Source organism: Campylobacter sp. 2014D-0259 (assembly GCF_008000505.1).
GTDB classification, from domain to species: Bacteria; Campylobacterota; Campylobacteria; order Campylobacterales; family Campylobacteraceae; genus Campylobacter_D; species Campylobacter_D jejuni.
Window position 1 is genome coordinate 57175 of record NZ_VOAQ01000026.1, and the last position, 114771, is coordinate 171945.

127 protein-coding genes, 9 tRNA genes and 2 pseudogenes (1 of these 138 only partly in view) are annotated in these 114771 nt (G+C 31.5%); 57 read left to right on the forward strand and 81 right to left on the reverse strand.

Annotation, left to right across the window (positions count from 1 at the left end; translation table 11 throughout):
- Positions 1–22 precede the first annotated feature (22 nt).
- Both ribD and SR63_RS07775 read left to right on the forward strand, forming a co-directional pair.
- Positions 23–1033 (forward strand): bifunctional diaminohydroxyphosphoribosylaminopyrimidine deaminase/5-amino-6-(5-phosphoribosylamino)uracil reductase RibD, encoded by a 1011-nt coding sequence (ribD, locus tag SR63_RS07770; RefSeq protein ID WP_002866599.1) that lies wholly within the window; start codon positions 23–25, stop codon positions 1031–1033.
- Positions 1014–1535 (forward strand): hypothetical protein, encoded by a 522-nt coding sequence (locus SR63_RS07775; protein WP_002862267.1) that lies wholly within the window; start codon positions 1014–1016, stop codon positions 1533–1535. The genes ribD and SR63_RS07775 overlap by 20 nt, the downstream gene beginning before the upstream one ends.
- Positions 1536–1542: 7 nt before the next feature.
- Here SR63_RS07775 and SR63_RS07780 read toward each other — a convergent pair whose 3' ends face one another.
- From SR63_RS07780 to SR63_RS07795, 4 genes are all read right to left on the reverse strand, one after another.
- A complete protein-coding gene (locus tag SR63_RS07780; protein ID WP_147498420.1) occupies positions 1543–2907 on the reverse strand; it encodes an L-serine ammonia-lyase in 1365 nt (454 codons plus the stop codon).
- 14 nt (positions 2908–2921) lie between these two features.
- Positions 2922–4172, reverse strand: coding sequence for a serine/threonine protein kinase (locus tag SR63_RS07785; RefSeq protein ID WP_052789562.1), 1251 nt, complete (start codon positions 4170–4172; stop codon positions 2922–2924).
- A gap of 260 nt (positions 4173–4432) precedes the next feature.
- Positions 4433–4849, reverse strand: coding sequence for a PepSY-like domain-containing protein (locus tag SR63_RS07790; protein ID WP_052789564.1), 417 nt, complete (start codon positions 4847–4849; stop codon positions 4433–4435).
- Between the two features lie 64 nt (positions 4850–4913).
- Positions 4914–5657: a DUF4261 domain-containing protein gene (locus tag SR63_RS07795; RefSeq protein WP_002866602.1), complete on the reverse strand. Its 744-nt coding sequence runs from the start codon at positions 5655–5657 to the stop codon at positions 4914–4916.
- A gap of 157 nt (positions 5658–5814) precedes the next feature.
- Between SR63_RS07795 and exbB the strand changes: the two genes are divergently transcribed.
- The 3 genes from exbB to SR63_RS07810 are packed head-to-tail and all read left to right on the forward strand — an operon-like array spanning position 5815 to position 7302.
- Positions 5815–6240, forward strand: a complete 426-nt coding sequence (gene exbB / locus SR63_RS07800) for a TonB-system energizer ExbB (protein WP_002851166.1) — start codon at positions 5815–5817, stop codon at positions 6238–6240.
- Entirely contained in the window at positions 6233–6622 is a 390-nt protein-coding gene (exbD, locus tag SR63_RS07805; RefSeq protein WP_002851470.1) for a TonB system transport protein ExbD, read from the forward strand. The genes exbB and exbD overlap by 8 nt, the downstream gene beginning before the upstream one ends.
- A complete protein-coding gene (locus SR63_RS07810) occupies positions 6619–7302 on the forward strand; it encodes an energy transducer TonB (protein ID WP_002866604.1) in 684 nt (227 codons plus the stop codon). Before exbD ends, SR63_RS07810 begins: the two co-directional genes overlap by 4 nt.
- Positions 7303–7314: 12 nt before the next feature.
- Here the strand turns inward: SR63_RS07810 and SR63_RS07815 are convergent, their stop codons facing one another.
- Both SR63_RS07815 and SR63_RS07820 read right to left on the reverse strand, forming a co-directional pair.
- Positions 7315–8184: a hypothetical protein gene (locus SR63_RS07815; RefSeq protein WP_147498421.1), complete on the reverse strand. Its 870-nt coding sequence runs from the start codon at positions 8182–8184 to the stop codon at positions 7315–7317.
- A 3-nt stretch (positions 8185–8187) separates the two neighbouring features.
- A complete protein-coding gene (locus tag SR63_RS07820) occupies positions 8188–8349 on the reverse strand; it encodes a hypothetical protein (protein WP_002778908.1) in 162 nt (53 codons plus the stop codon).
- 94 nt (positions 8350–8443) lie between these two features.
- Here SR63_RS07820 and SR63_RS07825 point away from each other — a divergent pair, with 94 nt between their 5' ends.
- Positions 8444–9427 (forward strand): MnmA/TRMU family protein, encoded by a 984-nt coding sequence (locus SR63_RS07825; protein ID WP_002877863.1) that lies wholly within the window; start codon positions 8444–8446, stop codon positions 9425–9427.
- A gap of 85 nt (positions 9428–9512) precedes the next feature.
- On the opposite strand, the gene aroC is transcribed toward SR63_RS07825, so the two are convergent.
- From aroC to SR63_RS07845, 4 genes are read right to left on the reverse strand one after another with little or no spacing between them, the layout of a single operon-like run.
- Positions 9513–10601 carry a chorismate synthase gene (gene aroC / locus SR63_RS07830; RefSeq protein ID WP_002870201.1) on the reverse strand — a complete coding sequence of 363 codons (1089 nt, stop codon included), beginning with the start codon at positions 10599–10601 and terminating at the stop codon, positions 9513–9515.
- A complete protein-coding gene (gene rnc, locus SR63_RS07835) occupies positions 10601–11275 on the reverse strand; it encodes a ribonuclease III (RefSeq protein ID WP_002851153.1) in 675 nt (224 codons plus the stop codon). The genes aroC and rnc overlap by 1 nt, the downstream gene beginning before the upstream one ends.
- The gene (gene rnhA / locus SR63_RS07840; protein WP_002851277.1) at positions 11262–11702 is read right to left on the reverse strand and encodes a ribonuclease HI; all 441 of its coding nucleotides are present in this window, start codon (positions 11700–11702) and stop codon (positions 11262–11264) included. The genes rnc and rnhA overlap by 14 nt, the downstream gene beginning before the upstream one ends.
- A complete protein-coding gene (locus SR63_RS07845; RefSeq protein ID WP_002870200.1) occupies positions 11689–12675 on the reverse strand; it encodes a CDC27 family protein in 987 nt (328 codons plus the stop codon). The genes rnhA and SR63_RS07845 overlap by 14 nt, the downstream gene beginning before the upstream one ends.
- 69 nt (positions 12676–12744) lie before the next feature.
- Between SR63_RS07845 and dnaG the strand changes: the two genes are divergently transcribed.
- The 13 genes from dnaG to SR63_RS07910 all read left to right on the forward strand — a co-directional run bounded on the left by dnaG (position 12745) and on the right by SR63_RS07910 (position 24759).
- Positions 12745–14562: a DNA primase gene (gene dnaG / locus SR63_RS07850; protein ID WP_147498422.1), complete on the forward strand. Its 1818-nt coding sequence runs from the start codon at positions 12745–12747 to the stop codon at positions 14560–14562.
- 81 nt (positions 14563–14643) lie between these two features.
- Positions 14644–14916 (forward strand): NifU family protein, encoded by a 273-nt coding sequence (locus tag SR63_RS07855; RefSeq protein WP_002866611.1) that lies wholly within the window; start codon positions 14644–14646, stop codon positions 14914–14916.
- Positions 14903–15454, forward strand: coding sequence for a hypothetical protein (locus SR63_RS07860; RefSeq protein ID WP_002855727.1), 552 nt, complete (start codon positions 14903–14905; stop codon positions 15452–15454). Before SR63_RS07855 ends, SR63_RS07860 begins: the two co-directional genes overlap by 14 nt.
- The gene (locus SR63_RS07865; protein WP_002866612.1) at positions 15438–16721 is read left to right on the forward strand and encodes a UDP-N-acetylmuramoyl-L-alanyl-D-glutamate--2,6-diaminopimelate ligase; all 1284 of its coding nucleotides are present in this window, start codon (positions 15438–15440) and stop codon (positions 16719–16721) included. Before SR63_RS07860 ends, SR63_RS07865 begins: the two co-directional genes overlap by 17 nt.
- A gap of 3 nt (positions 16722–16724) precedes the next feature.
- Positions 16725–17036 (forward strand): YbaB/EbfC family nucleoid-associated protein, encoded by a 312-nt coding sequence (locus SR63_RS07870; protein ID WP_002851172.1) that lies wholly within the window; start codon positions 16725–16727, stop codon positions 17034–17036.
- Positions 17033–18127: a PDZ domain-containing protein gene (locus tag SR63_RS07875; protein WP_002866852.1), complete on the forward strand. Its 1095-nt coding sequence runs from the start codon at positions 17033–17035 to the stop codon at positions 18125–18127. The genes SR63_RS07870 and SR63_RS07875 overlap by 4 nt, the downstream gene beginning before the upstream one ends.
- On the forward strand, positions 18124–18969 hold the full coding sequence (locus SR63_RS07880; protein ID WP_147498423.1) for a polyprenyl synthetase family protein: 846 nt from the start codon (positions 18124–18126) through the stop codon (positions 18967–18969). Before SR63_RS07875 ends, SR63_RS07880 begins: the two co-directional genes overlap by 4 nt.
- A gap of 9 nt (positions 18970–18978) precedes the next feature.
- Positions 18979–20877 carry a transketolase gene (tkt, locus tag SR63_RS07885; protein ID WP_002866850.1) on the forward strand — a complete coding sequence of 633 codons (1899 nt, stop codon included), beginning with the start codon at positions 18979–18981 and terminating at the stop codon, positions 20875–20877.
- A gap of 1 nt (position 20878) precedes the next feature.
- The gene (locus SR63_RS07890; RefSeq protein WP_002866849.1) at positions 20879–21988 is read left to right on the forward strand and encodes an ABC transporter permease; all 1110 of its coding nucleotides are present in this window, start codon (positions 20879–20881) and stop codon (positions 21986–21988) included.
- A complete protein-coding gene (locus tag SR63_RS07895; RefSeq protein WP_002866848.1) occupies positions 21989–22711 on the forward strand; it encodes an ABC transporter ATP-binding protein in 723 nt (240 codons plus the stop codon).
- A 2-nt stretch (positions 22712–22713) separates the two neighbouring features.
- The gene (locus SR63_RS07900; protein WP_002866847.1) at positions 22714–23604 is read left to right on the forward strand and encodes an MlaD family protein; all 891 of its coding nucleotides are present in this window, start codon (positions 22714–22716) and stop codon (positions 23602–23604) included.
- Positions 23604–24203, forward strand: coding sequence for an ABC-type transport auxiliary lipoprotein family protein (locus SR63_RS07905; protein ID WP_002866846.1), 600 nt, complete (start codon positions 23604–23606; stop codon positions 24201–24203). Before SR63_RS07900 ends, SR63_RS07905 begins: the two co-directional genes overlap by 1 nt.
- Before the next feature lie 55 nt (positions 24204–24258).
- Positions 24259–24759 carry a flagellar FLiS export co-chaperone gene (locus SR63_RS07910; protein WP_002877873.1) on the forward strand — a complete coding sequence of 167 codons (501 nt, stop codon included), beginning with the start codon at positions 24259–24261 and terminating at the stop codon, positions 24757–24759.
- 371 nt (positions 24760–25130) lie between these two features.
- Here the strand turns inward: SR63_RS07910 and map are convergent, their stop codons facing one another.
- The 6 genes from map to SR63_RS07940 all read right to left on the reverse strand — a co-directional run bounded on the left by map (position 25131) and on the right by SR63_RS07940 (position 29752).
- Complete coding sequence (gene map / locus SR63_RS07915; RefSeq protein WP_002877875.1) at positions 25131–25889, reverse strand: type I methionyl aminopeptidase; 759 nt, start codon at positions 25887–25889, stop codon at positions 25131–25133.
- Between the two features lie 9 nt (positions 25890–25898).
- Positions 25899–26642 (reverse strand): glutamate racemase, encoded by a 744-nt coding sequence (gene murI, locus SR63_RS07920; RefSeq protein WP_002826386.1) that lies wholly within the window; start codon positions 26640–26642, stop codon positions 25899–25901.
- Between the two features lies 1 nt (position 26643).
- Entirely contained in the window at positions 26644–27105 is a 462-nt protein-coding gene (locus SR63_RS07925) for a C40 family peptidase (RefSeq protein WP_002866843.1), read from the reverse strand.
- Between the two features lie 8 nt (positions 27106–27113).
- Entirely contained in the window at positions 27114–28283 is a 1170-nt protein-coding gene (nhaA, locus tag SR63_RS07930) for a Na+/H+ antiporter NhaA (protein WP_012006796.1), read from the reverse strand.
- On the reverse strand, positions 28280–29428 hold the full coding sequence (gene nhaA, locus SR63_RS07935; protein ID WP_002855944.1) for a Na+/H+ antiporter NhaA: 1149 nt from the start codon (positions 29426–29428) through the stop codon (positions 28280–28282). Before nhaA (SR63_RS07935) ends, nhaA (SR63_RS07930) begins: the two co-directional genes overlap by 4 nt.
- A 141-nt stretch (positions 29429–29569) precedes the next feature.
- Positions 29570–29752: a YjfB family protein gene (locus tag SR63_RS07940; protein WP_002856010.1), complete on the reverse strand. Its 183-nt coding sequence runs from the start codon at positions 29750–29752 to the stop codon at positions 29570–29572.
- 330 nt (positions 29753–30082) lie between these two features.
- On the opposite strand from SR63_RS07940, the gene SR63_RS07945 reads away from it, so the two are divergent.
- The 9 genes from SR63_RS07945 to SR63_RS07985 all read left to right on the forward strand — a co-directional run bounded on the left by SR63_RS07945 (position 30083) and on the right by SR63_RS07985 (position 38733).
- Entirely contained in the window at positions 30083–30286 is a 204-nt protein-coding gene (locus SR63_RS07945; protein ID WP_002866842.1) for a hypothetical protein, read from the forward strand.
- Between the two features lie 349 nt (positions 30287–30635).
- Positions 30636–32726 (forward strand): FTR1 family protein, encoded by a 2091-nt coding sequence (locus SR63_RS07950; protein ID WP_002877039.1) that lies wholly within the window; start codon positions 30636–30638, stop codon positions 32724–32726.
- Positions 32723–33262: an iron transporter gene (locus SR63_RS07955; protein WP_002778842.1), complete on the forward strand. Its 540-nt coding sequence runs from the start codon at positions 32723–32725 to the stop codon at positions 33260–33262. Before SR63_RS07950 ends, SR63_RS07955 begins: the two co-directional genes overlap by 4 nt.
- A gap of 81 nt (positions 33263–33343) precedes the next feature.
- Positions 33344–34747, forward strand: coding sequence for a Fe-S-containing protein (locus SR63_RS07960; RefSeq protein WP_002877036.1), 1404 nt, complete (start codon positions 33344–33346; stop codon positions 34745–34747).
- On the forward strand, positions 34734–36026 hold the full coding sequence (locus SR63_RS07965; RefSeq protein ID WP_072238637.1) for an ABC transporter permease: 1293 nt from the start codon (positions 34734–34736) through the stop codon (positions 36024–36026). The genes SR63_RS07960 and SR63_RS07965 overlap by 14 nt, the downstream gene beginning before the upstream one ends.
- Positions 36016–37134 carry an ABC transporter permease gene (locus tag SR63_RS07970; protein ID WP_002877031.1) on the forward strand — a complete coding sequence of 373 codons (1119 nt, stop codon included), beginning with the start codon at positions 36016–36018 and terminating at the stop codon, positions 37132–37134. The genes SR63_RS07965 and SR63_RS07970 overlap by 11 nt, the downstream gene beginning before the upstream one ends.
- Positions 37131–37784 carry an ABC transporter ATP-binding protein gene (locus SR63_RS07975; protein ID WP_002860103.1) on the forward strand — a complete coding sequence of 218 codons (654 nt, stop codon included), beginning with the start codon at positions 37131–37133 and terminating at the stop codon, positions 37782–37784. Before SR63_RS07970 ends, SR63_RS07975 begins: the two co-directional genes overlap by 4 nt.
- Entirely contained in the window at positions 37781–38269 is a 489-nt protein-coding gene (locus SR63_RS07980) for a TlpA family protein disulfide reductase (protein ID WP_002851267.1), read from the forward strand. Before SR63_RS07975 ends, SR63_RS07980 begins: the two co-directional genes overlap by 4 nt.
- Positions 38230–38733 carry a TlpA family protein disulfide reductase gene (locus tag SR63_RS07985; protein WP_002851157.1) on the forward strand — a complete coding sequence of 168 codons (504 nt, stop codon included), beginning with the start codon at positions 38230–38232 and terminating at the stop codon, positions 38731–38733. Before SR63_RS07980 ends, SR63_RS07985 begins: the two co-directional genes overlap by 40 nt.
- A 9-nt stretch (positions 38734–38742) precedes the next feature.
- Here the strand turns inward: SR63_RS07985 and SR63_RS07990 are convergent, their stop codons facing one another.
- The 12 genes from SR63_RS07990 to recA form a co-directional block, all read right to left on the reverse strand.
- Positions 38743–39180, reverse strand: a complete 438-nt coding sequence (locus tag SR63_RS07990) for a DUF411 domain-containing protein (protein WP_002866839.1) — start codon at positions 39178–39180, stop codon at positions 38743–38745.
- Positions 39181–39459: 279 nt separating this feature from the next.
- Positions 39460–39903, reverse strand: coding sequence for a hypothetical protein (locus SR63_RS07995; protein ID WP_002866838.1), 444 nt, complete (start codon positions 39901–39903; stop codon positions 39460–39462).
- A 174-nt stretch (positions 39904–40077) separates the two neighbouring features.
- Positions 40078–40162 (reverse strand) — tRNA-Leu (locus SR63_RS08000).
- Between the two features lie 5 nt (positions 40163–40167).
- Positions 40168–40244, reverse strand: a tRNA-Arg gene (locus tag SR63_RS08005).
- A gap of 14 nt (positions 40245–40258) precedes the next feature.
- Positions 40259–40335: transfer RNA gene (locus tag SR63_RS08010), tRNA-Arg, on the reverse strand.
- A gap of 4 nt (positions 40336–40339) precedes the next feature.
- Positions 40340–40416, reverse strand: a tRNA-His gene (locus tag SR63_RS08015).
- Between the two features lie 24 nt (positions 40417–40440).
- A tRNA-Pro gene (locus SR63_RS08020) sits at positions 40441–40518 on the reverse strand.
- A 42-nt stretch (positions 40519–40560) separates the two neighbouring features.
- The gene (locus tag SR63_RS08025; protein WP_002866837.1) at positions 40561–41409 is read right to left on the reverse strand and encodes a DNA ligase; all 849 of its coding nucleotides are present in this window, start codon (positions 41407–41409) and stop codon (positions 40561–40563) included.
- Complete coding sequence (gene cgpA, locus SR63_RS08030; protein ID WP_002866836.1) at positions 41409–42071, reverse strand: glycoprotein CgpA; 663 nt, start codon at positions 42069–42071, stop codon at positions 41409–41411. Before cgpA ends, SR63_RS08025 begins: the two co-directional genes overlap by 1 nt.
- Entirely contained in the window at positions 42061–42264 is a 204-nt protein-coding gene (locus tag SR63_RS08035; protein ID WP_002839177.1) for a hypothetical protein, read from the reverse strand. Before SR63_RS08035 ends, cgpA begins: the two co-directional genes overlap by 11 nt.
- 65 nt (positions 42265–42329) lie before the next feature.
- Complete coding sequence (eno, locus tag SR63_RS08040) at positions 42330–43574, reverse strand: phosphopyruvate hydratase (protein ID WP_002856489.1); 1245 nt, start codon at positions 43572–43574, stop codon at positions 42330–42332.
- The gene (recA, locus tag SR63_RS08045) at positions 43574–44605 is read right to left on the reverse strand and encodes a recombinase RecA (protein WP_002851424.1); all 1032 of its coding nucleotides are present in this window, start codon (positions 44603–44605) and stop codon (positions 43574–43576) included. Before recA ends, eno begins: the two co-directional genes overlap by 1 nt.
- 105 nt (positions 44606–44710) lie before the next feature.
- Here recA and SR63_RS08050 point away from each other — a divergent pair, with 105 nt between their 5' ends.
- From SR63_RS08050 to SR63_RS08060, 3 genes are read left to right on the forward strand one after another with little or no spacing between them, the layout of a single operon-like run.
- Complete coding sequence (locus SR63_RS08050; RefSeq protein ID WP_002866835.1) at positions 44711–45571, forward strand: menaquinone biosynthesis family protein; 861 nt, start codon at positions 44711–44713, stop codon at positions 45569–45571.
- Positions 45572–45582: 11 nt separating this feature from the next.
- A complete protein-coding gene (gene fliQ / locus SR63_RS08055; RefSeq protein ID WP_002851290.1) occupies positions 45583–45852 on the forward strand; it encodes a flagellar biosynthesis protein FliQ in 270 nt (89 codons plus the stop codon).
- Complete coding sequence (locus SR63_RS08060) at positions 45849–46625, forward strand: UDP-N-acetylmuramate dehydrogenase (protein WP_002866834.1); 777 nt, start codon at positions 45849–45851, stop codon at positions 46623–46625. Before fliQ ends, SR63_RS08060 begins: the two co-directional genes overlap by 4 nt.
- Positions 46626–46648: 23 nt before the next feature.
- On the opposite strand, the gene SR63_RS08065 is transcribed toward SR63_RS08060, so the two are convergent.
- From SR63_RS08065 to topA, 6 genes are all read right to left on the reverse strand, one after another.
- A complete protein-coding gene (locus SR63_RS08065) occupies positions 46649–47419 on the reverse strand; it encodes a hypothetical protein (protein WP_072238638.1) in 771 nt (256 codons plus the stop codon).
- A gap of 39 nt (positions 47420–47458) precedes the next feature.
- Positions 47459–48223, reverse strand: coding sequence for a 3'(2'),5'-bisphosphate nucleotidase CysQ (locus SR63_RS08070; RefSeq protein WP_002866832.1), 765 nt, complete (start codon positions 48221–48223; stop codon positions 47459–47461).
- An 80-nt stretch (positions 48224–48303) separates the two neighbouring features.
- Complete coding sequence (locus SR63_RS08075) at positions 48304–49572, reverse strand: citrate synthase (protein ID WP_002851494.1); 1269 nt, start codon at positions 49570–49572, stop codon at positions 48304–48306.
- A 114-nt stretch (positions 49573–49686) separates the two neighbouring features.
- Complete coding sequence (locus SR63_RS08080; RefSeq protein WP_002866831.1) at positions 49687–50862, reverse strand: cation:proton antiporter; 1176 nt, start codon at positions 50860–50862, stop codon at positions 49687–49689.
- A complete protein-coding gene (locus SR63_RS08085) occupies positions 50843–51679 on the reverse strand; it encodes a biotin synthase (protein ID WP_002866830.1) in 837 nt (278 codons plus the stop codon). Before SR63_RS08085 ends, SR63_RS08080 begins: the two co-directional genes overlap by 20 nt.
- Position 51680: 1 nt before the next feature.
- Positions 51681–53783 carry a type I DNA topoisomerase gene (topA, locus tag SR63_RS08090; RefSeq protein ID WP_002877023.1) on the reverse strand — a complete coding sequence of 701 codons (2103 nt, stop codon included), beginning with the start codon at positions 53781–53783 and terminating at the stop codon, positions 51681–51683.
- A gap of 194 nt (positions 53784–53977) precedes the next feature.
- Between topA and SR63_RS08095 the strand changes: the two genes are divergently transcribed.
- From SR63_RS08095 to SR63_RS08130, 8 genes are all read left to right on the forward strand, one after another.
- Positions 53978–55249 (forward strand): MFS transporter, encoded by a 1272-nt coding sequence (locus SR63_RS08095; RefSeq protein WP_002877021.1) that lies wholly within the window; start codon positions 53978–53980, stop codon positions 55247–55249.
- A gap of 82 nt (positions 55250–55331) precedes the next feature.
- Positions 55332–56444: an ABC transporter ATP-binding protein gene (locus SR63_RS08100; protein ID WP_002866826.1), complete on the forward strand. Its 1113-nt coding sequence runs from the start codon at positions 55332–55334 to the stop codon at positions 56442–56444.
- Positions 56441–57298, forward strand: coding sequence for a carbohydrate ABC transporter permease (locus SR63_RS08105; protein WP_002866825.1), 858 nt, complete (start codon positions 56441–56443; stop codon positions 57296–57298). Before SR63_RS08100 ends, SR63_RS08105 begins: the two co-directional genes overlap by 4 nt.
- 307 nt (positions 57299–57605) lie before the next feature.
- Positions 57606–57920 carry an ABC transporter permease subunit gene (locus tag SR63_RS08650; protein ID WP_250540819.1) on the forward strand — a complete coding sequence of 105 codons (315 nt, stop codon included), beginning with the start codon at positions 57606–57608 and terminating at the stop codon, positions 57918–57920.
- A gap of 258 nt (positions 57921–58178) precedes the next feature.
- A complete protein-coding gene (locus SR63_RS08115; RefSeq protein WP_002866823.1) occupies positions 58179–58454 on the forward strand; it encodes a hypothetical protein in 276 nt (91 codons plus the stop codon).
- Entirely contained in the window at positions 58448–59377 is a 930-nt protein-coding gene (locus SR63_RS08120) for an extracellular solute-binding protein (RefSeq protein WP_012006800.1), read from the forward strand. The genes SR63_RS08115 and SR63_RS08120 overlap by 7 nt, the downstream gene beginning before the upstream one ends.
- A gap of 11 nt (positions 59378–59388) precedes the next feature.
- The gene (locus SR63_RS08125) at positions 59389–59997 is read left to right on the forward strand and encodes an HAD family hydrolase (RefSeq protein WP_002866821.1); all 609 of its coding nucleotides are present in this window, start codon (positions 59389–59391) and stop codon (positions 59995–59997) included.
- On the forward strand, positions 59975–60769 hold the full coding sequence (locus SR63_RS08130; protein ID WP_002866820.1) for a phosphodiesterase: 795 nt from the start codon (positions 59975–59977) through the stop codon (positions 60767–60769). Before SR63_RS08125 ends, SR63_RS08130 begins: the two co-directional genes overlap by 23 nt.
- Positions 60770–60811: 42 nt before the next feature.
- Here the strand turns inward: SR63_RS08130 and secY are convergent, their stop codons facing one another.
- The 24 genes from secY to rsmA all read right to left on the reverse strand — a co-directional run bounded on the left by secY (position 60812) and on the right by rsmA (position 74332).
- Positions 60812–62077: a preprotein translocase subunit SecY gene (gene secY, locus SR63_RS08135; RefSeq protein ID WP_002866819.1), complete on the reverse strand. Its 1266-nt coding sequence runs from the start codon at positions 62075–62077 to the stop codon at positions 60812–60814.
- Positions 62077–62469 (reverse strand): 50S ribosomal protein L15, encoded by a 393-nt coding sequence (gene rplO / locus SR63_RS08140; protein WP_147498424.1) that lies wholly within the window; start codon positions 62467–62469, stop codon positions 62077–62079. Before rplO ends, secY begins: the two co-directional genes overlap by 1 nt.
- A gap of 4 nt (positions 62470–62473) precedes the next feature.
- Entirely contained in the window at positions 62474–62917 is a 444-nt protein-coding gene (gene rpsE, locus SR63_RS08145; RefSeq protein ID WP_002779428.1) for a 30S ribosomal protein S5, read from the reverse strand.
- A gap of 11 nt (positions 62918–62928) precedes the next feature.
- A complete protein-coding gene (rplR, locus tag SR63_RS08150; RefSeq protein ID WP_002785535.1) occupies positions 62929–63285 on the reverse strand; it encodes a 50S ribosomal protein L18 in 357 nt (118 codons plus the stop codon).
- Between the two features lie 9 nt (positions 63286–63294).
- A complete protein-coding gene (rplF, locus tag SR63_RS08155) occupies positions 63295–63831 on the reverse strand; it encodes a 50S ribosomal protein L6 (protein ID WP_002851302.1) in 537 nt (178 codons plus the stop codon).
- A gap of 78 nt (positions 63832–63909) precedes the next feature.
- Positions 63910–64305: a 30S ribosomal protein S8 gene (gene rpsH / locus SR63_RS08160; RefSeq protein ID WP_002851353.1), complete on the reverse strand. Its 396-nt coding sequence runs from the start codon at positions 64303–64305 to the stop codon at positions 63910–63912.
- Between the two features lie 9 nt (positions 64306–64314).
- Positions 64315–64500 (reverse strand): type Z 30S ribosomal protein S14, encoded by a 186-nt coding sequence (locus SR63_RS08165; RefSeq protein ID WP_002851478.1) that lies wholly within the window; start codon positions 64498–64500, stop codon positions 64315–64317.
- Position 64501: 1 nt separating this feature from the next.
- On the reverse strand, positions 64502–65047 hold the full coding sequence (gene rplE / locus SR63_RS08170; protein ID WP_002851453.1) for a 50S ribosomal protein L5: 546 nt from the start codon (positions 65045–65047) through the stop codon (positions 64502–64504).
- Between the two features lie 3 nt (positions 65048–65050).
- The gene (gene rplX, locus SR63_RS08175; protein WP_002779437.1) at positions 65051–65284 is read right to left on the reverse strand and encodes a 50S ribosomal protein L24; all 234 of its coding nucleotides are present in this window, start codon (positions 65282–65284) and stop codon (positions 65051–65053) included.
- Complete coding sequence (gene rplN, locus SR63_RS08180; RefSeq protein ID WP_002779438.1) at positions 65284–65652, reverse strand: 50S ribosomal protein L14; 369 nt, start codon at positions 65650–65652, stop codon at positions 65284–65286. Before rplN ends, rplX begins: the two co-directional genes overlap by 1 nt.
- A complete protein-coding gene (gene rpsQ, locus SR63_RS08185) occupies positions 65652–65903 on the reverse strand; it encodes a 30S ribosomal protein S17 (RefSeq protein WP_002851549.1) in 252 nt (83 codons plus the stop codon). Before rpsQ ends, rplN begins: the two co-directional genes overlap by 1 nt.
- Before the next feature lie 9 nt (positions 65904–65912).
- Positions 65913–66098 carry a 50S ribosomal protein L29 gene (gene rpmC / locus SR63_RS08190; RefSeq protein WP_002851566.1) on the reverse strand — a complete coding sequence of 62 codons (186 nt, stop codon included), beginning with the start codon at positions 66096–66098 and terminating at the stop codon, positions 65913–65915.
- The gene (rplP, locus tag SR63_RS08195; protein WP_002779441.1) at positions 66085–66510 is read right to left on the reverse strand and encodes a 50S ribosomal protein L16; all 426 of its coding nucleotides are present in this window, start codon (positions 66508–66510) and stop codon (positions 66085–66087) included. The genes rpmC and rplP overlap by 14 nt, the downstream gene beginning before the upstream one ends.
- 2 nt (positions 66511–66512) lie before the next feature.
- Entirely contained in the window at positions 66513–67214 is a 702-nt protein-coding gene (rpsC, locus tag SR63_RS08200) for a 30S ribosomal protein S3 (RefSeq protein WP_002877013.1), read from the reverse strand.
- A complete protein-coding gene (rplV, locus tag SR63_RS08205) occupies positions 67214–67657 on the reverse strand; it encodes a 50S ribosomal protein L22 (RefSeq protein ID WP_002877012.1) in 444 nt (147 codons plus the stop codon). The genes rpsC and rplV overlap by 1 nt, the downstream gene beginning before the upstream one ends.
- 10 nt (positions 67658–67667) lie before the next feature.
- A complete protein-coding gene (gene rpsS / locus SR63_RS08210) occupies positions 67668–67949 on the reverse strand; it encodes a 30S ribosomal protein S19 (protein ID WP_002851509.1) in 282 nt (93 codons plus the stop codon).
- A 1-nt stretch (position 67950) separates the two neighbouring features.
- Positions 67951–68781: a 50S ribosomal protein L2 gene (gene rplB, locus SR63_RS08215; protein WP_002825501.1), complete on the reverse strand. Its 831-nt coding sequence runs from the start codon at positions 68779–68781 to the stop codon at positions 67951–67953.
- Position 68782: 1 nt separating this feature from the next.
- The gene (locus tag SR63_RS08220) at positions 68783–69064 is read right to left on the reverse strand and encodes a 50S ribosomal protein L23 (protein ID WP_002856384.1); all 282 of its coding nucleotides are present in this window, start codon (positions 69062–69064) and stop codon (positions 68783–68785) included.
- A 2-nt stretch (positions 69065–69066) separates the two neighbouring features.
- Positions 69067–69681 carry a 50S ribosomal protein L4 gene (rplD, locus tag SR63_RS08225; protein ID WP_002866817.1) on the reverse strand — a complete coding sequence of 205 codons (615 nt, stop codon included), beginning with the start codon at positions 69679–69681 and terminating at the stop codon, positions 69067–69069.
- Complete coding sequence (rplC, locus tag SR63_RS08230) at positions 69678–70253, reverse strand: 50S ribosomal protein L3 (RefSeq protein ID WP_002779987.1); 576 nt, start codon at positions 70251–70253, stop codon at positions 69678–69680. Before rplC ends, rplD begins: the two co-directional genes overlap by 4 nt.
- A 9-nt stretch (positions 70254–70262) precedes the next feature.
- Positions 70263–70574 carry a 30S ribosomal protein S10 gene (gene rpsJ / locus SR63_RS08235; RefSeq protein ID WP_002779353.1) on the reverse strand — a complete coding sequence of 104 codons (312 nt, stop codon included), beginning with the start codon at positions 70572–70574 and terminating at the stop codon, positions 70263–70265.
- A 197-nt stretch (positions 70575–70771) separates the two neighbouring features.
- Positions 70772–71533, reverse strand: a complete 762-nt coding sequence (locus tag SR63_RS08240; RefSeq protein ID WP_002853086.1) for a pseudouridine synthase — start codon at positions 71531–71533, stop codon at positions 70772–70774.
- A 35-nt stretch (positions 71534–71568) separates the two neighbouring features.
- On the reverse strand, positions 71569–73563 hold the full coding sequence (locus SR63_RS08245; RefSeq protein ID WP_072238640.1) for a ribonuclease J: 1995 nt from the start codon (positions 73561–73563) through the stop codon (positions 71569–71571).
- The gene (gene rsmA / locus SR63_RS08250) at positions 73532–74332 is read right to left on the reverse strand and encodes a 16S rRNA (adenine(1518)-N(6)/adenine(1519)-N(6))-dimethyltransferase RsmA (protein WP_002855605.1); all 801 of its coding nucleotides are present in this window, start codon (positions 74330–74332) and stop codon (positions 73532–73534) included. The genes SR63_RS08245 and rsmA overlap by 32 nt, the downstream gene beginning before the upstream one ends.
- A gap of 79 nt (positions 74333–74411) precedes the next feature.
- Here rsmA and SR63_RS08255 point away from each other — a divergent pair, with 79 nt between their 5' ends.
- From SR63_RS08255 to SR63_RS08265, 4 genes are read left to right on the forward strand one after another with little or no spacing between them, the layout of a single operon-like run.
- On the forward strand, positions 74412–74948 hold the full coding sequence (locus tag SR63_RS08255; RefSeq protein WP_002877007.1) for a hypothetical protein: 537 nt from the start codon (positions 74412–74414) through the stop codon (positions 74946–74948).
- A gap of 22 nt (positions 74949–74970) precedes the next feature.
- Positions 74971–76041, forward strand: a complete 1071-nt coding sequence (rlmN, locus tag SR63_RS08260) for a 23S rRNA (adenine(2503)-C(2))-methyltransferase RlmN (RefSeq protein WP_002866814.1) — start codon at positions 74971–74973, stop codon at positions 76039–76041.
- Positions 76038–76133, forward strand: a complete 96-nt coding sequence (locus SR63_RS08655; RefSeq protein ID WP_002877006.1) for a hypothetical protein — start codon at positions 76038–76040, stop codon at positions 76131–76133. The genes rlmN and SR63_RS08655 overlap by 4 nt, the downstream gene beginning before the upstream one ends.
- Positions 76134–76137: 4 nt before the next feature.
- Positions 76138–77166, forward strand: a complete 1029-nt coding sequence (locus SR63_RS08265; RefSeq protein WP_002866813.1) for a radical SAM protein — start codon at positions 76138–76140, stop codon at positions 77164–77166.
- 112 nt (positions 77167–77278) lie between these two features.
- On the opposite strand, the gene SR63_RS08270 is transcribed toward SR63_RS08265, so the two are convergent.
- A tRNA-Met gene (locus SR63_RS08270) sits at positions 77279–77355 on the reverse strand.
- Positions 77356–77490: 135 nt separating this feature from the next.
- On the opposite strand from SR63_RS08270, the gene SR63_RS08275 reads away from it, so the two are divergent.
- The 5 genes from SR63_RS08275 (at position 77491) to SR63_RS08295 (ending at position 79500) form a co-directional block, all read left to right on the forward strand.
- Positions 77491–77578 (forward strand) — tRNA-Ser (locus tag SR63_RS08275).
- Between the two features lie 458 nt (positions 77579–78036).
- The gene (locus tag SR63_RS08660; RefSeq protein ID WP_063674830.1) at positions 78037–78648 is read left to right on the forward strand and encodes a glycosyl transferase family 90; all 612 of its coding nucleotides are present in this window, start codon (positions 78037–78039) and stop codon (positions 78646–78648) included.
- A 139-nt stretch (positions 78649–78787) separates the two neighbouring features.
- A tRNA-Ala gene (locus tag SR63_RS08285) sits at positions 78788–78863 on the forward strand.
- Positions 78864–78866: 3 nt separating this feature from the next.
- Positions 78867–78942 (forward strand) — tRNA-Val (locus SR63_RS08290).
- Between the two features lie 27 nt (positions 78943–78969).
- Positions 78970–79500, forward strand: coding sequence for a GNAT family N-acetyltransferase (locus tag SR63_RS08295; RefSeq protein WP_002877002.1), 531 nt, complete (start codon positions 78970–78972; stop codon positions 79498–79500).
- Here SR63_RS08295 and leuD read toward each other — a convergent pair.
- From leuD to leuA, 4 genes are read right to left on the reverse strand one after another with little or no spacing between them, the layout of a single operon-like run.
- Positions 79480–80082 carry a 3-isopropylmalate dehydratase small subunit gene (gene leuD, locus SR63_RS08300; protein ID WP_147498425.1) on the reverse strand — a complete coding sequence of 201 codons (603 nt, stop codon included), beginning with the start codon at positions 80080–80082 and terminating at the stop codon, positions 79480–79482. The two genes, SR63_RS08295 and leuD, sit on opposite strands and share 21 nt — an antisense overlap.
- 1 nt (position 80083) lies before the next feature.
- Entirely contained in the window at positions 80084–81496 is a 1413-nt protein-coding gene (gene leuC / locus SR63_RS08305; protein ID WP_072238641.1) for a 3-isopropylmalate dehydratase large subunit, read from the reverse strand.
- The gene (leuB, locus tag SR63_RS08310; protein ID WP_002904167.1) at positions 81483–82559 is read right to left on the reverse strand and encodes a 3-isopropylmalate dehydrogenase; all 1077 of its coding nucleotides are present in this window, start codon (positions 82557–82559) and stop codon (positions 81483–81485) included. The genes leuC and leuB overlap by 14 nt, the downstream gene beginning before the upstream one ends.
- Positions 82556–84091, reverse strand: a complete 1536-nt coding sequence (gene leuA / locus SR63_RS08315) for a 2-isopropylmalate synthase (RefSeq protein ID WP_147498426.1) — start codon at positions 84089–84091, stop codon at positions 82556–82558. Before leuA ends, leuB begins: the two co-directional genes overlap by 4 nt.
- Before the next feature lie 320 nt (positions 84092–84411).
- On the opposite strand from leuA, the gene SR63_RS08320 reads away from it, so the two are divergent.
- A complete protein-coding gene (locus SR63_RS08320) occupies positions 84412–85041 on the forward strand; it encodes a hypothetical protein (RefSeq protein WP_052834291.1) in 630 nt (209 codons plus the stop codon).
- On the opposite strand, the gene SR63_RS08665 is transcribed toward SR63_RS08320, so the two are convergent.
- The 10 genes and pseudogenes from SR63_RS08665 to ruvC form a co-directional block, all read right to left on the reverse strand.
- Entirely contained in the window at positions 85042–85638 is a 597-nt protein-coding gene (locus tag SR63_RS08665) for a Gfo/Idh/MocA family oxidoreductase (RefSeq protein ID WP_315968509.1), read from the reverse strand. It abuts the gene before it with no gap.
- 33 nt (positions 85639–85671) lie between these two features.
- Positions 85672–85986 (reverse strand): annotated as a pseudogene (locus SR63_RS08670) (Gfo/Idh/MocA family protein); the annotation flags it as partial.
- Between the two features lie 27 nt (positions 85987–86013).
- Positions 86014–87018, reverse strand: coding sequence for a DNA adenine methylase (locus SR63_RS08330; protein ID WP_063674834.1), 1005 nt, complete (start codon positions 87016–87018; stop codon positions 86014–86016).
- Positions 86999–87688, reverse strand: coding sequence for a hypothetical protein (locus tag SR63_RS08335; RefSeq protein WP_063674836.1), 690 nt, complete (start codon positions 87686–87688; stop codon positions 86999–87001). The genes SR63_RS08330 and SR63_RS08335 overlap by 20 nt, the downstream gene beginning before the upstream one ends.
- 2 nt (positions 87689–87690) lie before the next feature.
- Complete coding sequence (locus tag SR63_RS08340) at positions 87691–88296, reverse strand: MAE_28990/MAE_18760 family HEPN-like nuclease (protein ID WP_133223698.1); 606 nt, start codon at positions 88294–88296, stop codon at positions 87691–87693.
- A 10-nt stretch (positions 88297–88306) separates the two neighbouring features.
- Complete coding sequence (locus SR63_RS08345; RefSeq protein WP_063674840.1) at positions 88307–89386, reverse strand: DUF262 domain-containing protein; 1080 nt, start codon at positions 89384–89386, stop codon at positions 88307–88309.
- Entirely contained in the window at positions 89387–90184 is a 798-nt protein-coding gene (locus SR63_RS08350) for a DNA methyltransferase (RefSeq protein WP_002857659.1), read from the reverse strand.
- Positions 90181–90564 (reverse strand): preQ(1) synthase, encoded by a 384-nt coding sequence (gene queF / locus SR63_RS08355; RefSeq protein ID WP_002834281.1) that lies wholly within the window; start codon positions 90562–90564, stop codon positions 90181–90183. The genes SR63_RS08350 and queF overlap by 4 nt, the downstream gene beginning before the upstream one ends.
- Positions 90565–90809: 245 nt before the next feature.
- On the reverse strand, positions 90810–93368 hold the full coding sequence (flgE, locus tag SR63_RS08360; protein ID WP_147498428.1) for a flagellar hook protein FlgE: 2559 nt from the start codon (positions 93366–93368) through the stop codon (positions 90810–90812).
- A 204-nt stretch (positions 93369–93572) separates the two neighbouring features.
- Positions 93573–94055: a crossover junction endodeoxyribonuclease RuvC gene (gene ruvC / locus SR63_RS08365; protein WP_010891952.1), complete on the reverse strand. Its 483-nt coding sequence runs from the start codon at positions 94053–94055 to the stop codon at positions 93573–93575.
- A gap of 95 nt (positions 94056–94150) precedes the next feature.
- Here ruvC and dnaA point away from each other — a divergent pair, with 95 nt between their 5' ends.
- From dnaA to gyrB, 3 genes are all read left to right on the forward strand, one after another.
- The gene (gene dnaA, locus SR63_RS08370; RefSeq protein ID WP_002872304.1) at positions 94151–95473 is read left to right on the forward strand and encodes a chromosomal replication initiator protein DnaA; all 1323 of its coding nucleotides are present in this window, start codon (positions 94151–94153) and stop codon (positions 95471–95473) included.
- Positions 95474–95632: 159 nt separating this feature from the next.
- A complete protein-coding gene (gene dnaN / locus SR63_RS08375; RefSeq protein ID WP_002872305.1) occupies positions 95633–96700 on the forward strand; it encodes a DNA polymerase III subunit beta in 1068 nt (355 codons plus the stop codon).
- 28 nt (positions 96701–96728) lie between these two features.
- Positions 96729–99038, forward strand: a complete 2310-nt coding sequence (gene gyrB / locus SR63_RS08380; protein WP_002878709.1) for a DNA topoisomerase (ATP-hydrolyzing) subunit B — start codon at positions 96729–96731, stop codon at positions 99036–99038.
- Between the two features lie 25 nt (positions 99039–99063).
- Here gyrB and SR63_RS08385 read toward each other — a convergent pair whose 3' ends face one another.
- Together SR63_RS08385 and SR63_RS08390 are read right to left on the reverse strand one after the other, a co-directional pair.
- On the reverse strand, positions 99064–99405 hold the full coding sequence (locus tag SR63_RS08385) for a monoheme cytochrome C (RefSeq protein ID WP_002853099.1): 342 nt from the start codon (positions 99403–99405) through the stop codon (positions 99064–99066).
- 2 nt (positions 99406–99407) lie between these two features.
- Positions 99408–100646, reverse strand: a complete 1239-nt coding sequence (locus tag SR63_RS08390; RefSeq protein WP_002859724.1) for a sulfite oxidase — start codon at positions 100644–100646, stop codon at positions 99408–99410.
- A 203-nt stretch (positions 100647–100849) separates the two neighbouring features.
- Here SR63_RS08390 and SR63_RS08395 point away from each other — a divergent pair, with 203 nt between their 5' ends.
- The 3 genes from SR63_RS08395 (at position 100850) to SR63_RS08405 (ending at position 108236) form a co-directional block, all read left to right on the forward strand.
- The gene (locus SR63_RS08395; RefSeq protein ID WP_147498429.1) at positions 100850–102157 is read left to right on the forward strand and encodes a Na+/H+ antiporter family protein; all 1308 of its coding nucleotides are present in this window, start codon (positions 100850–100852) and stop codon (positions 102155–102157) included.
- A 133-nt stretch (positions 102158–102290) separates the two neighbouring features.
- Complete coding sequence (gene gltB, locus SR63_RS08400; RefSeq protein ID WP_002872068.1) at positions 102291–106781, forward strand: glutamate synthase large subunit; 4491 nt, start codon at positions 102291–102293, stop codon at positions 106779–106781.
- 9 nt (positions 106782–106790) lie between these two features.
- Complete coding sequence (locus SR63_RS08405) at positions 106791–108236, forward strand: glutamate synthase subunit beta (RefSeq protein ID WP_147498430.1); 1446 nt, start codon at positions 106791–106793, stop codon at positions 108234–108236.
- On the opposite strand, the gene SR63_RS08410 is transcribed toward SR63_RS08405, so the two are convergent.
- From SR63_RS08410 to SR63_RS08420, 3 genes and pseudogenes are all read right to left on the reverse strand, one after another.
- On the reverse strand, positions 108237–108812 hold the full coding sequence (locus SR63_RS08410; protein WP_002857688.1) for a ribonuclease HII: 576 nt from the start codon (positions 108810–108812) through the stop codon (positions 108237–108239).
- A 32-nt stretch (positions 108813–108844) separates the two neighbouring features.
- Positions 108845–109083 (reverse strand): annotated as a pseudogene (locus SR63_RS08415) (ComEA family DNA-binding protein).
- A 64-nt stretch (positions 109084–109147) separates the two neighbouring features.
- A complete protein-coding gene (locus SR63_RS08420; RefSeq protein ID WP_002853081.1) occupies positions 109148–109795 on the reverse strand; it encodes a ferritin family protein in 648 nt (215 codons plus the stop codon).
- Between the two features lie 159 nt (positions 109796–109954).
- Here SR63_RS08420 and ilvD point away from each other — a divergent pair, with 159 nt between their 5' ends.
- Complete coding sequence (ilvD, locus tag SR63_RS08425; RefSeq protein WP_147498431.1) at positions 109955–111631, forward strand: dihydroxy-acid dehydratase; 1677 nt, start codon at positions 109955–109957, stop codon at positions 111629–111631.
- 11 nt (positions 111632–111642) lie between these two features.
- On the opposite strand, the gene SR63_RS08430 is transcribed toward ilvD, so the two are convergent.
- Both SR63_RS08430 and SR63_RS08435 read right to left on the reverse strand, forming a co-directional pair.
- A complete protein-coding gene (locus SR63_RS08430; RefSeq protein WP_002857701.1) occupies positions 111643–112167 on the reverse strand; it encodes a YagU family protein in 525 nt (174 codons plus the stop codon).
- A gap of 91 nt (positions 112168–112258) precedes the next feature.
- Positions 112259–113485 carry an HD domain-containing protein gene (locus tag SR63_RS08435; RefSeq protein WP_147498432.1) on the reverse strand — a complete coding sequence of 409 codons (1227 nt, stop codon included), beginning with the start codon at positions 113483–113485 and terminating at the stop codon, positions 112259–112261.
- A gap of 76 nt (positions 113486–113561) precedes the next feature.
- On the opposite strand from SR63_RS08435, the gene queC reads away from it, so the two are divergent.
- Entirely contained in the window at positions 113562–114236 is a 675-nt protein-coding gene (gene queC / locus SR63_RS08440) for a 7-cyano-7-deazaguanine synthase QueC (RefSeq protein WP_002779268.1), read from the forward strand.
- A 20-nt stretch (positions 114237–114256) separates the two neighbouring features.
- Here the strand turns inward: queC and dsbI are convergent, their stop codons facing one another.
- Positions 114257–114771, reverse strand: partial view of a disulfide bond formation protein DsbI gene (gene dsbI / locus SR63_RS08445; RefSeq protein WP_002859731.1) — the 3' end only. Its footprint extends 1012 nt past the window's final position; only the last 515 of its 1527 coding nucleotides appear in the window; its start codon lies off the right edge, out of view; it ends in the stop codon at positions 114257–114259.

Consider the following 114771-nt stretch of genomic DNA (forward strand, 5'->3'; position numbering starts at 1 on the left):
AAAAATATAAAATTTTAAAAATATGTCAAATTTTAAAATACAAGGTAGGCAAATGAAAGAATTTTATATGAATTTAGCCTTAAATGAGGCTTGGAAATATCAGTTTTTAACCTATCCAAATCCGGCTGTAGGCTGTGTAATCTTAGATAAAAATGGAAAAATTTTAGCCATAAAAGCTCATGAAAAAGCTGGATTAGCTCATGCGGAACTTAATGCCATAGCTCATGCTTTTAAAAGCTTAAGACCTGAAATTTCATTGCCTAAAGAAGCAAACGCCTTGCATGAGTTTATTTGCAAAAACCATCAAGGTGTATTTAAAGATAGCATAGCTTTTGTCACACTTGAGCCTTGCTCTCATCAAGGAAAAACGCCTCCTTGTGCAAAACTCTTTAGCGAGCTAGGTTTTAAAAAAATTTTCATCAGCGTTAAAGATGAAAATAAAATCGCAAGTGGTGGGGCTGAATTTTTAAAAAAACAAGGCATAGAGATTGAATTTGACATACTTAAAGAAGAAGGAAAAAAACTTTTAAAACCTTTTTTAAAATGGCAAAAAGAGCAATTTAAACTTTTTAAATTAGCCCTTTCTATGAATGGCTCGCCTTTTGGCAAAATCGTAAGCAATGAGCTAAGTCGCACTTATGCACATAAAATTAGAGCGGTGATTGATTTGCTTGTAGTCGGTGGAGAAACCATAAGAAAAGATCATCCTATACTAGATGCTAGGCTTTGCAAAGCAAAAGCGCCTAATCTTTGTATCTTAAGCCGTCAAAATATAGATAATTTTGATAAAAATATCCCTTTATTTAAAGTTCCAAACCGCCAAATTTATACCCAAATTCCAAGTGAAGCTAAATTTTTAATGTATGAGGGTGGAGAAAATTTTCTCAAAACCTTTAAAGATGAAATAGATATGTTTTTGATTTTCCAAAGTTCAAGTTTAAATGATGAAAAAAATGTTACAATACCTTTAAATTTCAAGCCACTTTATAGGAATTTTTTAGGGAGTGATACTTATGGCATTTATGAACTTTAGTGGATTTTTTTATGCGAGAAATGATTTAAGATTATTTAAAATAGAAAAGAAAAATGAATTAAAATCCTTTTTTTACAAAGACTACACCTTATCAAGCTACAAAGATGCTTTAAATTTAAACAATGAAATCTTTTTTTATCAAAGTTTAAAAGAAGGCTTATTTAAAGAAAATGATGAAATTTTAGTTTCAAATTTGGGTAAAAAGATCATACTTTTTAGAAATTTCACTCAAAATTGCGATAATTTTAATGAAGCAAAATTAAAACAAATATTGCTTTTATTTTTTTTATTATTAGCGAGTGTATTTTTTGCAAGTTTGGCTATGATTAATGAATTTGGAGCCATAGATCTTGTTTTTTTAATGATTTGCTTATTGCTTTTAGTGATGGGAGTGATCAATCTTGGCTTGCTTTTTAAGCAAATTCGTATTCTTAAAAGTTTTTCCAAAGAAGAAATGAAAGAATTTTTAAGTCAAAGAATGAAAAAATACACTAAAGTGTAAAAACACTTTAGCATACTGTTTTTAAATTTGTAGCAAGACCACCTAAAGAAGTTTCTTTGTATTTATAATTCATATCTTTTCCTGTTTCATACATGGTTTCTATAACCTCATCAAGGCTTACCATAGGAGTAGATTTGCGTGTCATTGCCATTCTAGCAGCACTTATAGCCTTAATAGCTCCAAAGGCATTTCTTTCTATGCAAGGAATTTGCACAAGTCCTGCAACTGGATCGCAAGTTAAACCTAGATGATGTTCCATTGCCATTTCAGCAGCGTTGCATGCTTTAAAAGCATTAGCCCCTAAAACTGTTGCCATAGCCGCAGCTGCCATCGAACTAGCACTACCAATTTCTGCTTGACAACCTGCTTCTGCTCCGCTAATACTTGCATTTTTCTTATAAAAAGAACCTATAAGCATTGCTGTTAATAAAAACTCTATAGCCTTTTCATCACTAAAACCTATAGTATGATTTTTAAGATAAAGCATAACAGCAGGGATAACAGCACATGCTCCATTTGTTGGCGCGGTTACAACTTTTGCTCCGCTAGCATTTTCTTCAGCAATCGCAATAGCATATAAAGAAATAAAATCTATAATGCCCATAGGATCAGCTGTCATCGCCACTCTTTCTTTAAGTCCTTTGGCTCTACGCTTTAAATGAAGTTTTCCGGGCAAATAATCTTCATTTGGATGCGTACCATTATAATACACTTCTTGCATTACTTCCCAAATTTCAAGACAATAAGCACGAATTTCCTCTTTAGTGTGAAATTGCAATTCATAACGATAAGAAAGCTCTGCTAAATCCCAATCTCTTTTATCGCAAAGCTCTAAAGCTTCTTTTGCATTGTTAAGCTCTATATCTAGTTTTTTCTTTTTATTTTGGTTGGAATTTTTACCTTTTTTTTCTAATTGTGCAGCTGTTAAAACAAAGCCTCCACCTACAGAATAATAAGTTTCTTCATCGACTAACCCACCTTTACAATCATAAGCTTTAATCTTCATACCATTCTCATGTAAAGGTAAAAAATCTTTGGAAAATATCAAATCTTTTTCATAATTAAAACAAAGTTTTTTCTCACCACAAAAATCAATTTGAGCATTTTCAATAGCATTTTTATTTACTTCATCTTGTATTACTGCGCTTAAATTTTTAGCTTCTAGGCCATTTAACCCCCAAATTACAGCCTTATCACTCAAGTGTCCTTTACCTGTTAATGACAAAGAACCATAAAGAGTAACCTCAACTCTATCAATTTCATCAAGCTTTTTAGCGACTTTTTTACAAAATAAATTTCCAGCAAGCATAGGCCCTAAAGTATGAGAAGAAGAAGGACCAACACCTATTTTAAAAATGCTTAAATTACTCATTTTTTATCCTTAATTTATAAAAGATCATGAATTGCAGCAGAAATTGCAACTATCCCCATTACCAAAATAAAAAGATCTAAAAATTTATTACGAAATCTTGCCAAAATATCAAAACGATAAATACAATAAAGTGGCATTAAGAAAAGCAAAATAGCCAAAACAGGACCACCAATAGCCTCAATAATTCCTATAACACTTGGATTTTTATACGCAACAAGCCAAGCAATAGCAAAGGTAATGATCGCTGTTAAAGTTTGAGCGAATTTACCTTGAATTTTACCATTACTTGCTTTATATAAAATACCATTTAAGCCTTCTTGAGAACCAAGATAATGCCCTAAGAAACTTTTGCTAATAGCCACAAGCGCAACAATAGGCCCAACATAAGCTAGTAAAGAAACTTCAGGAAATTTATTTGCTATAAAAGTAAGAATATTGATATTTTGATCTTTTGCTGATGCAAAATCTTCTGGTGTAAAGGTTAAAGCACAAGAAAAAACAAAAAACATTACAACAAAAACCATAAGAATAATTGCCAAAGAAATAATTTTTCTAGCGCGAGGCTCAGCATAATCACCATATTCTTTTTTACAATAACAAGCAAGTGAAGAAATGATAGGAGAGTGATTAAAACTAAATACCATCACAGGAATAACAAGCCATAAAGTAACCCAAAAATTACTTGTTGAAATTACGGAAAAATCAACATTTGCAAATAACGATAAATTCCATTGTGGAATTAAAAGCAATGAAAAAATAAATAAAAATATAATAAAAGGAAAAACAAGAAAACTCATTGCTTTTGTTACAACATTTTCACCAAGAATAGAAATCAAAACCAAAACTCCAACAATCAAAAAACTCACCCACCAACGAGCAGCATGAGTAAGATCTGCATTGAAATTGAACTGATTGATTAAGAACTCAAGCAAAGTTGTTGTAAGATTAGCACTATAAACCAATAAAATAGGCAAAATAGCAAAAAAATACAAAAGTGTAATTAAAAATCCACCGCCCTTGCCAAAATAACTTTCTGCAACAAAAGTAATATCATCTTTTGGATTAGAACTTGAAAGCACAAAGCGACATAAATTTCTATGAGCTAAGTAAGTCATAGGAAAAGCTAAAACAAGTATAACTAACAAAGGTATCAATCCACCAAGCCCAGCACTAATAGGTAGCAAAAGTACGCCGGCTCCAATAGCTGTTCCAAAAAGAGATAAAACCCACCTTGTATCGTGACTAGTCCATTTAGGAGTATTCATTATTCTTCCTTAAATTTAAGATTACATCTCTTTTATTTTAGCAAAATATTTATAAATAATTATTTTTTAAAAAAAATATTTTAAATCTTATGTAACATTTTGTAAATTTAATTTTATAAAAAAAACAATCACTTGTATCAATAAAGTATTATTTTAAAACTAAATATATTTTGGGTTTTGTAATCAAAAAATAAAAATTTGGAAGACTATGCTTCCAAATTTTTGCATCAAATTTTCTAAGGGAGTTAAATTTTCAAAAATTAATCTAATTTTTGACCTAGGATATTTCCTTGCATATCTGTATAAACTTCCATATTGTTATTAAACTTAAATTTATAACCATTAATTTCTTTATCTATTTCAAGAATTTGAGCATTTGGTTGAGTTGCACTCACTTTTTTCATAACATTAGGTAAGATAGTATGTGGCAAAGCCTTATATTTTCCATCAACTTCTTTCCACTCTCCATTGATCATAAAATCAATTTCAGTTCCATCATTTAAAATCACATCATAAGAATCTATATCTTTTTTCACCAAACCAATTTGAGCGGTTTTAAAATTTTTAGAAATAAATTCTTTGGCATTATTTGGAAGTTCGCTAGCAGGAACAACCATATCTTTAGCTAAAAGCACCGTAGCACCCAACAAAGCAAGTAAAGTTAATTTTGCTTTCATAGTTTCTCCTTTTTTGTCTTGGTTGGCGAAAGTTTAACTCAAAACTGTGAAGTGAATGTGAAACTTAAAAAATAATTTTCAAGCTTTCATTCTCAACACTTATACCTTGACTTTTTATAAATTTTATTTCTTTTCCATCTTCAAATTTTAAAATATCTTTATCTTTTAGATTAATATCATAAGTTAAAATATGCAAAACAATATCATAAATACAAAAGAAAAGTTCTTTTTCTTCTATGTTTAAATCACAAACTTCAAGTTCTAATTTATCAAAATTTCTAAGCCCATAAGTATAAGCATTAACTCCATTTTCACTAGGATAAACACTAACATATATCCAATTATATACCGGCAAGCGATTATCATCTAACATTTTTGCATTTTCTATATAAAAACTGGGCTCTAAAACAACTGCACCTGTATAAAAACCTAAAGCATGTTTATTATCCAAACATAAAGCTGCAATTTTCGTAAACATTTTAGCTTGTTCTAATTTGCTTTGATCTTGACTTAGCACCGCTATAAGAAGATGAGCTTTATGTTTTTTAGTTTGCTCTAAGGCATCTTTCCACATAAAATTAAAATTTGCATAGTATTCTGCTTCGTGATTAGGTATAGGATTTTTAATCAAATTTAGAGTAATCAACATATTTTCATATGAAAAAATCACTCCCTCTTTGGTAAAATTTTCATCAGCTATTTTTATATTAAATTTATCTTCTAAAATGCTTTTTAACTCCGAAAAATTAAAATCAACTTCATCAAGAAGAACAAAAGAGGTAAAATTGTGATTTAAATCTATAGTCATGTTAAACCCTATTAAATTTTTATAAATTATAACCTAATAAAAATAAAAACTATAAACAAGAATTTCTTAAAAATTATGATAATTGATATTAATTATAAATTTATTTTTTATATAGTATAATTTTTTAAAATTTATAAGTATATTTTTGGAGAAAAATGTGGAATTTCTAAAAGATTACATCGATTTAATTATCTTTTTAATTCTAGGAATTATGGCATTTATAGCTTTTTGGTGTGTCGTAGAAAGAATGCTATTTTTTAGAAAAATTAACTTTAAAAATTATGAGAATCAAGAGCAATTTGATGATGCGATTAGTGAAAATTTAACCACTATATATATCATCTATTCCAATGCTCCTTATATAGGACTTTTAGGCACTGTAATAGGCATCATGGTTACATTTTACGAAATGGGCTTGGCGGGTAATATAGATGTCAAATCTATAGTCGTGGGACTTTCTTTAGCTCTTAAAGCTACAGCCTTAGGACTTTTGGTTGCTATTCCTGCTTTAATGGCTTATAATGCCTTACTTAGAAAAGTTTCCCTCTTAAGCAATGCTTATAAGGCAAATAAAAATGCTTAAACTACCAAAAAATGAAGGTTTAAATATAGTTCCATTTATAGACATTATGCTTGTTTTGCTTGCTATAGTGCTTAGTATTTCAACCTTTATTGCGCATGGAAAAATTCAAATCTCACTTCCTTCAAGTGAAAATGCTACCAATATAAGCAATAATGAAAAAAAACTTCTTATAACCATAGACGAAAAAAATACTTTTTATTTAAATGATAAATTAGCTGATTTAAATGAAGTTCAAAATGCTATTTTTTCACTTGATAAAAAAACCATAGTAGAACTAAAAAGCGATAAAAATGCTAAATTTGAAAGCTTTGTAAAAATTATAGATTTTTTAAAAGCCAAAGAACATGAAAATTTTCAGATTCTTACTGAGAAAAACAAATGAAAACTTTATTTTTAAATCATAAATACCAAGCTTCTTATATAACTTTTATAGTCTTTATACCTTTACTTTTTGTCATTTTTCACTCAAATGACTTTTTTAAAATGGAAATTAAAAATGAAGATTCTTTTTCTTTAGCAATAAAACAATTTACCCAAACTAATCCAACAAATGAGACTAAACCAACAGAATCCATTATAGAACCCATCAAACCAAAACCTCAGCCAAAAGTTATTAAAAAAACTCCTGAAAAAATTCAAAAAAAGATAAAAAAAACACCTCCACACCCAATACCAAATAAAACCCCAATAGCACCAACTCAAGAAGTTAAAACTTTTACAAAAACAACTGATACAAATGTCAAACCTAAAATCACCCAATTAACACAAGGAAAAGATAATCACCCTGTATTAAAAGAAATTCAAAAAGCTATACAACAAGCACAATTTTATCCAAGGCAAGCAAAAAAAATGCGTATGCAAGGAACTGTAAAAGTAGAATTTTTATGGAAAGAAAACAAAACTTTAGCAGATTTAAAAATCATCGAAAGCTCAGGATATGATTTGTTAGATAAAAGTGCTTTAGAAAGCATAAGAAAAGCTTCTTTAAATTTTCCACAGTATAACGGAGATTTAAGAATTACACTACCTATTATATATGATTTTAAAACCCTAAGAGGGTAAAATTATAATTTGCTACACTCTCTTATCTACAATTTGCGCTTCTTGATTTTCAATTTTATTTTGAAAATCTTTACTTAAATTCTGACTTAATTCTTGCAAAGATTTTTGCTTCAGTTTTTCAAATTCTTCAGGATTGCTAGCCTCAAGCTTTGCCTGCTCATCAGCACTTAAAGCACTTAAACCTTTTTTTTGAGCTTTTTGAAGCAAATCTTCGTCTTCTTTTTCTTTGATATTATTTTCCTTATCATCTTTTTTATTGATTTTTTGCGGATCTATAGTTTTCATAGCATTAGCTCCACCACCTGATGCTTCTTTAATGTCGCTTAAAATTTCTCTCATGCTAGGTTCTTTAACATCACTATCATCAACTTTACCATCTTTATTTACATCTTTATCAATAAAAAAATTTAATTTTTCTTCTATATTTGCATCATCAGATATTTTTTCATCGCTTGTTTTAAAGCCTAAATTTTGCATACTTTGCTGAAGAGTACTTGTATTAAAATTTAATTTTACACTTTGTTGTTTATTATTTAAATTTGAATTTAAAGAACCAAAATTATCTTTTACACTTTCAAACCAATTTGAAACAAATTGGTTTGCTTCGCCATTAAGCCTTATACTACCATCATTTCTAGCAACATAATTCGTATAAGAACCGAAATTTTTTTGTAAACTACTATAATTTTCATCGCTTAAATTTAAAGCTATAAGTTCACCTTGCTTATTTTCAAAAACAATCTTAACACCATCGCTATTTAAACTCGAAAGATCTTGCACGGGAATTTTATCTTGATCTTCTTTTTTTAATACGCTAAGCTCTTTTTTATCAACATTATTAGTTAAAGAATGAGTTAAACTAGCAGAAGTATCGATTTTCATTATTTATCCTTTTTTACATTTTGCAAATAAACCTAAACGACACATTTTTCTCTCATGTGAATTTTTTAAAGAATTACACTTTTTAAGTTCTTGCTCGTAGTTAGCACAAGAATTTGCAAAAGCAAAAGAACTCAAAATGCTTAAAACCAAAATTATTTTTAACACTTTCCAATCCTTATTTTAAAGATTTTTTAGTTAAAATTATACCTTTTATAATCGACAAAATCTTAAAAAACTTTATAATCTCAGAAAGGAATCAATGAAAGCATTAGCTCTTTTTAGCGGTGGGCTTGATAGTATGCTTGCAATGAAACTCATCACTGCACAAGGCATAGAAGTTAAAGCTCTAAATATCAACATAGGTTTTGGAAGCACAAGTGATAAAAGCGAAATCATGAAAAAGCGTGCGGCAATGATAGGTGCAGATTTTGAAATGATAGATGTAAGAAATTCCTATCTTCAAGAAGTGCTTTTTAATCCACAATATGGCTATGGCAAACATTTTAATCCTTGTATAGATTGTCATGCTTTTATGTTTAAAACTGCTTTGGCTATGTTAAAAGAAGAAAACGCAAGTTTTATCATCACAGGAGAAGTTTTAGGACAACGCCCTATGAGTCAAAGAAGTGATGCGATGGCAAAGGTTAAAAAACTTGCTCTTGATGAAGAAGATTTAATCTTGCGTCCTATGTGTGCAAAAAACCTACCTCTAACCAAACCTGAAAGAGAAGGTTGGGTAGATAGAGAAAAACTCGAAGGTATTAGTGGAAGAAGTCGTAAAAGACAACTTGAACTTGCAGCTAAATTTGGCTTAGAAGACTTTGAAAGCCCAGGTGGAGGTTGTTTGCTAACTCTTGATAATTTTGCTAAAAAAATTCGAGATTTCATAGAATTTGACAAAGATATGCAGGTTAATGACGCACAACTTTTAAAATATGGTCGTCATTTAAGATTACCTAATGGAGCTAAAATGATCATAGGTAGAAATGAACTTGAAAATACTCTTTTAAAAGGTTTAAAAACTCCTAAATATGAAGTCATAGAACTTGGGGATTTAATCGGAGCTTACTCTTTGGTAGATGAAAAAATTTCAGAAAAAGACTTAGAACTTGCCTTAAAAATAGCCCTTACCTATACTAAACACGAAGCAGGAAAAAGCTATGAACTTAAATTTAAAAATCAAGCTTATACAAGCATAGCTTTTGAAAATAAGGCTGATATTAATCAATTTTTTATTAGTTAAAGTATAAAGTATTTAGCAAAACAAGCGATATAGTATTTGAATCTTTTCAAAATATTGCAATCAAGCCCATGAAAATGGGCTTTTTTTATTTTAATCCATAAGCATTTTTTAAATTGTTTAAATTCGCACTCGCATTCAAAAGCAAACAATCAGCCAAAACTAAACGCACCATAGCACTAGCTACAACACTTCCTCTAACACCTACACAAGGATCATGCCTACCTTTGAGTTCAAATTCCAAATTATTGCCAAATTTATCTATACTTTCTTGCTTGGAAAAAATAGAAGGAGTAGGTTTAAAATAAGTTTTTAAAATAAGATTTTCTCCATTTGAAATTCCTCCTAAAATTCCTCCGCTATGATTGCTTAAAAACTTGCCATCTTTTAAAGCATCATTATTACACGATCCGCGCATTTTGCTTGCATTAATACCTTCGCCTATTTCAACTGCTTTAACAGCATTAATTCCCATTAAAGCATGAGCTAATTTAGAGTCTAACTTATCATAAAGAACTTCTCCAAGTCCTATAAGCATACCACTAACTTTTGTAAAAACAGCAGCGCCTACGCTATCTTTTGAGTTTCTAGCATTTAAAATTTCATTTTTAAAGTCACTTTCTAGTTTTGGATCAAGGCAAAAAATTTCACTTTTCTTAGCAAATTCAAAATCAAATTCTTTTTCTTTCAAATTTGATACAAAAGTTCCTACCCCAAAAACACCACTTTGAACACAAATGCCAAATTCACGCAAAAGCATCGCTGCAACTGCACCACCAGCCACTCTAGCAACACTTTCCCTAGCACTTGATCTACCCCCACCCCTATGATCTCTTATGCCATATTTATAAAAATAAGTAAAATCCGCATGAGCAGGACGAAATAGATCTTTTAAATTATCATAATCCTTAGAATGGGCATTTTCATTAAAAACCACTATAGCTATGGGATGACCCGTTGTATATCCTTCAAAAACCCCGCTTAAAACCTGAGCTTTATCGCTTTCTTTTCTTGGTGTTGCAAATTTACTTCCGCCTTTGCGTTTATCAAGCTCATTTTGCAAAAATTCTTCATCAAATTTAACCCCAGCAGGTATTCCATCAATAATACATCCAACAGCCACACCATGAGACTCACCAAAACTTGTAAATTTCAATCTCGTACCAAAGGTATTCACTATAAAGCTCCTAATTTCTCAAGTGCAATTTTTGCTGCCATTTGCTGTGCTTCTTTTTTGCTTCCTGCAATAGCTCTTGCAAGTTCTTTACCATCAAGCATTAAAGCAATTTCAAATTGCTTTAAATGATCAGGGCCAAAAGCACGCACTGTTTCATACTGCGGAGTTTGTCCGATTTTTCCCTGTGTAATCTCTTGTAATTTTGTTTTATAATCTTTTATAAGAATTTTTGCATCAATTTGAGGGAAATTTTTTTCTATAAGCCTTAAAGCAATAGTTTTTGCAAACTCGAACCCAGCTTCTAAATGTATAGCACCTATAATGGCTTCTAACGCATCTGAAAGTATAGAAGGCTTTTCTTTTCCTCCATTGTTTTCCTCAGCAACACTCATAAGAATAAAATCGCCCAAATTTAAACTATTTGCAATTTTTGCAAAAGACTTTTCATTCACTAAAGCTGCTCTAAGCTTAGATAAATCTCCTTCGGCATCTTTGGCGAATTTATGAAAAAGGTATTCACCTACAACTAAATCAAGCACGGCATCACCTAAAAATTCCAAGCGTTCGTTGTTGTAAGATTTTTTAAAACTTTTATGGGTTAAAGCATGTATAAGAAGATTTTTATCTTTAAATTCATAAGTTAAACTCTGCTCTAGCTTTTCAATGTTTTTCATCATTTTCCCTTGCAATTTTCAAAGCAGCTTCACGCGCCAATGTATCACACCTTTCATTTTCCAAATGTCCATTATGTGCTTTTACCCAAAAAGCCTTAATCTTATGAGATTTTGCCACTTTAATATATTCCTTCCATAAATCTATATTTTTTTTACCTTTAAAATCCTTTTTTATCCATCCTTCTAGCCATTCATTAATACTTTGAACCATTAGGTTAGAATCTGTAAAAAGCGAAATTTCACAAGGCTCTTTTAAAGCCTTCAAAGATTCAATAATTGCCATTAGCTCCATTCTATTGTTAGTGGTATTAGCCTCAGCTCCAAAACCTTCCTTTTGATACTCCTTATAACGCAAAATATAAGCCCATCCGCCAAAACCTGGATTGTTAAGACATGAGCCATCTGTATAAATTTCAATGTGTTTCATTGTTTTTCACTTCATAAATAATTTTACAAGTATTAAACTCATAACAAACAGGACAGTGATAAAAAAACAAAGGCATTACATTTTTACACTCAGAACAACGGTATGAAAATTCTAACCCCGCATTAAAAGAATTATCTTTTAAAATTTTTAACATTTTAAAATTAGAATTTTTAAAAACAAACTGATGCGTATCATCATGCTTTGAAATTTTACCCAAAGCATAAAAGAATTCTAAAAAATCTTGATTTTCTAAATTAAACGCTTCATTTTCCCTATAAAGCAAATCACAAATATCAAAAAAATTTTGCCCTAAAAACATATGATATTTTTCAAAAACTAAACGCCCCAACATAGGATTATCTTCTATTTTAAATTCTAAAAGTTTTTTCTTTTTTTCTTCATCAGTGATATTAAAAGTACAAAGTTCTAAAGCTTTGATAAAATCATGCTCTTTTTGCACATCTTCATTAAGCTCAAAAAGACATTCTAAAAGTTCTAAATTTTCTTTATAAGAACGAAGTTTTAAATAAACAATTTTTAAAAGTTTTAAAGCTTGTATATTTCTTGGACGCAGTTTTAAAGCTTGTAATAAAACTTCTTTTGCACGCTCTAAAAATCCTGCTTTAAAATAAACTTTTGCCAAAGAAAGGAAAATAAATTCTCTTTCTTGTTTATCTTTACATTTTTCAAGAGCAATTAAATAAATTTGAGTTGCTTTTTCAAATTCCCCACTTTTAGTAAAAATTTCGGCCAAAAAACTTAAATTTCCAAAACTCAAGCTACTATTTCTTAACAACTCTTTATGAGCGTTATCCATTTCAAATTTTTTTATAAATTTTTCAAGCTTTTGTTCTTCATCTTTGTTAGCAAATATTTTCCAAATATAATTTGCAACAGCTACAACAAATACTAAAATTGTTAAAATTATAAGCCCTACTAAAGGGTCTCTGTATTCTACAAAGAAAAAATCCATAGTCTCGCTCTAAAAATTTTATGCCAAATTATAGCCAAATCTTTGTATAATTTTAACAAGGTTTGTAAAATGATAACTAAAGAAAGTATAGAAAATTTATCCCAAAGACTTAATATTGTTGATATTATAGAAAATTATATTGAAGTAAAAAAACAAGGCTCTAGTTTTGTGTGTATCTGTCCTTTTCATGCAGATAAAAACCCGTCTATGCATATCAATCCTACCAAAGGTTTTTATCATTGTTTTGCCTGCAAGGCTGGTGGAGATGCTTTTAAATTTGTAATGGATTATGAAAAATTAAGTTTTGCCGATGCAGTTGAAAAAGTTGCAAGCCTTAGTAATTTTACTTTGAGTTATACAAAAGAAAAACAAGAAAATAAAAAAGAACTAAAGTCTATACTACCAAGCTTAAATGCGTATTTTAAAGATAATCTCAAACACCACAAAGAAGTCTTAACCTATCTTTACCAAAGAGCTTTAAATGACAAAGATATAGCCAAATTCGAATTAGGTTTTGCGGGAGCAAGTGAAGATAGTATAAGATTATTGCAAAATCAAAAAATTCCTTTAGAAGATGCTATGAGTGTTGGAGCTTTAAAAAAAGATGAAAATAATGAATTTTACGCAAGTTTTATATGGCGTATCACCTTTCCAATCTACGATCATAAAGACTTATTAGTAGGGTTTGGAGGGCGTACTTTAAATCCCAATGTACCGGCAAAGTATGTAAATTCACCCCAAAATATACTTTTTGATAAAAGTAGAATTTTTTATGCTTTTAACATCGCTAAAGAAAATATAGCCCAAAAAAAAGAAATAATAGTATGTGAAGGCTACATGGATGCAATAGCTTTTCACAAAGCAGGGTTTAATAATGCTGTAGCAGTTCTTGGAACAGTATTAACCGAACATCATCTACCCTTAATCCGCCGTTATGATGCAAAAGTGATTTTATGTTTTGACAATGATGAAGCAGGATTAAAAGCTGCGACACGATCTGCATTTTTATTAAGCACAAACAAAATAGACGGTAAAGTGGCAATTTTGCAAGGTGGAAAAGATCCTGCTGAGCTCGTAGCAAAAAATGAAAGCACAAAACTTCATGATATACTCGATGAAGGAATAGAGCTTGGTGAATTTTATATCAGACGCTTAATATCCACTCATTCCATAATTTCTGCTCTTGATAAACAAAAAGCTTTAGAAACTATACAAAAATTCACCTTTAATCTTGAACCTTTAGTGGCAAATTCTTACACTAGTCTAGTTTCAAATTTATTAAAAGTAGATGAAAAATTTATTGTCTTATCACAAAATTCAAAAAAAACCATACAAACCCCTTTAATTTCTCAAAATAAATACAATTTTCCTAAAGAAAAAATTCACATTGCAGAATTAGAACTTATAGCTTTTTTAAAACAGCATCCAGATATATGTAACGATTTTAAGCAAATTAGTGATAGTGTTTGTTTTAAGCATAAAATTTTATTGGATAAAATTTTAGAAAAAAAAGGTTATGAAGATAGTGATATTAGAGAATTTGAAAGTAAAAATATTCGAAAAAATTTAAACTATAGCGAATTCTTGTTAGGTATTTGCAAGGTTAATTTAGCTTTTTTAAACAATGTAAAAATTAAAAATTCTACACTCGCATTAAAAAAACAACTTTTTACGCTTATTGATAAAAATTTAAATCTTCTAATTAAAAATTTAAATACCGAAGAATTAAATAATTTTTTAAAAGAATATTTAAGCTTCTTAAAATATGAAAAAAACGAAGAAATTCTGCAACAATCATTTAGAAACTTAAATGGAATTTTTAGCAACAAAAACTTTACAGCTTATGATTTAGGATTTAGCGCACAAGATAATGACGAACCTTTTTAATTTATTTAAATTTCAAGCCTTAATTTACCTTTTTTTAAACACAATCACGCTAAAGTATATAAAAATTTTTAAGGATAAATTATGATGCCTTTTAGCGATGAAGAGCTTATAAATCCTGTTAAAGCAAGTTTAGAAAAGAGCTTGCCTATGCTTGAACGTGATGGCGGAGGGCTTGAATTTTTAGGAATTAAAAATGGGGTTGTTTATGTCCATTTAATAGGAGCTTGTAAAGGCTGTGCATCGAGTGGAACAACGCTAAAATATGGCCTTGAAAGGCAACTTAAGATCGATATTCATCCAGAAATCACTATAATCAATTTAAACGGCGGAGCAGACGAATTTGCAAAATTATAAAAAACTTGGAATTGAACATTTTTACAAGAAAGATTTTAAAACTGCAAAAATGTATTTTTCTATGGCTTATGAAAAACGCAAAAATAAACGCTTGCTAAATTTTATCTGCCTTTGTGATCTTGCTTTAAAATCTCCTAAAGAAGCTTCTTTACTTTTTGATTTTTATATAGAACATTACAAAATCTCTAGCATTGATAAAGACTTAGAAGAAATTTTAAGTACAATTGAATTTAAAAAACAAGAAAACAAACAGGAAAATGAATTTGAAGATGGGCATGCGTTAAATTATCAAGATTTTTTAAAAAGCGAAGAAGAACTTGGCTTTCAAAAAAGTTTTGAAAATATCATTAATAGCACTAAATTAGTTATTGATAATCGTGATGATTTTTTAGATTTTTTGGAAAAATTACTTGATAATGGCTATAAAGATATGACTTTAAATTATATAGAAAATGTTATGCCTCATTTTTGGGCAAATGATAGATTTATCAAACTCCAAGAAAAACTCATAGGATTTAAAAGTGAAATTAAAACTTGAAAATTCATTCATTACAGATAATACCTTAGAGTGTGAAAAAGAATGCTTTTTTTTACAAACCACACAAAATGCTAAATTTCACGCTCAAGCCTTAGAAAAAGGCGCAAAAATCATTGATGTAAATGAGTGTAAAAAACTTTTAAAAATCGATGAAAAGATTCAAATCATAGGAATCACAGGAACCAATGGCAAAACCACAACCGCAGCAGCGATTTATTCTATCTTATTGGATTTAGGTTATAAATGCGGGCTTTGCGGAACAAGAGGAGCTTTTATCAACGATGAACAAATTGATGAAAAATCCTTAACCACCTCCCCTATTCTTAAAACCTTAGAGTACCTACAAATAGCCACTCAAAAAAAATGTGATTTTTTCATCATGGAAGTAAGCTCACACGCACTCGTTCAAAACCGTATCGAAGGCTTAAAATTTGTTGCTAAAATTTTTACCAATATCACTCAAGATCATTTAGATTTTCACGGTACTTTTGAAAATTACAAAGAAGCAAAAGAGCTTTTTTTTACAGATGAGAGTTTAAAATTTATCAACAAAGATGCTTTGGCTATTAAATTTAATGTGCGTAATGCTTTTACTTATGGTATAGAAAATCCTGCTTTATATCAAATCAAAGCTTATTCTTTAGAAGAAGGCATTAGTGCTATTGCAACAAATAAAAATCAAACTTTTCACATAGACTCGCCCTTGCTAGGACTTTTTAATCTTTACAATCTTCTAGTTGCTAGTGCTTGTGTGAATGAACTCGTAAAGCCTGATTTAAAAGATTTAGAAAAAGCTATCAGTGGATTTGGCGGGGTTTGTGGTAGAGTAGAACAAGTAGCAAAAGGTGTGATCGTAGATTTTGCTCATACGCCTGATGGCATTGAAAAAGTACTTGACACTCTTAAAAATAAAAAACTCATCGTTGTTTTTGGAGCAGGTGGAGATAGAGATAAAACCAAACGCCCTTTAATGGGAACAATCGTCGAACATTTTGCAAAAATTGCTATCATTACAAGTGATAATCCACGTAGCGAAGAACCAAAAACCATCATGGAAGAAATTTTATCAGGCTTTGCTAAAAAAGAAAAAGTTTTAATGATAGAAGATAGAAAAGAAGCTATAAAAAAAGCTTTAGAACTAAAAGAAAATGACGATTTAGTCGTTATTTTAGGCAAAGGTGATGAAACTACTCAAGAAATTAAAGGGATAAAATATCCTTTTAGTGATAAAGTAGTTGTTAATGAAATTTTAAAAAATCAAGGATAATCAATGTTTGAAAATATGGATTTTTCTAAAATGGGCGAACTTTTAAATCAAGTTCAAGAAAAAGCAAAAAATATAGAACTAGAACTTGCAAATCGTGAATTTAGCGCCAAAAGTGGAGCAGGACTTGTTAAAGTAAGTGCTAATGGAAAGGGTGAAATTATCGATGTTAGCATTGATGATTCTTTACTTGAAGATAAAGAGTCCTTGCAAATTTTACTTATTTCTGCAATTAATGATGTTTTGGCTATGGTTGCGCAAAATCGTTCCAGTATGGCAAATGATGTTTTAGGTGGTTTTGGAGGTATGAAATTATGAAAAAAATTTTAATTATTTGCATGCTTTTTACTTTGTCTTTTGGTATAGAAAGACCTAAATTTGAAGATTTTTTAGCAGGTTATGAAAGAAATAAGGCAAGCATGCTCAACTATGAAGGAATGCCAGCTTTTGCACTCAGTGAAAATTTACTTGCTGTGTTAAAACAGCCTAATACTAAGCTTAACAAATATGTAAAATATGATCCATTTTTAAATTTATATCTTGTAAGAACTGACTTTAGCCTAATCCCTACTCCTATGGGTGATGAAGAAAAACTTACTCGTAATGATTGGGTTGGAATTTGGGATCCTAATAAACCTTATATAGGGCATATTAAGTATTTAGCTCAAAATATTGACGAAAAAGATCAACTTGATTTTAATTCTAAAATAGGACTTTTAGGGACTCCGTGCTGTGAAATGATGGGGATTGCTTTAAATAATAGCTCTTTTATAGGCAATCGCTATTTAAAACATTTTATGAAATATAACGATGCTTATTGGGGGGATATTGGCGTTGATTTTGTTGTTCGAGAAAATAAAATTTATGTTAACAATGTAAGAAAAAATCCACAATTTTTAATCAACGATCAAGTTATAAGTGTTGATGGCTTGCCCGCCAATGATTTAAGAAAACTCAATGAAAAAATTCTTTTTGCAGATCGCGGAAGCACTCTTTATTTTCAAGTGTTGCGTGATAATATGGATTTAAATATTTCTACTGAAGTTTTTGCAAAAGATTTGAGCAAATTTAATCTTCCTGATTCTAAACCAAAACCAAAAATTACAAATTTCACAAGCAATCTTGGTTTAACGGTTAATACTAGTCTTGTTGTAACTAAAATAGATCCAAAATCAAAAGCATCAAATGCAGGATTTATGGTAGGAGATAAAATTTTACGCGTTAATAATATTATTTTAAATAATTTTAAAGAATTACAAAATATTTTAAGCGCTGGTAATGACTTTAGCATCTTGATTGAACGCAAAAGTACTAAATTACCTTTATCAAATTTCAACAATGAACTAGGCGGAAATGCCAACTCAGGTGGCGACGGTAAATTTCAATTTTTCATAAGGCTTACTAAGTGAATTTAAAAGAACTTTTTATCCATCACTTAGAAAAAAATCTACCTAAAGTTGAAAGTTTTCATCCTTTTTTTAATGAAGCTTTAGCCCTTATGCTAAAAGCAGGAGGAAAGCATTTTCGTGCACAATTGCTTTTAAGCGTAGTACAAAGCAATAAACCTGAACTTTTAAATCAAGCTTTAGATGTGGCTTTAGCTTTGGAATTTATCCATACTTATTCACTCATACATGATGATTTACCCGCTATGGATAATGCGGATTTTAGACGAGGAATTCCAACCTTACACAAAAGCTACGATGAAACTACAGCCATCTTAGTGGGTGATGCTTTAAATACTGAAGCTTTTTTAGTTCTAAGTCATGCTCATTTAAAAGATGAAATCAAAATCAAACTCATCAAAACCCTTGCCTTTAATGCAGGACTTAATGGAATGATCATAGGACAAGCTATTGATTGTTTCTTTGAAGACAAAAGACTGAGTTTAAATGAACTTGAGTTTTTACATACACACAAAACCGCAAGATTAATCGCTGCAGCTTTAAAAATGGGTTGTGAAATTTGCGAACTTAACAACGAAGAAAGCAATCAAATTTACAAACTTGGTTTAAAACTAGGACTGATTTTTCAAATCAATGATGATATTATCGATGTAACTACAAGTCAAGAACAAAGCGGAAAGCCTACTAACAACGATACTCATAAAAATTCTTTTGTCAATTTACTTGGACTTGAACAAGCCATAAAAACAAAAGAAAATCTTCTTAGTGAATGTGAACAAGACTTAGAAAAACTTAATGAAAAACTCGCGCAAATGATACAAAATTTAATAATTCAATACTTATAAAGGCAAAAAATGGACATTCAAATTTTACAAGAACAGGCAAATACTCTAAGATTTTTAAGTGCCGATATGGTGCAAAAAGCAAACTCAGGACACCCAGGTGCACCTTTGGGTTTAGCAGATATTTTAAGTGTTTTAAGTTATCATTTAAAACACAATCCTAAAAATCCCACTTGGCTAAACCGTGATAGACTTGTATTTTCAGGCGGACATGCAAGTGCTTTGCTTTATAGTTTTTTACATTTAAGTGGCTATGATTTAAGCTTAGAAGATCTTAAAAATTTCCGCCAACTTCATTCTAAAACCCCAGGACACCCTGAAATTTCAACTCTTGGAGTAGAAATCGCTACAGGCCCTTTAGGACAAGGCGTTGCAAACGCTGTAGGCTTTGCTATGGCAGCAAAAAAAGCGCAAAATTTGCTAGGTAGTGATTTAATCGATCATAAAATTTATTGTCTTTGCGGAGATGGGGATTTACAAGAAGGCATTTCTTATGAAGCTTGTTCTTTAGCAGGACTTCACAAACTTGATAATTTCATACTTATTTATGATAGCAACAATATCTCCATAGAAGGCGATGTAGGTTTAGCCTTTAACGAAAATGTAAAAATGCGTTTTGAAGCACAAGGATTTGAAGTTTTAAGTATAAATGGACACGATTATGAAGAAATTAATAAAGCCTTAGAACAAGCTAAAAAATCCACAAAACCTTGTCTTATCATCGCAAAAACAACTATAGCAAAGGGTGCAGGAGAGCTTGAAGGCAGTCATAAAAGCCATGGCGCACCTTTGGGCGAAGAAGTGATTAAAAAAGCCAAAGAACAAGCAGGTTTTGATCCAAATATCAGTTTTCATATCCCACAAGCAAGCAAAATCCGCTTTGAAAGTGCTGTAGAACTTGGGGATTTAGAAGAAGCAAAATGGAAAGATAAACTTGAAAAAAGTGGTAAAAAAGAACTTTTAGAAAGGCTATTAAACCCTGATTTTAGCAAGATAGCTTATCCTGATTTTAAAGGAAAAGATCTTGCTACAAGAGATAGCAATGGTGAAATTTTAAATGTTTTAGCTAAAAATTTAGAAGGATTTTTAGGTGGAAGTGCGGATTTAGGCCCTTCAAATAAAACAGAACTTCACGGTATGGGAGACTTTATAGAAGGTAAAAATATCCATTTTGGCATCAGAGAACACGCTATGGCAGCGATTAACAATGCTTTTGCAAGATATGGAATTTTCTTACCATTTTCGGCAACTTTTTTCATCTTTAGTGAGTACTTAAAACCTGCCGCAAGAATAGCAGCCCTAATGAAAATCAAACATTTTTTTATTTTCACGCATGATAGCATAGGCGTGGGCGAAGATGGCCCAACACACCAGCCTATAGAACAACTTAGCACTTTTAGAGCTATGCCAAATTTTTTAACCTTTAGGCCTGCTGATGGGGTAGAAAATGTCAAAGCTTGGCAAATAGCCCTAAATGCTGATATTCCAAGTGCTTTTGTGCTTTCACGCCAAAAACTCAAAGCTCTAAATGAACCTATTTTTGGAGATGTAAAAAACGGAGCGTATTTACTCAAAGAAAGCAAAGACGCTAAATTTACACTTCTAGCAAGTGGAAGTGAAGTTTGGCTTTGTCTAGAAAGTGCAAACGAACTTGAAAAACAAGGTTTTGCTTGTAATGTTGTTTCTATGCCTTGTTTTGAACTTTTTGAAAAACAAGATAAAACTTATCAAGAAAGATTGTTAAAAGGTGAAGTTATAGGCGTTGAAGCAGCGCATTCTAATGAACTTTATAAATTTTGCCACAAAGTGTATGGCATAGAAAGTTTTGGAGAAAGTGGTAAAGACAAAGATGTGTTTGAACACTTTGGATTTAGTGTTTCAAAGCTTATAAATTTTATCCTTAGCAAATAAAATGAATGCAAATTTCAAATTTCAAAATAACACTCTTTTTATCTTTGGAATTTGGGATAAAACAAGTATTTATAAGTTAAAAATAAAAGATTTTTTAGCTTTGATTCAAAGCAAGGAAGTGATTTTTGATTTTAAAGATCTAAAAGCAATCGATACCGCTGGAGTAAGATTTTTCCTTGCTTTGGAAAATGACCTTAAAGATAAAAATATTAAAATCACCAAAGAAGGCTTAAATTCACGCTTTCAAACCCTTTTTGAACTTTGTGAAAAAAACTACCAAAGACTAAGTAAAACAAAAAAATCACATAAAAATTTCAGTGAATATTTTATCGATCTTGGAAAATTAAGTTTAGAACTTTTAAAAATTTTAATAAAATTCACCAATTTCACAGGAGCTTTTTTCACAAGTCTTTTTTTATGCCTTAAAAATCCTAAAAATTTTCGCTTTATTGCTTTTTTATATCATATAGAAAATTCTGCTTTTAAAGCTTTGCCTATAGTTATTTTAACCGCTCTTTTAGTAGGAGTGGTTTTAGCCTATCAGGCTGCTTATCAACTCGCACAATTTGGAGCCAATATTTTCATAGTGGATTTGATGGGAATTTCAGCCACTAGAGAACTTGCACCTTTAATCGCTGCCATAGTGATCGCAGGAAGAAGTGCAAGTTCTTATACCGCACAAATTGGAGTGATGAAAATCACTGATGAAATTGCAGCTATGAATACTATGGGTTTTCGTTCTTTTGAATTTATTATTATTCCGCGTGTTATGGCTTTGGTAGTGGCTATGCCTTTAATCGTTGCCATTAGCGATGCGATCAGTATTATAGGTGGAATGATGGTTGCAAAATTAAATCTTGATATTTCTTTTGCCGAATTTTTAAGACGCTTTAGAGAAGCTGTAGATATAAAACATATCTTTATAGGACTTGCAAAGGCACCTATTTTTGGATTTTTAATAGGACTTATTGCTTGTTTTCGTGGTTTTGAGGTAAAAAACACTACACAAAGCATAGGAATTTATACAACAAAAAGCGTTGTAAATGCTATTTTTTGGGTGATAGCTTTTGATGCTTTATTCTCTGTTGTTTTAACTTCTGCAGGAATTTAAATGGTTATTAAAGCGCAAAATATCATTACAAAATTTGGAGAAAAAATTGTCCATGATGGCGTAAGTTTTGAAATCAAAAAAAATGAAATTTTTGGTATTTTAGGAGGTAGTGGAAGTGGAAAATCCGTCCTTTTAAAACAAATGCTTATGCTTGAACATTTTGATGGTGGAGAATATGAAATTTTAGGCTATAAACTTAAAAATATCGACGAAGAAGATGCACTTGCTTTGCGTAAAAAATGGGGTGTGGTTTTTCAGTTTGCTGCACTTTTTAGCTTTTTTAATGTTTATGAAAATATCGCTATTCCTTTAAAAGAATACACTCATTTAGATGAAAATAGCATACAAGAACTGGTTTTAATGAAGCTAAAAATGGTAGGCTTAAACGAAAGTGTTTTAAAACAATTTCCAAGCGAACTTAGTGGCGGTATGCAAAAAAGAGTGGCAATTGCTAGAGCTTTAGCACTTGATAGTAAATTGCTTTTTTTAGATGAACCTACTTCAGGACTTGACCCTCATAGTAGTCGCGAATTTGACGATTTGGTTTTAGAGTTAAAAAAAAGTTTTGATTTAAATATCATTTTGGTTACACATGATAAAGAAAGTATGAAAAATTTACTCGATCGCTTTATCATTTTAGAAAATAAAAAAGTTGGATTTTGCGGTACTTACGAAGAATTGCGCTTGCAAAATGAACGACTTTTTAAAAAATTTATGGAGTAAAAGTGGAAAATAGAGCAAATTATTTTTTTGTAGGACTTTTTGTTTTTGGAGTATTTTTTGCAAGTCTTGGTTTCATACTTTGGCTTGGGGGATACTCCAAAGAAGAAAGTTTTAAGTATTATGAAATTCACACACAAGAATCCGTTGCAGGACTTGGTATAAAAGCACCCGTAAGGCTTTTGGGCGTGGAAGTAGGTAGCGTGGAAGAAATCAGCATTTACAATCAAGATGAACTCGGCGTTAATATACGCATCAAGGTCAAAAACAATACCCCTATAAAAGAAGACACCTTTGCTACTTTACAACTTCAAGGTATCACAGGACTTAAATTTATCCAACTTCAAGGCGGAAGTAAAAATAGTAAAGATCTAGTATCTATCCACGGAAAACTTCCAGTCATTCCTTTTAAAGAAAGTTTTTTAGCAACCATAGACAGACAAAGTGAACATATTTTTTCTTTGGTTAAAACGGCCGATGATAAATCAAAAGAACTTTTAAGCGAAAAAAATCTTAAAAATCTAGAAATCCTTTTGCAAAATCTAGCAGAATTAAGTGCAAATTTAAACGCTAATTCTAAAAATTTAAGTCTTAATCTTTCAAACGCAAGTTTAAAAATAGGAAAAATGGCTGATAATATAAGCCTTAGTGCGCAAAATTTCAACTCCAGTCTTAAAAACATAAAAGAAAGCACAATGATTTTAAAAAATTTCATAAAAAAAGCTGATGAAAAATTAAACACTTATGATGATATTAAAGCATCTTTGATGCAAAATTTAGAACTTTTTAAACGGGTTTTAATTGAAAGCAATATTCTAATAGAAAATTTACAAAACAGCCCTGCTGATTTGATTTTTAAAGAAACTAAACCTAAACTTGGACCAGGAGAAAAATAATGCTAAAGCAAATATTCTATATTTTTACTTTTATTTTTATATTATGCGGATGCTCTTTAAAACACGAAACCATCAATAAAAATGAAAATATCATATTAAAAGATGAAGGAATAGACTCAAATATTTTTTTTAAAAAAACCGGTAAAATTCTTAAAATTCGCAATGCAAATACACCTTTGTATTTAAACTCAAGAGCTATTGTTTATATAGATAATGGTTTTAGCAACAAATATGCACATTATTTCTGGGGAGATTTGCCAAGCAATCTTTATTCTTTTTTAATTTTGTCAAAATTTGAACAAAGCAATATTTTTACAACCTTACTTTCTTCAACAAGCTCTTTAAATGCGGATTATGCCCTTGAGAGCAGGATTAATTCTTTTGAGCAAATTCTTAGCAACAATGAAAACTACGCTCAAATTTCTATAAGTGTAAATTTCATAAATCTTGAAAACAATCAGATAATAGCTCATAAAATTTTCAATACTAAAGAAAAAATAGAAAAAAAAGATATCCGCTCTACTTATAATGCTTTTCAAAAAGCCTTGAATAAAATTGGCAATGAGATTATTTTTTGGGTAAATTCTAACTTATCCTAATTTAGGAACACTTTTTGCTTTTTAAATATTTAGCAATATTTTTGAAAGGTAAACAATGAAAAGTGATTTAGAAATATTTAAAAAACACTTAGGCGAAATTCAAGGCGTGAATGAATTTAAAGCAAATCAAATTTGCTCTCAAATCAATGATGCAAATGATTTTATAGGAGCACTTCAAGTGCTTGATATGTCTTTAAAAAAAATAGAAAAAAGCATTCTAGAAAGAATAGATGAAAATTCAGATGATATGCAAAAAAGAACTCTTGATGCCACAGCATCACAACTTATACAAAACTGCTCTTTCATGGGAACAGCCCTTTTTGGAAATATTTTCAATGTTTATGTTGGTAAAAAACTTTTTGAATTTGAAATTGCTAATCCACTTTTAATTCTTCAAACAAGTAATTACGAAGGTGTATTGGCCTATATACAAGATAAAAGAGATGAAATAAAAATCATTCTATCAGAGTTAGCAACCACAATTACCATGGGCGAAACTATGGATAATACTGGAATTTATAACTCTACAATGGATTTTAAAAATTTATTTAAATAAGAATAGTAATCGTTTATTCTCTTTAAGCAAATATAATATATTTTAGCTTAAAGAGATTTTCCAAACTCTTAAAAGAGAGTTAGGCTACGAATAAAAAGGGGGAGGGAAATAGCCTAACCCAAACGAGATCTTAAAAGATCTCTTTAAACTAAAATAAATATTTAGATAATTTAATAATTTTTATTAAATTATCTAAACCATATTTATGTTTTAGTTTAATACGATGTGACATTTTATTCTAACAACACTTAAACTGCTATAAAAATATCATTTAGTAACTTAAATTATTAAAGAATATTACTACAATATTATTTAAAAAATTTTAAATTTTTAGGATTTTAAGAAAAAAATATTATTTTTATAATTTAATATCATATCATAGAAAGAATTTCAGCACGCCCATTAATCACAGCAACACAATGTTCATAATGAGCCGCATTAAGCCCATCAATACTTCCAGCATCCCATTTTCCATTATAATGCTTTGGTGTTCCATCTTTTTGGCATATCATAGGCTCTATGCAAAACACCATTCCATTTTTAATTTTAGGGCCACTTTTTGCACTCGCACCTTTTTCTAAATAGTTTAAAATTTCAGGCTCTCCATGAGGCTTTCGTCCTATACCATGCCCGCAATATCCACGAAGCGGGACAAAACCTCTTGTATGGATAAATTCGCCTAAAGCAGCTGAAAGTTCCTTAAAACGCATTCCATCATGAATAATATCTATAGCATGGTATAACGCATCTTTAGCACAAGAGATTAAAGCTTTATCAGTGGGTGAAACTTCTCCTATAGCAATAGTTCTTGCTGCATCCCCATAATACCCATCAATCAAACTTCCCACATCAAGACCTAAAATATCACCCTCTTTGATAATTTTATCATCTGGAATTCCATGGATGCAAACTTGATTTAAAGATGTACAAATGGCACCTGGAAAACCATAAAGTCCCTTAAATGATGGCTTGGCGCCAAGGCTTAAAATATAATCTTCTGCCATTTTATCAATTTGTTTTAAGCTCATTCCTATTTTAATTTCATTCTCTAAAAAATTTAAAGTTTTTGCTACAATTTGATTTGCTATTCTTAATTTTTCTATTTCATCTGGTTTTTTCAATTCTATCATTTTATTTCCTTATAAATTTAGCCAAATTTTAGCAGTATTTTTTAAAGATTCAACATCGCTTGAAGCATAAAAATGTAATTTTGCTTTATGATTTTTCAAATCTATATTTTCTCTTTCTTTAAGAAATTCAACTATAGCATCTCCTGAATGAATTAATTTTGTTTTATCACCAAAATACTTACTTAAAGAACGTCCTAGTAAAGGGAAATGAGTGCAAGCGAGTATCAAAGCATCTGGAGTTGTGATATTTTTAAAATAATACTCCATAGCACTTTGCAAAAAATCTCCTTCAAAAATACCTTCTTCAACCATAGGCACAAAAAGCCCTGTAGCTAAAGCATTTATATTTGTATATCCTTGAGATAACAAACGCTTTTGATATTCTTCTGATTTAATGGTTGCTTTTGTCGCAATGACTAAAATTTCTTTATTTTTATCATGCAAAGCTTTTATCGTTGCTTCAACCCCTGCATCAATTACGCCATATACTGGAAAATGTGCTTTTGCTCTTAAAGCATCTAAAGCATAAGCACTAGCAGTATTGCATGCAATGATAAGCATATCAATTTGAAATTGTTCAAAAAATTCCAATGCTTCAAGACAGAACTTTATAATAGTATCTTTATCTTTCACCCCATAAGGAACTCTTGCGGTATCTCCATAATAGATAATTTCATCAAAAAGTCTAGCTTCATAAAGAGATTTTAAAACACTAAGCCCTCCTACTCCGCTATCAAATACACCTATTTTCACTTTAATACCTTCTTGCTCCTATATAACGAGCCTTCCAATAAGAGTTATTTAGCTCGACTTCTTTTACTCCACCTTTAGTAGATAAATGTATAAATTTTCCCTTGCTCATATAAATACCAACATGCATACCATTTGGCCCTCTACCTGTCTTAAAAAACACCAAATCTCCTGTTTGCAATTTTGATTTAGAAACTTTTCTTCCAGAACCTAATTGAGTTTTTGTAGTGCGAGGTATGCGTATATTAAGCTGAGCTAATGCGCTCTGTGTAAATCCTGAACAATCAGCACCTTTTTTACTAGTTCCACCTAAAACATAAGGAGTTTTTTTCCATTCATGTGCTATAGTCTTAAGTTTTGTTTCTTTATTTGTATTATAAATCGGACGAGTATAGTTTAAATTTTGATAAAAACTACATCCGCTTATAAAGAATATAATCGTGATGATGAAAAAAATATGCCTCATCAATCCCCTTAAGATCGAGCAGCAAAGAATTTAAGATAAATAAAACCCCAAATCCCAGAACAAAATGAAGCTATGAGAATAGCTAAATTATCTGCATAATTAAAAATATCGCTAACTTCATACGCCAAGCCATCGATAAACAAACTCATTGTAAAACCAATTCCTGTAAGTATACAAACCCCATAAAGTTGTTTCAAATTTGAACCTTGGGGCAAGGCTGCAAATTTAAAGCGGATTGCCAAATAAGAAAACAAAAATACACCCACTTGTTTACCCACAAAAAGCCCCAAGAAAATACCTACACTTACACCTGAAAAAATTGCTCCTATATCGATATTGGATAAATTTACCCCAGCGTTAGCAAAAGCAAATAAAGGCAAGATAACGAAAGCGAGCCAAAATTTTAGACTTTCATAGATTTCTTCTAAAAATGCTTCTCCATTTTTAGTTTGCATCGGTATAAAAAATGCTGTTATGATTCCAGCTAAAGTTGCATGCACACCACTTTTTAAAACACTAATCCAAAGAATAACTGAGCAAATAAAATAAAAAGACTTTCTTGTTATTCCTAAAATATTTAAAACAAGCATTGCCAAAATAGCAATTCCTGCAACGACAAAAGCAACTATTGATAATTTTGTCGTATAAAAAATAGCTATAATTAAAATAGCACCCACATCATCAAAAATAGCCAAAGAAAGTAAGAAAATTTTTAAACTTGATGGAATATGTTTGCCACACATCATTAAAATCGCTAAGGCAAACGCTGTATCTGTGGCTGTAGGTATAGCCCAACCTTTTAAAGTATAAGCATCTCCTATATTTACCAAAGCAAACAACATCGCAGGTATAAGTATACCCCCTAAAGCAGCCATAAAAGGTAAAACAATATTTTTAGGATTTTTAAAATCCCCGTGCAAAAATTCCTTTTTAAGCTCAAGCCCTATAGCAAAGAAAAATATAGATATAAGCCCATCATTTATCCAAAGTAAAAAAGGCTTGTTAAGCTCAAATTCACCTACACTAAATCCGACTTTTAAATTTAGAAATTCTCGATAATGTTCGCTAAAAGATCCATTTTGCACAAGCAAAGCAAGCAAAGTACAAACTATAAGTAAAACACCACCAAAAGCCTCGTTTAAAACTAAAGTTTTTAATTTATGTACTATATTATTCATTTAACAATCTTAAGATAAATAAAACCAACAATGGCACTTAAAAAACTAGCTATTAAAATAGCAAGTTTATCCGCATGTTCAAAAATATCACTATTTTTATAAGCCAAACCATCAATAAACAAACTCATCGTAAAACCAATGCCTGTTAAAATACATATACCATAAAATTTTCCATATTTAATATTTTCAGGTAGTTTTGCAAGCTTAAGTTTGATAGCAATAAAACAAAAAGTAAAAACACCTAGTTGCTTTCCTAAAAATAATCCTAGAATAATTCCAAGGCTTACAGGCGAAAATACCGAACCAAGATGCATATCTCTGATATCGATCCCAGCATTAGCAAAAGCAAATAAAGGCAAGATAAAATAAACCACCCAAGGATTTAAATCCTTAAGAACTTCATGCAAATAAGGTTTTTTATTTTTTGTATCAAGCGGTATAAATAAAGAAATAATCACACCAGCCAAAGTCGCATGTACTCCACTTTTAAGCATAGCTATCCACAATACAACACCTACTAACACATACAAAGAAAGATGGGTTATGTGATAATAATTTAACAAAAGCAGAGCAAATATACAAAACAAGCAAATAATAATCGCCAAAGCTGAAAGCTGATCTGTATAAAATAAAGCAATAATAACAATAGCGCCCAAATCATCAAAAATAGCTAAAGAAAGTAAAAAAAGCTTTAAACTTGTAGGAATTTTATTTCCTAAAAGCATCAAAATGCCCACTGCAAAAGCTATATCGGTTGCTGTAGGTATTGCCCAACCTTTCATAGCAAAATCATGGGAATAATTAATAGCAGCAAAAATTAAAGCAGGAGTAATCATACCCCCTAAAGCTCCAAATATAGGTAAAGATACAGCTCTTATATTTTTAAGCTGTCCGCGTAAAATTTCATATTTTAACTCAAGCCCTATACATAGAAAAAATATAGCTATCAAACCATCATTTATCCATAAATCCAACGACTTTGAAATTTGAAAATGATCAAATCCTACTGTAAAATTAGCATGAAAAAAATCTGTATAAATAACACTTAAAGAAGAATTTTTACATAATAAGGCTAAAAATGTAAAAAATATAAGCAAAATACCAGGGAAAGTTTCACTTAAAACCATCTTCTTTATCATTTGCATCCTTGCTCCTAAATAAATATTATAAAAATTTAATACGATAAATAAAATGGCAAAATTATAACGAAAAAATACTAAAGAAATAATTATTTAAAAAAACAAGCTCAAGATACCAACAAGTTCTTAAGCTTGTTCTTAAGATATTTAAGCGTAAATATCCAAACCACTAGAGCTAGAAACTTGTGGAGCGGAGGCTTGAGAGACACCTTCCATACCTTCGATGAGTTCATTCATCAATGCCTCGTTTGTGTCCATAGATTTTTTCAAAACTGAAGTATTAACAGCAGTCATTAAATTAGCATTACCCATAGAAACATCTGAAACCATATCATCCTCCTTTTAGATTGAGTCTTAAGACTTTATTTAAATCGGATGATATTTTTAAAACTTAATATTTTTTACTAAACTTTTTAAAATTTTTCAAGGAAACCAATATCTGAAATTAAAAATCATAAATTTTTTAAGATAAAATCCTATTTTAAAAATTTTTACACTATGAAACAATAAGCAAAATATAAATGGTTGATACTTTTAGAAGCAAATTAAATAGATAAAATTTTACTTCAATAAATTTAAATTTTATCTTATTTATACGATTTATAATATAATCAAAAATTACAACTTAAAAAGCTATTGCAATTATATAGGAGTTTGCTAATGTTACTTAATACACCTTGTAGGGGAATAGTAGATACAAATTTTGAAAGTAAAAGAATTAATATAACTTCAACTTTAAAATTTCAAGAAAAAAAAGAAAAAGTAGAAGCTAAAGCTGAGAAAGAAGAAGCAAATAAAGACAATAGCGATTCTACAAACACAGATACCAACAAAAAAGATAAACTTTTGGATATATCTGCTTAATCTAAAATATGCTATAATCATCTCCTTGAAGAATACACAATAAATGATTTTTTGATTTTTATTAAGCTTTTAAAACACAAAAAAATGAAAAATTAAAAATACAAAAACAATATCCCAAAGTGCATAGCTTAGAAGAAAACCTTGCGATACTTAAAAACAACCCATATTAAATCACAAAAATAAAATATATTTAAAAATTTATTAAAATATATCTTAAATATAATTAATAAAAAATATTATCGATACAAAAGCTTATTTTTTAGTTCTATTTAAGATTTTTAATATTATACTAGCCATTATTTATTTTGATAATAAATATTATTTTTATCAAAAACCAAGGATAATGATAATGAAAATTTTTAAAATTATATTTTTAATTATAAGTATTTTTTTATCAAGCTCAGCTTTTGCTAGAGTAGATGATTATATTAATGAAGCAAATCTTATCAAAGACATGCTAAAACAAAGCATAGAAACTTACAAAAAGGGTGATAATCTAGGTGCTAAAAAGCTTAGCGAAGATGCGTATTTTCAACATTTTGAAAATATGGAAGGCCCTATAGGAAGAAACATAGGAAGAAAAGCCATCACCATGGAGCGTAAATTTGTAAATTTGCGTCGTATGTATAAAGATGAAGCTCCTTTGACACAAATTAATGCTTTAATTGATAGTCTTTATTATGATCTTGATGAAGTAGCCCCTATTTTACAAAATGGATATCGTTTAAAAGCAGAAGCAAGCGATACAAACTATGATAAGGCTAAAGCTGAAAAATCAAGCCTAGAAGCCAATGCCAAACGCGAAGCTGATGCAGAAGCTTTAATCGCACAAATGATGGGCGTGGATAAAAAAGATTTAGCACAAAGTTCTTTAACCACCCAAGCTTCTACACCTGCAAACAACGACACAAGCAAACTTACAGATGATAATGCAAGCGCTGATTTACAAGCTGCCGCTGCAATGGACGCAAGATTGCAATTTATACTAGATAACATCTCTACCAAATTTTCACAGGCAGCTAATGCTTTTAAAGAAAAAAACTACCAAGCTAGTAAAGATTTTTTAAATGATGCCTTATTTAGTGATTATCGCAATACCAAAGTAGAAATTTTAGTAAATAAATTTACCAAAGCAGGAAACGATCAAAAAATTCAACAAGCCATACGCACCCTTATACGCCAAATCAACGATGCAAAAATAGATGAAAAAGGCTTAAGAGATGGCTTAGATAACATAGAAGAACAAATTTTTGATGTTTTCTTACAAATTCCAAATTCAGAACTTTCAAGTTTGCAAATTTCAGGCTTTAATGATGAAACAAAAGGCAAAGATTATGCCAAAGTTTCTAATGATATCAAACTTGCTTTAGATGAAATTTTAAAAAATTATGATGGCTTTAGTGCTTCTATAGTAGATGATTTACAAGGAATTTATCTAGATATTTTTGAAGCAAGCGGTATGGAAAATAAAATCGGTGCTGTAGATAGTGGCTTAAAACTTAAAATAGAAAGTTTATTTTCCAAAGGTGTGGCACTGATTAAAGCAAGTGCAGATAAAAAAGAGCTTGAAGCTACTTTTAATGACTTAGAACAACTCATAGCAAGCAGTGTGGATAAAATTCAAGATTCTACTCCTTATTCGCTGTTTATATGGGCTTTAGGTATTATTTTGCGTGAAGGCTTGGAAGCTTTGATTATCGTTGTAGCCATTGTTTCTTATCTTGTGCAAAGTGGTAATAAAAATCGTCTAAATATCGCCTATAGTGCTCTTTTTACAGGAGTGATTTTAAGTTTTGTTACCGCTTTTGGAGTTTCTTGGCTATTTAAAGAAAATGCAGGACAAAGTAGAGAGCTTATAGAGGGTATTACCATGCTTATAGCCGTATTACTACTCTTTTATGTGGGCTTTTGGTTACTTTCAAACGCACAAAATAAAAAATGGACAAGCTTTATCAAACAAGGTGCTATAGATGCTATATCAAACAATAGTGCAAAAACCCTTTGGATTACCGTATTTTTAGCTGTTTATAGAGAAGGTGCAGAAACTGTGCTTTTTTATCAAGCCTTGCTTTTTGATGCTAAAACAAGCACTGATTTTAGTGCTGTTTTTGGTGGGCTTGGACTTGGAATTTTAATACTTATTGTTTTATATTTTCTTTTAAAAGCAGGAGCCATTCGCATACCTGTAAAACAATTTTTCTATATCACTTCTTACATTATTTTTTACATGGTTTTTGTTTTTACAGGCAAAGGCATAGCTGAACTCATAGAAGGAAAAGTCATTATTCCTAGTCTTATACCTATGAATTTTGAACCGATTTTATGGCTTGGAATTTATCCTTACTATGAAACCTTAATCCCTCAATTTATAGTTTTGATCATGCTAATTATTGGCATTTTAATAACAAAACAAATTTCAAAAAAAGGAGTAAAATCATGATAAAAAAAGTTTTATCAGTAGTTGCTGCAGCTGCGGTTATTAGTACAAATTTATTTGCAGGCGAAGTGCCAATCGGCGATCCAAAAGAACTTAATGGCATGGAAATAGCCGCTGTTTATTTACAACCTATTGAAATGGAACCAAGAGGTATTGATCTAGCTGCGTCTTTAGCAGATATTCACCTAGAAGCTGACATTCACGCACTTAAAAACAATCCAAATGGTTTTCCAGAAGGTTTTTGGATGCCTTATTTAACCATAGCCTATGAACTTAAAAATACCGACACAGGTGCGATTAAACGCGGAACTTTGATGCCTATGGTGGCTGATGATGGTCCTCACTATGGCGCAAATATCGCTATGGAAAAAGATAAAAAAGGTGGCTTTGGCGTAGGAAATTATGAACTTACTTTTTATATCTCAAATCCAGAAAAACAAGGTTTTGGACGCCATGTTGATGAAGAAACAGGCGTGGGTAAGTGGTTTGAACCTTTTAAAGTAGATTATAAATTCAAATACACAGGCACGCCAAAATGATTTTACACTCGGATTTTCCGAGTGTTTAAATATTTTTATTTTTATTGAAAAATTAAAATAACAATGTTTAAAGAGTAAATTATGAGTATATATTTTGTGCATTTTCTTATCAGTGTTTTACCGCTAAGTATTTTAATGGCCTTTATCACTCCTGATAAAAAATATATTTTTAAAAGTTTTTTAGTAGTTTTTTTGGGCTTTTTATTTGGATATTTTGCTTTTTTTATCGCAGCACAATTTTTAAAAACCGAAAATTTAATCTTTAATTTTGATTTTGTTTTTATAGGTTTATTGCTAGTAAGCTTTATATTTTATTTTTGGAAAAAAATTGAAATTTTAAATTTTATTTTATTGGGAATTTTAAGTTTTTGCACCGCTTTGCATTATTATTTTTTAAGTCAAGATTTCCCTATTTTTACTAGTTCTTTAATCGATAGCGAAGGTATAAGTTCTTTAGGTTTTATTGCTTTAGCCTTGCTTGTTTGTATTTTGATTTTCTTCTTTTTAAAATGGCAAAAAAATTTTAATCAAAAAACAAGCTTTATGCTGTTTTTACTGCTTATCCTTATAGAAAGCGATAAAGCTCTAGCCAATATCTTGCTTACTTTAATGCGAAATTCCATCATAGAAACTCATACTTTTTTGGTGAGTTTTGTAGGAAAAAGTAATTATTTTGGTGTTTTTGGAATTTATGTTTATTTAATTTTCATCACTTTTTTAGCATTCTTAAGCCTAAAAATTCGCAAAAAAAATATAAGCAAAAAACAAATTTTAGATATAAATTATCGCAAAAACGAAGCTAAAACAAGTCTTATTAATCGCTATTTTTCCAGTGTTTTTATCTCCTGTGTTATAAGTTTTTGTATTATTTTATACTTTTTTATGGTAAGCTCTAAGCCTTTAACCATAGATGAGCCTAAAGAAATTTTACCCAATAAGAATGGCAAATTTATCTTTGATATAGCTCTTTTAAGGGACAACAAACTCCACCGCTTTGCTTATATCAGTGCTGAAGGTAAAGTGATAAGGTTTTTTCTTATCAATAAAAGAGAAGATAGGGATTCTCCTGTAGCTGTTTTTGATGCTTGTATGATTTGTGGAGATATGGGCTATATCAAAAAAGATGGACAACTCATTTGCATTTCTTGCAATGTGCGTATTTTCTTGCCTAGTGTAGGCAAAAGCGGGGGTTGCAATCCTATCCCACTCAAATACGAATACGATGGTAAAAAAATCACCATAGATGTTAAAGATGTAATAGCAGGATCTAATTATTTTAGTCAAATCAAAGAAATTGAAGTGCAAGATCCTGTATCAAAAACAAAAATTATAAACACCCAAGCTCCTTTTTCTTATAGCTATAAAGGGATTACTTATTATTTTTCAAATCAAAACAACTATGAAGAATTTAAAAAAGATCCTACAAAATATGTAGAAGAAAACGAAGCCCAATTTTTAATCCAAAGGAGAAATGATGTTGGCTAAAATGATTTTTAACTCTATATTTAAAAACAAAATTCAAAAATTTTTAGCCTTTCTTACTTGTTTTTTAGCCACGCTTTTGCTCTCTACTATGCTAAATATTACCCTAAGTATAGGCGATGAAGTAACTAAACAACTCAAAAGCTATGGCTCTAATATCCTTGTTTTACCCAAAGGCTCAAGTCTTAGTATAGAAATAGGTAATGAACTTTATGAACCCTTAAAAAACAAAAACTACCTAGAAGAAAAAAATTTATATATGATTAAAGACATTTATTGGCGTAACAACATCACCGCACTTGCTCCTTTTTTAGAAGGTAAAATCACAATTGAAAACTCCCAGCAAAAAGCACTTATTTATGGCACTTATTTTCAAAAAGCCATAAAAATTAAAGATGATGATGATTTTATCACAGGTATAAAAAGTCTTTATCCTTATTTAGCAGTGCAAGGAGAATGGGCAAAAGATGATAGCAATGAAATCATGCTAGGCGAAGACTTTGCTAAAAACAATAAACTAAAATTAGGAGATACTATCGAACTCACAGGAGAAAACAATCAAAGCAAAGAAGCAAAAATCGTAGGCATTTTACTTCATGCCAATCCTAAAATGTCAAATAAAATCATCGCTCCTTTAAATTTAGCTCAAGATTTACTCAACAAACAAGGGCTTTACTCAAGTGCAGAAGTAAGAGCTTTTACCATACCTGAATCAGCCCTTTCTGAAAAAGTGCGTCGCATGGGCGAAGAAAAATTAGATCAGTTAGAATATGACAAATGGTATTGCTCAGCTTATGTAGGCTCAATCGCTAGTCAAATTAGCGATGGCTTACCAGGTGCTGATGCAAAAGCTCTAAATGCTATAAGCGATGCTCAAAGCTTGGTGGTTAAAAAGATCCAATCCTTAATGGGCATTACTTGTATTATTTGTCTTATTGTTGCAAGTATTGCGATTTCAAGTCTGATGAGTTCTGAAATTCATCGTAGAAAAAAAGAAATAGGACTTTTAAAAGTGCTTGGTGCTAATACTTTTCAAATTTATCTCATCTTTGCTAGTGAAAATTTAATCGTAGCTTTATTTGCTGCTTTATTTGGCTTTATTTTTGGCACAGCACTTTCTCAAATCATCAGTCTTAGTATTTTTGGATATTTTATTGATATAGCCTTTATAGCTTTACCTTTAAGCTTTATTTTTGCAGGACTTATTGCCTTACTAGGTTGCTTGCTTCCTATCAAAAATATCACACAACTTTCAGCTGCAGGAGTGCTTTATGGTAGATAAGTTTTTCCTTAATGAGCTTTTTAAAAGCATTAGCTTTTCTTATCAAAGACTTTTTATAATAGTTTTAAGTGTTTTTATAGGAGCACTTACTTGCTCAGCTTTTTTAAATATTTATTTTGATATTGACACCAAACTTTCTAAAGAATTAAAAGCTTATGGAGCAAATGTAATGATAAGTCCTAAGCAGGATGAAAATTTTATCTCCAATGCTGAGTATGAAAAAATAAAAGAAAATTTAAAGGCTAGGGCTTTAACTCCTTTTTTGTATGATTTTTTAAATTTAGGCAGTACAAGCGGAGTGGTTTTAGGCACTGATTTTAGGGCTTTAAAAATCACCAAACCTTTTTTAGAAGTTAAAGAAGGAAGCTTTTCCCTAAATGATTTTGATGAAAATTCAGCCTTTTTAGGGGTTAATTTAGCCAAGCAACTGGGCCTAAAAACAGGCAATGAACTTCAAATTTACAATCCAAACAATGGAAAAAGCATAAAACTTACCATAAAAGGCATACTTTCAAGCAATGATGAATTTGATAGCATTGTTTTAGCTCCTTTAAGCGTGGTGCAAAATTTAAGCGATAGAGCCGGTATTAACTATGCTAATGCTGTAGTTTATGGAAATTTTGATGAAGTTAAAGCCAAAACACAAGCAATCAGCAATGAATTCATCGATGCAAAACCTATATCTTCAGTATCCTTAAGTGAAGGTTTAGTGCTTGGAAAAATCAAAGCTTTAATGTTTTTAATCATACTTGTAGTATTGATCATAGTCACTACTAGCGTTAATACGACCTTAAGCTCTATTATATTTTCTCGCAAAAAAGAAATCGCACTGCGTTTAGCCTTGGGTGCGAAAAAAAGTGAAATTTTTAAACTTTTTGCTAGTGAATGCTTTATAGTAAGTTTTTTTGCTAGTTTAATCGGAGCTTTTTGTGGGATATTTTTAGCCAATGTCTTTGGTTATTTGATTTTTAATTCTAGTATTGATTTTAGATTTATAGCTGTTTTTATAGCCTTAATCATTTCTTTGATTTTTGCCTTTTTGGCTGCATTTTTTCCTATAAAAAGAGCATTAAAAATCAATGTGTGTGAAAATTTGAAAGGTGAATAATGAAAAAAGAACTTATTAAAATAAACAACTTAAATAAAGAATTTGGCAAAGTTAAAGCCTTAAACAATATCAACTTAAGCGTCTATGAAGGAGAATGGCTTGCCATCATGGGTCCATCAGGAAGTGGAAAATCAACGCTTTTAAACATACTATCACTCATGGACACTCCAAGCTCTGGGGAGTATATCTTAGACAATGAAAACCTAGAGCAAATGGATGAGGAGCAAAAAATCACCTTACGTCGTGAAAAAATAGGGCTTGTCTTTCAACAATTTCATCTTATCCCCTATCTTAACGCCTTAGAAAATGTTATGCTCTCTCAGTATTATCACTCAAGCGTAGATGAAGAAGATGCTAAAATGGTTCTTGAAAAAGTAGGACTTTCGCACAGACTCACTCATTTACCTAGCCAATTAAGTGGTGGAGAACAACAAAGAGTTTGCATAGCAAGAGCTTTGATCAACAACCCAGAGCTTTTACTCGCAGATGAACCCACAGGGAATTTAGATGAAGCCAATGAACAAATCGTTCTTCAAACCTTGCAAAAATTAAAAAATGAAGGCAAAACCATAGTTTTAATCACACACAATCCTGATTTAGCCAAATTCGCAGATCGAACCCTTATCTTACAACATGGGGTGTTAAAATGAAAAAAAGCCTTTTAATCTTAAGCATTTTGTTCTTGCTCAATGCTTGTTCTTTTGAAAATTCAAAAGATACTGGAAAAGTTGGAGAAAAAAGCGCTGAAATTTCAGCTAAAGATACCTTAGGAAAAGCTGTAAAACTTGCTGATGATAATACAAGTTTAAAAGTTTTGGTCTTTTTTCAAAATGGCTGCCCTTCTTGCTTAAAAGAACTCCCTTCTTTAGATGAATTCATACAAAATCACCCCAATAAAATCAGTGTTTATGCTATAAATTCCATCGATAATGCCAATGTGGTTAAGGTTTTAGCCGAACAATTTGACTTTAAAAATGTAAAAGTTTTAAAAGACGATCTTAAAATCACCAATGATCGTTATGCTGTGTTTGCAACCCCTACTACCATCATCATTAAAGATGGGATGATAAAAGATAGAATTTTAGGAGAAAAACCATGGGAATTTTTCGAATCCAAGCTTATTTCTTTGCTTTAATTATAGCTTTATTTTTTGTAGCTTGTGATAGTGGAGAAAATTTTAAAGCTTTAAATAGTGATAAAACCTATAATTTTGCCTACAATGGTTTTGAAAAAAGCCTAAAACTAAATGATAAAGCACAAAATTTTGCCTTAGTATTTTTCACAAAAGATTGTGGAGTTTGTAAAGAACAAATTCCTATTTTGCAGAATTTGGCTAAAAATTATGATTTTAATATCTTTGTGGTTTTAGGCGATGCAAATGATGCAAATGATGCAAAAGCTTGGGCTGATGAAAAAGGTTTATCTAATTTAGCAATGTTTTATGAAAAAAGAGCAGCTAAATACCTTTCAAGTGCCATTGGGGAAATATATGGAGTGCCTGTGCTTAGTTTTTTCAAAGAAGGAAAAATGGATGAAAAATTCATAGGCTTAACTCCTTATAGCATACTTGAAAAAGAAATCAAAAAAGTAAAAAGCTAAAAATTTACTTTAAAGCTTTTTATCTCCTATAAAATATCCATAAAGCTCATAGCTTCCATCTTTTTTCATCAAAATTACAGGATATTTTTCACTATAACCTTGTTCCATTCCTGGGCTTCCTTGCGGCATGCCAGGAGCTGAAATTCCTATAACATCTTTAGGCTTGTTTTCAAGCAACCATACTATGGCACTTTCAGGAACATGCCCTTCAATAGCATAGCCTTCGATCACACCTGTATGGCAACTTTGATACTCATCTTTTATACCCATTTTTTCTTTGATTTTAAGAAAATCATTGGTTTTATGAACGCTAACCTCATAACCCTTAGCTTTCATATAATCAGCCCAAAGATCACAACAGCCACAAGTAGGACTTTCATAAACTTGTATTTCCTTAGCCTGCGTAAGAGTGAGTAAAAAAAGAATAGTTAAAATTGTTTTTTTCATAATCGCTATCCTAAGTAAAAAATATATAATAATACTTTTATAAAGTTAATATCATCACATTTTTAACACTAAAAATGAATTTACAAAAATTTAATCAAGAAAAGATTTTTAATGAGTGCTGATTTTGTCTTTACAGCAAAGATATAAAAGATAAAACGATTTAAAAAACTAGAAATTTTTAACTTAAAAAGCTTAAAATTTAGATATATTTTATACTATGTTTTTTATAGTCAAAACCTTTATGGTGTGAAAGCTCTATTATTTTAGAGCTTTCAAGTATTATTTGAAATTATAGCGCCTCGTAGAGATACCAGAACGACAATTAACATTATTGCTTAATTTTATAGGTCTATCAAGATGATCACATTCAATATCCCATTCAGCAGCCCAATTTGTTTTTCTATCTACAACTAAGAATTCATTATAATAAACAGTCTTTCCTTTTGCTATTTCTTGTTTCATTACTTTAAAACTGCCCCTTTGAATAACATTATAGTGTTCTGGATCATCTTTCTTGATACTTTCTATAGCGTAAATCTCTAAGTTATCAGTGTTAAATTGATTTTTCATTCCTTCTTTAGCGTTATCTAAAGCTATTTTTGCATAGGTATCATCTCCTCCTGATACTTTAACTAAATTAGAATCATGTATAGTGATAACCCCTGCAAATGCTGACACATTTAAAGCAACTAAAGCTGCCAAAGCTAAACCTAATTTTTTCATTTTATCTCCTTGAATTGAATTTTGTATATTTTAATTATTTTTCAAATCTTTTGCAAGATAATTTTTAAATTTATCTAAATTAAATTTGCATTTTATCTAACAATCATAAGAAATTTTAAAATGAAATAAAAATTTATGAGAAATCAACTCTTGTTTGAAAATGATAAAAGTAAGTGGTGCGGATGAAAGGACTTGAACCTTCACGCATTGCTGCACCAGATCCTAAGTCTGGCGTGTCTGCCAATTTCACCACATCCGCTAAAGTGGTACGCCCAAGAGGATTCGAACCTCTGACCTACGGCTTAGAAGGCCGTTGCTCTATCCAGCTGAGCTATGAACGCATATAAAATCTTGGTGGTGCGCCCGATAGGAATCGAACCCATAACCTACAGATCCGAAGTCTGTCGCTCTATCCAGTTGAGCTACGAGCGCTTAGTGGGGTGAGTGATGGGAATTGAACCCACGACCCTCAGGACCACAATCTGATGCTCTAACCGACTGAGCTACACTCACCATTTTGTATAAATTTATAAAAAATGGTCGGGGTGAAAGGATTCGAACCTTCGGCCCCTTGGTCCCAAACCAAGTGCGCTAACCAGACTGCGCTACACCCCGAATAAATAAAAGGAAATATTTTATCACAAAATAATTTTAAAGTCAAGGATTTTCATCTCTTATTCTTAAAAAAACCGGAAAGCGAGGTAAGGAATTTTTGGTCAATCCATTAAATTTATAAGTCACAATACTACCAATTTTTGGAGGATTTTTTCTATCTTCATCTTTTAAACCACTGCCTATTTTAATGATTTGTCCATTAGGCATTTTACAAAGTAAGGCACCTACTTGATTTTCAAATTTACCCTTACCCTTGCGAAATCCTACCAACTCACATTCTGCATCATCATAGGGTTTTAATTTCATAGCATTTTTACTTCTGCCTTTTTCATAAGGACTTAAATTTTTGCGTATAACAATACCTTCACCTTGATTTTTTATAATGCTTTCGTAAAATTGATTTAAATTATTTTGATTTTCAACTGGAATTTGAGGAATAATTTTTATATAGGCACTAGGATATTTTTGTAAATACTCTTCTAAAACAGCCAAACGATTTTTAAGAGTGCAAGTAGAAATTTGAAATTCTTCGCAAGCATTTGGCACATCAAAAATATTATAAGTTACTTCCTTCCATAAGGTCAAATTGCTATCGCCACTACGAATTAAAGCTGAAATTTCATCAAATTTATTTCTTGCTATCCAAAGCTCACCATCAATAGCAAAAGGAGGGAAATTTTTTGTAAAAAAGTCAGGAGTTTTTATTTTGTAATTTTGGCGAGTTTTTAGATATTTCCCATCCCAAATTCCACGCACCCCATCAAGTTTTTCGCTCATCAAATAAGCATTAAAATCTTTAGAATTAAAATCTTGCTTATCGAATTTGCTAAGAAGTAAAATTTCATTAGCAAAAACTAAACAAGCACAACATATTAAAAAAATAAATCTCATCAAAGCAGATTAATCATATATCCAGTTGCATCTTTTTGAATATTATAATTATAAGTTCCATCAAGATATATTACAAGTCGATAATATCCTTTATGAGATCCAAAGTCTATGCGTTTAAAAATAGAATTACTAAGGCGTATGTTTTTTGTAGGGCTAATCAAATTAGATCTAAAATCTATAACGATTTTACTTGGATTTCCTACTGAAAAATCTGTGATCATTTCATCACTAGTGTTAAGTTTTATTTTGTTTTTATAAACCGCGTAAGAAATAAAATCATAAATCTTTGCAACCTGTAAAGGTATTTCAACATTGGCTGTTGAGTTTGATTCTTGTTTAGAGCTATTTTTTTCAGGTATAGTAACTGAAACATCAAGTACTTTTGAAGGATCAGGGCTTTTAAATCTTGATATAGTATAAGTATCGTGCCAATCAATACTTTTATTAACATCTAAATCGATCTTATCTTCACTTCCGTCTAAATTGATATAATTAAAAGTGATGCTTTTTAAAATTCTTGCACTAGAATTAAATTTAACTTCCTCTTTTTGAAATTCAGGTGGAGCAACCAAGGTTATATTTTGATCTGTCTTGAAAGGATTTTCATCAGCATATAAAAGAGAGGTAAAAATAAAAAATATTGCCAAAATTCTAGTTTTCATTTGGGTATAATCCTTTTAATTCAAAATAATCTTTTTGTGCTTTAGCATTTTGTTCTTTGAGCAAAATAATCTTTTTATTAAGCTCTTCTTTGGTATTTTCTAAGCTTAATAAAGTATCTAAAGAATACTGCCCAAAAAACATATTGCCAAAATAAATCGCTCCAATTACAACAAGAAAAGCCCAAAAAATCATTTTTATAACATGGGTATAAAAACTTTTTTTTCTTGTGCTTTCGTCGTATTCTTTAAGTAAATCGCTCAGAGCTTTTCTCCTAAGTATTCATCGCTTTCAAGTTCAATTTCAAGCAAGCGATTGTATTTTGCGGTTCTTTCACCTCTTGCTAGGGCTCCTGTTTTGATTTGTCCTGTATTTAAAGCCACAGCAAAATCCGCTATAAAAGCATCTTCACTTTCGCCGCTTCTATGACTCATCACACATTTATAGTTATTTCTTTGCGCTAAACGCACAGTTCTCATAGTTTGGGTAATAGTTCCGATTTGATTTGGTTTAATAAGCACAGCATTTGCCATTTTTTTGATGATACCTTCTCTTAAAATATCTTCATTGGTTACAAACAAATCATCGCCTACAAGCTGAATTTTATTGCCCAATTTTTCAGTAAGCTTGATCCAACCTTCAAAGTCATTTTCAGCTAAGCCATCTTCGATACTGCAAATTGGATATTTTGCACAAAGTTCTACATAGCGTTCGATCAAATCCTCGCTTGAAAAAGCCTTGCCTTCCATGTGATATTTGCCATCTTTGAAAAATTCTGTACTTGCCACATCAAGAGCGATTTTTACACGATTTTCATAACCTGCTTTTTTGATACAAGTCATTAAAAGGTCGATAGGTTCTGTGTTGTTAGCTAAATTTGGAGCAAAACCACCTTCATCACCTAAAGCTGTAGAATGTCCAGAATTTGCGAGTTCTTTTTTTAATATCGCATAAATTTCACAAACTGAACGCAAAGCCTCTTTAAAGCTAGTAAAACCAAAAGGCATAATCATAAATTCTTGAAAATCTACATTGTTGTTTGCATGAGCACCGCCATTTATGATATTACACATTGGCACGGGTAAAATGCTCGCATTTGCACCACCTAAGTAACGATACAAAGGCATTCCCAAAGCAGCCGCAGCCGCACGAGCTGTTGCCATGGATACGCCTAAAGTCGCATTTGCACCTAAATTTGAGTAATTATTTGTTCCATCAAGCTCACGCAAAGTATCATCAAGTTGAGTTTGATTAAAAGCATCTAGTCCTAAAATTTCATCTGCAATGGTCTCATTGACATTTGCAACAGCTTTTAAAACGCCTTTTCCGCCAAATCTTTCATCATTATCACGCAATTCTAAAGCTTCTTTTGAACCTGTACTTGCACCACTTGGAACTATGGCCGCACCTACACTTCCATCGCTTAGCGTAACTTCGGCTTTTACGGTTGGATTTCCTCTACTATCAAGAACTTCATAGGCTCTAACATCTTCAATTACTAACATTATTCTTCTCCTTCGTCATCTTCGCTACCGCTGATCATACCTTCTATTCCCATAGAATTTTGAATTGCTTTTGTGATTTCATCTGCAATTTCAGGGTTTTCTTTTAAGAAAGCTTTTGAGTTTTCTCTACCTTGTCCAAGTTTTTTATCTTTATAAGAAAACCACGCACCACTTTTATCTACGATATCAAGTTTTACACCATAATCGATCAATTCACCTTCACGACTTAAACCCTCTCCAAACATCACATCAAATTCAGCTTGTCTGAATGGAGGAGCAACTTTATTTTTAACTACTTTTACTTTAACGCGGTTTCCTATAGGTTCTTCGTTTTGTTTTAAGGTTGCTACTTTTCTAACATCTAAACGCACAGAAGCATAAAATTTTAATGCATTTCCACCTGTTGTGGTTTCAGGAGTACCATAACCCATAGCACCGATTTTCATACGAATTTGGTTGATGAAAATTACTGTGGTATTCATTTTATGAACTATACCTGTAAGTTTTCTTAGAGCTTGAGACATAAGTCTTGCTTGAAGTCCTACATGTTGATCGCCCATATCGCCTTCAATTTCTGCTTTTGGGGTAAGTGCTGCAACGCTATCTACTACAATAAGATCTACTGCACCACTTCTTGCTATAGTTTCTACAATTTCTAAGGCTTGCTCTCCAAAATCAGGTTGAGAAACATACAAATCATCTGTATTTACACCTAAATTTTTAGCATATTTTACATCAAGAGCGTGCTCTGCATCAATAAAAGCACAAACTCCACCTGCTTTTTGGCATTCTGCGATAATGTGTAGAGTTAGAGTGGTTTTACCTGAACTTTCAGGCCCATAAATTTCTATAATTCTTCCTTTTGGAACACCGCCTATACCTAAAGCAAGATCAAGTCCAACTGAACCTGTGCCTATGCTATCGATTTGCTCGACTTCTTTATCCCCTAGTCTTAAGATAGTGCCTTTTCCAAAGGTTTTATCTAAACTTTTTAGGGCAGCGTCTAGAGATTTTCTTTTATTATCATCCATAACTTTCCTTAAAAATTCTAAATTTTTAGTTAGAATTCTAACAAAATAAAATTAAATAATGATTTATTTTGCTAGAATTAAAGCAAAGATTTAAAGGAAGCATAGATGAAAAAAATTACTATTGCACATTCTCCTGATGCTGATGATATTTTTATGTATATGGCTATTAAATTTGGGTGGATAGGGAATGATTTTGCTTATGAAAATACAGCTTTAGATATACAAACTTTAAATGAATTTGCCTTGAAAAATGAATTTGATGCTACGGCTATTTCTTTTGGGCTTTATCCTTTAATCGCTTCTGAGTATGCGCTTTTACGCACAGCAGTGAGTTTTGGTGAAGGTTATGGGCCAAAACTCATCAAGAAAAAAGACACGCATTTAAAAAGAAATTTTAAAGTCGCTTTGAGTGGAGCAAATACCACCAATGCTTTGATTTTTCGTATGAAATACCCTGAAGCAAGAATTATTTATAAGAATTTTTTAGACATTGAAAATGCAGTTTTAAGTGGCGAAGTAGATGCAGGAGTTTTAATCCATGAAAGCATTTTAGAATTTGATCAAAGTCTTTGCGTGGAAGCAGAACTTTGGGATATATGGCTTGAATTTGCTAAAGAAAATTTGCCTTTGCCTTTAGGTGGAATGGCTTTGCGTCGCTCTTTGCCTTTAAGCGATGCGATTAAGATTGAAAGAGATTTAACCTATGCTGTAAAAATTGCCGATGCAAATCGTAAAATTTTAGCCCCCATGCTTATGGAAAGAAAACTTATCCGTGTTAATGAAGAAAAACTTGATACTTATCTTAATTTATATGCCAATAAAAACTCTATTAGCATGAATCAAACTCAACTTTTAGCTGTAGATACGCTTTTTAAACTAGGATATGATTATAAATTTTATGATAAAATCATACATGTAAATGATTATCTTATCCCTAGCGAATACGAAGAAGCTAGAAATTCTTAAAAAGGATAAAAATGGACGAAAGTACCTTAGTTGCTCTTGGAGTGCAAACCTTTAAAATCACACTTTTGCTTTCCTTGCCTATGCTTTTAGCAGGGCTTATTGCAGGGCTTGTAATCAGTATTTTTCAAGCAACTACACAGATTAACGAAATGACACTTTCTTTTGTTCCTAAAATCATCTTGGTTGTGGTTATTTTAATCTTTTTAATGCCTTGGATGACTACAACTATGATTGATTTTACTGAGAATATACTAAATCAAATTCCAACTTTTATCAAATGATCATTGATTTTAAAAAATACTCTTCTGTACGTATAGGAAATGAATTTGAAGTTTTAGTTTTGGATCAAATTTGTGATTTTGATGGTTTTTTAATAGGTGGTGCAAACAACCTTTTAATTAGCCCAAAACCTAAAAATATAGGAATATTAGGAGATGGTTTTGATTTTATACAAATTTTAGATCAAAATAAAGATTTTATACATCTTCGCATAGGCTGCAAAACAAAATCAAGCAAAATGTATCGCTTTGCCAAAGAAAATAATCTTAAGGGTTTTGAGTATTTAAGCAAAATTCCTGGCACACTTGGTGGGCTTTTGAAAATGAATGCAGGACTTAAAGGAGAGTGTATCAGTCAAAATTTAATTAAAATTGCCACTTTTCAAGGCGAAATTCTAAGAGAAAATATAAATTTTGATTATCGTTTTTGTCCTTTAAATATGCCTTTTTTTTGGGCTGAATTTAAATTAAATTTCGGTTTTGATATCCTTAAAGATGAAGCTTTAAAAAATGCAAGAAGCAACCAACCTAGTGGAGCAAGCTTTGGCTCTATCTTTAAAAATCCAAAAAACGACTTTGCAGGACGTTTAATCGAAGCTGTAGGACTTAAAGGATTTAGCAAGGGAGATGCTATGTTAAGCGATAAACACGCAAATTTTTTAATCAATAAAAAAAATGCAAGTTTTGAAGATGCGTTTTTTCTTATCGAATTGGCTAGAAAAAAAGTCTTTGAAGAATTTGGCATAAACTTAGAAAATGAAGTGATTATTATCTAAAAATTTTTCAATATATCTTTAAATTAATTGATAGTTAATTTTAATTTTTTTATTTCATTATCTATAACACTAGCTAACATTTTTGGCATTTGATTTACAATATCTTGATAATTTTGTTTTGCATCTTGATCTTTTAATGTCAAATTTAATTCTGCATTTTTTGCTGCAAGAATTTTTCCATTGCTTGTAGAAATAATTTTAAAATTAACATTAGCCACACCCTCTTTACTAGTTGTGATAAAATAATTTGTAATATTTACATAAAAATCTTGCAAATTTACCACCACAACATAATCTGTAAATTTGGCATACATTTTAGCCTTATCTTTTTCTTGTGTTAAAAAAGGACTTACATTTATAAGTTTTGCATCTTTAGGGCTAAAATATGACAAAGTTTTAGGACTTTGATAAATACCATTTGCAGCAGAATTAACCCAATTAAGCTTTAAGCTTTGAATCAAATTTTTAGCAAATAATGTAGAAAATTCCTTATCACTCACCCTAAAACCATCTAAAAAATAACCAAAATTTTTCCTAGAAGTTAATACAATAGCAAAATCAATATCCTCATCTTTGGTGATTTGCGATTTTTTTTCAATTAAAGTAGAACTATCAAACAATGCTTTTTGTTGATTTAAATTTGGATTTGCAACATTTTGATTTAGATCTATTACTTCAAAGCTATCTGCGCTTTTTTCAATTTTAATAACCTTTTTCTGAGAAAAATTATTCGCTAAAAGATTAGAACTTAAAACTAAACTTAAAAACAAAATGAAACAATACCTCATCTTCATCCTTATAAACTATTTAAATATAAAATTATACTCTTTATTTTATAAAAAATCTTGTAAAAAATTCCTAGATGAAACACAAATAAAAGGACTGGATTTATAATTTAAAGGGTTATATAAAATGTATTTTTTAGAAAAATCCCCCATAAATCCTCCATTTTGATTAATCAAAAAATCTCCTGCTACAATATCCCAAATATTAAGCTTTTCAAATCTTTTATAAACTCCTGCCCTAGCCTCTAAAATAGCACAAAATTTCAATCCAGAGCCTATATTAATAGCTTCTAATTGATGCTCTTTTGCAAAGTCTTCATCTTCTTTACTAAGATGATTAACACTCAATAAGGCTTTATATTTATTTTTCTCGTATTCTTGCTGGTCAATTTGCAAAGGTTTATCGTTTTTATAAACCTTGGTTTTTGCATGAGCATAGAATATATCACCTTTTGATGGATTTTGTATAAGCGATAAAACAGGGCGATTGTCATGAACTAAACTTATCATAACGCAAAATTCATCGCTGCCTTTTAAAAAACCACTTGTTCCATCAAGAGGATCGATAAGCCAAAAAGTTTTTAATTCTTCACACTCTTCTTTGCTGAGTAATTTTTCTTCTGATAAAATTTTAATATCCGTAGAACCTAAAATATCATTTAGAATTTTATTAGAAGCAAGATCTGCTGATGTAAGCGGGCTTTTATCTTCTTTTTCCCAAGTTTTGAAATTTTTTCTCTCTTCTAAAATAGCTTTAGAAGCTTGATTGCTAGCATTTATAGCAATTTCTAAAAATTTATCAAGATTAAGCATGATTATAAGACTTTCTATAAGATTTTTTAAAATTATACAAGAAGATTTTGTGGAATTTTTAATTTCCACAAAAATTTTAATTAAATTTTACTAGTTTCACCCAAATAAAGTTGTCTTGGACGGACTATTTTAAGACTTTCTTGCTCTTTTTGTTCTATCCACTGAGCTATCCATCCTGGGGTGCGTCCTATAACAAATAAAGTAGCAAACATTTCATTTGGAATACCTAAGGCTTTTAAAATAAGTCCACTATGAAAATCAACATTCGGATATAGCCCTCTTTGAACAAAATAATCATCGCTTAAAGCAATCTCTTCTATACGCGTTGCTACTTTAATAAGATTGGTATCAATACCCAACTCATCAATAAGTTGATCACGAAGTTTTTTAAGTACTTTTGCTCTAGGATCAAAATTTTTATAAACCCTATGCCCAAAGCCCATCAAGCGGAAAGGATCGTTTTTATCTTTAGCTCTTTTGATGAATTCATCTACTCTATCAACACTACCTATTTGCTCAAGCATTCTAATAACACCTTCATTAGCTCCACCATGTGCATGACCCCAAAGCGCACCAATACCTGCTGCTATACAGGCATAAGGATGAGCATGAGTTGAACCCACAGCACGAACCGTTGAAGTTGAAGCATTTTGCTCATGATCTGCATGAAGCATAAAAACTGTATCAAGTGCTTTTACTTCTATAGGTTTAAGCTCTACATGATCGTAAGGATAAGTTCTTAACATATATAAGAAATTTTCTGTAAAACCACGATCTAAATTTGGATAAGCCATAGGAAAGCCGTGTTTATATCTATAAGCGGTGGCGACTATAGTAGGGATTTTAGCTACTATTCTAGCTGCCATTTCCATATATTCTTCTTTTACATTCATGTTTAAATGATCAGGATAAAAAGCACTAAGCGATGAAACAGCACCTTGTAAAACTGCCATAGGATGAGCATTATCAGGGAAAGAATCAAAAAGACGATGCATACCTTCATGGATAAAAGAACGTTTTTTCATTTCATAACGAAATGCTTCAAGACGCGTAGCATCAGGTAATTCTTTATAAAGCAAAAGATGAACCACATCTAAATAAAGTTTGTTTTCAGCAAGCCACTCTATAGGATAGCCACGGTGCATTAAAATTCCGTTTTCTCCATCAATATAAGTGATTTTTGATTTACAAGTAGCTGTAGAAGTCAAGCCCTCATCATAAGAAAACATTCCTGTTTGTTTATAAAAACTTGACATATCTACAACGCTTGGGCCAGTTGTACCATCATATATAGGAAATTCATAGCTTTTTCCATTTCTATTATCGGTTATAGTAACGGAATTTGACATTTTCGCTCCTTTTATTGTTACTTTTATTAATTCTAACAAAAAAGGACGATTATGAGTTTTTTTATTATTAAATTTTTAAGATTTTGTTTGCTTTTTTGAGTAAAAAAGTAACTTTCATTTTTTAGAATTAGAAAGAAATTTAATCATACTCATAACAATAATAGCCTCAAATAACGCTGTTAAAATAAGCGCTGAATAAAGCTTCTCATCAATAACCTTGCCCGAATAACCCAGAGTAGCTGTTGCTATAAGCAAGGTTAAAGGCATAGAATGACTAAGACCAAATAAAATCATATTTTTAAAACCAATTCTTTTTAAAAAAACACTTGCACATAAAATTCTTAAACCCACCATAACAAACATAAGTAAAAATGCTTGTAAAACGATTTTATAATCTAAAATCATTTTAAGATCAAAGGTTGAACCTATATGGATAAAAAAAATAGGGATCAAAAACCCATGTCCAAAAGTAGAAAGCTTATGCTCAAGATCTTTTTTATGATCAAAAAAAGTAGCTATAAATGAGCCTGCTATAAAAGAACCAAGAACGATTTCAAGTTTTGTAATAACCATAGCAACAATGATCAGTATAAAAATCGCCATACAAAATCTTATATCTTTTTCATTTTTATCTTCCCATGGCATAAGCACAACTTTAAGCTGAGGATACCACCAAAAAAGCACACCAAGCATTTTAAATCCGAGCAAACAAAGTCCCAAAAAGATATTAAGATATAAAATACTTTGCGCTACATCAATAATACCTGTTCCTTCGCGCAAAAAAGCTCCCGCTATAGTCAAAAGCACAATAGAAATCACCTCAGCTAAAGTAGCTACTATCATAGCAATATTTAGCCAATAACACTCTTTTCCAAAATCCTTAAAAAGCAAAGATAAAAGCCCTACACTCATCACAGGTATAATGATAACAAATACTAAAGAAAGTCCAAAAATCCATACTATAAGAGAAGATAAAGCGTAAAGTAAAAAAATATAAAAAAAACTTTTTTTGGCGACTTCTTTATCCATATTAAAAAAGGCTCTTAAATTTACTTCCATACCCGCTATAAACATTAGATAATAAAAACCTACATTGGCTAAAAGTGCAAAATTTTCACTTTTTCCTATAAAACCAAAATATGCAATTACCGCACCTAAAATAATTTCAGTAGCTGAAAGAGGCAAGCGTAAAATTTTTGCAATATGCGGAGAAAAAAGTAAGCATAAAGCTATAACAATAAGAATTTTTAGATCAATTAAACCTTGCGGATCAATGACACTCTGATGCAAAAGTAAATCCCATTTCTTTTAATTTTATTATATCTTGACTTGGTTCTTCACCTTTAGTGGTTAAATAATCCCCTATAACAATAGCCCCAGCACCTGCTTGAAAAATTTCATACTGCCTTTCTTGCAATACCACTTCACGCCCACCTGCTACCATTACCACGCTTTGAGGCAAAGCCTCTTTGGTGTCACGCACGATTTTTAAAGCTTCATCAGCACTAAGCCTTGGAACTTGTAGTTTTAAATTTTCATTGGCTATAAAAAAATTAATAGGTGTTGAAAAAGGCTGTAATTCTTGCAAAGATTTTCTAAAACTTAGTCTATCTTCTTCACTCTCACCCATACCATAAATTCCACCACAACAAAGCATAAGTCCTGCTTCTTTAGCGTTTAAATTGGTTTGAAATCTACTTTCCCAAGTATGAGTGGTGCAAATTTGTGGAAAAAATTCCTTAGAAGTTTCAAGATTGTGATTATAAGAAAAAATTCCTGCTTTTTTAAGTTCTTTGAGTTGTTCCACGCTTGCCATACCATTACAGGCAATTAAAAGCAAATTAGGCACTTCTTTTTGCACAGCCTTAGCAGCCTCACAAACATACTCAAGCTTTTCATCATCAAGCCCAAGTCCTGCTGTAACCAAACAAAAACCCAAGGCTTCATTTTTCTTTGCCATTTTCGCTTCTAAAACGATTTGTGAAAGTTCTTTGCGACGATATTTTTGAATATCTGTTTTTACATGGGCACTTTGGGTACAGTATTTACAGTCTTCTGAACAATTTCCACTCGCTATATTTGAAATAGCACAAAGCATGATTTGCATTCTAATCCTTCATTTCTTTTTTGATTTTGCACTTTAAGCATTCTAGGAATGTACCTTTTTTAAGCTCTTTTATCACTAAAGTTTCGCCACACTCTTCGCATTTTTCTTCACTTGGTTTGTATTTGCTTATAAAATTGCATTTTGGATAAGCACTACAGCCATAAAATTTACCGCGTTTTGAAAAGCGTTCTACGATTTCACCTTTTTGACAACTTGGACAAGTAATACCTGTACCATTAGCTTTAGCTTTTGCGGCAGTATTTTCGCTTTCATTTTTACTTTCACTTTTTAAATTTCTTGAATACTTACATTTTGGGAAATTTAAACACGCTACAAATTCTCCAAAACGCCCTTTTCTAATAGCAAGCTCCCCGCCACAATCAGGACAACTTTCACCTAGTTTTGTGACAGTTTTTTGACTAGCAATTTTTGTTTTTCCTTCTTCGATTTTTCTCATAAAAGGATAGTAAAATTCTTTTAAAGTTTCTTGCCAATCTGCCTTATCTTCAGCGATTTCATCTAAAGTATTTTCAAGGTTTGAAGTAAATTTACTATCTACTATATCGCTAAAATTTTTTTCAAGCACTTCGGTTACATTAAAAGCAACATCACTAGGAATGAGTTGTTTTTTGTCTATTTTTACATAATCACGGCTTGTAAGTATAGAAATTGTTGGTGCATAAGTAGAAGGGCGACCTATGCCTAAACTTTCAAGTTTTTTTACAAGTCCTGCTTCTGAATACCTTGAAGGTGGTTCGGTAAAATGTGAGTTCATTTCTAAATTTTGTATTTTTAAATTTTCACCTATTTTAAGATTTGGTAAAATTTTATCCTTATCCATATCACCATAAACTTTATAATATCCATCAAAAAGGATTTTTCTACCGCTTATTTTAAAAAGTGCTCTATCATTTTTTACAAATACATTTTGAGTTTGAGAGATAGCAGGATTCATCTGACAAGCTAAAAAGCGATTGTAAATAAGTGTGTAAAGTTTTAACTCATCTTTGTCTAAAAATTTGGCCGCAATTTCTGGAGTAAAACTTAAATTTGTAGGGCGTATAGCTTCATGGGCTTCTTGAGCACCTTTAGCCTTTGTAGTATATACATTTGCTTTGCTTGGAAGATAGTCTTTGCCAAAATTTGTTTGTATGAATTTTCTTGCATTTTCTATAGCTTCTTTGGCTAAATTTAAACTATCGGTTCTCATGTAGGTAATAACCCCCATCACGCCTTCATGGGTATTTACTCCCTCATAGAGTTTTTGAGCTATCATCATGGTTTTTTTAGGGTTAAAACCAAGGCGATTGCTAGCACTTTGTTGCAAGGTTGAAGTCATAAAAGGAGGTGGTGGAGCGATTTTTCTTTCTTTGCTTTCAATGTCGCTTATAGCATAAGCTTCATTTTTACAAGCCTCTAGTATAAGCTTAGCACGATCTTTGTTGGTAATGGTAAGTTTTTCTATCTTAGCTTTGTCAAACTCAACCAGTTCTGCATCTAAATCTTTTTGAAAAATCATATCTATACTAAAGTATTCTAGTGGCACAAAAGCACGAATTTCTTTTTCACGATCGACTATGATCTTTAAAGCTGCACTTTGAACACGCCCTGCGCTAAGCCCTCTTTGAATTTTTTGTCCTAATAAGGGGCTGAGTTTATATCCTACAATGCGATCTAAAAGGCGTCTAGTTTGCTGAGCATTTACAGAGTGCATATCTAATTTTCTTGGATTTTTTAAAGCATTTTCTATAGCGTTTTTAGTGATTTCATGAAAAACAATGCGTGGTAAGGTGTTTTCATCTTTTCCTATAGCTTTTGCAATATGATAGGCTATAGCCTCTCCTTCTCTATCCTCATCCGTTGCAAGATAAACTTCTTTGGCATCTTTGGCTTTGCTTTTAAGTTCTTTAACTAAGGCGCTATGATCACTTGTGATTCTATACTCAGGGATAAATTCATCATCTTCTATTTTAATCCCAAAGCTTGATTTAGGCAAATCTCTAATATGTCCTTTAGAAGCGATAACTTCATAATCTTTTCCCAAAAAATTTCCTATGGTTTTAGCTTTTGCAGGAGATTCTACTATGATTAAATTTTTCTTCATTTTGCACCCTTGTTAAATAAAAAGCTGAATTTAGCTAAAAATATTTAAAATTCTACTTATAAAATATATTTTAATCAAGCTAAAATATTTTAAAAACAAAACTATCATAACAAAATAAATAAAATATAATTTTAAGTAATTTTAAATACAAACCATAATTTTTAGAGTATAATAAAGCAAAAAAGGCAAAAATTATGAATGGCAAAACTTATAAATTTCATCCAAATGACACGAAAATGGATAAAAAAATAATTCAAATTACTGAAAAGTCTGGATTTAAAGCGGCTGTGTTTTCTATGGCCGCTATGACTATGCTAGGAAGCGTGGTCATTTCATCTGCTCTGCCTGCTATCAACAGACATTTTGAAGAACTTTTAACCCAAAGTGGCGCTACTCTTGCTTCAAGTTTCACATTAGCCCATCTTGATATACTTGTTCGCTTAGTTTTAACCATCCCTGCTATTTTTGTTGTCATTTTATCTCCATTTGCTGGTATTTTAATAGATAAATTTGGCAAATTAAAATTCATTCTTCCAGCTATGGTGGTTTGGACTATTTCTGGAGTAAGTGGCTTTTTCTTAAATGATATTTATGCTATACTGACTTCAAGAGCTATTTTTGGTATGGCAACTGCTTTTATAATGACAGGTGCTTCGGCTTTACTTGGAGATTATTATAGTCGTGGTGGCTTTAATCGCAGAGAAAATGCTTTAAGTCTTCAAGGATTTTTTTGTGCGGTAGGGGGTGCTGTTTTTATTTCTATTGCAGGATTTGTTTCGAGTTATTCTTGGCGTTATCCTTTTTTAGTATATGGACTTGGAATTTTAATTACCTTAATGGCTATCATTTATCTTTTTGAACCTAGAAAATTTAAATTCTATAATCATACAAAAATAGAAGCAAAAACAAATTATTGGCAATTTTTCCCTATCTATTTTATAGGTTTTTTTATCATGGTAGTTTATTATATTTCGCCAACTCAACTTCCTTACTATATAGAAGAACATTTAGGATTGGATCCTAAATATATAGGTATTTCGATGTCTGTATCTGCACTATGTTATGGTTTTTTCTCTCTAAGCTATAGATATATTATAAAATTCTTAAGTATTAAAACTATCTATGTTTTAACTCTTTTTATCGTATCTTGTTCTTTTTCGCTGCTTTTTTTAGTAGATAGCTTTTTCACAGTTTTAATCGCCTTAGCTTTGCTTGGAATGGGCGGAGGTATTATGCTTGTAAATAATACGGCTTATCTTTTTTCAATCTGTCCTGAAAATGCTCGCGCTAGGGCTTATGGAATTTTAGCAAGTTGTATATTTTTAGGACAATTTTTAAGTCCTATTATCTCTCAACCCATCGTTAGACAAATGGGTCTTGTAGATGCTTTTTTAATATGGTCAATAGTAATTTTTATAGTGTGCATTGTGTTTTTATTTTTAAAGCAAAAACCTAGGATAAATTAATCTTCAAGCATTGCATCTGTTTCCAAAAAGTTTCCAATATTTGATTTAATTTTAAAAATTTTCCAAAATATGGAGCTTGGATATGTTAAAAATTAACAATTTAAATAAGAAATTTGGGAACAATGAAATTTTAAAAAACATCAATCTTGAAATTAAAGAGGGTGAATTTTTAACCTTAGTTGGAGAAAGCGGAAGTGGCAAATCAACTCTTCTGAGAATTATAGCCGGCCTTGAAGAGCCAAGCCAAGGTGAAATTTTAAACCTTAACAATCAAGATATAAGCAAACAAAATCCAAGAGATAGAAATTTTGCTATGGTTTTTCAAAGCTATGCCTTATATCCTCACTTAAGCGTGAGAGAAAATCTTGCTATGCCTATTAAAGCAAGAGCTAAATTTATCCATAAACTTCCTCTGGCTTCTTTTTATATTAAGTCCTATAAAGAGTTTAAAACTCATTTGGAAGAAAAAATTGAACAAGTAGCAACAAAACTTAAAATTACACACCTTTTAGATAAAAAACCCAAACAACTTTCTGGAGGACAATGTCAAAGAGTCGCTCTAGGTAGGGCTATTATAAGAGAACCTAATATATTTTTAATGGATGAACCTTTATCAAATTTGGATGCTAAATTACGCATTCACACAAGAGCTGAATTAAGTGCTATGCATAGAGAATTAAATAAAACCTTTATATATGTCACGCACGATCAAAGCGAAGCTATGACTATGAGCGACAGAATAGCTTTTTTGGTTGATGGTGAGCTTTTGCAAGTTGCAAGCCCTGATGAAATGTATAATAACCCCAACCATTTAAAAGTTGCTCAATTTATAGGAACACCTACAATCAATACCTTATGCGTTGAATTAAAAAGCTATGGTTTTGCTTTAATCAATAAAAACTTATCTAAACATAAAAGTCTAGCCATAAGAGCAGAAAATTGTTTTATAGATCCACATTCACAAATTAAGGCCAAAATTTATAATATTGAAAATATGGGAAATGAATATTTAATTTATACCAAACTCTTAAAAAATGATAATAATTTTATTTTAAGTTTAAATACACAAGAAGGTAAAAAGCTTCAACTAGACTCTGTTGTAGGAATTAACTTTGATTATTCAAAAGCCTTTATCTTTGATGAAGAAGGTAAAAGAATGGATATTAAACTTTATAATTTGAGTTTTGCAGCATGAAAAATTCACTTGCGACTTTTTGTTTTATTTCTCCTGCTGTTTTATTAATGCTTTTATTTTTGATTTTACCTATTATATGGGTAATTATTTTAAGTTTTAGTGACTATCAGCTTGGAAACGGCGATTTTCATTTTGTAGGATTGATTAATTATAAAGCCTTGCTAAAAGATCCTGTTTTTTTCACTTCAGTAAAAAATACTTTAATTTACGCCCTTATTGTTCTACCTTTAAGCGTTTTGGGAGGTTTGGCTTTAGCCTTGCTTATAGAATCTAAAAATAGTGCAAAATCATTTTATAGAGCTGTCTTTTTTCTACCTGTTATGGCAACCTTGATAGCCATGAGCATGGTTTGGGAATATATTTTACATCCGGATATAGGAATTTTTAATAAAATTCTTGCTTTATTTGGGGTTAATACAATCAATTGGCTTTCAAATAAAGACACAGTTTTATATACTCTTGCTGGGATTGGAGTATGGCAACAACTGGGCTATAATATGATCTTATTTACAGCTGGATTAATGAGCATACCTACTTCGGTATATGAAGCAGCAAAACTCGATGGATTAAACAAAACTCAAATTTTATTTAAAATCACCCTACCCTTGCTTTTACCTATTTTATTTTTTGTTTTAATTATAAGTTCTATAAAAGCTTTTCAAGTTTTTGATACCGTTCAGGTTCTAACAAATGGAGGGCCAAATCATTCTAGCGAGGTTTTATTATTTACCATTTATCAAGAAGCTTTTATGTTTTTTAGAACAAATTATGCCTCAGCTATTTCTGTAATATTTTTATTATTTATTTTGATTTTAACTCTTCTTAAAATTAAATTTTTGGATAAAAAGGATTGATTTATGTTTAGAATTTTGCGCCATCTTATTTTGGGTATATTGTCATTATTTTTTATTTTTCCTTTTGTATGGATGGTTATAACTAGTTTTAAACCTGAAAATGAAATTTTTTCCAATGCTTTTCATTTTTTTTCCACAAAATTTTACCCTAATTGAAAACTACACAAAAGCTTTTAAGGAAAATGACTTGTTGCACTTCCTTTTTAATGGATTTTTTGTATGTTTTGCCATTCTATTAATACAAATTATAATCGCTTATCCTTGTGCTTATGCTCTATCCAAATACAAATTTAAAGGACAAAAGTTTTTGCTTGTTATTATAGTGTGCTCTTTGCTTATTCCAACTCAAGCTATTTGCGTTCCTTGGTATATTTTAATGTATTATTTTGAAGTTTTAGATTCATATCTAGCTCTTATTTTGCCTTTTAGCATTTCAGTCTTTGGGATTTTTTTAATTAGGCAATTTATCAATTGTATTCCCAATGATATAATTTATGCAGCAAGAATGGATGGTTTAAATGAATTTAGTATACTTTGCAAAATTATATTACCACTAACCACCCCTGCTTTGATTTCTTTTGGAATTTTTTCCATAGTTGCTCATTGGAATGATTATTTTTGACCTTTAATTGCTGTAAGTTCCCCACAATATTTCACTCCAACCCTTGGAGTAATTTCTTTTAAAAACAATGAAGCAGGTACGGATTATGGAACCTTAATGGCCGCCTCAACAATAGTAGTAGCCCCTCTTATAATAGGTTTTTTACTTGCACAAAAAAGATTTATACAAGGTATTGCCAATACAGGCATAAAATAGCTTGTTAAAACTTATTAGAATTACATTATTCTAATAAGTTTTAACAATTTTAAAGGATTTAAAATGAAAAAAATATTTTTCACCTTAGCTCTTTTTGGAGCTTTAAATTTAGCCCAAGCAAAAACAGAACTTGTTGTTTCTTACGCTTATCCTTGGTTTAAAGATTTGCACGAAAAACTTAAAGAAGATTTTGAAAAACAAAATCCAGACATAGAAATAAGATTTTTAGCACCCGCACAAAACTATGAAGAACAAAGTGCTAGACTTTTAAGAGAAAAAATGATCAACAAACTCCCTGATGTAAGCTTTAACAGCTATAGCTATTACCTACATTGGTAAATAAAAATATTCCTAAAGATTTAACACAAAATCTTATCAATAAAAAAGAATTAGGCTTTAATGATAATGCTTTTAAAGCAACCACTTTAGAAAACAAAATATATGCTATTCCTTTTGCAAGCTCTTTACCTGTTGTATATTATAATATGGATTTAGTCAAACAAGCAGAATGGAATAAAGAACTTCCTAAAACATGGGATGAACTTTTTGATTTAGCTCAAAAAATCAACTCATTAAATGGAAAAAGCGGGGTGTATTTTGGAGAAACAGATACTTGGCTTATATTGGCTTTAAGTCTTGAAAGAGGCGGAAAACTCATTAATGAAAAAGGCAAGGTAGATTTTAACAATAAAGCATGGCAAGAAACTTTTAAACTTTTAAGTGATTTTCACACTTTAGCAAAAATGCCAGCTATAAAACGCTCTGAAGCTATAAGCTCATTTTATGCGGGAAATTTAGGCATACTTATACAAACCTCAGCAGCTCTAACTCAAACAGAAAAAAGCATTAACTTTCCTCTAAAACTTTCTAAATTTCCAGGTGTTCAATCAGGAGGAGAATTACCCGTAGGTGGATCCGTAGTTATGCTAACTAATGATAAAAATAAAGAGGCAGCTTTAAAATATATTCATTTTGTAACAGGGGAAGCCAACGCTTATGTACCTCAATATACAGGTTATATGACTAGCAATTTATTAGCCAATGCAAAATTAAAAGATTTTTATAATAAAAATCCAAATTATACCATTGCTCCTTCTCAAATAGAACTCATGGGAAATTGGCCTTCATTTCCAGGAGATAATGCTCTAAAAGCTACAAATACTTTATGGAATTATGCTGAAAAACTTCTTATGGGAACAAGTACAAATTATGAAGAGATTGCAAAACAAGCCCAAGAAGAAATCAATGCTTTATTACCTTAAAAGGGTATAAGATGATATTTTTTGATTTTGATGGTGTTTTGGTTGATAGTTTAAAACTTTGGGAGCAAGCTTGTCAATTTAGTGCAAAGAAATTGGGTTTTAAAGGAATATTTCCTCAAAAACCTTATGCAAAATTAAATCCTGTTGCTCACAAAGAAATTGGGAGAATTCTAGGTTTTAATCCTTTAGAATTTGAAAAAATAGCGGATGAGTATTTTTTAGAACACATCCATACTTTAGTCTTTTTTGATAAAACAAAAGAATTATTAAAGGATTTGAGTTTAGATTTTAAACTTTCCATATTAAGCGCTAGTAATGAAAATTTAGTTCGAATTCTCCTTGAAAAAGAACAAATTTTGAAATATTTTACCAATCTTCATTGTACAAGCTCAATACCAAAAGCACAGACGCTCAAAAAATTTAAACAAAATCACTCTATCATGATAGGTGATTGTATTAGCGATATAGAAGCTGCACTAGAAGCTGATGTTTATTCTATAGGAGTGCTATGGGGTTGGCAAGATAAAATCATGCTCGAAAAAGCTAATATCTTAGTCAATAATCATGCTCAATTAAAAAATGCTATAAGGAGTTTTTATGAAATTCATCCATTTAACTGATATACACTATGGTGATAAAAAAGAAGCCATTTACTCAAGAGAACCATCAGCTATGATGCGTTTAGCTATAGAAGATATCAATAAAAATCATAGCGATGCTGATTTTGTATTTATAACAGGAGATTTAACTCACAAGGGGAGTTTAGAATCTTACACTCTTTTAAAACAAGATTTAACCAAACTTAACATGCCTTATTATTTGATCTTAGGCAATCATGATGACAGAGCTAATGCATTAGAGATTTTTAATAATTTAAAGCAAGATGAAAATGGTTTTATACAATATGAAATACAATGTAATGACAATAATGTTTTTTTAGTACTAGACACTATAAAACTTAAAAGTCACGGAGGTGAGTATTGTCAAAAACGCCAAATTTGGCTAAAAAATGCCTTAGAGAGAAACCAAAACAAAAATATATTTATTTGCTTACATCATGCTCCTTTTAAAACTGGCCTTAGAGCTATGGATTTTATAGGACTTGATGAAAAACACTCTTTAGAACTTTATAAGCTATTTAACTCATATAAAAATATAAAACACTTATTTTTTGGGCATTATCATAGCACTCTTTGTGGAAGATGGAAAGATATTTCCTTTTCTTCTCTTAAAGGCATCAACCATCAGGTTAAATTTGATTTAAATAGCAATGAAATATTATTAGAATTTAGAAATCCAGAATATGCTGTCGTTTTACTCAATAATGAAGTTTTAAATATTCATTACAATGATTTTACTTTTGATAAAAATTTAATTTTTCATGAAAAATAAATTATCCAAGCAGGAAATTTTTCCTGCTTGGATAATTTTAAATTACAAACCTACCGCACTTAAAGTTTGGTATTTACTCATATAAATTTGAGCTTCAATTTTTCTCATCGTATCAAGTGCTACTTGAACTACAATAAGTACAGAAGTACCGCCAAAATGAAAAGGTACACCCATAAATTTCACCAAAACCCAAGGTAAGGTTGCAACAAGCCCTAAATAAATAGAACCTGATAAAGTTAAACGAGAAGCTACTTCGTTAAGATAACTTGAAGTTCCTTCACCTGGACGAATTCCAGGGATAAAACCACCTTGTTTTTTCAAATTTTCTGCTATATCTTTAGCATTAAATACGATAGAAGCATAAAAATAAGCAAAGAAAATTACAAACAAGAAAGTTAAAACATGAAACAAATAACCATTTGGATTTAAAAAGTCATTAATGGCTTGTAGATAAGGATTTGTACTAGTTTGTAAAATCGTTGTTGGAAACATCAAAATCGCACTAGCAAAAATCGGTGGAATAACCCCACTAAGATTGAGTTTAATAGGAATATAATTCATAATGCGTTTGTTTTGATTTTGCATTACAACTTTACGAGAATAAGAAATAGGAATTCTTCTTTCTCCAAGTTCTACATAAATAATCACGCCTATGGTGATTAAAATCAAAGCAAAAATTGCAAAAGCGGTTAAGAAATTCATCTCGCCTGAATTGATTTGCCCTACAGTTCCTGAAATCGCTCTTGGAATACCTGAAACAATACCTGCAAAAATGATTAAAGAAATACCATTTCCTATACCTCTTTGTGTGATTTGTTCGCCAAGCCACATTAAAAGCATAGTTCCTGCAAGCATAGAAATAGCACAAAGTGCGATAAACATATTTAAATCTTCCACCATTATAGCCCCTGCACCACCACGACCGTGCAAGCTTTGCAAACCTATAGCAACGCCTATACTTTGAACCAAAGTAATCACAATAGTCGCATAACGGATAATTTGCATATATTTTTGCATACTATCACGCTCTTTTTTCATCTTACCAATATTTGGAAAAGTTGCTGCAAGAAGCTCCATAATAATAGAAGCAGTAATATAAGGCATAATACCTAAAGAAATAATAGAAAAGCGTTCAGCCGCTCCACCACTAAAAACATTAAATAAACCCAAAGCATTGTTTTGATTGTTGTTAAAAAATTCCGCAATCACATCAGCATTGACGCCAGGAACTGGCACATAAGCCAGAACCCTATAAGCAAACAAAAATGCTAAGGTGATTAAAATCTTATTCGTCAATGCTCTATTCATTATTTTGATCCGGTGACGCTAATATTCTCGTCTTTGATTTTTAATACTAAGTCTTTTGCACTTGCACCAATTAATTTGATTTTATTCACAGATTTTGAAATTTTGTGAACACTTTTAATGCTATCAAATGTAATTTCACTAAGCTCTTTTACAGCTGTGATTTTTTCAACATTGATCACATAAGGTTTTTGAATTTTAGAAGTAAAACCTACTTTTGGTAGTCTTCTTTGAAGTGGTTGTTGACCCCCTTCAAAACCTCTTTTTTCATTATAACCTTTTCTAGCAGTTTGACCTTTACCCCCTTTAGTAGCAGTCTTACCCATGCCAGAACCTTGACCACGGCCAATTCTTTTAGTTTTATGCGTTGAACCCGCTGCTTTTGTTAAATTCATCTTCTTATCCTTTTAACATTGTTAAAGCTTTGATTGTAGCACGAACCACATTAGCTGAATTATTTGAACCCAAAGACTTGGTTAAGATGTCTTTAATACCTGCAAGTTCCACGATAGGGCGTGTAGAACCACCTGCGATAACTCCTGTACCTTCACTAGCTGGTTTAAGTAAAATTCTACTTGCGTTATATTTTACCTCTACATCGTGAGCGATAGTTGAGCCTTTAGTTTTAACTTCAACGATATTTTTAAACGCATCGTCAACAGCTTTACGGATAGCATCTGGAACTTCCTTAGCCTTACCATAACCAACACCTACTAAACCTTTGCGGTTTCCAACGATAACTAAAGCAGTAAATCTAAATCTTCTACCACCTTTAACAACCTTAGTAACTCTGCCGATATCGACGATTACTTCTTCAAATTCTTCTCTATTATATTTTTCCATCGATTTACCCCTTATAGCCTAATGCCATTTTCTCTTAAAGATTCAGCCAATGCTGCGATAACACCATGATATACATAACCATTTCTATCAAAAACAGCTTGTTCTATCTTTTTAGCTTTTAAAGTTTTAGCAAATTCAGCAGCGATTTTTTTAGCACCTTCTTTATTTGCTTTAACGCCAAGTTTGCGTCCATCAACTGCTGCTAAAGTTACAGCTTTTACATCATCAATCGCTTGGATATATAGAGTTCTGTTCGATTTAAATACAGAAATTCTTGGAAAATTTTCACAACCTGAAATTTTCGCTCTAATTCTTTTTTTTCTTTTGATTCTTAAAGTTAGTTTTCTTTTTAATACATTTGCTCTCATATTCTACCCTTACTTCTTAGATGTCTTACCAGCTTTGCGGATAATGCGTTCATCAGAATACTTAACGCCTTTTCCTTTATATGGCTCTGGCGGTCTAAATTCACGAATTTGAGCAGCAACTTGACCTACAACTTGTTTATCACTTCCTTTAACTGCAATAGTATTTTTATCCACTACAATTTCAATTCCTTCTGGAATATCATAATTAATAGGATGAGAAAAACCAAGGCTTAGTTCTAAAACTTTACCTTTTAAAGCTGCTTTATAACCAACTCCATTGATTTCAAGAGTTTTTGAAAAACCTTGAGTTAAACCTACAACGATATTGTAAGCTAAAGCTCTGTAAGTTCCCCAATAAGCTCTACTTTGTCTGTCTTCACCTTTTGGAGAAAAAAGAATATTATTATCTTTAATCTCAACATTTACATTTGCTTTAGTATCAAGTTCTTTTGCTAAATTTCCTTTTTTAAATTTAAGCAAATTTCCTTCTAATTTTACTTCTACTCCTGCTGGAATAGCAATCGGTTGTTTACCTATACGAGACATATTTTTCCTTTTTATTTGTCTAGGATATTTCTACTTTTTTAAAAGAATGGATACCCAATGCCATAAAAAGCAGATTTTTTACCAAATGGTACATAAAATTTCGCCGCCAACACCTGCTTTATAAGCTTCATCATTAGCTAAAACACCATGACTTGTGCTAACTACGATAGTACCATAACCATTTTTAAAACGCTTGATTTCATCTTTACCTTTATAAACACGACGACCAGGCTTAGAAATTCTTTTAAGCTCATTGATAACACTCTTACCTTTTTCATCGTATTTTAAAACTACATTGATAAATTTCTTTTTATCTTCTTCAATAACATTAAAACTCTCAATATAGCCCTTAGCTTGAAAAATTCCAACTAAAGCTTCTACAACTTTAGAATGTAAAAGCTTGGTTGTTTCAAGCTTTCTCATTCCTGCATTTCTGATACGAGTGAGTGAATCTGAAATAATATCATTTATCATATTTTATCCTTACCAACTTGCTTTCTTAAGACCTGGAATCAAACCTTCGTTACCCATTTTTCTTAAGCAAACTCTGCAAATTCCAAAATCTCTATAAACCGAATGCGGACGCCCACAAATTTGGCATCTTGTATAAGCTCTAACCTTAAATTTAGGCTTGCGTGCCGCTTTTGCAATCATTGATTTTTTAGCCATCTTACTTTCCTTTTGTAAATGGCACACCGATAAGTTCTAATAACTTTTGTGCCTGTTTATCATTTTGTGCTGTTGTAACTATAGAAATGTTCATACCATGAGTTCTTAAAATTTTATCATACTCCACTTCTGGGAACATCAACTGCTCATCAAGACCGAAGTTATAGTTTCCGCGTCCATCAAAACCATCTCTACTTAAACCTCTAAAGTCTTTCACCCTTGGCAAAGCAATAGAAATTAATTTATCAAGAAAAGCATACATATTTTCTTTTCTTAAAGTTACCATTACACCCACAGGAAAACCTTCGCGAACTTTAAATCCTGCGACTGATTTTTTAGCTTTAGTAATCACAGCCTTTTGTCCTGCAATTAAAGAAATAGTATCTGCAACATTTTGCAATACTTTTTGATCTTTAGCCAACTCACCAGCACCTACGCTGATAACTACTTTTTCGATCACAGGGATAAGCATAGGATTTTTAATATCAAATTCTTTAACCAATGCAGGTTTAATGCTTTGATTGTATTTTTCTTTTAATCTCATCATCGCTTACTCCTGAACTTTTGCCACATTGGAAATATCCATTGGCATTTCTTTATTGATAAAACCACCATTTGGGTTTTTCTCGCTCGGCTTAATAGCTTTTTTAGCGATTTTGCATCCTTCAACTACCACTTTAAGTGTTTTTGGATATACCGCTAAAACTTTACCTGTTTTACCTTTATCATCACCTGTGATAACCTTAACGCTATCACCTTTTTTGATTTTTAATTTAACCGCCATTATAATACCTCCGGTGCTAGTGAAACGATTTTCATAAAGCCACCATATCTAACTTCTCTGCCCACTGGCCCAAAGATACGAGTTCCGATAGGCTCTCTTTTGTTATCAAGAATAACCGCAGCATTTTCATCAAAACGAATCAAAGAACCATTATCTCTATGAATTTCTTTTTTAGTTCTAACGATAACCGCTTTTACCACTTGACCTTTTTTAACTTTTCCATTTGGTAAAGCTTTTTTAACAGATGCAACGATTACATCACCTACGGTAGCGTATCTTCTTTTACTACCCCCTAAAACCTTGATACACATTAATTCTTTTGCACCGCTATTGTCAGCAACTGCAAGTCTTGTAAAACTTTGAATCATTACTCAACTCCTGTAGCTAATACAGATTTTAAGCGAAATGATTTTCTTTTTGAAAGTGGTCTGCATTCTACTGCAACAACAGTATCACCAACTTTAACTTCATTTCTCTCATCATGAATTAGATATTTTTTAAAGCGTTTAACAATTTTTCTATATCTTGGATGAACCACTTTTCTTTCAACCAAAACACTTGCGGTTTTTTCACCAGCGATTTTAACAACAACGCCTTGAATTTCTCTTTTAAATGCCATTTTCTATCCTTATCTTAAAGCGTTAATTGCTGTATTTATTCTAGCAATGTCTTTTTTTACTTGGCTAATCTCTTTTGGATTAGTAAGTTGCATTGTTTTTAGCTTTTGTTTTAAAGTGAATAAAAGCACCTTTTTTTCTTTTAGCATTGTTGCAAGCTCAGCTGCTGTTTTATCTTTAATCTCAGTATATTTCATTTTGGCTCTCTCTTGTAACAAACTTAGTTTTAAATGGAAGTTTATGCATAGCTAAAGTCAATGCTTCTCTTGCCATTTCTTCGCTTACTCCTGCCATTTCATAAATGATACGGCCTGGCTTGATATTCATTACCCATTCTTCAACAGCACCTTTACCTTTACCCATACGAGTTTCTAAAGGTTTTTTTGTCAAAGGCTTATCTGGGAAAACTCTAATCCAAGTTTTTCCTTGTCTTTTAACAAAACGAGTTAAAGCGATACGTGCTGCTTCGATTTGGCGTGAGTTAATGCGTCCTGCTTCAGTTGCTTTTAATGCAAATTCACCAAAAGTAAATTCTGTTCCACGATTAGCATAACCTCTGTTACGCCCTTTCATCATTTTGCGATATTTAGTTCTTTTTGGCATTAACATGATTATTTACCCCTTCTTGTGCGTCTTGGCTTTTTAGCTGGAGCACTTTCTTCAGTTTTTTCAGGTTGCATACCTTTGTGTAATACTTCACCTTTAAAGATCCATACTTTAACCCCTATGTTTCCATAAGTAGTTCTAGCTTCTGCAAAACCATAATCGATTTTTGCTCTTAAAGTATGAAGTGGAACGCGTCCTTCAAGATACCATTCTGTTCTTGCCATTTCAGCACCACCTAAACGACCAGAAACTGAAACTTTAATCCCTTTAGCACCTGCTTTTTGCGCACCTTGAATTACTTTTTTCATCGCTCTTCTAAAAGCAATTCTTTTTTCAAGTTGAGTTGCAACACTTTCAGCAGCAAGTTGAGCTGAAGCTCCTACTTTTCTTTCTTCTTTGATATTGATATTTACATCTTTACCGATTAAATCTTGCAATTCTTTTCTTAAATTATCAACATCACTACCTTTTTTACCGATGATGATACCTGGTCTTGCAGCAACTACAGTAACGCGAAGTTTTTTAGCAGTTCTTTCTACTAAAATTTGACTGATTCCTGCGTAATAAAGTTTTCTTTTTAAGAAAGCTCTGATTTTGTAATCTTCACCGATATTTTCTACTAAATTTGCTTTAGTCGGAAACCATCTTGATTCCCAGTTTCTATTGATTCCTAGTCTTAGACCAATTGGATTAACTTTTTGTCCCATTAGCTTTCCTTTTTCGCTGTTGCTTTTTTAGTGCTTGTTGTTTTTTTAGCTGGAGCTTTTGTTGTAGTAGTTTTTTTAGCTGCTGGAGCTTTTTTAGCTACTGTTTTTTTCTCTTCAGCTTTCACTTCTGCTTTTGCCACTTCTACTAAAATATGTGAAGTTGGTTTTCTAATACGACTTGCACTTCCTCTAGCTCTTGGTCTAAATCTTTTTAATACCGCAGCTGCATCCACACGACAACTTTTTACAATCACTTCATTTGCTTCAAAGCCGCCATTTGCTACCGCACTTGAAATTGCATTTGCGATGTATTTTGCACCTTTATTTGGCATAAATTTTAAACTAGCCATAGCTAATTCTGCATTCATCCCCTGAACTTCTCTAGCAATCAATCTTGCTTTAGTTGGAGATAATCTTATGAATTTAATTAATGCTTTACTCATATCTTATCCCTTACTTACCAATTTTCTTTTGCACAGAGCCTTTATGCCCTTTGAATGTGCGTGTTGGAGCAAATTCACCAAGTTTATAACCGATGTGATTTTCAGTAATATAAACCGGAATGAAGCTTTTACCATTATGAACATTAAATGTAAGTCCTATCATATCAGGAGTAATTGTGCTTCTTCTTGACCAAGTTTTAATTGGTTTATTATCATTAGCCTTTTTAGCAGCGATGACTTTTTTCATTACATGATCATCAACAAAAGGACCTTTTTTTAGTGATCTAGCCATCTTACTTTCCTTTTCTTCTTGAAATTATTAGCTTATCGCTAGCTTTTTTACGACGAGTTTTCGCACCTTTAGTTGGTTTACCCCATGGAGTTACTGGATGACGGCCTGAATTTTTCTTACCTTCACCCCCACCGTGCGGGTGATCTACTGGGTTCATAGCAGAACCACGAGTTTGTGGACGGATACCTCTATGGCGATTTCTACCTGCTTTACCGATAGTTACGTTAGCCCATTCTTCATTTCCAACTTCGCCGATACTTGCCATACATTCAGCTAAAACTTGTCTCATTTCGCCACTTGCAAGTCTTAAAATAACATATTTTTCTTCTTTACCCATAAGTTGTGCATAAGCACCCGCAGAACGGATCATTTGACCGCCTTTACCTGGTTTTAACTCAACATTATGAACAATAGTACCCACAGGAATATTTTTAAGTTTCATTGCATTACCTGGTTTAATATCAAGTCCGCTTTCAGCAGCTGCAACGATATCTCCAACGCTTAATCCACGTGGTTGAAGAATATATCTTTTTTCCCCATCTTTATAAGCAATCAAAGCAATTCTACAATTTCTATATGGATCATACTCGATCGCTTCTACTTTGCCTTCTATACCGAATTTACGACGTTTAAAATCAATAATTCTGTAAAGTTTTTTAGCACCCGCTTCTTTATGACGACTTGTAATTCTTCCATAGCTGTTACGACCCGCGTGTGCTGGAAGTTTAACAAGTAGTGAGCGTACACTTGGTTTAGCTGTAATATCTTCAGAACTTAAACCTGTGATATATCTTCTACTTGGAGTATATGGTTTATAAGTTTTAATTGCCATCTTAAGCCTCCGTATTTTCTAAGCTAACACCTTCAGGTAGCTTAACATAGAATTTTTTGTAATCGTTTCTTTGACCTAAACGACCTCTAAAACGCTTAACTTTTCCATCCATTCTTAATGAATTGATGCTTTTTGGAGTTACACCAAAATACTCTTTTAAAACCGCTTTTAAGCCTGTTTTAGTCATCTTTGGTGAAGTTTGAATAACTACGACACCTTGCTCTTGCAAATTCAAACTTTTTTCTGTGTAAAGTATAGTCTTTATATCAGTAATATCTGCCATAATTATCCCTCTTTTGTAATAGATTCTAACGCTGATTTTTCTATGATAACAGCATTAAATACAGATACTAAATAAGCATTTACTTCGCTTACATCAACTACATAGCAATTTGCTAAATTTCTGTAAGCTAAAAGTGTTTTTTCATCTAGTAAATCTTTAACGATTAAAGCATCTTTGACGCCAAGTTTTTTAATCACAGCGTTTGCATCTTTTGTTTTACCACTTTCAATAGCCAAAGAATCAGCAGTAAATAACGCACCTTTAGCTGCTTTATCTGCTAAAGCTCTTTCAAGCGCCAATCTTTTTTGTTTTTTATTTACTTTTTGGAAGTAGTTTCTTTCATTTGTTGGACCAAAAGCAACCGCACCGCCTACCCAAACGTTAGTTCTTGTTGAACCCGCTCTAGCACCGCCACGACCTTTTTGTCTCCAAGGTTTTTTACCACCACCACTTACATCACTTCTACCTTTAGTATGAGCTGTATTTGCTCTTAAACTTGCAAGGTAAGATTTTACATACAAGTAAAGATTGTGTGGATTTACTTCCGCATATTTTGAAGGTAAATCAAGTTCACCTGCTTTTTCTAATTTATCATTTAAAACAACTACTTTACTCATTTTGCAATCCTTATTTTACCCATAGCACCATTATAACCTGGTACTGCACCTTTAACTACTAAAATTTTGTTTTCAGCATCATAAGATACAACTTCGTTTTTAACGGTTACTTTAGTATTTCCATAATGTCCTGCCATTTTCATACCTGGTTGAACACGACCTGGCCATTCTCTATTACCAATAGATCCGTGGCGTCTGTGAAATCTAGAACCGTGACTTGCTGGACCCCCTGCGAAGTTATGTCTTTTCATAACACCGCTATAACCTCTACCTTTAGTGTTAAAGCTTACTTTTAAAATTTTTGCTTCATTTAATGGAGTTTCATCTAAATCTCCTGCTTCAGTGTTTGCTACTTCTAAAGTCGCAAATCTATTGTATTCTGCAGAAAGATTATACTTTTTTTGTTGTCCTGCGACACATTTATTACTTGCTTTACCTTTTGGATATGCTACTAAAGCCTTTCCGCCTTCAACTTCACATACTTTTGCATTTACAACTCTTAGTAAAGTTACAGCGATACTTGGATTAGTAATTGTTCTGCTCATTCCGATTTTTTCTACAATATATTCCATATCTTATCCTTACTTACCCATAGCTCTTACTTCAACGCTTACTTCTGGCGCTAAATCAAGCTTAGTTAAAGAATCAACTGTATCTGGAGTCGCTGCTACTATATCTAGCATACGCGCGTGAATTCTTATTTCAAACTGCTCACGAGAATCTTTGTTAATGTGTGGAGATTTTAAAACTGTATAGCGTTTGATTTTAGTAGGCATTGGTATCGGACCTCTGATATCCGCACCTGTTCTTTTAACAGCTTCTACGATTGCTGCAACTGTTCTGTCTAGTACTCGATGGTCATAAGCTTTTAGCTTAAGCCTAATTCTTTCCATAATATTTCCTTTAAAAAGAACTCGTTAGTTAAAAACTAACCAATTTATAAAAATTGAAATGAGAGTATATAAAATCTTGTTTTCAAAGTCAAGGAATTTGATGAAATTTTTCTATTATTTTCCTTTTAAAAAGGATAAAAATAGAATTTTTAGAATTTAAAAATTATCATTATTTTTTAAATTTTTGTATATAATGGTCAATATCTTATTTCATTAAATTTTAAAAAATCTCTTAATTTTTCATATTCTCCATTTTCCAAATAGCGATGTTTTCCTGCCTTCAACATACCAAGATCTAAAGCCCCAAAAGCAACACGCTTAAGATCCATGACTTCAAGATCAAAATGTCCAAAAAAGCGTCTAAGCTCTCTATTTTTACCTTCATTTATAACCACTCTAAGCTTAGTATAACCTCCACTTGATCCAAAAATTTCAAAGTCTATAAAAGGAGCAAAACTCATAGAGGTAATTTTAGTTTTTGCATGTGCGCCTTTTTTTTCATTTTTAATCTCAAGTCCATTTTGCATGGCTTCGATGACTTGTTTGCTCACCGTGCCTTTAACTTTAAGGTAGTATTCTCTTTCTAAATCGCTATGCATTAAAGCATCGGCAATCACAGGAGAATCTGTAAGCAAAAGCAAGCCCTCGCTTGCATAATCCAATCTACCTACGCTAAGCCAAGTACTAAATTGTCTTGGCAAGGTATCGTATATAGTTTTTCTTCCACGATCGTCTTTTTTACTGACAATTTCACCTTTTTGTTTATGGTAGATTATCACGCTAAATTGCGTTCTTTTTTGCACTCTTTTACCTTTAACAAAAACTTTATCATCAAATTTAACTTCATCGCTTAAAAGGGCAATTTTGTTGTTTATTTTTACTAAGCCTTGTTTGATAAGTTCATCAGCTTCACGGCGTGAATAACGAGTGTTATGGGATATAAATTTATTAATTCTCATTTGATCTTCCTTAAAAAGGGCGTTTTTGCCCTTTTTTACATTACAAAAATAGTTGGAACTATGGTTGGGTATTTTTTAATCTTTCTAAAGATATGCTTTCTTAAGACTTGGCGGATTTGGTTTTCTAAAAATCTTGGATCATTGAGTACTTCATCTTTAACATTGATGAAAAATTGCCCTAAAACTTCAGCCATATCTTTACTAAAAGCATGATCGTGTTTGTCAGCTACTAACCCATAGCTAAACACTCTTGGCTTGTTGATCAGTGTTTTTGTAGTTTTGTCAATTTGTGCGATAATAACTACTATACCACTATCTGCAAGTTTTTGACGATCTATAACTACATCATCGGCAATTTGTTTGTTGATTTGATTATCCACAAAAACTTTACCTGTTTTTACGGTTTTTATGCGTTTGACATATTTTTGGCAAAGTTCTACTTGATCGCCATCACTCATAAGATAGATATTTCTTTCGGGGATACCGCATTTCATCGCTGTTTCTTTGTGTTTGGTGATATGATTGTATTCTCCATGAACCGGTAAGAAAAATTTAGGTTTAGTAAGGGTTAGCATAAGTTTTTGCTCTTCTATGCTAGCGTGTCCGCTTACATGAATTTCACTAAATTCTTGATACGCTACTTTAGCTCCTGCTTTTAAAAGATAGTCAAGCACCGCAGAAACACTTGCTTCATTTCCTGGTATGGCTTTAGCTGAAATGATTACTTGATCTGTAGGCTTAATCTTTATAAATTTATGCTCATCAGTTGCCATTCTATAAAGCGCACTCATGGTTTCGCCTTGACTTCCTGTAGTTACAATAAGCACTTCATTGTCTTTATATTTGCTTACCTCATCAGCATCGATGAAAATTTTTCTATCAAGTTTAATATAGCCTAATTCCATAGTAGTATAAAGATTTCTTTCCATAGAACGACCAATAACACAAACTTTTCTGCCGTATTTTAAACCATAAGTGATAGCCTGATAAACACGGTGGATATTAGAACTAAAAGTACTCATGATCACCCTACCCTTAGTACGCGAAAAAATTTGATCAAAAGTTGGCCCTACAGAGCTTTCACTTTTTGTATAACCTTCTTTATAAGAATTTGTACTATCACTTAAAAGACATAAAACTCCTTCTTCTCCATAATGTGCTAAACGTCCTAAATCTGTTGGATAGCCATCAATTGGAGTTTGATCGATTTTAAAATCACCTGTGTGGATAATCGTTCCTGCTTTTGTTTTGATCGCAAGTGCTGAAGCATCAATGATAGAATGCGTGATATGAATCCATTCTATATCGAATTCGCCTATCTCATAAACACGGCGTTTTTCTACAGGGCGAAACCATTTGCGTTCTGCTTTTAAGCCATGTTCTTCAAATTTGTTTGAAATCATTCCTAAAGCTAAAGGTGTAGCGTAGATAGGAAATTGGAATTCTTTAAAGAAATAAGGCACCGCACCGATATGATCTTCGTGTGCATGAGTGATCACTATACCACGAATTTTATCTTTAATTTTTCTTACATAGTCAAAATCAGGGATGATAATATCTACCCCATGCATAGTTCCATCAGGAAAACTCATACCTATATCTACTATAATTGCATCTTTATTGGTTTCAAAAACACTGATATTTCCACCAATTTCTCCTAAGCCCCCTAAAGGAGTGATGCGGATTTTATGTTCGCTAGAATTGTTATATTTTAAAGGGTGTAAGCGGTTTTCATGTGAAACACGGTTAGCTTCTATACATTCTGCAAGAGCGATTTGCCAATCTTCATTACCTGTGAGTTTTGAAGGAAGATTGCGATTTTTTTTCTTTTTTTTCTCAGTTTTATTTTCTGAGTTTTCAGAAATTTCCTTGTTGGAATTTTGATCGATTTTTGGAGTATCGTTTTCATTTTGTAAAGAATCGGCTAATTTTTTTCTGCGATTTTTATATTTATAGCGTTTATTGTTTTTTGAATTTGAGTTCGGATTTTGTTCGTTTTTATTTATCTCTTTGTTTTCGTCCATATTCATCCTTTAATTTGTCATAAATTTTAAGGTATGAATCAACGCAAATTTCATGTGGTCTGATGTTTTCTTTTAAGCCAAGAGTGCTTAAAACTTCTAAAACTTTTGCTTTATATGTTTTTAAATTTCCTAAGAGTTGTTTTCTAGGAGCTTTAAAACAGTCTTTTAGAAAATTTTTGAAATTTTCTATTTCGCAAAGTTCATCAAAATCCTTAGTTTTAATCAAACTCATCACCGCTGACATAACTTTTGGCGGTGGATTAAAACATTGTGGATCAACATCAAAAAGCATTTTTCTTTCGCAAATCATTGCACTTAAAACACCTAAGGAAGAAAACTCACTATTTCCTTCTTTAGCGCAGAATTTTTCAGCCATTTCTCTTTGCACCATTACAATAAGCCCTAGACAATTTTTATCTTCTAAAGCTTTTAATATAATGTGACTTGCAACATAATAAGGCAAATTTGCAACCAAAAAATATGGTTTTTCATCAAGACTAGGATTAAAAGCTTCGCTTGCGTCTTGATGGATCAAGTTAAATTTTCCACATTCAAGTTCTTTTTGAAATTTCTTTTTTAAAATAGGTATGAGATCATTATCGATTTCATAAGCTTTTACTTGAGAAATTTTTAAAAGTTCTTGCGTTAAATCACCTAAGCCAGGCCCAATCTCAATAATATTGTTCATCTCTTTGGGTATGGCTTGGATGATTTTTGCTAATACGCTTTTATCGATTAAAAAATTTTGTCCGTATTGTTTTTTTGCTTTAACCATAAGAAATAATTTTATCTAAAAATTCTTAATTAAGTCTTTTTAGGTAGAATTATTTTTGTAAAATTTCATAAGGATCAAAATGATTGTTTGTGCGGGTGGAAATGAAAATTTTTCTTTTGCAAAAGCTATAGGTATAGGTTTGGTTGAATCAGCTTTTCATTTGGGTCAACTTTGCTTCAAAGAAAAACCATCAAAACTTATATTTATAGGAACTTGTGGGCTTTACGATAAGGGTAAAATTTTAGAAATTTACAAAAGTTCACACGCTTTTAATGTAGAATTTTCTAAAATTTCACATGCTTTTTATACTCCTGCAAAATATGAAATTTGTTTAGAAAAAGAAAATGTTTCTCGTGAAACAATCAAGATCAATTCTTCAAATTATATTTGTCAAAATTCAAAAGCAGCAAAAGAATTTTCGAAATTAGGTTTTTTTGCAGAAAATATGGAAGCCTTTTCTGTTTTAAGTGTAGCTAAAAATTTAAATATTGATGCAGAGTGTATTTTGTGTGCAACAAATTTTTGCAATGAAAACGCTCACGAAGATTTTATAAAAAATCATCAAAAGGCAAAAGAAAAATTAGAAGAATACTTAAAAAAATATCATTATATTTAAAAATTCAAAAAGGAAAATAATTTTGAAAGAGCTTGTTAATATTTTAGATTTTTTACCTGAAGAATTAGGAGAAAAAATCAAACCGATGTTTCGCGTGAAACAAATTTATCAATGGATTTATCAAAAATATGCCAATAATTTTTCCGATATGTCAAGTTTACCAAAATATCTACGTTTAGAACTTGCGCAAAATTTTCATTTTTCCCCTGTAAAATGTGTTAAAAATGAGCAAAGTAAAGATGGAAGTATAAAATATCTTTTTGAACTCGTTGATGGTTTAAGGGTAGAAAGTGTGCTTTTGCCTATGAAAGAAGAAAAAATAGACGCAGAAGGCAAAAGAATTTCTCATGCAAGATACACTATCTGTGTTTCTTCTCAAGTGGGTTGTAAAAGTGGATGTAGTTTTTGTCTTACTGCCAAGGGTGGTTTGAAAAGAAATTTAAGTGCAGGGGAGATAGTCGGACAAATTTTATGGATCAAAAAACAAAATAATATCCCTTATGAACGCCGTGTAAATATAGTATATATGGGTATGGGCGAGCCTTTGGATAATCTTAAAAATGTTTCTAAAGCGGTAAAAATTTTAGCACAAAATGATGGACTTGCCATAAGTCCTCGCCGTCAAACCATCAGCACTAGCGGTTTGGCAAAACAAATCAAAGAATTAGGTCAAATGAATTTAGGTGTTTTACTTGCTATATCATTGCATGCGGTTAATGATGGGCTTCGAACCGAACTTATGCCTATCAATAAAGCTTATAATATCGCTGCGATTATGGATGCGGTGCGTGAATTTCCTATAGATCAAAGAAAAAGAGTGATGTTTGAATATCTTTTGATCGATGGTATCAATGATAAGCTTGAACACGCTAAAGAATTAGTCAAGCTTTTAAATGGTATTAAAGCCAAAGTGAATTTAATACTCTTTAATCCACATGAAGGAAGTTTATATAAACGCCCTAGTTTAGAAAATGCGATTAAATTTCAAGATTTACTCAGTAGTAAAGGTGTAACTTGCACTATAAGAGAAAGTAAAGGGCTTGATATCTCAGCTGCTTGTGGACAGCTTAAAGAAAGGGCAAAAGAACAATGACAATGCTAGATATTTTTGAAATCGTTTTTATAACAGCTGTTGTAATTATAGGTTTTTTTGGTATAATTTATTTTTTAAATAAAGAAAGGTGAAATAATGTTAAATACAACAAAATTACTCGAAAATAAATTATTTCAAGAAAGATATATTAAACCAAATATAGATTGGTATTTTTCTTACCTAAACGGAAAACGAGGAATGTCAAGAATTTATAAAACACCCTATGCAATTTTAATGAAAAAATTTTTTTTACAAAAATACTTCGAAAAGCGTATTAAAAAAAGAATAATAGATATACCTTATCTTGAGCTCGTTTTAACTACAAAATGCACCATGCGTTGTCAATCTTGCAACAATTTAATGCAATACTTCTCTCAAAATAATCAATATACTTGCACATTTGAAGGGATAAAAAAATCACTTGAAATTTTACTTTCCAAAGTGGATAGTATTGCAAGAATTAGAATTATAGGTGGAGAACCATTATTATTTAAAGATTTACCTAAACTTATTGACTACTTAAATTGTCAAAAAAAAATTTTGACATTTAGTTTAGTAACAAATGGTACTATTGATTTTAAAGATGAATTAATTAATAAACTCAAACATTCTAAAAAAGTTAGGAAAATCACTATTTCAAATTATAAAAATTCACCAAATTTAAAAATCCCATTAAAACAAGAAGATATAATCAAAAAACTTATAAAAAATAAAATCCCATACTCTCTAGACTCCAATAAAGAAAATTCTACATGGTTTGATCCAGAAAAAATTTACAAAAGAGGGCGCAACAAAGAAGAGATTATAAAAAATTACTATTATTGCAAAATGCCCTGTGTAAGTTTAATGACAAGCGAAGGAGAAAATCTAAAAGGTAAAGAATTGGCTTCAAATGGAGCTATTTTCGTATGTCCAGTTTCAAGTTCTTTAAGTCGTCTTAAAGGTTTAAATGAATTTGAAGGCGATTTTCTAAATTTAGATGATAATATAGAAAAATTTTTTGAATTTTATATTAAAGATTTCTATAAAGCTTGTGATTATTGTAGAGATTTTAGCAAACCTTATAAAAGAATTCCTATTGCCATTCAAACCAATAAGACTTTAAAACTTGAAAAAGAAGATTAAAAATATATTTCAATCTTTAATATTAGTATATTTGCTTTTGTTCATAATAAACTAGCAACTAAAAACAAATATTTTTAAATTTTTAAAAAACAAAAGAAGCAATAAAAATGGATGGTGTCAAGGGGGAGACTTGAACTCCCGACCTCCGGCTTATGAGACCAGCGCTCTAACCAGCTGAGCTACCCTGACTAAAAATAAAAATATAATTATACTACTTTTTACTAAAAATTTTCTGATTTTTTAAAAAAATAATTTTATTTTCAATATTTAAAAAATTTCTTTATTTTTAAAGCTTTTATAGATATAATGAACACTTTATTTCATAGACAGGTGTCCGAGCGGTTGAAGGAGCACGCCTGGAACGCGTGTAAAGTGCAAGCTTTCGAGGGTTCGAATCCCTTCCTGTCTGCCATTCTTATTTTTAATATTTAAAATATTATTGTTTTGTCAAAAGTTATTTTATTGTTTATAAATTCTTAAATTTTTGATAAAATATTAAAAATTTTATTTATTAGGTTTTTTATAATGTTACAATCAAGACTTTTGATGAATTTAAAAGGAATAGGAATATCTTTTATACCAAGATATTTTTTCAAATAAATTTAGATAAAAATTTTTAATGATATTTTAAAATACAATATTAAAGACTTAGAAGAAATACAAACTCGAGTTAAATATTATAATCAAATAGATGAATTTTTTACACCTACAGCAAAGGAAAAAATAGGAAAATTTCCTTTTAAAAGCACCTCTTATGCTTTTGATGCTTATGAAATCAGTAAATACTTTAAAGATGAATTTTTATGGAATAAAGAATTTGGCGATGTAAGACATACTTTTAAAGAAGCAACTATTTGCAAATCGAGATCTTTGGAAAATAATATAAATAATATTTTATTAAAACTTGATAAAAATAGGCACTTTTGCTTTTTAAAAGATAACATAAACTATGAAAATAAAAAGGATATAGCGATATTTAGAGGAGCAATATATCAAAAACATCGAAAAGAATTTTTTGATTCTTATTTTGGTAGAACTTTTTGCGATATAGGAGATACTTCAAAACAACCTAGCCAATGGAAAAAAAACTTTTTAAACAAAAAAGAACAAATGAAATATAAATTTATAATTTCTTTAGAGGGTAACGATGTAGCAAGCAACTTAAAATGGGCTATGAATTCTAATTCTTTAGTTTTAGCTCCAAAAATAACTTGCGAAACTTGGTTTATGGAAGGAACTTTAAAACCAAATTATCACTTTGCTTTGATTGATAATGAGAATTTGTCAGCAGTAATTGAATATTTTAAAAGTCGCCCAAAAGATGCATTGGAAATTATTAATAATGCTCATCAATATATTAAGAAATTTTTAGATAAGAAAAAAGAATTCCATATAGGAATTTTGGTTTTGACCAAATATTTTTATTATTCTAGACAACTTGAACTTAACAAAAAAAGAGATATTTTAGAATTAATCAAATAGTAAAATTACTCTCATTAATTCTCTAATTTTTCATAAAAAATAAATCTTTTTATACATATATTACATCATAAATTAAAAATTTGATTTTAGTTTTCAGCCAAAAACAAGTAATATTGCGATAAAATCTCAGACTTATAAAGGGGCATTAGCTCAGCTGGGAGAGCACAACGCTGGCAGCGTTGGGGTCAGCGGTTCGAACCCGCTATGCTCCACCATATGGTTCCGTAGCTCAGCTGGTAGAGCACTACCTTGACATGGTAGTGGCCGTTGGTTCAAGTCCAATCGGAGCCACCATCACCCTTCCTTATACAAAGGATTATCATGCAAAACACTATCATACAAAAAGCCGTCCATAAAGATTTAAATTCTATACTTGAAATCACAAAAGATGCTTTAAATGCTATGAAAGCTATGAATTTTCATCAATGGGATGAGAATTATCCCAATGAAATAGTTTTTAAAGAAGATATACAAGCACAAGAACTTTATGTGTTTAAAGAAAATGATGAAATTTTAGGCTTTATCTGTATCAATGAAAAATTTGAACCTGAATTTTACAAACAAGTTATTTTTAACAAAAATTATGATGAGAAAGCCTTTTATCTACACCGTTTAGCCGTCAAACAAAATGCAAAAGGCAAAGGCGTAGCACAAAAACTTTTAAATTTTTGCGAAAATTTTGCCTTGGAAAATCACAAGGCAAGTTTAAGAGCAGATACTCATAGTAAAAATTTTCCTATGAATTCGCTTTTTAAAAAGCTTGATTTTAATTTTTGTGGAAACTTTGACATACCTAATTACCAAGATCCTTTTTTAGCTTATGAAAAAATTCTAAACCAAAAAGCTTTTTGAGTTTTTTTCATAGGCTTTGATTTGTGCTTCATGTTTTAAAGTTAAAGCTATATTATCAAGTCCTTCCAAAAGACAAATTCTGTGAAAATCATCTAAATCAAAAGAAAAAATCTTATCTTTAAAAAATACTCTTTTTTCCAACAAAGAAATTTCTATATTTTTATCTTGGGATTTTTTTAACTCATCAACTATTTCCAAAACCTCGTCTTTAGCAAGTTCTATGGTAAGCAAACCATTTCCTAAGGCATTGTTTTTAAAAATATCCGCAAAAGAAGGTGCAATAATAGCTCTAATACCATAATCAACCAAAGCCCAAGGCGCATGCTCTCTTGAAGAGCCACTACCAAAATTTTCAAAACTTACGAAAATAGAGCTATTTTGATATTCTTCTTTGTTAAGATTAAAATCCATATTTAAAACACTTTCTTTATCATCTAAATAACGCAAATCATGGAACAAATGCTTGCCAAAACCTTGCTTAGACACTGCAAGTAAAAATTGCTTAGGTATAATTTGATCTGTGTCTATATTGGCATATTCTAAAGGACAAGCTATACCTTTATGTATAATAAATTTTTGCATATTAAACTCCTAAATACTTTCTATTATCACAAATAACACCTTCTATGGCACAAGCTGCCGCACTTGCAGGACTCATCAAATGAGTGATAGAACCTTTACCTTGTCTGCCTACAAAGTTACGATTTGAAGTTGAAGCAACTCTTTGACCTGAATTTGCCTTGTCATCATTCATACCAAGACACATAGAACACCCTGCATATCTCCACTCACACCCTGCCTCGATAAAAATCTTATCAAGTCCTAAATTTTCAGCTTCTTTTCTTACTTGCATTGAACCAGGCACGATTAAAGCTTTAACATTTTTATGAATTTTGCGCCCTTTTAAGATATCAGCGGCTATTTTGAGATCTTCTAAACGCCCATTTGTGCAAGATCCTATAAATACAATGTCGATTTTTACCCCTTCTATAACTTGATCTTGCTCTAAATTTACATAAGATAAAGCATCAAGCAAAGATTTTTGCTCACTTTGATTTTTAAAATCACTTATTTTTGGAATTTTTTCATCTATGCCAATCACTTGCGAAGGATTTGTTCCATAGCTAATTTGTGGTTGTATCTTGCTTACATCTAGAGTAATACTCTCATCATATTTTGCTCCTTCATCACTTCTTAAACTCTTCCAATACTCACAATACTTTTGAAATTCTTCTCCTTTAGGTGCAAATTCCTTTCCCTTAATATACTCAAAAGTGATCTCATCAGGAGCTATCATACCTACTTTAGCTCCAAATTCTATAGCCATATTACAAAGAGTCATTCTAGCTTCCATACTTAAATTTCTTATAAGTTCTCCGCAAAATTCTATAGCATAGCCTGTGCCTTTTGCCGTGCCATATTGTGCGATCAAATACAAAATCAAATCCTTAGCATAAACGCCTTTTTGAAACTGCCCTTTACATTCGATTTTCATAGTTTTAAGTTTGGCTTGTTTTAAAGTTTGCGTTGCCATAACATGCTCTACTTCACTCGTGCCTATACCAAAGGCTAAAGCTCCAAAAGCCCCATGTGTTGCCGTATGAGAATCCCCACAAACTAAAGTAACCCCAGGTAAAGTAAAGCCAAGCTCAGGACCTACTATATGAACTATGCCTTGATTTTTATCTCCAAGTCCTAAAAGCCTTACTCCAAATTCCTTAGTATTTTGCATCAATGTTGTAATTTGCTCTTTTGCCATATCAGAACAAGCATTTAAATCCATACTTTTAGTTGAAACATCATGATCTATAGTAGCCAAAGTTAAATCCGATCTTGCCATTCTACGCTTAGCCATTTTAAGCCCTGAAAATGCTTGAGGGCTTGTTACTTCATGGATTAAATGTCTATCGATATAAAGTATAGGAAGTTCATTTTTGCCTTCATAAACCACATGAGCATCAAAGACTTTCTCATATAAAGTTTTAGCCATTGTCATTCTCCTTTAAAATTTCTAAAATACAATCCCCCATTTCATCGGTATTTAAATACGACTTAGCATTTAAATCCTTAGTCATTTTTCCTTGTGCCAATGCCAAAGATATAGCATTTTCTATATCCTGTGCGGCTTGTTCTTCTTTGAAACTATACTTTAACATCAAAGCCGCACTTAAAATTTGAGCTATGGGATTGGCTATATTTAAATGAGCTATATCAGGCGCACTTCCACCTGCCGGCTCATAAAGTCCAAAACCTTTATCATTCAAACTTGCTGAACTTAACAAACCCAAAGATCCATTAATGGCAGCTAACTCATCACTCAAAATATCACCAAAAAGATTTGAACAAAGCATAACATCAAAAATGCTAGGATTTTTTACAATCTGCATCGCAGCATTATCCACATACATGTACTCTAAGTTTATATCTTGATAATCTTTTGCAACATTTGCCACCACTTCTCGCCACAAAATAGAACTTGCTAAAACATTCGCCTTGTCGATTAAATGCACTTTTTTCTTTCTTATTCTTGCACTTTCAAAAGCGATATGAGCTATCCTTTCTATCTCTTTTTTAGTGTAAATTTCAGTATCATACGCACTTTCTTTACCTAAATCTTGCTTACCAAAATAAATCCCACCTGTAAGTTCTCTAACACATAAAATATCCACTCCTTTTTGGATAATCTCATTTTTTAAAGGTGAAGCATGAGTTAAACTTTCATAAATTTTACAAGGACGCAAATTTGCAAACAAATTAAAATGCTTTCTTAAAGGCAAAAGTGAGGCTCTTTCAGGTCTTTGATCTATGGGTAAATTATCCCACTTAGGCCCACCCACAGAACCAAATAAAATCGCATCACTTTGCTCACAAAGCTTTAAAGTTTCATCACTTAAAGCCACTCCATAAGCATCTATACTTGCACCACCTATTTTAGCTTCATTAAATTCAAAACTAAAATTGTATTTTTGTGCGATAAAAGTTAAAATTTTTAAAGCTTCTTTCATCACCAAAGGCCCTATGCCATCTCCTGCTAAAACAGCTACTTTATAAGTTTTCATGCCATTTTCCTTTCTTCTACTTTTAAAGAGCGATAAATCGCATTGTAAGCACTCACAAAAGCTTGTGCTGAAGCTTCTATAACATCTGTTGAAAGTCCTTTTCCATGGAATTTTCTCCCTTTAAATTCCAAATCCACATCCACTTGTCCTTGAGCATCTACCCCTGAACTTTTTGCATTGATACTATAAGCTTTTAACACAGGCTTTAAATTCGTTATCCTAGCAATGCAGTTAAAAACTGCTTCAACAGGACCATTTCCTGTGCAAGCTTCAGTTTTTAGCTCTTCTTTGATACGCATACAAACACAAGCAGTTGGGATATTGCCACTAATCACACTTAATTTTTCAAGTATAAGTTCATTTTCTTCTTCATTCTCATAGCTTAAAAACATCAACGCTTCCAAATCATAATCATACACTTGACCCTTTTTATCCGCAAGGCGTAAAAAACGCTCATAAACATCATCTAAATTATAAGTATTTTCATCATAGCCTAAATTTTCAAGGCAAGTTTTTATCATAGCACTTCCGCTTCTTGCTGTCATTAGCATACGATTTTCATGAATTCCTATGACACTAGGGCTTATGATCTCGTAAGTTTGCCTATTTTTAAGCACTCCATCTTGATGAATGCCTGAACTATGAGAAAACGCATTGCTGCCCACTATAGCTTTATGTGAAGGTATGCTTTCATTAGTGAGAGCTGAAACTAATTTTGAAGTTTTAGAGATATTTTCACATTTAATATCAGTATAAAAATTTTTTAAATAATCTTTTCTAGTTTTTATCGCCATAACCACTTCTTCTAAAGCACAATTGCCCGCCCTTTCGCCAAGTCCATTTATAGTGCACTCTATCTGTCTTGCACCTTGTAAAATAGCACTTAAGCTATTGCCCGTTGCCATACCTAAGTCATTGTGACAATGCACAGAAATGATAGCCTTGTCTATATTTGGCACTTTGTTAAATAAAATTTTGATGATATTAGCAAATTCACTTGGTAAGGTATAGCCCACAGTATCTGGGATATTTATAGTTTTAGCGCCTGCTTTTATCGCATTTTCCACCATAAAACAAAGATTATCTATAGGAGTTCTCCCTGCATCTTCGCATGAAAATTCTACATCATCAGTATAAGATCTTGCTCTTATAATCGCTCTTTTTGCCATAGACAAAATTTCATCAAAATCTTTTTTTAATTTATCTTGTATATGCAAAGTCGAAGTGGCTATAAAAGTATGAATTCTAAAATGCTTTGCCACTTTTAAAGCTTCATAAGCCATATCTATATCTTTATCCAATGCCCTAGAAAGTGCACAAATGGTTGAGTTTTTAACCTTAGAAGCGATCTTTTGCACCGCTTTAAAATCCCCTTGTGAAGATACCGGAAAACCTGCTTCTATAACATCTACGCCTAAATTTTCAAGCGCTAAAGCGATTTGTAATTTTTGATTGATACCTAAAGAACTGCCTAAAGCTTGTTCTCCATCACGCAAAGTGGTATCAAAGATTATGATTTTATTATCTTTCATGATTTAATCCTTTAAAACCAAACAGACTAAATGAATTAAAAATTCAAAAACTTAACAACAATGATAAAAAATTAAAAATATAAAAAATGATTAAAAATAAAATTGAGTTTTAGAGTGAGAGTTGCAGTAGCAGATTAAAAGTATTGTCTTTACTTTTTTGTTGGACTGAATTTGAAATTTCAAAAATTTGTTTCATCTTTTCCTCCTTTGTTTCAAATCAATCCTTAATGTATCATATTTTTAGTAAATGTGTTTGTAAAATTCTTAAATTAAGAAAATTATTGATATAATTGTAATTTTAAGTAACAAAAAGGATGTTGATGTTAAAAGAACTCTTAGAGATTAAAAAAGAAATGGAACCTGTTATCCACGAAGCCAATGTGAAATTAAATGTCCTAGCTCGTGAAGTCATAGTCCGAAAAAAAGAATACGAAATTTATGGGCCTATGGTAGATCGTGTTTATCTTGATAATGCCATTTATGTTAAAGTTATGTCAAGCGGACGCGATGTAAAAACAGACAATGTAGCTATAAAAAATGGTTTTTACATGGTTTTTGTCGCCCCTGAAAAAGAAAGTACAAAAGATATCAAAAACAAACTCAAAGTAGCTTATGAAGGACTTGATAACAAATTCATCGCTACACTTATACGCTCTTGCCAACGCTTTAAAGAGATCATAAACAAAACCCAAGCCACACTCGCTAAAGCTTCTAAAATGAATGTAGTAGTAAAAACAAATTTAGGCGAAGCAAGTGCTGCACTTAAATTTAACATCAATATAGAATACACCAAAGAAAACCAAAAACTCACTCGTGAAAATTCAAAATCTGCAGGAAGTTTCAGAGATACTAAAACTTATATCAATCTTGTAGTAGAAAAAAACACAGATTCTCAAATTTGTGAAAAACTACTTGATGATGTTGAAAAATACTTTATCGGTGGAGGTTGATCACTCACCGATAAATTTTATCCCCATAATCTTACGCAACTCATCCATCAAAGACATCACTTTTAAAATCTCATCATGTTTGATTGCATCGCATTCTATCTTGCCTTGTTCTAAGGCCTCAAAACAAGCTTTAAATTCATACTCAAAACCATTGATTTGATTTGGCACAGCTAAGCTTTTGATACATTTTCTATCTTGATCGTAAAGCTCTATAAGAGTAGGGTTGTTGATATTATCCACGCTTATATAACCTTTTGTCCCATTGATAGTTCCTTTGCGATCATTTATCATAGCCACACTCGAATTTAAAAAAGCAAAAATTCCTTTACTAAACTCTAAAATCACCCCATTACTCTCATCTACACCGCTAGGCATTTTTTTACAAGTTGCCATTATATTTTTAATCTCATCTTGTATAAAACTAAGGGCAAAATTTAAAGTATAAACTCCCACATCAAGCAAAGCCCCACTCCCAAGCTCTAAGCTTTGTATACGGTATATATCCTTAACATTATAAGCTAAATTTGCTTCTATACTTACTAACTCTCCTATAAAACCTTGCTCTATAAGTTCTTTAACCATACTTATATAAGGCATATAACGCGTCCAAATGCCTTCAGCCAAAAGCAAATTTTTAGCTCTGGCTAATTCTATAAGCTCTTTAGCCTCTTTGGAATTTAGTGTAAAAGACTTTTCACAAAGCACATTTTTAGCATTTTGAAGGCAAAGTTTTATGTGAGAGTAATGTAAAGAATGCGGGGTATTGATATAAACAAGATCGATATTTTCATCTTTTACAAGCTCTTCATAATTTGTATAAAATTTAGAAAAACCATAAGCACTAGCAAATTCCTTAGCATTACTTAAAGATCCTACCGCATAAGGAGTAAAACCGGCTTGTTTTAACATGGGTGCGACTTTAGAAGCTATGGCTCCTGCACCTAAAAAAGCGACATTTCTTCATTTATTTCCTTAAAATTTTTCTAAAATATGTAAATATTCTATAGTTTTATTTTGTTGACAAATACGCTTAGAATCTGCTTTGAAACGCTGATAAATTTGGCTTTTAAAATCATATTTTCCATATTTTTCAAAGATTTGTCTAATTTGCTCTAAAGAAAGCAAACCTTCATCATTATAACTTAAAAAAATGAATTTAAAATCAGCATTTTTAATTAAATCTTCTAAAGCATCAAAAACCAAATTTTTCTTACACCAAGCAGATTTTTCATAGGCTCTCAAGCCCGTTTTTCCTTGTGGGATAAAATCATCATACATTGCAATGGAATTAAGCACATGATAATTTGCTCCATATTCTCTAGAATTGTAAGGCGGATCAAGATAAAGAATATCACCTTTGATTTTTTTGATTAAATCATTTGCATTTTCATTAAAAACCAAGTGTTTTGTATGGGTGCATTCAAATTCTGCAGGCAATAATATAAGTTCTTTTTGTGCTGATGGTTTAAGATGTTTTAAAAAAGCCCCATAAACAGATGCTGTATTGGCTACTTTATCAGCACTTTCCAACAAAGAGGCTAACAAAAAATAATATTCTTTTTCGTTAATAAAATTATCGTATTTCCACTCTGATATTTTAATACGCATACTATCAATTTTCATTGCATTAAAATCGCTAAAATACTGCCTATTTTCGCCACCACCTATTGTGTAATGTTTATAAATTTTACCTTTGATTAATGGCGTTTGATTGAGTATTTCTATGAGTTCATCAGCACGAGATAAGAAATTTGAGTTTTGTATATAATTTTTTGCCAAAACAAAACTATAAAATTCCTTATCGTTAGCGATGATTTGCTTGACTTTTGACTTAAATAGCTTTCCTACCGCTGATGTTCCTGCAAAAATATCACAAAAGATACAATCTTTTAACACTTGATTTTTTACTTTTAAAACCTCATCAATACTTTTAAACAAAAAAGATGAAAGCTTAAATTTACTGCCGATGTAGTTCATTATTTTTTGGCATTTGTAAAAATTTATTTAACTCTTCTCTCCATCTATATGGATCATACCAAAAACAACCAACACATCCCTTTTCATCATTATCATCTTCTCCTTGCCATTTTTCATTACCTCTATACCAAAATTTAATCTCAGGAAAATATCCTCTAGTACCATTTTTAAAACATTTTTCACAATAACGCGATTTTAACAAATTATTATTTCTAGTTAACAATATAAACTTATTTTTTATTTCTTCTTCACTCATAGAACCATCATTTTTACTCTCATCCGTTTTCCACCTAATCTGTGGAAATTTATGATCAATTTCCAATTCATTAGGAGACATTTCTCTTAGAAAAATAGCTTCTTCATTTCTAAGACAATTCTTAATTCTTCTAGCTAAACTAACAGAGATGCCGCTTCTTGTCTTAGTATTTTCTAAAATTTCTAAGCTTTTTAGTTTTCTATGAATGGTGTTCATATTGCATTTGGAGCATAATTGTACTTTATAAAAATTTCCTTTTTCATCAGTATCTAGCTGAATACCTTGATGTCTCCAAGTTTGCCAAGTTTTAGCTTGTGCTGCTTTTAATTCACATTTTGTGCAATGCCATTGCAAATCACTCATTGTAATAAAATCATAATAACTTGTCGTTTCTCTTTTAAAAGGTATATCCATATTTATTTCTCCTTTTTATATTTTTTATCTTCAAGTATATTAAATAAAATTTTAGAAAAATCCAAGCATAAAGCCTCAAACAGCTCAATATATTTTTCAATATCAGCGAAACTTTCAAAACTATAAGAATTTTCACCATGTGCAATAGCATTCCTAATATTTACAAGTTGATTAAGTATATCTTTATAGTCTTTAAAATTTACACTACTAATATCAAATTTTAAACAAAGATTTTCCAAAACTTCAAATGTTAAATTTGACTTTACATTAACCTTTGTCTCAAATTTTAATTGACATAATAGCTTCTCTTGAATACGACAAAAATGTTTAATCTTTTTCTCTAAATCTTGAGAACCTGAAAGTGATTTTATATCTTTATCAAATGCCATCATGATAAATTTTTCAGAATAATCATTACTAGAAAGCTTCAAAGTATTTAAATATTCCAATATAATTTTACAAGCAGAAACAATAAAGCCTTCTAAATGTGCATAAATTATTGGAATGCTCATCTTTAAGATCAATTTTATATATTCTTCTTTTTCGCAAGAATTCACCATATTCTTTAATAATATTATTTCATTACAGCGCCACTCAAATTCTTGCAAAAGTTCTTCATTAATTTCTTGTAAGTTCATTTTCTAAAAATTCTTCTGCAAATTTAATTTTTTCTTGCATTCTTTTTGTAGCATAAGTGCTTGATCCAGATTTATTATCATATTCTTTATTATTTAATAATTTTTGTATTATTTGTTGAAATTGATGTGAATTTTGAAATCTATTTAGATTTTTTGACAAAATATACATTATTGTATCATAATGATTAGCATTAAACTGTCTAGCCCTATTATCTCTAAATAAGTCTGAAAACTTATTTTCATTCAAATAGCTTACTGAATTTAAAAAAGCTTGCTTAGCTTGATAAAAATCATCTTGGTTTTTTTCTATACTAGAGTGCATAAAATCTGATAAAAAACCTTGTATACTTCCACCATTTTTCAAAATTAAATCATTATGCTTACAATAAAAAGCTATGAAGCGTAATACAAGCTCACTAAGATACATTTCTTTTTCTTGTCTTTCTGTAGCACCAATCACTTCTTTAAAATCTTTATTTTCTGCTAACTCATTGATTAAATCATTTAATGCACCTCTATAGATACAATTACGGATTTCTTGCTCTTTTAATGCTTCTCCTCCGGTATTTAAACGACTAAAAAGTTGGTACTTTATTTCAGGATTTGTATCCCATCGCAAAATTTCAACTCTACAAACAAACCTTTTAATAGTAAGTTGTAACTTTAAGGGAAAAGAGTCAATATTTTTATCTTTTAATTCTGTCAAAATTTCTCCTTCAAGTAATTTAAATTTATTTAATCTATTATCAATTTTTCCATCTTTTTTTAAAATACCAAAAAATGATAAAATAGTAGAAACACGCTGAAGTCCATCTACAAGCTCCCATTTACCATTATCTTTATCTTCTGCAACAAAAATAGGGGGAATAGGAATGCCAAGTAAAATCGATTCAATAAATCTTGTTTTTTGATAGCTATTCCATCTAAAAGATCTTTGATAAGAAGGTTGAATAATTAAATTATCCTCTTCATAGTTGCTAATAATTTCTCCAAAAGACATATCAAGTCTATCAGCCCTTAATAAATTTCTTTTATCTTCTATTTGAACTTCTAAATTCATCTAAAACTCCTTTTTAAATACAAAAATATACTCATGCTTAAAAATATAATAATCACTCCTTAATGCTCTATATCTCCATATAGCATTAATACCTAGTTTTCCACGATTTCCTTCTATATTTTTAATAACAATTCCCTTTAGTTTAACTTTAAAATTTTGTTTTATTAAATTCATAAGCTCAAAACCCAAAGGGACAATTTCGCTATTTCTATATAAATCTGCTATCACTAAAGCAAAATAACGATTTTTTTCTAAGTATTTTAACAAATTTTGACAAGTAAGTAAAATTTTATCTTTAAATTCTTTCAAATCTGAAATTTGACTTAAATCCTCTTTTTTCTCACTAAATTTAACTATATCCATATAAGGTGGATGTAAAATAATAAACTGAGATTTTTTGCTTTCAAGTTTATTCAAAGCATTTTCTAACAACTCATCAACTTTTTTTATATCAGTATTATCACAATTTCCTAAAAAATAGCGCTTATTATCAAAATTTATCCCGAAGTTGTCTAATACAAATTCCAAAATGCTCTCATTAATATCAAATCCTATGCATTTTCTATTTAATTTTTCACATTCATAAAGCGTTGTTCCGCTTCCTAAAAAAGGATCTATAATTAAATCATCTTTTTTTGTATAACGACGGATGAGCTGATTAGGAATTTGTGGTATAAAATTACCATGATAAATATTTCTATGCTTTCCACTTTTATCACGACTAGCAATAAGCCATAAAGAATCTGTATTTATATCACAACTTTTCCAGTTGTTCAAATCAAGATCGTTAAATTTCACTTTGGCACTACCATATCGCTACGACATTCTATCACCGTATGCACATTTCCACGCGGGTTAAAATCCCCCACAACTTTAATCCATTTTGGTTTTAATTTATCTTTTAAAGTATTATAAATTTCATTGATACTTGCTTCATGTGAAACATTTCTATACATAAAAGTATTGATATAAAGTTTTATCGCCTTAAGCTCAACCACAAATTTATCAGGCATATACTCAAGATAAATCGTCGCAAAGTCAGGATAACCCGAACGCGGACAACAACACATAAATTCAGGTAAAGTGATTTTAATGATATAGTCATTTTTGGCATCATTTGGCCAAATTTCCATATTTTCTACATCAAATTCTTTGATTTCCTTTTCACCATAACGCATAAATTTCCTTAAAATTTAAATTCGAGCAAAAATTATAACAAAATAAGTTTTTAAAACGATTATGATACAGATAAGAAAATGCAATTTTATTGCAACTCACCCCCTAGCAAGAGTGAGTTAGCAATAAATTGAAGGCAGTTCAAGCCTAAGCCTAGTATTACAAGACTACCAAGATAGGCTTGTAAAGCAAGGCTGCTCCCTTTAAGGGAGCAAAAAACAATATTTTATAGAATACTAAGCTTAAATTATTGTTTAAGCTGGATTAGAGTTTGAAGCATTTGATCACTCGTTGAAATGGTTTTTGAGTTTGCTTGATAACCTCTTTGAATGATAATAAGCTCTGTTAAAGAACGACTTAAATCCACATTTGACATTTCAAGAGCTGAGGTTTTCATCTCACCACGACCTCCTGTTCCTGCTTCACCTACTACGATATTACCACTATTTGCAGTGACTTTAAAAAGATTTCCACCAATTTCCTCAAGACCTGAGTTATTTGCCACTGAAGCCATTGCTATTTTTGCTACAGCAAAGGTTTTACCATTAGTAAATTCACCTAAGATATTACCTTTGTCATCCACACGGATAGCATCAGGTTTTAAGTTACCTGAAGTATAACCATCGGTTGCCTGTCCTGTTAGAGTTGAAGCAGAATTTGAGCTTACAAGGCCGTCATTGCTTCCACTTGTTCCAAAGGAAAGTTTGATTTGTTGATTTGGTGCGGCACCATTGTTTGGTGAAAAATTTATCGTTTTTGGTGTATAATTAGCTAAAGATCCATCATTATTAAATCTTGCTGTTCCTACGATGATATTTGTAGGACCTTCGCCTGTAGTGTTAATCTCTGCAGGTTCAGGTACACGGATGATCATTTGCCATTCATTACCCCCATCTTGAGTGGTGCTTTGCTTAACAAACTGCACTTCTAAAGTGTGTTTTGAACCTAAAGAATCGTAAATTTCAAGTCCAGCTGAAAAAGCAGAAAGCTTAAGTTGCTCGCTTTCTTTGATCTGATTTCCTATAACCAAAGGACCATCGAAAGCTTTAAAAATTTTAGTAAAAGCATCATTAGTACTTACAGTTCCTTGTTTATTACTATAAGCAGTTATATTAAAACTCATATTTTTTGGATTTGTTGTAACAGCACCAGCACCAGCACCAGCATTAGCTGGTATAGTAGAAGTTTCATTTGCGTTAGAAATAGCAAAATTACCATTTTCAGTTACCACTACTTTTACAGCTTGATTGATATCATTAGCGTCAAATGTTGGAGTAGCATTATCTATTATACCACTACCATTATAGTCAACCCCATACCTAGCATCTCTTTGCAAAAGCTCTCTTAAATCTTCTGTGGTTCTAAAAGTTCTTTCAGTAGTATTTTTTAAACTCCCTTGTATAGCATCCCAATAATTAGCAGAAGCGGGATCGGTTGGTCTATTACCGTTATTAGGCTGAAACGCCGGTCCACCATCAGGATTTATCATAGGTGGTATAGTAACAGGATTTGAACTATAAATATACTTATGTGCTGTCACTACTTTAACATTTTGTGGTTGACCTGCTTGAGCTGCTCCAGCTATCCAATCAGTATCATTCTGAGCAGTTGTTAGATTACCACCTTGAGGAGAAAAAACACCAGTATTAGCATCATAATTAATAGTATTTCTTTCTCCTGCAGAATTCCCAACATTAACTGTTAAATCGATATTTTTCATATTATCTGTTGTACCATCGGCATTATCATTGACAAATTCTATACCTGAACCATCTGCTTTTTTTACCGCTTTTACTCCTGTTCCATCTCTTGTATCAGTTGGTGCAGTAAAGGTATTGATATAAGCTATAGCTTCATCTAAGCTTCTTATATTATCATTTTGAATTCTTACTCCATTTAAATTAATATCCAAAGTTACAGCTATATCTTTATTACCCCAGAAAATAACATTATTTTGTTGTGCTACTGTTAAATTAGGATCAAAGACATTTGCACCATTAGCTCTATCTGTAGTAAATTTAGCATCTGCATAAGATACCCAAATCCCTTGTCCATCTCTAAGATTTAATCCTGTGCCATTAGCATTAAATAAAGCTCCAGCATCTACACCCTTTTCAGTCACTTCTACAGAATTCTTAGAAGTCGTATAAAACTGAGTGGTTCCTGTATCGTTTTCATCTTCTGCTCTTTGGGTTTTAGTATTCCATCCATGAACAGAATCAAGTGCATAAAGATTTCTACTTGAAGTTCCTATATTTAAACCGCTATTTAAATTCGCTTTGATAGCAACTTCAGTAGATTTTGCTGCAGGGATATGCATACCGGGATCGATAAAAATATTTTGTGGAGTTCTTGAACTATCTATAGTTTGATCATCCCAATTGATATTCCACCCTTGGACAACAAAACCTGCATTATTGACAAAATTTCCATAAGCATCGAGTTTAAAATCCCCGCTCCTTGTAAGATAGTTTGTAAGACCACCATCATCACTCACCATAAAAAAACCATCACCATTTATAGCAACATCAGTGTTTTTATCTGTGGTTTGAACTGAACCTTGAGAATGAATTCTAGTTGTAGAACTTACTGAAACACCAAGACCGATTTGAAGTGGATTAGATCCGCCTCTTCCATCAGTTGGAGCTGTAGCGATTTTCACAGTTTGGCTAAACATAGTCCCAAAATCTGCACGAGAGTATTTAAAACCAGTGGTATTAACATTTGAAATGTTATTACCTTCAACATCCATCGCAACTTGATGTGCTTGTAGTCCGCTTACGCCAGACCAAAGTGATCTCATCATCTTAAATCCTTTATAAAATATTGCTTTAAAAAAATTTAACGCTTTGGCTTTAAAAAACTTTTGCGTTTATGTGAAGTCTACAAGCAAGTTCTGTTCCAACTTTTGAAATTTTTTATGAATTTTTTAAAAATTTATAGAAAAAATTTAAAGGTATTTTAGGAGTTTATGAAGCTTTGGGCTTTTGTGTAATAAAAATTACTAAAATCACACCCTAACTCTTAAATTTGCTGCATGGGTTAAAGCTACTGCAATAGCATCTGTGATATCCAAAGGCTTGATATCTTTACTAAGTCCTAAAAGCCTTTTTACCATAAAAGCAACTTGTTCTTTAGTTGCTTTGGCTTTTCCTGTAACGGCTTTTTTTACTTGTAAGGGAGTGTATTCTGCAAAATCTCCATGAATTTGAAGAATTTTTAAAGATAGGGCTCCGCGAAATTGTGCGAGTTTTAAAACGGTTTTTGGATTGTAAGCAAAAAAGATATCTTCTATAGCCACCTCATCAAAAGAATGATTTTTAAAAATCAAGTCCAAACCCTCGCAAAGCTCTGTGATTTGATACTGTAAGGTACTTGGCTTTATCTTTATAAGTCCTGCTTCTATGAGAATGTTTTTTCCTTTGTCAGCTTCTATGATAGCATAACCACAATTTCTCGAACCTGGATCTATACCTAAAATTTTCAAATTCATACCTTTTGAAAAATAAAATACAAAAGCGGATTTTAACCTTTTTTTATAAAATTTAAGATAAAATTTATACATTATGCAAAATTTAAAGAGAGATTATGAATCCAAGCCAAATACTTGAAAATTTAAAAAAAGAATTAAGTGAAAACGAATACGAAAACTATTTATCAAATTTAAAATTCAACGAAAAACAAAGCAAAGCAGATCTTTTAGTTTTTAATGCTCCAAATGAACTCATGGCTAAATTCATACAAACAAAATACGGCAAAAAAATCGCGCATTTTTATGAAGTGCAAAGCGGAAATAAAGCCATCATAAATATACAAGCACAAAGTGCTAAACAAAGCAACAAAAGCACAAAAATCGACATAGCTCATATAAAAGCACAAAGCACGATTTTAAATCCTTCTTTTACTTTTGAAAGTTTTGTTGTGGGGGATTCTAACAAATACGCTTATGGAGCATGTAAAGCCATAGCACATAAAGACAAACTTGGAAAACTTTATAATCCAATCTTTATTTATGGGCCTACAGGACTTGGAAAAACACATTTACTTCAAGCAGTTGGAAATGCAAGCTTAGAAATGGGAAAAAAAGTTATTTACGCTACCAGTGAAAATTTCATCAACGATTTTACTTCAAATTTAAAAAATGGTTCTTTAGATAAATTTCATGAAAAGTATAGAAACTGCGATGTTTTACTTATAGATGATGTGCAGTTTTTAGGAAAAACCGATAAAATTCAAGAAGAATTTTTCTTTATATTTAATGAAATCAAAAATAATGATGGACAAATCATCATGACTTCAGACAATCCACCCAACATGCTAAAAGGTATAACCGAACGCTTAAAAAGTCGTTTTGCACATGGGATCATAGCTGATATAACTCCACCTCAACTAGATACAAAAATAGCCATCATAAGAAAAAAATGTGAATTTAACGATATCAATCTTTCTAATGATATCATAAACTATATCGCCACTTCTTTAGGGGATAATATAAGAGAAATAGAAGGTATTATCATAAGTTTAAATGCTTATGCAACCATACTAGGACAAGAAATCACACTTGAACTTGCCAAAAGTGTGATGAAAGATCATATCAAAGAAAAGAAAGAAAATATCACTATAGATGACATTTTATCTTTGGTATGTAAAGAATTTAACATCAAACCAAGCGATGTGAAATCCAATAAAAAAACTCAAAATATAGTCACAGCAAGACGCACTGTGATTTACCTAGCTAGGACACTTACGGCTTTGACTATGCCGCAACTTGCGAATTATTTTGAAATGAAAGATCATACGGCTATTTCACATAATGTTAAAAAAATCACAGAAATGATAGAAAATGATGCTTCTTTAAAAGCAAAAATCGAAGAACTTAAAAACAAAATTCTTGTTAAAAGTCAAAGTTAAGTGAAAGGATGTGAAAAATAAATTCTAGAGTGTGAAAAAAAGAAATTAAGCAAAGTATGATAAAATACAAATTTGATTATTTTGCTTTGAAGAATTTCACAATTTCAACAAGCTTATTATTACAACGAATTTAAAATTAAAATAAACCAAGGAGAAAAAATGAAGTTAAGTATCAATAAAAATACTTTAGAATCTGCAGTGATTTTATGTAATGCTTATGTAGAAAAAAAAGACTCAAGCACCATTACTTCTCATCTTTTTTTTCATGCTGATGAAGATAAACTTCTTATTAGAGCTAGTGATTATGAAATAGGTATCAACTATAAAATAAAAAAAATCCGCGTAGAATCAAGTGGTTTTGCTACTGCAAATGCAAAAAGTATTGCAGATGTTATTAAAAGCTTAAACAATGAAGAAGTTGTTTTAGAAACCATTGATAATTTCTTATTTATAAGACAAAAAAGCACAAAATACAAACTTCCTATGTTTAATCATGAAGATTTTCCAAATTTTCCAAATACAGAAGGAAAAAACCAATTTGACATTGATTCAAGTGACTTAAGTCGTTCTCTTAAAAAGATATTACCAAGTATTGATACAAACAACCCAAAATACTCCTTAAATGGTGCATTTTTAGATATAAAAACAGATAAAATTAACTTCGTAGGAACTGATACAAAACGCCTTGCAATCTATACTTTAGAAAAAGCAAATAATCAAGAATTTAGTTTTAGTATCCCTAAAAAAGCTATCATGGAAATGCAAAAACTTTTCTATGAAAAAATAGAAATTTTTTATGATCAAAATATGCTTATCGCTAAAAATGAAAATTTTGAATTCTTTACAAAACTTATCAATGATAAATTTCCAGATTACGAAAAAGTTATACCAAAAACTTTCAAACAAGAACTCAGTTTTTCAACTGAAGATTTTATAGATAGTCTTAAAAAAATCAGCGTTGTAACTGAAAAAATGAGACTTCATTTTAACAAAGATAAAATCATCTTTGAAGGTATAAGTTTAGACAATATGGAAGCAAAAACAGAACTTGAAATTCAAACAGGAGTAAGTGAAGAATTTAATCTTACTATAAAAATCAAATATTTACTTGATTTCTTAACTTCTATAGAAGAAGAAAAATTCACTTTAAGTGTAAATGAACCTAATTCAGCATTTATAGTCAAATCCCAAGGACTATCAATGATTATCATGCCTATGATTTTGTAATAAAACAAGTAAAAGATAAAGGAAAAATATGCAAGAAAATTATGGTGCGAGTAATATTAAAGTCTTAAAAGGCTTAGAAGCTGTTAGAAAACGCCCAGGTATGTATATAGGAGATACAAACATAGGCGGACTTCATCATATGATTTATGAAGTTGTGGATAATTCTATTGATGAAGCTATGGCAGGACATTGTGATACTATAGATGTAGAAATCACTACTGAAGGAAGCTGTATAGTTAGTGATAATGGTCGTGGTATTCCTGTTGATATGCACCCAACTGAAAATATGCCAACTTTAACTGTTGTTTTAACTGTCCTACATGCAGGGGGAAAATTCGATAAAGATACTTATAAAGTTTCAGGCGGTTTGCACGGTGTTGGGGTTTCGGTTGTAAATGCACTTTCTAAAAAACTTGTAGCTACAGTTGAAAGAAATGGAGAAATTTATCGTCAAGAATTTTCAGAAGGTAAAGTTATCAGTGAATTTGGTGTGATAGGAAAAAGTAAAAAAACAGGAACAACTATAGAATTTTGGCCTGATGATCAAATTTTTGAAGTAACTGAATTTGATTATGAAATTTTGGCTAAAAGATTTCGTGAACTTGCATACTTAAATCCAAAAATCACTATAAATTTTAAAGATAACCGCGTAGGCAAACATGAAAGTTTTCACTTTGAAGGTGGAATTTCTCAGTTTGTTACAGACTTAAATAAAAAAGAAGCTTTAACTAAAGCAATTTTCTTTAGCGTAGATGAAGAAGATGTGAATGTTGAAGTAGCTTTGCTTTACAATGATACTTATAGTGAAAATTTACTCTCTTTTGTAAATAATATCAAAACTCCAGATGGTGGAACACACGAAGCTGGTTTTAGAATGGGTTTAACTCGTGTGATAAGTAACTATATAGAAGCAAATGCAAGTGCTAGAGAAAAGGATAATAAAATCACGGGTGATGATGTGCGTGAAGGTTTGATCGCTATTGTGAGTGTAAAGGTGCCTGAACCACAATTTGAAGGACAAACCAAAGGAAAACTTGGTTCAACTTATGTGCGTCCTATAGTTTCAAAAGCAAGTTTTGAATATTTGACTAAATATTTTGAAGAAAATCCTATCGAAGCTAAAGCTATAATGAACAAAGCCTTAATGGCAGCTAGAGGAAGAGAAGCAGCGAAAAAAGCTAGAGAATTAACGCGTAAAAAAGAAAGTTTAAGCGTAGGAACTTTACCAGGGAAATTAGCTGATTGTCAAAGTAAAGATCCAAGTGAAAGTGAAATTTATCTTGTGGAAGGGGATTCTGCAGGAGGTTCTGCAAAACAAGGTAGAGAAAGATCTTTTCAAGCTATACTGCCTTTGCGTGGTAAAATTTTAAATGTTGAAAAAGCAAGACTAGATAAAATTTTAAAATCTGAGCAAATTCAAAATATGATTACCGCTTTTGGCTGTGGTATAGGTGAAGATTTTGATCTTTCAAAACTTAGATATCATAAAATCATTATCATGACAGATGCGGATGTTGATGGATCACATATACAAACCTTGCTTTTAACTTTCTTCTTCCGTTTTATGAATGAACTTGTAGCAAATGGACATATTTATCTAGCACAACCACCTTTATATCTTTATAAAAAAGCTAAAAAGCAAATTTATTTAAAAGATGAAAAAGCTTTGAGCGAATACCTGATAGAAACAGGAATAGAAGGTTTAAACTATGAAGGTATAGGAATGAATGATTTAAAAGATTATTTAAAAATCGTTGCAGCTTATCGTGCGATTTTAAAAGATCTTGAAAAGCGTTTTAATGTGATTTCTGTGATACGCTATATGATAGAAAATTCAAATTTAGTTAAAGGAAATAATGAAGAATTATTTAGTGTAATCAAACAATTTTTAGAAACACAAGGACACAATATCTTAAATCATTATATCAACGAAAATGAAATTCGAGCTTTCGTTCAAACTCAAAATGGCTTAGAAGAACTTGTGATCAATGAAGAACTTTTCACTCATCCACTATATGAAGAAGCAAGTTATATTTTTGATAAGATTAAAGATAGAGGCTTGGAATTTGATAAAGATATTTTAGAAGTTCTTGAAGATGTTGAAACCAATGCTAAAAAAGGTGCTACTATACAACGCTATAAAGGTTTAGGGGAAATGAATCCTGAGCAACTTTGGGAAACCACAATGGATCCAAGCGTAAGAAGACTTTTAAAAATCACTATTGAAGATGCACAAAGTGCAAATGATACCTTTAATCTCTTTATGGGTGATGAGGTTGAACCAAGACGCGATTATATCCAAGCACACGCTAAAGATGTAAAGCATTTGGATGTGTAAATTTATCATTGAAGAAATGATTTCTTCAATGAGTTTTGTTTTGTAAGAGTATAGCTAGAGGAATTCTTCTTCTTGTATCGTATTTTTCTCCATAATATTTTTCAAGATAATTTAAAATTTTTTCTTCATCTTCAGGTTCTATTTCCCAAAGTCCTTCACTATCTTGCATCCATCTTATAGCTGCTAACCAAGCTTTTCTACTTGCATGCATGTTGGTAATGAGATTGGATCCATGACAAGCTAAACAATTTGCTTCCACTAAAGGTGAATCAGGATCGATAATCAATCCTGTATCAGGGTTAATTTCAAGATTTTGAGCCCAACTTGCACTTAAAAACAATGCTAAGATCAATATAATTTTTTTCATACTTAAACTCCATAAACATTAACTCTATGGCATGCATTATTGATATATCCTCCTGGATTCCACTGTGCTAAAACCATAGGTTGACTGTTACCTTGACTATCGATAGCTCTTGCCCAAATTTCATAATATCCTTTTGTTGGTATTGATATTTGAGCACTCCATTTTTGCCATGCTAATCTATTTAATGGTTTTTCTACCTTTGCTTTAGTCCATGTTACGCCATAATCATTGCTTATATAAACTTCACTAACTTCAAGTTCTCCAGCCCAAGCTTTACCTCTAACTTCAAATTTTTTATTTGCTTTTATTTCAGAACCATTTTTGATATTAGTAATTACAGATCTTATAGGCATTGATTCTATGATTTTCATCTCGCCTTTATAGTTAAAATCTCCTGGTTTTACCGGATTTACAGGAACTTTATAAGAACCTTCCATCTTTTCACCATCATGAATTTTATTTCTTACTGAAATTTTATAAAGCCATTTACCGCTTGTACTTGCAGGGTAACCACCACAAACAAGTCTAAGTGGATAGCCATTGACTAAAGGAATATCTTTGCCTTCATAAGCCCAAGCTATTAGAGTTTCATCTTGTAAAGCTTTAGAAATAGGAACTCCTCTACTAATAGGTGAAGTTTCTTCACCATTTAATTTTGTATCTATGCCATAATATCCGATATAAACCGCATCATTTTTGATGCCACAATCTTTTAAAATATCTTTTAAACGCACTCCTGTCCATCTACCGCAAGCTACTGCACCATAACCCCATTGAGTTCCTTTTGTGCTAGGTATAACTTCGGATCTACCATTTCCACCGCATTCAACTGTTAAGGCATAAGTATAGGTTTTAAATTTCTTTTTTAAATCTTCTATGGTGTAAGATTTTTTATTGATAATGCTTTCTCCATCGATTTCTAAAGTCCAACCTTTGTGAAGTCTTTCTTTTATCGTTTCTAGGCTTGGTGGTAAGCCATTATTTCTAACAAAGAAATTTTCAGGTTTGGTAAAATCAGAATCAAGAGCATAAATTTCAGTTTCTGCTGTTAATGGTTTTTCGCCATGGTAGATAAGATCTTTTTTACCTTCTATTTTAAAATCAGGCAATTCTTTTGCCAAAGCCTTACTTCCTAAAAAATTCTCAAAAGAAAAATTTGACAATACACTGATGCCAAGCAAACCAAATCCTATATTTTTTAAGAAATTTCTGCGATCTTCTTTTTGATTGTTTTGTTTCATTGAAATATCCTTATATTTTTATGTTTTTTTTATTTTATTATAAATTTTAGGAATTTAAATAATTGATTATATTAATCTTTTTGATTAAAAAAATTAATTATTTTTATAATTTTGCATATTAAAATAAAATCATTATATGTTCGAGTTTTATTACATTTTAACTAAGTTTTTTCTACAATTAAATTTTTAAAATTATTTAAGGAATAATTTTGACTTTACTTACTAATCCTATCATTATCAGTGTTGTTTTGATGACTTTACTTTGTTTGTTTCGTTTTAATGTACTTTTGAGTCTTTTGATCTCAGCTCTTGTTGCAGGTGTATTTTCTCATCTTGAACTCGTAGATACTATGAATATACTTATAAGCGGAATGAAAGAAAATTTAAAAACAGCTCTTAGCTATATACTTTTAGGGGCCATTGCCGCAGCGATTTCAAAGACAAATTTAACTGCATATTTGATTAAGATAGTAAGTCATTTTATATCTCATAAAAAATATTTATTGCTTTTGTCTATAGTTTTGATTTCTTGTTTTTCTCAAAATTTAATTCCTATTCATGTGGCTTTTATACCTTTGTTGATTCCACCTCTTTTAAGTCTTTTTAATAAACTTAAAATCGATCGTAGAGCGGTTGCTTGTGCTTTAACTTTTGGACTTACTACGCCTTATATGGTTTTGCCAGTAGGCTTTGGACTTACTTTTCAAGATCTTTTAAAAGATAATTTAAATGCAAATAATGTAAGTGTATCTTTAAATGATGTTACAAATACTATGTATTTCGCTGCTATTTGTATGATAGCAGGACTTTTTCTAGCGCTTTTTGTGTTTTATCGTAAGTCAAGAGAGTATCAAGAAGTAGAAATTGCTAAAGTGGATTTAGAAAATCTTGAAATGACGCGTAAAGAATGGGGTGTTTTAGCTGGGCTTGTTTTAACTTTAATTTTGCAAATTTTGACTATGAATTTACCTTTATCAGGGCTTTTGGGTTTTGTTTTAATGGTTATTTTGGGTGGAGTTGAATTTTCAAAAGTCAATGAAGTTTTTGATGATGGGCTTAAAATGATGGGTTTTATAGCTTTTGTTATCCTTGTTGCTGCAGGATATGGAGAAGTTTTAAAAGAAAGTGGATCAGTAGTAGATCTTGTAAATTCAGTCGTTCCTTGGATGGAGCAAAGTAAATTTTTAGCAGTGTTTTTCATGCTTTTAATAGGACTTATCATCACTATGGGTATAGGTACTTCTTTTGGAACTATACCTATCATAGCTACGCTTTTTTGTCCTATTTGTTTGGAACTTGGTTTTAGTACAGCACTTATTATATTTATCTTAGGAGTAGCAGGAGCTTTAGGAGATGCAGGAAGTCCAGCCAGTGAAACAACCATGGGAACTACTGTAGGATTAAATGCTGATAAACAACACGATCACATTAAAGATACTTGCATACCAACTTTTATTTTTTATAATGGTCCATTATTGATTTTGGGTAGTATTATCGCCATGTTTTTATAATTTTTGCAAATCTATCAAAATATTTTTTAATTTATTTATTTTTAAGATAAAAATTATATCGATTTTAAAAAAATGTATGCTATAATCCTTATAAAGCTAACAAAATTTAAATCAGTCTTATAAGGAGAGCAAAATGGATTTAGAAAATATCCTAGAAAATAATCAAAGCATAGGTTTATATCACCCAAAGAACGAACACGATGCCTGTGGTATCGCTGCAGTTGCTAATATACGCGGTATTGCTTCTTATAAGGTTATTTGTGATGCTTTAGAAATTTTGATGAATCTTGAACACCGAGGTGGTGCAGGAGCTGAAGAAAATTCAGGTGATGGGGCGGGGATTTTAATCCAAATTCCACATGATTTTTTTAAAACTCAAGAATTGGGTTTTGAACTTCCTAAAAAGGGTGATTATGCTGTAGCACAGATGTTTTTATCACCCAATACTGATGCAAAAGAAGAAGCAAAAGAAATATTTTTACAAGGTTTAAAGGATAAAAAACTTGAATTTTTAGGTTTTAGAGAAGTGCCTTTTAATCCTAGTGATATAGGTGCAAGTGCTTTAAAAGCTATGCCTTATTTTTTACAAGCCTTTGTGAAAAAACCAAGTAAAATAAGTGCAGGACTTGAGTTTGAAAGAGTGCTTTATAGTACGCGTCGACTTATAGAAAAAAGAGCTATTAATGTGCCAAAATTTTATTTTTCAAGTTTTTCTTCACGCACCATAGTTTATAAAGGAATGCTTCTTTCAACTCAATTGAGCGATTTTTATCTTGATTTTAAAGATGTCAATATGAAATCAGCCATCGCTTTGGTGCATTCTCGCTTTTCGACTAATACCTTCCCAAGTTGGGAAAGAGCCCATCCAAACCGTTATATGGTGCATAATGGAGAGATTAATACCATACGCGGAAATGTTGATAGCATAAGAGCTAGAGAAGGCTTGATGCAAAGTGAGTATTTTGAAAATTTAGATGAAATTTTTCCTATCATAGCTAAGCCTAGCAGTGATTCTGCAATGTTTGATAATACTTTAGAATTTTTAGCTCTAAATGGTCGTACTTTAGAAGAAGCTTTTATGATGATGGTGCCAGAACCTTGGCACAAAAATGAAAATATGGAAAGCAAAAAGCGTGCTTTTTATGAATATCATTCTTTATTGATGGAGCCTTGGGATGGGCCTGCTGCTATAGTTTTTACTGATGGAGTGATTATGGGGGCGAGTTTGGATAGAAATGGTTTTCGTCCTTCAAGGTATTATCTTACAAAAGATGATATGCTCATACTTTCAAGTGAAACAGGGGCATTAAAACTTGATGAAAAAAATATCAAAGCCAAAAAACGCTTAGAACCTGGAAAACTTTTACTCGTTGATACAGCAAGAGGTAGGGTTATAGCTGATAATGAAATCAAAGAGCATTATGCTAATGCTAAGCCTTATAAAAAATGGCTTAAAAATTTAGTTGAACTTGAAAAACAAAAAAGCGGAGTTTATAAACATCAGTTTTTAAAAGAAGATGAGGTTTTAAAACTCCAAAAAGCTTTTGGTTGGAGTTATGATGAGCTTAAAATGAGTGTGGCTGCTATGGCTCAAAATGGTAAAGAAGCTATAGCAGCTATGGGTGTAGATACTCCTTTGGCTATACTTTCTAAAACTTATCAACCTTTGTATAATTATTTTAAACAACTTTTTGCACAAGTAACTAATCCTCCTCTTGATGCCATAAGAGAAGAGATCGTTACTTCTACAAGGATTTATCTAGGAAGCGAAGGCAATTTATTAAAACCCGATGAAAACAATGCAAAACGCGTAAAAATAGCCTTACCTGTGATAAGCAATGAAGAACTTTTTGAAGTTAAGGCTTTAAATAAATTTCAAGTTAAAGAATTTTCTATACTTTATGATTATTCTAAAAAAACTTTAGAAAAGGCTTTAGATGAACTTTGCGTTAAGATAGAAGATGAGGTTAAAAAAGGTGTTTCTATTATCATTTTAAGCGATAAAGGAGTGGATGAAAAAAACGCTTATATCCCTGCTTTGCTTGCTGTTTCTGGAGTGCATAATCATCTAGTAAGAAAAAATTTAAGAACACATACAAGTCTTATCATCGAAAGTGGTGAACCTAGAGAAATTCATCATTTTGCATGTCTTTTAGGTTATGGTGCGACTGTTATTAATCCTTATTTGGTTTATGAGAGTATACAAAAACTCATTGCCAATAAAGATTTAAATTTAAGTTATGAAAAGGCGGTAGAAAATTTCATCAAGGCAAGTTCAAGTGGTATAGTCAAAATTGCTTCTAAAATGGGGGTTTCTACCTTGCAAAGTTATAATGGCTCTGCACTTTTTGAATGTCTGGGCTTAAGCTCTAAGGTGATTGATAAATACTTCACTTCTACAACTTCACGCATTGAAGGTATGGATTTAGAAGATTTTGAAAAAGAACTCATTGCTTTACACAAACATGCTTTTAACGATACACATAAGGCTTTAGATTCTAAAGGAATTCATGGTTTTAGAAGTGCTAAAGAAGAACATTTAATCGATCCGCTTGTGATTTTTAATCTTCAGCAAGCCTGTCGCAACAAAGACTATAAAAGCTTTAAAAAATACTCGGCTTTAGTAGATGAAAAACAAGTTAATTTGCGTTCTTTGATGGAATTTGATTTTAGTGAAGCTATCAGTATAGATAAGGTTGAAAGTGTAGAAAGTATAGTTAAACGCTTTAGAACAGGGGCGATGAGTTATGGTTCTATTTCTAAAGAAGCACACGAGTGTTTAGCACAGGCTATGAATAAAATAGGTGCTAAATCAAATTCAGGTGAAGGTGGTGAGGATGAAGAACGCTATGAAATCAAAGAGGGTGTGGATAAAAACTCAGCCATTAAGCAAGTAGCAAGTGGGCGTTTTGGCGTGGATTTAAACTACTTAAGTCATGCAAAAGAAATTCAAATCAAAGTCGCTCAAGGTGCAAAACCAGGTGAGGGCGGACAATTAATGGGCTTTAAAGTCTATCCTTGGATAGCTAAGGCTAGACATTCTACTGCAGGTGTGACGCTTATTTCCCCACCTCCTCATCATGATATTTATTCTATTGAGGATTTGGCTCAACTCATTTATGATTTAAAACATGCAAACAAAGACGCTAAAATTTCAGTAAAACTTGTAAGCGAAAATGGCATAGGAACGGTTGCTGCAGGTGTGGCTAAGGCAGGCGCGAATTTAATCCTTGTTTCAGGTTATGATGGAGGTACGGGTGCAAGTCCTAGAACTTCTATACCGCATGCTGGAATTCCTTGGGAGTTAGGCTTAGCTGAAACGCATCAAACTTTGATCTTAAATAAGCTTAGAGATAGGGTAAGATTAGAAACTGATGGAAAGCTTATGAATGGGCGTGATTTAGCCATAGCAGCACTTTTAGGAGCTGAAGAATTTGGTTTTGCAACCGCGCCTTTGATTGTTTTAGGTTGTACAATGATGAGAGTTTGTCATCTAAATACCTGTCCTTTTGGTATAGCCACTCAAGATACAGAACTTAGAGATCGTTTCAAAGGCAAAGTAGATGATGTGATTAATTTCATGTATTTTATAGCTGAGGAACTTAGAGAATACATGGCAAGGCTTGGTTTTGAACGCCTAGATGATATGATAGGTCGCGTGGATAAACTCCGCCAAAAAAGTGTGCAAGGTAAAGCAGGAAAGCTAAATTTAGATAAAATTTTAAAATCCTTGCCTACTTATAATAGAACCGCTGTGCATTTTAAAGATTATAAAGACAATAAACTTGAAAAAACGATTGATTATAGAATTTTACTACCACTTTGTAAAAATGCTGTGGAGAAAAAAGAGCCTATCAAACTTTCTTTAGAAGTAGGAAATCAAAGTCGTACTTTTGCAACTATGCTTTCAAGTGAAATTTTAAAAACTTATGGAAAAGATGCTTTAGATGAAGATAGTATCCATATCAAAGCTATAGGCAATGCAGGCAATAGCTTTGGAGCGTTTTTGTTAAAGGGTATTAAACTTGAGATTATAGGCGATAGCAATGATTATTTAGGCAAGGGTTTAAGTGGTGGTAAAATCATAGCAAAAATTTCAAATGAAGCCACTTTTTCACCTGAAGAAAATATCATCGCAGGAAATGCTTGTTTATACGGAGCTACAAAAGGTGAAGTGTATTTAGATGGTATAGCAGGGGAAAGATTTTGTGTAAGAAATTCAGGGGCTTTGGCTGTGGTTTTAGGAACAGGCGTGCATGGTTGTGAATATATGACAGGTGGACAAGTTGTAGTTCTTGGAGATGTGGGTGCGAATTTCGCTGCTGGTATGAGTGGGGGCGTTGTTTATATCTTTGGAAGACACAATGAAGCTCATGTAAATACCGAGCTTGTGGATATTAAAGATCTTAATGCTAAGGATGAAAAAGAATTAAAAGCTGTGATAGAAAAACATATCACTTATACAGATTCTAAAAAGGCTAAAGATATTTTAGAAAAATTCGATAAAAAAGACTTTTTTAAAGTCATGCCAAGAGATTATGAAAAGATGTTAAAAATGCTTGATCTTTGTAAAAATGAAAAAGATCCAAATTTAGCAGCATTTTTGAAAATCACACAAAAATAAGGAGTAAAAATGGGAAATGCAAGAGGTTTTTTAGATTTTAAAAGAATGGATTTTAAAAAAATTGCTCCTAAGGAAAGGGTTTTAAATTACAAAGAATTTACTATACCTTTGGATAAAAAAGAACAAGAAATTCAGGGCGGACGATGTATGGATTGTGGTGTGGCCTTTTGTCATACGGGTGTGATGAGCGAAGGAAAAGATGTAGGCTGTCCTTTAAACAATCTCATTCCTGAATGGAACGATCTTATTTATCGTTCTTTATGGGAAGAAGCTTATGAAAGACTTGATCTTACCAATCCTTTTCCTGAATTTACCGGTCGTGTTTGCCCTGCTCCTTGTGAGGATTCTTGTGTGTGTGCGATAAATGGTGTTAGTGTGAGCATAAAAAATAATGAATTATCCATTATAGAAAATGCTTTTAAGGAAAATTTAGTAAGAGTAAATAAACCTAAGCAATACAATGGCAAAAAAATCGCTATCATAGGAAGTGGACCTGCTGGGCTTGCTTGTGCTAACACTTTAAATTCACTAGGTTATAAAGTAAGTGTTTTTGAAAGAAGCGATAAAATAGGTGGACTTTTGATGTATGGTATCCCTGATATGAAGCTTGATAAAAGTATAGTTCAAAGACGGGTGGATTTGCTTAAAAAAAGCGGGATTGAATTTAAAGCGAATGAAAATATAGACAGCAAAGATAAGGTTTCAAAACTTCTAAAAGAATTTGATGCTTTGGTGCTTTGTACAGGAGCAAGCAAGCCTATAGATCTTGATATAGAAGGCAGAAAGCTAAAAGGGGTTGAATTTGCCCTTGATTTTTTAACGCAAAATACCAAAACTTTGTTAAAAACAGGCAAGGGTGCAGATATGGCCAAAGGTAAAAATGTCTTGGTTATAGGAAGCGGGGATACAAGTGTGGATTGTATTGCTGTGGCGACAAGACAAGGGGCTAAATCTATAGTGCGTTTTGAAAGAAGTCCAAAAAGACCTTTGCAAAGAAGCCAAAACAATCCTTGGCCTTTAAAAGCTGACATTTTTACTACTGATTATGGTTTAGAAGAAGCCATTGCTGTATATGGCAAAGATCCTAGGGAATATCAAAAAATGACAAAGAAATTTTTAGGAAAAACTCATGTAGAATGTGTTGAAGCAAATGATTTAAAACGCGAGTTTAAAGAAGGCAAGGCTATAAATGTTGAAATTCCAAATTCTAAAAAAACTTATAAAGCGGATTTAGTGCTTTTAGCTATGGGTTTTAGCGGGTGCGAAGAAGCTATCGCTAAAAATTTTGGAGTGAAATTAGATAAGAAAAACAACATAAGCACAGAAAATTTCCAAACCACTCATAAAAAAATCTTTGCTTGTGGAGATGCTAGAAAAGGACAATCTTTAGTTGTTTGGGCTATAAAAGATGGTATAGAATGTGCTTTGAGTTTGCATCAAAATTTAGCAAAATAATCATAAAAGTTTAAAACTTTTTCGGTGGAGTTTGCAAATTCCAAATTTAGCTATAAATTCTTTATGGGCTTTTGTGCCATAGGCTTTGTTTTTTTCAAATTCATAACAAGGAAAGTCTTTAGCTAAGAAATTCATCACCCTATCTTTACTAACTTTTGCGAGTATGCTAGCTGCACTTACTTGCAAAATGCTAGCATCGGCTTTGATTTGTGTTTTTATCCCGTTTATACCTAGGTTGGTGTTTCCATCATATAAGAAGTTATTTTCTGTTTTAAAATGCTTTTTTATAAGTTTTAAGCCTTTTTTTAAACAAGTGCTTAAGCCTAGTGCGTCGATTTGTTCTGAAGAAAAAGCAAGTATGAGATAGTTTGAATTTTTGATGATGATTTCATAAAGTTCTTCGCGTTTTTTTTCGCTTAGTTTTTTAGAATCACACAACCCATCAAGTTGTTTGTTCAGTTTGCAAGCTGCCATCATCATAGGACCTGCTAAAGCACCGCGTCCTGCTTCATCAATACCGATTAAATTTATATCAAATTCGTTTAAAAGTTCTTTTGTGTCAAATAAAGTTTTCAAATTTTTCTAAAAAGAAGGGCAAAAATGCCCTTTTATTCTATTGTGATATCATTTTTGATTTTTTCAAAAAGCTTATCACCTATGCCTTTAACTTTTTTAAGATCATCAATACTTGTAAAATTTGCTTCTTTGCGGTATTCTAAAATCGCTTTAGCCTTAGCTTCGCCAATACCATTAAACTTTTTAATTCTTTTAGTGTTGCAGTGTTGATATTTACAGCACCAAAGAGAAAAGCCGTTAAAGCAAAAAATAAAAATAGTAATTTTTTCATTTTCTTATCCTTTTATTAAAAAATAATTATAATATTATCTTAAAAAGGATAAGAATTTCTTAACTTAACCCAAAAATTCACGTTTAAAATACTCTTTTGGTGCTTTACATAAAGGACAGGCTGCTGGAGCTTTTTTGCCACGATGTATATGTCCGCATACTTCACAAACCCATAATTCTTCTACTTCACTATTAAAAAATTCTTCTTCTTCGAGCATTTTTTTAAGCGCTAGATATTCTCTTTCGTGTTCAATTTCTACTTTACCAATAGCTGTAAATAATCTCGCTATAGCCTTTTTGCCTTCATCTTCAGCGATTTTTGCAAAATTTGGATACATAGTTGTGTGCTCATAGTTTTCACCTTCTGCAGCAGTTACTAGGTTTTTTGTAGTTACTTCTAAAGGTTTGCCATCAACGATTTCATGATAAGCTTTAAATTCTGCTCTTGCATGCCATTTTTCATTTTCAGCCGCTTCTCTAAAATGTCTAGCAACCGCATGCCAACCTTCTTCTTCAGCTACATCAGCAAATAAATCGTATTTGTTTCTTGCCATAGATTCGCCTGCAAAAGCTTTCATTAAATTTACTGCAGTTAAATCTGTAGTGATACATTTCATTTCTTCACCACAACAACTAAGCTTACCGCCACCTACATTTTGAACTTCTACTTCATTGCCACATTTTTGGCATTTATAGGTTTCATATTGTCTCATTTTGACTCCTTTTTTGATTATCAAAAAGTATTGTATTATAAAAAAATATTTTTGTCAATTAATAATTTTTATCATTTATGAAAATGTATATCAAAATAAATTTCACAAAAATTAAGCTTTGCTAAATATAATTTTAAAAAATTATTATCAGGAGTTACAATGAGAAGCGATGCGATAAAAAAAGGACATTTAAGAGCACCTAATCGTTCTTTACTTCGTGCTTGTGGTTTGAAAGATGAAGATTTTGACAAACCTTTTATAGGTGTAGCAAATAGCTATATAGATATAATCCCAGGGCATTATTTTTTAAATGATTATGCTAAAATCATTAAAGATGAGATACGCAAAAATGGTTGCGTACCTTTTGAGTTTAATACCATAGGCGTAGATGATGGTATAGCTATGGGACATGAAGGTATGCTTTATTCTTTACCAAGTCGTGAACTTATCGCAAATTCTATTGAAACAGTGATGAATGCTCATCAACTTGATGCTTTAATCTGTATTCCAAACTGCGATAAAATTACTCCTGGTATGTTAATGGGAGCTTTAAGGGTCAATGTTCCAACCATTTTTGTAAGTGGTGGGCCTATGGCTTCAGGAGTAACCAAAAAAGGAGAAAAGATCAGCCTTAGCACTGTTTTTGAAGCTGTAGGGGCTTATGAATCCAAAAAAATTAGTGAAGAAGAATTTAAAGATATAGAATGTTCAGCCTGTCCAAGTGGTGGATCTTGTTCGGGAATGTTTACAGCAAATTCTATGAATACCTTATGCGAAGCTATGGGTATAGCACTAGAAGGCAATGGAACCATTTTAGCTTTAAGTAAAGAAAGAGAAGAGCTTTTAAGAAAAGCAGCGCGTCGTATTTGTGAAATCGCCCTAGATGAACGTTTTAAAATTCGTAATATCATCACTCAAAAAGCTGTGCGTAATGCTATGGTAGTAGATATGGCAATGGGTGGAAGTAGCAATACAGTTTTACACATGCTTGCCATTTCGCGTGAAGCAGGGGTAGCACTAGACATTAAAGATTTAAATTTCATCTCAAGTAAAGTTGCACATATAGCAAAAATAGCCCCATCGCTAAATAGTGTTTATATGGATGATATCCACAAAGCAGGCGGTGTGAGTGCAGTTATGGCTGAAATTTCAAGCAGACAAGGACATATTTTAGAACTTGATGCACTGACCATTACAGGAGAAAGTCTCAAAGAACGCTTAAAAAATGCCAAAATTAAAGATGAAAATATCATTCGTAAAGTAGATAATGCTTACTCAAAAGTAGGTGGGCTTGCCATTTTGTTTGGAAATTTAGCCGAGCAAGGTTGCGTTATAAAAACCGCAGGAATAATCGGAGAAAGAAAATTTAAAGGCAAAGCTGTTTGTTTTAACTCTCAAGATGAAGCTATAAAAGGCATTATCAAAGGCAAGGTGCAAAAAGGAAATGTTTGTGTAATACGCTATGAAGGTCCAAAAGGGGGTCCTGGTATGCAAGAAATGTTAAGTCCTACTTCACTTTTAATGGGTATGGGTTTAGGTGCTGATGTAGCTTTAATCACCGATGGTCGTTTTAGTGGGGCTACAAGGGGTTTAAGCGTCGGTCATATTTCCCCTGAAGCAGCTGAAGGTGGTCTTATAGGACTTTTAAAAGATGGAGATGAAATAGAAATTGATGTAGATGCTTATACTATCCATGCAAATGTAAGTGAAGAAGAAATTGCTAAACGTAAAAAAGAATTTGCATTGCCTCAAAAAGAGGTGTCTTCAAGATGGCTTAGAATGTATCAAAAACTTGTTAGCAATGCTAGTAAAGGTGCGGTTTTAGATATGGAATGAAAGGTTTCCTTTCATTCTTCTATTTCTTTGGTTATACGATTTCTTATATCTCTACGAACTATTTCCATGCCCCACAGCCAAACAATATGGCCAAAAATTTCAGACAGGTGTTCATCAAAAGGAATTTCAGAAAGTGGTGGAACTTCTGCAATTAAAGGCATTACAATAACATGGGCAAAAAGATAAACAAAAAATCCAAAAACTGCACCTTGCCACATAGTAATACGGTGCCATTTTTCCGCTATCATACAATAAGCAACTCCAAAAATAATAGAAAAACCGACATGTACTATAAAAATTGACAAAGGCATTTGCATACCTGAAAACATATAAGTCCAATCAGTAGGCAAGCCTAGTTGTTCTAGAAAAATTTTAGGTGGAGTAACACGTTCTAAAGCATCTGCTGGCCAAAAAACATTGGGATTTCTTGGAGGAAAAGGTACTTCCCAACCCCATTTAACAATAGCTCCGAAAATACCCGCTAATATACCTATAAAAAAGGCTAAAGTATAGCGCTTTTGAAAGTATTTTTTCATAATAACTCCTTTATATTTTATACAAAATAAAATTTGAATTTATAATATTTTTATTTAAAACATATTGAAAATAGTAGTATAAAAATCTTATTTAAATTTTAAAATACTCTCTTAAACTTTCACAAATTTCAAAAAAATTCACCCCATCTATGGTAGGATTTTCTTTAAAAAACTCATGCATTCCTAAAAAACCACTTTCAAGTTCTTTAGACTTTACACCATAACTTATACTAAGTCCTGCTTCTATATAAGCAGCAATTTTATCGCAGTATTTAAGCGCCTTACCATCTATAGCACCAAATTCATTTTCATTAAAAGAGCTTAAACTTCCGCTGCAAAGCTCGATTTTAGCATTTTTATAAGTGCGATTTTCAAACTCATTTTTTACAAAATTTGACTCACCGTTTCTACCTTCTCTAATGCCTAAAATATAAGAAAACTCAGCCCTTAAACCCTCAGGTACAAAGGGTAAAATTCTTTCATTAATAAGTTTCATTTCATAATCATTTATGATATCATGAAGTCTATCAATGCCGTATTTTACAGGGCTGATAATATCACGTGTTAAAGACTCTGGCAAATCATGAAACAAAGCACAATAAAAATTATTTTCAAGTCTTTTATCGCAAGCCTTGATTTTTAGTGAGTAAAAATATCCTAAAATCGCCACCACAAGCATATGTCCTAAAACCGCGGTTTCTGGTATGCGTGGAGTTTGAGCCCAACGTTTTTGAAAGCGAAGTCTTCCGCTAAGATCAATAATTTTGGCTATTTTTTGATTTAAAGCGATTTTTCTAGCTCCTATAAGCTCATAGTAATCTTCCAATTCTTCTTCAACTTTGTTTTTAATCTCATCAATATCATTTAAAAAAGCTGAGGTTTGATAAACTATGTTAAATTCCCATCTTGTAGCAAAATATGAAGCTGCTTTTAAGATAAGTCTTTCTTTAGCATAAGCATTACCGTTTAAATACGCTTCAAAACGCTTTAGAAATTCCCCATCTTCTATATCTTCTATCATAGGTTCGATTTTGCTTAAAACCCAAGCATTAACTTCAGCTTTTTTTTGACGCACGATTTCATGATACACATCAGGGCGTATATCAGTTACCACAACACGACTTAAAAACTCAAAAATTCCCCCTTCTATAATCACTCTCATATCCACATCTTTTTCCATTTTAGCGATAAAATATGCGATGATGAATTTATGAGCTTGTTTGTCAAGTTCAACCAAATTTGCCATTCTTGGATAATCATTCCAACGACTGATAGAAGCGGCTTTAAAAATGTGTTCTATGAGTTTTATGTTTATCATGCTTTTGCCTTTTTTGCAATTTAAATTTAAAAATTTTCGTTAAAATTGTGAAATTATAGCAAATTTAAGGATAAAAATGAGTAAAAAAGCACTTTGTATCATAAGTGGCGGTATGGATAGTACTTTGTGTGCTTATCTGGCCAAAAAAGAAGGTTATGAAATCATCGCTTTGCATTTTGACTATGAACAACGCACTCAAGAAAAAGAAAAAGAATGTTTTAAGCAAATTTGCAAGGCTTTAAAAGTAGAAAAATCTTATATTTTAGATGTGAGTTTTATCAAAGATATAGGGGGTAATGCCTTAACCGATAAAAGTATAGACATCCCTAAAAATGAGCTTTGTACAAGTGATACTCCACCTATCACTTATGTGCCTTTTCGCAATGGAATTTTCTTAAGTATAGCAGGATCTTTGGCTGAAAAGGAAAATTGTGAGAGTATTTTTATAGGGGTGGTAGAAGAAGATGGCAGTGGTTATCCTGACTGTACTGATGAGTTTATACAAAAGGCACAAGAATTTATCAATGAAGGTACGAGTAAGAATTTCAAAGTTTGTATAAAAACTCCGCTTGTTAGACTAAACAAAGCTAAAATTGTAGAACTAGCCTTAAAAGAAAATGTACCTTTAGAACTTACTTGGTCTTGTTATGAGAGTGAAGATGAAGCTTGTGGGGAGTGCGATAGTTGTTTGCTTCGTTTAAGAGGTTTTGAAAAAGCAGGATTTAAAGATAAGATTAAATATAAGTCCTAGTTTTCACTAGGACTTAAAGCTTAGTTTAAAGTATAAAGCTTGTTTGCTCCATCTTGATAAGAAAGAATATTGATTTTTCCATCTTTAAAGAAAATGCTTCTAGCATTAGTGATAGAGCTTGGGAAAGCGATAGTTTTCACTACTTCTTCTTTGACTGGATCAATTACGGCAATCACATTGTGATTTTTGCTAAGTGCATAAATTTCCCCATCTTTAAAAGTCATAGAAGTTACATAAAGATCGCCTAAAGTTTTACCTTCTTTAAGATTTGCTTTTGGAGTAAATTCTCCTGAAAGAACACGATCTTTTAAAGAAACTTTAGAGATTACAAAAGTTTTAGCGTCTTTGTTGTTTGGAACAGTTGCAAGATAAAGATAATTTCCATCTGTAGTCATACTTGCTACATGGTTAAATTTTGCTCTTACGGTATCAAGTCTTCCGCGACCTAAACTTTCGCCTTGACCTTTAAATTTATCATTGCCTTTTACAAAGTCAGCGTATTGTTTAGCGATATCTTCTTCACTTGCATTAGGAT

What these genes read in the sequence shown, in the direction of transcription:
- SR63_RS08665 (WP_315968509.1), bottom strand. Translation starts at nt 85,638, where the DNA reads ATGCCTTATATAAGTATGGTTAAAGAACTTATAGAGCAAGGTTTTATA.
- SR63_RS07845 (WP_002870200.1), bottom strand. Translation starts at nt 12,675, where the DNA reads ATGGATTTTTTCTTTGTAGAATACAGAGACCCTTTAGTAGGGCTTATA.
- rpsQ (WP_002851549.1), bottom strand. Translation starts at nt 65,903, where the DNA reads ATGGCATTTAAAAGAGAAATTCAAGGCGTTGTTGTTAAAATCGCTGGT.
- SR63_RS07945 (WP_002866842.1), top strand. Translation starts at nt 30,083, where the DNA reads ATGTTACTTAATACACCTTGTAGGGGAATAGTAGATACAAATTTTGAA.
- ribD (WP_002866599.1), top strand. Translation starts at nt 23, where the DNA reads ATGTCAAATTTTAAAATACAAGGTAGGCAAATGAAAGAATTTTATATG.
- SR63_RS08265 (WP_002866813.1), top strand. Translation starts at nt 76,138, where the DNA reads ATGTTAAATACAACAAAATTACTCGAAAATAAATTATTTCAAGAAAGA.
- SR63_RS08125 (WP_002866821.1), top strand. Translation starts at nt 59,389, where the DNA reads ATGATATTTTTTGATTTTGATGGTGTTTTGGTTGATAGTTTAAAACTT.
- gyrB (WP_002878709.1), top strand. Translation starts at nt 96,729, where the DNA reads ATGCAAGAAAATTATGGTGCGAGTAATATTAAAGTCTTAAAAGGCTTA.
- SR63_RS08255 (WP_002877007.1), top strand. Translation starts at nt 74,412, where the DNA reads ATGATTGTTTGTGCGGGTGGAAATGAAAATTTTTCTTTTGCAAAAGCT.
- SR63_RS08330 (WP_063674834.1), bottom strand. Translation starts at nt 87,018, where the DNA reads ATGAACTACATCGGCAGTAAATTTAAGCTTTCATCTTTTTTGTTTAAA.
- rpsE (WP_002779428.1), bottom strand. Translation starts at nt 62,917, where the DNA reads ATGGAAAAATATAATAGAGAAGAATTTGAAGAAGTAATCGTCGATATC.
- SR63_RS07950 (WP_002877039.1), top strand. Translation starts at nt 30,636, where the DNA reads ATGAAAATTTTTAAAATTATATTTTTAATTATAAGTATTTTTTTATCA.
- SR63_RS08655 (WP_002877006.1), top strand. Translation starts at nt 76,038, where the DNA reads ATGACAATGCTAGATATTTTTGAAATCGTTTTTATAACAGCTGTTGTA.
- SR63_RS07780 (WP_147498420.1), bottom strand. Translation starts at nt 2,907, where the DNA reads ATGAGTAATTTAAGCATTTTTAAAATAGGTGTTGGTCCTTCTTCTTCT.
- rpsH (WP_002851353.1), bottom strand. Translation starts at nt 64,305, where the DNA reads ATGATAAATGATATTATTTCAGATTCACTCACTCGTATCAGAAATGCA.
- SR63_RS07890 (WP_002866849.1), top strand. Translation starts at nt 20,879, where the DNA reads ATGAATGCAAATTTCAAATTTCAAAATAACACTCTTTTTATCTTTGGA.
- eno (WP_002856489.1), bottom strand. Translation starts at nt 43,574, where the DNA reads ATGTTAGTAATTGAAGATGTTAGAGCCTATGAAGTTCTTGATAGTAGA.
- SR63_RS08420 (WP_002853081.1), bottom strand. Translation starts at nt 109,795, where the DNA reads ATGAGACAATATGAAACCTATAAATGCCAAAAATGTGGCAATGAAGTA.
- SR63_RS08050 (WP_002866835.1), top strand. Translation starts at nt 44,711, where the DNA reads ATGAAAAAAATTACTATTGCACATTCTCCTGATGCTGATGATATTTTT.
- SR63_RS07870 (WP_002851172.1), top strand. Translation starts at nt 16,725, where the DNA reads ATGTTTGAAAATATGGATTTTTCTAAAATGGGCGAACTTTTAAATCAA.
- SR63_RS08165 (WP_002851478.1), bottom strand. Translation starts at nt 64,500, where the DNA reads ATGGCTAAAAAATCAATGATTGCAAAAGCGGCACGCAAGCCTAAATTT.
- SR63_RS07895 (WP_002866848.1), top strand. Translation starts at nt 21,989, where the DNA reads ATGGTTATTAAAGCGCAAAATATCATTACAAAATTTGGAGAAAAAATT.
- rpsJ (WP_002779353.1), bottom strand. Translation starts at nt 70,574, where the DNA reads ATGGAAAGAATTAGGCTTAAGCTAAAAGCTTATGACCATCGAGTACTA.
- rplX (WP_002779437.1), bottom strand. Translation starts at nt 65,284, where the DNA reads ATGGCGGTTAAATTAAAAATCAAAAAAGGTGATAGCGTTAAGGTTATC.
- ruvC (WP_010891952.1), bottom strand. Translation starts at nt 94,055, where the DNA reads ATGAATTTGAAAATTTTAGGTATAGATCCAGGTTCGAGAAATTGTGGT.
- rplE (WP_002851453.1), bottom strand. Translation starts at nt 65,047, where the DNA reads ATGATGAGATTAAAAGAAAAATACAATCAAAGCATTAAACCTGCATTG.
- SR63_RS08065 (WP_072238638.1), bottom strand. Translation starts at nt 47,419, where the DNA reads ATGAAGATGAGGTATTGTTTCATTTTGTTTTTAAGTTTAGTTTTAAGT.
- SR63_RS07790 (WP_052789564.1), bottom strand. Translation starts at nt 4,849, where the DNA reads ATGAAAGCAAAATTAACTTTACTTGCTTTGTTGGGTGCTACGGTGCTT.
- SR63_RS07990 (WP_002866839.1), bottom strand. Translation starts at nt 39,180, where the DNA reads ATGAAAAAAACAATTTTAACTATTCTTTTTTTACTCACTCTTACGCAG.
- SR63_RS08245 (WP_072238640.1), bottom strand. Translation starts at nt 73,563, where the DNA reads ATGAATATGGACGAAAACAAAGAGATAAATAAAAACGAACAAAATCCG.
- SR63_RS08085 (WP_002866830.1), bottom strand. Translation starts at nt 51,679, where the DNA reads ATGCAAATCATGCTTTGTGCTATTTCAAATATAGCGAGTGGAAATTGT.
- nhaA (WP_002855944.1), bottom strand. Translation starts at nt 29,428, where the DNA reads ATGCAAATGATAAAGAAGATGGTTTTAAGTGAAACTTTCCCTGGTATT.
- SR63_RS07910 (WP_002877873.1), top strand. Translation starts at nt 24,259, where the DNA reads ATGAAAAGTGATTTAGAAATATTTAAAAAACACTTAGGCGAAATTCAA.
- rplF (WP_002851302.1), bottom strand. Translation starts at nt 63,831, where the DNA reads ATGTCTCGTATAGGTAAACAACCGATTGCTATTCCAGCAGGAGTAGAA.
- SR63_RS08130 (WP_002866820.1), top strand. Translation starts at nt 59,975, where the DNA reads ATGAAATTCATCCATTTAACTGATATACACTATGGTGATAAAAAAGAA.
- SR63_RS07960 (WP_002877036.1), top strand. Translation starts at nt 33,344, where the DNA reads ATGAGTATATATTTTGTGCATTTTCTTATCAGTGTTTTACCGCTAAGT.
- SR63_RS08385 (WP_002853099.1), bottom strand. Translation starts at nt 99,405, where the DNA reads ATGAAAAAAATTATATTGATCTTAGCATTGTTTTTAAGTGCAAGTTGG.
- nhaA (WP_012006796.1), bottom strand. Translation starts at nt 28,283, where the DNA reads ATGAATAATATAGTACATAAATTAAAAACTTTAGTTTTAAACGAGGCT.
- SR63_RS08390 (WP_002859724.1), bottom strand. Translation starts at nt 100,646, where the DNA reads ATGAAACAAAACAATCAAAAAGAAGATCGCAGAAATTTCTTAAAAAAT.
- SR63_RS07995 (WP_002866838.1), bottom strand. Translation starts at nt 39,903, where the DNA reads ATGAAAAAATTAGGTTTAGCTTTGGCAGCTTTAGTTGCTTTAAATGTG.
- gltB (WP_002872068.1), top strand. Translation starts at nt 102,291, where the DNA reads ATGGATTTAGAAAATATCCTAGAAAATAATCAAAGCATAGGTTTATAT.
- SR63_RS08405 (WP_147498430.1), top strand. Translation starts at nt 106,791, where the DNA reads ATGGGAAATGCAAGAGGTTTTTTAGATTTTAAAAGAATGGATTTTAAA.
- topA (WP_002877023.1), bottom strand. Translation starts at nt 53,783, where the DNA reads ATGAAGAAAAATTTAATCATAGTAGAATCTCCTGCAAAAGCTAAAACC.
- SR63_RS08070 (WP_002866832.1), bottom strand. Translation starts at nt 48,223, where the DNA reads ATGCTTAATCTTGATAAATTTTTAGAAATTGCTATAAATGCTAGCAAT.
- SR63_RS07985 (WP_002851157.1), top strand. Translation starts at nt 38,230, where the DNA reads ATGGGAATTTTTCGAATCCAAGCTTATTTCTTTGCTTTAATTATAGCT.
- SR63_RS07980 (WP_002851267.1), top strand. Translation starts at nt 37,781, where the DNA reads ATGAAAAAAAGCCTTTTAATCTTAAGCATTTTGTTCTTGCTCAATGCT.
- SR63_RS08115 (WP_002866823.1), top strand. Translation starts at nt 58,179, where the DNA reads ATGAAAAAAATATTTTTCACCTTAGCTCTTTTTGGAGCTTTAAATTTA.
- rpsC (WP_002877013.1), bottom strand. Translation starts at nt 67,214, where the DNA reads ATGGGACAAAAAGTTAATCCAATTGGTCTAAGACTAGGAATCAATAGA.
- rpmC (WP_002851566.1), bottom strand. Translation starts at nt 66,098, where the DNA reads ATGAAATATACTGAGATTAAAGATAAAACAGCAGCTGAGCTTGCAACA.
- SR63_RS08320 (WP_052834291.1), top strand. Translation starts at nt 84,412, where the DNA reads ATGTTAAAAGAACTCTTAGAGATTAAAAAAGAAATGGAACCTGTTATC.
- rplR (WP_002785535.1), bottom strand. Translation starts at nt 63,285, where the DNA reads ATGAGAGCAAATGTATTAAAAAGAAAACTAACTTTAAGAATCAAAAGA.
- leuA (WP_147498426.1), bottom strand. Translation starts at nt 84,091, where the DNA reads ATGAAAGATAATAAAATCATAATCTTTGATACCACTTTGCGTGATGGA.
- rnhA (WP_002851277.1), bottom strand. Translation starts at nt 11,702, where the DNA reads ATGAAACACATTGAAATTTATACAGATGGCTCATGTCTTAACAATCCA.
- SR63_RS07940 (WP_002856010.1), bottom strand. Translation starts at nt 29,752, where the DNA reads ATGGTTTCAGATGTTTCTATGGGTAATGCTAATTTAATGACTGCTGTT.
- SR63_RS08095 (WP_002877021.1), top strand. Translation starts at nt 53,978, where the DNA reads ATGAATGGCAAAACTTATAAATTTCATCCAAATGACACGAAAATGGAT.
- map (WP_002877875.1), bottom strand. Translation starts at nt 25,889, where the DNA reads ATGATAGAATTGAAAAAACCAGATGAAATAGAAAAATTAAGAATAGCA.
- SR63_RS08430 (WP_002857701.1), bottom strand. Translation starts at nt 112,167, where the DNA reads ATGAAAAAATACTTTCAAAAGCGCTATACTTTAGCCTTTTTTATAGGT.
- SR63_RS07810 (WP_002866604.1), top strand. Translation starts at nt 6,619, where the DNA reads ATGAAAACTTTATTTTTAAATCATAAATACCAAGCTTCTTATATAACT.
- dnaG (WP_147498422.1), top strand. Translation starts at nt 12,745, where the DNA reads ATGATAACTAAAGAAAGTATAGAAAATTTATCCCAAAGACTTAATATT.
- cgpA (WP_002866836.1), bottom strand. Translation starts at nt 42,071, where the DNA reads ATGAAAACTAGAATTTTGGCAATATTTTTTATTTTTACCTCTCTTTTA.
- SR63_RS07825 (WP_002877863.1), top strand. Translation starts at nt 8,444, where the DNA reads ATGAAAGCATTAGCTCTTTTTAGCGGTGGGCTTGATAGTATGCTTGCA.
- rsmA (WP_002855605.1), bottom strand. Translation starts at nt 74,332, where the DNA reads ATGGTTAAAGCAAAAAAACAATACGGACAAAATTTTTTAATCGATAAA.
- SR63_RS07955 (WP_002778842.1), top strand. Translation starts at nt 32,723, where the DNA reads ATGATAAAAAAAGTTTTATCAGTAGTTGCTGCAGCTGCGGTTATTAGT.
- flgE (WP_147498428.1), bottom strand. Translation starts at nt 93,368, where the DNA reads ATGATGAGATCACTTTGGTCTGGCGTAAGCGGACTACAAGCACATCAA.
- SR63_RS08240 (WP_002853086.1), bottom strand. Translation starts at nt 71,533, where the DNA reads ATGAGAATTAATAAATTTATATCCCATAACACTCGTTATTCACGCCGT.
- SR63_RS08100 (WP_002866826.1), top strand. Translation starts at nt 55,332, where the DNA reads ATGTTAAAAATTAACAATTTAAATAAGAAATTTGGGAACAATGAAATT.
- rplV (WP_002877012.1), bottom strand. Translation starts at nt 67,657, where the DNA reads ATGAGTAAAGCATTAATTAAATTCATAAGATTATCTCCAACTAAAGCA.
- SR63_RS07795 (WP_002866602.1), bottom strand. Translation starts at nt 5,657, where the DNA reads ATGACTATAGATTTAAATCACAATTTTACCTCTTTTGTTCTTCTTGAT.
- SR63_RS08220 (WP_002856384.1), bottom strand. Translation starts at nt 69,064, where the DNA reads ATGGCAGATATTACTGATATAAAGACTATACTTTACACAGAAAAAAGT.
- secY (WP_002866819.1), bottom strand. Translation starts at nt 62,077, where the DNA reads ATGAATAGAGCATTGACGAATAAGATTTTAATCACCTTAGCATTTTTG.
- SR63_RS08025 (WP_002866837.1), bottom strand. Translation starts at nt 41,409, where the DNA reads ATGAGATTTATTTTTTTAATATGTTGTGCTTGTTTAGTTTTTGCTAAT.
- SR63_RS08295 (WP_002877002.1), top strand. Translation starts at nt 78,970, where the DNA reads ATGCAAAACACTATCATACAAAAAGCCGTCCATAAAGATTTAAATTCT.
- rplD (WP_002866817.1), bottom strand. Translation starts at nt 69,681, where the DNA reads ATGAGTAAAGTAGTTGTTTTAAATGATAAATTAGAAAAAGCAGGTGAA.
- rplO (WP_147498424.1), bottom strand. Translation starts at nt 62,469, where the DNA reads ATGAATTTAACAAAAGCAGCGGGTTCAACGCATAAAACTAAAAGAATT.
- rplC (WP_002779987.1), bottom strand. Translation starts at nt 70,253, where the DNA reads ATGGAATATATTGTAGAAAAAATCGGAATGAGCAGAACAATTACTAAT.
- SR63_RS07775 (WP_002862267.1), top strand. Translation starts at nt 1,014, where the DNA reads ATGGCATTTATGAACTTTAGTGGATTTTTTTATGCGAGAAATGATTTA.
- SR63_RS07965 (WP_072238637.1), top strand. Translation starts at nt 34,734, where the DNA reads ATGATGTTGGCTAAAATGATTTTTAACTCTATATTTAAAAACAAAATT.
- rplP (WP_002779441.1), bottom strand. Translation starts at nt 66,510, where the DNA reads ATGTTAATGCCAAAAAGAACTAAATATCGCAAAATGATGAAAGGGCGT.
- dnaA (WP_002872304.1), top strand. Translation starts at nt 94,151, where the DNA reads ATGAATCCAAGCCAAATACTTGAAAATTTAAAAAAAGAATTAAGTGAA.
- SR63_RS08435 (WP_147498432.1), bottom strand. Translation starts at nt 113,485, where the DNA reads ATGATAAACATAAAACTCATAGAACACATTTTTAAAGCCGCTTCTATC.
- SR63_RS08035 (WP_002839177.1), bottom strand. Translation starts at nt 42,264, where the DNA reads ATGATTTTTTGGGCTTTTCTTGTTGTAATTGGAGCGATTTATTTTGGC.
- SR63_RS07925 (WP_002866843.1), bottom strand. Translation starts at nt 27,105, where the DNA reads ATGAGGCATATTTTTTTCATCATCACGATTATATTCTTTATAAGCGGA.
- SR63_RS07855 (WP_002866611.1), top strand. Translation starts at nt 14,644, where the DNA reads ATGATGCCTTTTAGCGATGAAGAGCTTATAAATCCTGTTAAAGCAAGT.
- SR63_RS07875 (WP_002866852.1), top strand. Translation starts at nt 17,033, where the DNA reads ATGAAAAAAATTTTAATTATTTGCATGCTTTTTACTTTGTCTTTTGGT.
- queC (WP_002779268.1), top strand. Translation starts at nt 113,562, where the DNA reads ATGAGTAAAAAAGCACTTTGTATCATAAGTGGCGGTATGGATAGTACT.
- leuC (WP_072238641.1), bottom strand. Translation starts at nt 81,496, where the DNA reads ATGACAATGGCTAAAACTTTATATGAGAAAGTCTTTGATGCTCATGTG.
- fliQ (WP_002851290.1), top strand. Translation starts at nt 45,583, where the DNA reads ATGGACGAAAGTACCTTAGTTGCTCTTGGAGTGCAAACCTTTAAAATC.
- SR63_RS07905 (WP_002866846.1), top strand. Translation starts at nt 23,604, where the DNA reads ATGCTAAAGCAAATATTCTATATTTTTACTTTTATTTTTATATTATGC.
- SR63_RS07785 (WP_052789562.1), bottom strand. Translation starts at nt 4,172, where the DNA reads ATGAATACTCCTAAATGGACTAGTCACGATACAAGGTGGGTTTTATCT.
- queF (WP_002834281.1), bottom strand. Translation starts at nt 90,564, where the DNA reads ATGCGTTATGGTGAAAAGGAAATCAAAGAATTTGATGTAGAAAATATG.
- dnaN (WP_002872305.1), top strand. Translation starts at nt 95,633, where the DNA reads ATGAAGTTAAGTATCAATAAAAATACTTTAGAATCTGCAGTGATTTTA.
- SR63_RS08105 (WP_002866825.1), top strand. Translation starts at nt 56,441, where the DNA reads ATGAAAAATTCACTTGCGACTTTTTGTTTTATTTCTCCTGCTGTTTTA.
- leuD (WP_147498425.1), bottom strand. Translation starts at nt 80,082, where the DNA reads ATGCAAAAATTTATTATACATAAAGGTATAGCTTGTCCTTTAGAATAT.
- rplB (WP_002825501.1), bottom strand. Translation starts at nt 68,781, where the DNA reads ATGGCAATTAAAACTTATAAACCATATACTCCAAGTAGAAGATATATC.
- leuB (WP_002904167.1), bottom strand. Translation starts at nt 82,559, where the DNA reads ATGAAAACTTATAAAGTAGCTGTTTTAGCAGGAGATGGCATAGGGCCT.
- SR63_RS08075 (WP_002851494.1), bottom strand. Translation starts at nt 49,572, where the DNA reads ATGTCAAATTCCGTTACTATAACCGATAATAGAAATGGAAAAAGCTAT.
- rplN (WP_002779438.1), bottom strand. Translation starts at nt 65,652, where the DNA reads ATGATTCAAAGTTTTACAAGACTTGCAGTTGCTGACAATAGCGGTGCA.
- rpsS (WP_002851509.1), bottom strand. Translation starts at nt 67,949, where the DNA reads ATGGCTAGATCACTAAAAAAAGGTCCTTTTGTTGATGATCATGTAATG.
- SR63_RS08335 (WP_063674836.1), bottom strand. Translation starts at nt 87,688, where the DNA reads ATGGATATACCTTTTAAAAGAGAAACGACAAGTTATTATGATTTTATT.
- SR63_RS07815 (WP_147498421.1), bottom strand. Translation starts at nt 8,184, where the DNA reads ATGAAAATCGATACTTCTGCTAGTTTAACTCATTCTTTAACTAATAAT.
- ilvD (WP_147498431.1), top strand. Translation starts at nt 109,955, where the DNA reads ATGAGAAGCGATGCGATAAAAAAAGGACATTTAAGAGCACCTAATCGT.
- SR63_RS08345 (WP_063674840.1), bottom strand. Translation starts at nt 89,386, where the DNA reads ATGAATTTAGAAGTTCAAATAGAAGATAAAAGAAATTTATTAAGGGCT.
- SR63_RS08060 (WP_002866834.1), top strand. Translation starts at nt 45,849, where the DNA reads ATGATCATTGATTTTAAAAAATACTCTTCTGTACGTATAGGAAATGAA.
- SR63_RS07970 (WP_002877031.1), top strand. Translation starts at nt 36,016, where the DNA reads ATGGTAGATAAGTTTTTCCTTAATGAGCTTTTTAAAAGCATTAGCTTT.
- rnc (WP_002851153.1), bottom strand. Translation starts at nt 11,275, where the DNA reads ATGAAAAACATTGAAAAGCTAGAGCAGAGTTTAACTTATGAATTTAAA.
- exbD (WP_002851470.1), top strand. Translation starts at nt 6,233, where the DNA reads ATGCTTAAACTACCAAAAAATGAAGGTTTAAATATAGTTCCATTTATA.
- recA (WP_002851424.1), bottom strand. Translation starts at nt 44,605, where the DNA reads ATGGATGATAATAAAAGAAAATCTCTAGACGCTGCCCTAAAAAGTTTA.
- tkt (WP_002866850.1), top strand. Translation starts at nt 18,979, where the DNA reads ATGGACATTCAAATTTTACAAGAACAGGCAAATACTCTAAGATTTTTA.